This window comes from Pseudomonas sp. M47T1 (assembly GCF_000263855.1).
Lineage (GTDB): Bacteria > Pseudomonadota > Gammaproteobacteria > Pseudomonadales > Pseudomonadaceae > Aquipseudomonas.
Genome location: NZ_AJWX01000018.1, coordinates 57,672 through 141,651 on the forward strand (window position 1 = coordinate 57,672; position 83,980 = coordinate 141,651).

The window sequence follows — 83,980 nt, forward strand, 5'->3', positions numbered from 1 at the left end:
AGATGCCGAACTTCACCGGGGTCAGCGCCAGGCCCTTTTTCAGTATCGGGCTGTGGGCGTTGAAGCGGCGGATCGATTCGCGGCGCTCCTGGTATTCGCTGCTGGCTTCAAGGTCGGCGGTCATCTCTTCCAGCAGGTTGTGTTCCACGGTCTGGTAGTAGTGGGTGACGTTGCGCTCGGTCTTGCCATAGTAGTTGGCCTTGCGCACGGCCAGCGGGTCCAGGCCCAGGTGGCGGGCGATGTGGTCCATCACTTCTTCGATGGCAACCATGCCCTGCGGGCCGCCAAAGCCGCGGTAGGCGGTGTTGGACGCCGTGTTGGTCTTGCACCGGTGGCCGTTGATGGTGGCGTCGCCCAGGTAGTACGAATTGTCGGCATGGAACATGGCGCGGTCGACGATGGACGCCGACAGGTCCGGCGAGTAACCGCAGTTGCCGGCCAGGTCCATGTTGATGCCGTGCAGGCGGCCGCTGTCCTCGAAGCCCACGTCGTATTCAACGTAGAAGGGGTGGCGCTTGCCGGTCATGGACATGTCCTCGACCCGCGGCAGGCGCATCTTGGTGGGCTGGCCGGTGAGGTGGGCGATGACTGCGCACAGGCATGCCGGGCTGGCCGCCTGGGTTTCCTTGCCGCCGAAGCCGCCACCCATGCGGCGCATGTCCACCACGATTTTGTTCATGGATACGTCCAGCACCTCGGCCACCAGCTTCTGCACCTCAGTGGGGTTCTGGGTGGAGCAGTAGACGATCATGCCGCCGTCTTCGGTGGGCATTACCGAGGAGATCTGGGTTTCCAGGTAGAAGTGTTCCTGGCCGCCGATGTGCAGGGTGCCTTGCAGGCGATGCGGGGCGCTGGCCAGGGCGGTGTCCGAGTCGCCGCGCTTATGGGTGTGGCTGTCGAGCACGTAATGTTGTTTGCGCAAGGCCTCCACCACGTCGAGCACCGGTTCCAGGTCTTCGTATTCGATAATTGCGGCCATGGCCGCCTTGCGTGCGGTTTCCAGGTCGCGGGCGGCCACGGCCACCACGGGCTGGCCAACGAATTCCACCAGGTCGATGGCCAGCAGCGGGTCACCGGGCAGCAACGGACCGATGTCCTTCAGGCCCGGGATGTCTTCGTGGGTGATGGCGATGCGCACGCCGGGGAAGGCGTAGCACGGCGCGGTGTCGATTTTTATGACCCGGGCGTGGGCGCGGTCAGACAGCCGTGCGTACACGTGCAACTGGTTGGGGAATTCCAGGCGGTCATCAATGTATTGGGCTTCGCCTGACACGTGCTTGCCGGCGCTGTCGTGCTTGACGCTGCGGCCCACGCCGGTGGTCAGGCCCTGGGCGAAGCGTTCGGCCAGTTCGGCCTGGCTCAGTGGTGCACCGTGATGGTTAGACATAAGCGGTCACCCGGGTTTCGATGTAGGGGGAGTGCTGTTCGATGAAGTATTTGCGCAGCAGGTTCTGGGCGGTCAGCAGGCGGTATTCCTTGCTGGCGCGGAAGTCCGACAGGGGCGTGAAATCCTCGGCCAGGGCGGCGACGGCGGCTTCCAGGTTGGCGTGGTTGAACGCCTTGCCCAGCAGCGCCGCTTCACAGGCGCGGGCACGCTTGGGGATGGCGGCCATGCCGCCGAAGGCTGCGCGCACGTCAGTGACCACGCCGTCTTCCAAGTGCAGGTTGAAGGCTGCGCACACGGCGGAAATGTCGTCGTCCAGGCGCTTGGACACCTTGTAGGCGCGGAAGCTGTGACCTTTCCGGGCGCGGGGCACGATGATCTTCTCGATGAACTCGCTTTCCTGGCGGGCGGTGATGCGGTAGTCGATGAAATAGTCATCCAGCGCCAGGGTGCGGGTGTCGTTGCCCTTGCGCAGCACTACCTGGGCGCCCAGGGCAATCAGCAGGGGCGGGCTGTCGCCAATGGGCGAGGCGTTGCCGATGTTGCCGCCCAGGGTGCCCTGGTTGCGGATTTGCAGGGAGGCGAAACGGTGCAGCAGCTCGCCAAAGTCCGGGTACTCGGCGCTCAGGGCCTCGTAGCAGTCGGTGAGGGGCGTGGCCGCGCCGATTTCCAGGCGGTCGTCGAAGTGCTCGATGCGCTTCATCTCGGCCACGTTGCCTACGTAGATCATCACCGGCAGGGTGCGGTGGAACTGGGTCACTTCCAGGGCCAGGTCGGTGCCACCGGCCAGCAGCCGGGCTTCGGGGTGCGAGCCATAAAGGTCGGCCAGGTCGGCCACGGTCAGCGGCACCAGGCAGCGTTTGTCGCCGCTGTTGAGCTCGCCGGTTTCAGTGGGCGCGATGGCCTTGAGGCGGGCGATGGTGTCGGCCTCGGCGGCATCAAACTGGTCCGGCGCCTGCTGGCAGCAGGCCTGTTCGGCGGCGGCCAGAATAGGTCGGTAGCCGGTGCAGCGGCACAGGTTGCCGGCCAGGGCTTCGTGGGCCTTGTGGGTGTCGGGCTGGTCGCTGTTCTTTTGCAGGGCGAACAGCGACATGACGAAGCCGGGCGTGCAGAAACCGCACTGCGAGCCATGGCAGTCGACCATGGCCTGCTGCACGCTGTGCAATTGGCCTTTGTGCTTGAGGTCTTCGACGCTGATCAGCTGCTTGCCGTGCAGCGACGAGACGAACGTGAGGCACGAGTTAAGGCTGCGATAGCGCAGGACGTCGCCCTCCAGTTCCGCCACCACCACGGTGCAGGCGCCGCAGTCGCCGCTGGCGCAGCCCTCCTTGGTGCCGGGTTTCTTGAGGTGCTCGCGCAGGTACTCGAGCACGGTCAGGTTGGGGTCCAGGGCGTGCTCACTGCGCAATTCCCTGTTGAGTAGAAACTGGATCACGGAAACCTCACTGACGCATTTATTGTTGTTGACCGACGATGCTTTGAATTTAGCAGTTTTGACTTTGCGGTCAACACTTTTCTGACTCAAAAGTCAGGATTTAATCCGATCAGAAGCATGCAGCCCGCAGCCGCTGCCGCCAGGCGGCGATGGCCCTGCACCTCGCTGGAATTCATTAGGGTCCACACCGGCCAGCGCGGCCTGTCGGCAGCGGCTACAGCGGTGGGCATGGCGCCTGGGCAATTAATTTGCTTATTCCATGCCAAAAGGCCATGTCCCCCTCTGCGATTGTGGGGGGCAAGTGCGCTACACTCCGCGGCTTGCCACGTATGAAGAGTTTGAAGGACAACCATGACGTTCAAGGCGCCGGACAGCCTCTCCGAGCAAATCGCCGATTATCTGGCCGAACGCATCATCCAGGGCGAACTGGCCCCCGGTGAGCGCATTCAGGAACAGAAGGTCACGGCGGCCCTCAATGTCAGCCGCGGGTCGGTGCGCGAAGCGCTGCTGATTCTGGAGCGGCGGCACCTCATCGCCATCCTGCCGCGTCGTGGTGCACACGTGACCGAACTCAGCGCCCATAAGGTGCAGAGCCTGTGCGCGCTCATGAGCGAAATGTACATCCTGCTGGGCACGGCCGTGGCCCAGCGCTGGAACGTGCAGGCCGACCTGGCGCCGTTCCTGGTCATCCGCGAGCGCCTGGCCGCCAGCCTGGCCCGCCAGGACGTCAAAGCCTTCGTCGAAGACAGCTTCAACGTGATGCGCGGTACCTACCCGTTCGCCGACAACCCGTACCTGCAGGAAACCGTCGAGAACCTGCAGCCGGCGATGAACCGCACCTATTACCTGGCGCTGGACCAGCGCAAGCTCACCATGAACGAATACCTGGCGTTGTTCGACAACCTGCTCGAAGCCGTGGTGGCCCGCGACCTGCCGCGCATCCGCAGTGTGCTGGGCGACTACACCCAGCGCAGTTGCCAATTGGTGCTGGCCGCCCTGGCGGCTGACTGACCATGCGCTTGAAATGCATCAAGCTGGCGGGGTTCAAGTCCTTCGTCGACCCCACCACGGTGAATTTCCCCAGCAACATGGCGGCCGTGGTCGGCCCCAACGGCTGCGGCAAGTCCAACATTATCGACGCCGTGCGCTGGGTGATGGGCGAGAGTTCGGCGAAGAACCTGCGCGGCGAGTCGATGACCGACGTCATCTTCAACGGCTCCACCAGCCGCAAGCCGGTAAGCCAGGCCAGCATCGAACTGGTGTTCGACAACAGTGACGGCACCCTGGTGGGCGAATACGCCGCCTACGCGGAAATTTCCATTCGCCGCAAGGTGACTCGCGAGAGCCAGAACACCTATTACCTGAACGGCACCAAGTGCCGGCGCAAGGACATCACCGACATTTTCCTGGGCACCGGCCTGGGCCCGCGCAGCTATTCCATCATCGAGCAGGGCATGATCAGCAAGCTGATCGAGGCCAAGCCGGAGGATCTGCGCAACTTCATCGAGGAAGCCGCGGGCATCTCCAAGTACAAGGAGCGCCGCCGCGAGACCGAGAACCGCATCCGCCGTACCCACGAGAACCTGGAGCGCCTGACCGACCTGCGCGAAGAACTGGAGCGCCAGCTTGAGCGCCTGCACCGCCAGGCCCAGGCCGCCGAGAAATATCAGGAGTACAAGGCCGAGGAGCGCCAGCTCAAGGCGCAGCTGTCGGCCCTGCGCTGGCAGGCTCTGAACGAACAGGTGGCCCAGCGTGAGGCGGTGATAGGCACCCAGGAAGTCAGCTTCGAGGCCCTGGTGGCCGAGCAGCGCAATGCCGACGCGGCCATCGAGCGCCTGCGCGATGGTCATCACGACCTGTCAGAGCGCTTCAACCTGGTGCAGGGGCGCTTTTATTCGGTGGGCGGCGACATTGCCCGGGTCGAGCAGAACATCCAGCACGGCCAGCAACGCCTGCGCCAGTTGCAGGACGACCTGAGGGAAGCCGAGCGTTCGCGCCAGGAAACCGAATCGCATCTGGGCCACGACCGCACCTTGCTGGCCACCCTGGGCGAAGAGCTGGAGATGCTCGCCCCCGAGCAAGAAATGACCAGCGCCGCCGCCGAAGAGGCCGCCGCCGCCCTGGAAGAATCTGAAAGCACCATGCATGGCTGGCAGGAACAGTGGGATGCGTTCAACACCCGCTCCGCCGAGCCGCGCCGCCTGGCCGAGGTGCAGCAGTCGCGCATCCAGCAACTGGACCAGTCCATGGAACGCCTGGGCGAGCGCCAGCGCCGCCTGAGCGAAGAGCGCGCGCAACTGGCCGCCGACCCGGAAGATGCGGCCATCCTCGAGCTGGGCGAGCAGTTGGCCGCCAGCGACCTGCTGATCGAGGAACTGCAGGACAGTGAAATGCAGCAGGTCGAGCGCCTGGATCAGGTGCGCGAACAGTTGCTGCAGGCCACCCGCGAACAACAGCAGGCCCAGGGCGAGCTGCAGCGCCTAAATGGCCGCCTGGCGTCCCTGGAAGCCTTGCAACAGGCGGCGCTGGACCCCGGCACCGGCACCGCCCAATGGCTGCGCGACCAGCACCTGGACCAGCGCCCGCGCTTGGCCGAAGGCATGCGCGTGCAACCCGGCTGGGAACTGGCCGTGGAAACGGTGCTGGGCGCCGACCTGCAAGCGGTGCTGGTCGACGATTTCGATGGCCTGGCCCTGGACGATTTCGAACAGGGTGACCTGCGCCTGCTTAGCGCCGCTGGCGCCAGCCCGAGCCTGGCCGGCAGCCTGCTGGACAAGGTCGACAGCCGTGTCGACCTGAGTCCCTGGTTGGGCCAGGTGCGGCCGGTGGAAACCCTTGAGGCCGCGTTGGCTGGCCGTGCGCAGTTGCAGCCGGGCCAAAGCCTGATCAGCCGCGACGGCTACTGGGTAGGCCGGCATTTCCTGCGCGTCAGCCGTGCCAGCGACGCCCAGGGCAGTGTTCTGGCCCGTGGTCAGGAGCTGGAAAACCTGGGCCTTGAACGCGACGAGCGCGAAGCCGCCCTGGCCATGCTGGAAGAGCGCCTGCAACACTTGCGCGAACAACAGGTCATGCAGGAAGAGTCCCGCGAACAGGTACGCCGGCAGCTGGCCGACGAAGCCCGCCAGCAGGGCGAACTCAAGGCGCAACTGTCCGCCGGCCGGGCCAAGGCCGAGCAACTGGCGTTGCGCCGTCGCCGTCTGGACGAGGAGCTTGCCGAGCTGGCCGAGCAACGCACCCAGGAAAGCGAAGAGCTGGGTGTGTCGCGCCTGCAATTGCAGGACGCCCTGGACGCCATGGCCCAGGACACCGAACAGCGCGAACGGTTGATGGCCCAGCGCGACAGCCTGCGCGAGCGCCTCGACCAGGTGCGCCAGGACGCCCGCCAGCACAAAGACCATGCCCATCAATTAGCGGTGCGCCTGGGCTCGCTGCGCGCCCAGCACGATTCCACCCGCCAGGCGCTGGAGCGCCTGGAAATGCAGGCCGAGCGCCTGAGCGAAAAACGCGAGCAGCTGTCGCTGAACCTGGAGGAGGGCGAGGCACCGCTGGAAGAACTGCGCCTCAAACTCGAAGAGCTGCTGGAACGGCGCATGGCGGTGGACGAAGAGATGCGCCAGGCCAAGGCCGCCCTGGAAGACGCCGACGCCGAACTGCGCGACGCCGAAAAGCGCCGCAGCCAGGCTGAACAGCAATCGCAGCTGATTCGCGGCCAGTTGGAGCAGCACCGTATGGAATGGCAGGGCCTGAGCGTTAAGCGCACGGCCCTGCAGGAACAACTGCACGAGGATGGCTACGACCTGCAAGGCGTTATCGCCACCCTCGACGCCCTGGCTAACGAGAAGGAGGCCGAGGAAGAGTTGGAGCGCATCAACGGCCGCATCCAACGCCTGGGCGCCATCAACCTGGCGGCCATCGACGAGTATCAGCAGCAGTCCGAGCGCAAACGCTACCTGGATGCGCAAAACGACGACCTGGTCGAAGCCCTGGACACCCTGGAGAACGTGATTCGCAAGATCGACAAGGAAACCCGCAACCGCTTCAAAGATACCTTTGATCAGATAAACGGTGGTTTGCAGGCCCTGTTCCCAAAAGTTTTCGGTGGCGGCAGCGCCTATTTGGAACTGACGGGCGAAGATCTACTCGATACAGGGGTGACAATCATGGCGCGCCCCCCGGGCAAGAAGAACAGCACCATTCATTTGCTCTCCGGTGGAGAGAAAGCCCTGACGGCCCTGGCCCTGGTTTTTTCCATCTTTCAACTGAACCCGGCGCCGTTCTGCATGCTCGACGAAGTTGACGCGCCGCTGGATGACGCTAACGTAGGACGCTATGCCCGGTTGGTGAAGGAAATGTCCCAGACGGTGCAATTTATCTACATCACCCACAACAAGATTGCCATGGAAATGGCCGATCAATTGATAGGCGTGACCATGCATGAGCCCGGTTGCTCGCGCCTGGTGGCGGTGGACGTGGAGGAGGCAATGGCGATGGTTGACGCCTGAAGCACAAGCGAATTTGGACCGCTTGCACTTAATTGGCGTATCTGCTGCGACAGACGGTGTAAAGTTATCTTTGGTCGTGCTAGTTTATTGGACATATTTTCGTACGCGTGGGGAAAACGCCTGTCAGAACATAGAGTTGGCGCCACGTTTTAAAGAGGGTTCAAGCCCTTTATTTTTCAGCATTTTTCATAGAGGCACAGGATTAAATGGAAATCGGTCTGCGCGAGTGGCTGATCGTCATCGGCGTTATTGTGATCGCCGGTATTCTCTTCGATGGCTGGCGCCGCATGCGCGGCGGCAAGGGCAAATTGAAATTCAGGCTCGACCGCAGTTTCTCCAACCTGCCGGACGAAGAGCACAGCGCTGAAGTGCTGGGCCCGTCGCGGGTGCTGGAAGACCAGAAGGAGCCGTCGCTGGACGAGCATGACCTGCCGTCCATGAGCGCCCCTGCGCGCGAGCCGGTGGCCAAGCGCAACAAGAAACAGGAACGCGAACGTGAGCGCGAGCGTGCCGTGGCCGAATCCACCCAGGGCGACCTGGCGCTGGAGCCTGAGCAGCCAAGCCTGTTCAGCGCTCGCGACCGCGATGAGGATTTCCCGGACGACAAGGCCCCTGCCTTCACTGCGGCCGGTACCGCGCCGGCCGAGGTGCGTGACGTGCCGCAAGCCGAAGAGGTGCTGGTGATCAGCGTGATTTCCCGTTCCGAAGGCGGCTTCAAGGGCCCGGCCCTGTTGCAGAACATCCTGGAAAGCGGCCTGCGCTTCGGTGAGATGGACATTTTCCATCGCCACGAAAGCATGGCCGGCAACGGCGAAGTGCTGTTCTCCATGGCCAACGCCGTGAAGCCGGGCATCTTCGACCTGGACGACATCGACCACTTCAGCACCCGCGCCGTGAGCTTCTTCCTCGGCCTGCCAGGCCCGCGCCACCCCAAGCAGGCTTTCGACGTCATGGTCGCCGCCGCCCGCAAGCTGGCCCACGAACTGGATGGCGAATTGAAGGATGACCAGCGCAGCGTGCTGACCGCCCAGACCATCGAACACTACCGCCAGCGTATTGTCGAATTTGAACGTCGGGCGTTGACGCAGAAGCGTTGAAATCGGTGGTGCGCCGTTCGCGGGCAGAGCCCGCTCCCACAAAGGCACCAGTATGCATGCTGTTGATTTTGTGGGAGCGGGCTCTGCCCGCGAAGCAGCCACCCCAAAACCATCGCCGAACACCTGAAGAGCAGCCCCGGCTGCTCTTTTGCTTTATACGAGAACACAGCACATGACCGCCGCCAACACCCGGATCCTCGAACTGCGCGCCGAACTGGACCTGCACAACTACCGCTACCACGTGCTCGACGAGCCGAGCATTCCGGATGCCGAATATGACCGCCTGTTCCGTGAGCTCAAGGCCCTGGAAGCCGAGCACCCTGAGCTGGTGACAGCCGACTCGCCCACCCAGCGTGTGGGCAATGCCGCGCTGACCGCGTTCAGCCAGGTGCGCCACGAGGTGCCCATGCTCAGCCTGGGCAACGCCTTTGAAGAAACCGACATGCGCGAGTTCGACCGCCGTGTCACCGAGGGTCTGGACCTGCCGGTGGGTGACTTGTTTGGCGGCGGCGCGGCCGTGGAGTACAGCTGCGAACCCAAGCTCGACGGCCTGGCCGTGAGCCTGCTGTATCAGGATGGCCTGCTGGTGCGCGGTGCTACCCGTGGCGACGGCACCACCGGTGAAGACATCAGCGTCAATGTGCGCACCATCCGCAACGTGCCGCTCAAGCTGCAGGGCGAAGGCTGGCCGGCCACCCTTGAGGTGCGCGGCGAAGTGTTCATGTCCAAGGCCGGTTTCGAGCGCCTCAACGAGGCGCAGATGCAGGTGGGCGGCAAGACCTTTGCCAACCCGCGCAACGCCGCGGCCGGCAGCCTGCGCCAGCTGGACTCGAAAATTACCGCCAGCCGCCCGCTGGAATTCTGCTGCTACGGCCTGGGCCAGGTTTCGGAAAACATCGCCGACACCCACATCGGCAACCTGGAAAGGCTCAAGACCTGGGGCATGCCCATCAGCCGTGAGCTGAAGCTGGCCAAAGGCATCGACGAATGCCTGGACTACTACCGCGACATCGGCGAGCGCCGCAATGCGCTCACCTACGAAATCGACGGCGTGGTGTTCAAGGTCAACAGCCTGGCCAGCCAACGCGAGCTGGGCTTCCGCGCCCGCGAACCGCGTTGGGCCATCGCGCACAAATTCCCGGCCATGGAAGAGCTGACCGAGCTGTTGGATGTTGAATTCCAGGTGGGCCGTACCGGCGCCGTCACCCCGGTGGCGCGCCTGAAGCCGGTGAAGGTGGCCGGCGTCATGGTGGCGAATGCTACGCTGCACAATATGGGCGAGATTGCGCGCCTTGGCGTAAAAATCGGCGACACGGTAGTGATTCGTCGTGCAGGCGATGTTATTCCCCAAGTGATGCAGGTAGTGGAAGAGAGGCGGCCGGACGGGGCTAAATCCATCGAGATTCCCACTGCTTGTCCTGTATGTGGCTCTCCCGTTGAGCCGACGAAACTGGTAAAGCGTACGAAGCAGCAGGTCATCATCACGGATGGCTCTGTTTACCGCTGTACCGGTCGCCTTGCCTGCGGCGCTCAACTGAAACAAGCCATTACTCATTTCGTCTCGCGTCGGGCAATGGATATCGACGGTTTAGGTGAGAAAATCGTCGAGCAGTTGGTTGATCAGGGGTTGGTATCTTCCCCCGCAGACCTTTATCGCCTGAAAGAAGAACAACTGTCCGAGCTTGAGGGGTTCGCGGAACTGTCGAGCAAAAACCTCATTGCTTCCATTGCAGCCAGTAAGCGGCCTCCCATGGCGCGTTTTATCTTCGCGCTGGGCATTCCGGACGTAGGAGAGGAAACCGCCAAGGTGTTGGCGAGGTCGCTGGGAAACCTTGAAAGGATTGCCAGGGCTTTACCTGATGTGCTGGTCTACCTGCCTGACATCGGCCTTGAAGTCGCCTATGAAATTCACGATTTCTTTGAAGATGAGCACAACCAGTCTGTGATCAAGCGTTTGGCCAGTCCAGAGGGTGTGGATTTGGACCAGTCTGCAGAGGTGCATGCAGAGTTTTCTGGCGCGGTCTCCTTTAGTGATTTCATCTTCAGACTGAATATCTTCGCGCTAGGCAAGGTTGGGGCTGACAAGCTGGCTGCTCGTTTTGGCACGCTCGAAGGGTTGATCAATGCCGACTGGCTGGACATGAAGCAGACCCTTCCTGACAAGGCGGCGAATAACGTGAGGGAGTTCTTCAGTCAGTCTGAAAACGTCGAGCGATCACGCGCCGTTGAAAAGCAGCTCACAGAATTCGGCATGCACTGGGCCAGCGAAAAGAAAGTCATCGAAGGCCTGCCCCTGACCGGCCAGACCTGGGTGCTCACCGGCAGCCTGGAACGCATGAGCCGCGACGTGGGCAAGGAAAAGCTGGAAAACCTGGGCGCCAAGGTGGCCGGCTCGGTGTCGGCCAAGACCCACTGCGTGGTCGCCGGCCCCGGTGCTGGCTCCAAGCTGGCCAAGGCCAACGAGCTGAACATCAAGGTGCTGGACGAAGACGCCTTCGTCTCATTCCTTGAAGGTCACGGCATCAGCGTCTAGCTGGGCGGCAGGCCCGCGCGATTCTGTAGCAGCGGCGCAAGCCGCGTTACAGGCGACGCCGATTCCATAGGCCTGAACGATGGCCGCCCGGCGCACTCATAAGGAAATGCCAAAACGCCAGGGGGCCGCATGTCAAAGCCGGACAAGGACACCATTCAATGGCTCGTGGACCAGTCCATGCTCCACGCCGCCAAGCAACGCGCCATCACCTATGCCGGCCAGGCCAGGCTGTGGCAACGGCCGTTCGCCGAAGCCCGCCCGCGGGACGCCTCGGCCATCGCCTCGGTGTGGTTCACTGCCTACCCGGCTGCCATCATCACCCGTGACGGCGGCTCAGTGCTGCAAGCCCTGGGCGATGAAACCCTGTGGCACGCGCTGTCGGAAATCGGTATCCAGGGCATCCACAACGGCCCGTTGAAACTCTCCGGTGGCCTGCGCGGCCGCGAACGCACCCCCAGCGTCGACGGCAACTTCGACCGCATGAGCTTCGACATCGACCCGGCCCTGGGCACCGAAACCGAAATGCTCGGCCTGAGCCGCATCGCCGCCGCCCACAACGCCATCGTCATCGACGACGCCATCCCCTCGCACACCGGCAAGGGCGCCGACTTCCGCCTGGCCGAGCGCGCCCATGCCGACTACCCCGGCCTGTACCACATGGTCGAAATCAAGGAGGAAGACTGGCCGCTGCTGCCCGAGGTAGAGGAGGGGCGCGACGCGCGCAACCTGCCGCCGGAAACCGTCGACCTGCTCAAGGCCAAGCACTACATCGTCGGCCAGTTGCAGCGGGTGATCTTCTTCGAACCGGGCGTGAAGGAAACCGACTGGAGCGTCACCCCGGTGATCGTCGGTGTGGACGGCAAGGCGCGGCGCTGGGTGTACCTGCACTACTTCAAGGAAGGCCAGCCGTCGCTGAACTGGCTGGACCCCACCTTCGCCGCCCAGCAGATGATCATCGGCGACGCCCTGCACTCCATCGACGTGATGGGCGCGCGCATCCTGCGCCTGGACGCCAACGGCTTCCTTGGCGTGGAGCGTCGCGCCGAAGGCAACGCCTGGTCGGAGAGCCACCCGTTGTCGGTCAACGGCAACCAACTGCTGGCGGGCACCATCCGCAAGGCCGGCGGCTTCAGTTTCCAGGAACTGAACCTGACCATCGACGACATTGCCGCCATGTCCAAGGGTGGCGCCGACCTGTCCTACGACTTCATCACCCGCCCGGCCTACCAGCACGCGCTGCTGACCGGTAACACCGAATTCCTGCGCCTGATGCTGCGCCAGGTCCACCACTTCGGCATCGATCCGGCGTCGCTGATTCACGCCCTGCAGAATCATGACGAGCTGACCCTGGAACTGGTGCATTTCTGGACCCTGCACGCCCACGACACCTACCTGTACCAGGGCCAGACCTTCCCGGGCAACATTCTGCGCGAGCACATCCGCGAGGAGATGTACGAGCGCCTGGCCGGCGAGCATGCGCCCTATAACCTGAAGTTCGTGACCAACGGCGTGTCGTGCACCACCGCCAGTATCATCACCGCCGCCTTGGGCATTCGCGACCTGGGCACCATTACTGAAGAGGATGTGCGCACCATCCAGCACATCCACCTGTTGCTGGTCATGTATAACGCCATGCAACCCGGCGTGTTCGCGCTGTCGGGCTGGGACCTGGTGGGTGCCTTGCCGTTGCCCGCCGAGCAGGTGGCGCATCTGATGCAGGATGGCGACACCCGCTGGATACACCGTGGCGCCTACGACCTGGTGGACCTGGACCCGCAGGCCGAATTTTCCGCCGGCGGCATGCCGCGCCCTAAAACCCTATACGGCAGCCTGAGCAGCCAGTTGTTGCAGCCAGACTCGTTCGCCACGCAGCTGAAAAAGATTCTGGCCGTGCGCCGCGCCTACGATATTGCTGCCAGCCGCCAGATTCTCATCCCGGACGTGCAACACCCAGGGCTGCTGGTGCTGGTGCATGAACTGCCAGCGGGGAAGGGCACGCAGATCACCGCGCTCAACTTCAGCGCCGACAGCCTGGTGGAAACCCTGCACCTGCCGGGCATAGCGCCGGGGCCGGTGGTGGACATCATCAATGAACGGGTGGAAGGCGACCTCACTGAAACGGGCGACTTCACCATCACCCTCGACCCGTACGAAGGCCTGGCGTTGCGAGTGGTCAGCAGTACACCGCTTTAACGTCTACGCTGCCCCCGTCATCCCTGGAGTACGTGCATGTATCGCCTTTTCGAGCAGTTGAGCACCCGCATTGCCGCACCTTTCAAGGGGCAGGAGAGCCGTCACAGCAAGGTATGGCAATGTCAGTGCGGGCAGTCCGTGTTCTTTCGCAACAGCCAGTGCCTGGCCTGCTCGGCGGCGCTGGGCTTCTGGCCGCCGCTGAACCTGTTGTCGTCGCTGCAGGCCGGGCCCCAGGAGGGCACCTGGCAACTGGACGCCGACGTTGACGCCGGCCAGTTCCGCCGCTGCGCCAACCTCGACACCCCGGCCGCCTGCAACTGGCTGGTGCCGGCTGGCAGCCCAGACACCTTCTGCGTTTCCTGTGCGCTGAACCGCACCATCCCCGACCTCTCCGTGCCGGAAAACCCCGAGCGCTGGCGCAAGGTAGAGACCGCCAAGCGGCGCATGGTCTCGCAACTGATCAATCTGGGCTTGCCGGTGGTACCCAAGGTAGTGGGCGACGACACGGGCCTGGCCTTCGACTTCATCGGCATCGACCTTGAAGGCAACGCCCCCATGACCGGCCACGCCAATGGCCTGATCACCCTGGACATCAAGGAAGCCGACGACGCCCATCGGGAAAAAGTACGGGTAATGATGCGCGAACCCTACCGCACCTTGCTCGGCCACTTCCGCCACGAAGTGGGGCATTACTACTGGGATCGCCTGGTGGCCGACAGCCACTGGCTGGGTGAATTCCGCCACCTGTTTGGCGACGAAACCCAAAGCTACGCCGACGCCCTCCAGCGCCACTACGACCAAGGCGCACCGCTGGACTGGCAGCAGCGCTACGTCAGCGCCTACGCCACCATGCACCCGTGGGAAGACTGGGCCGAAACCTGGGCCCACTACCTGCACATGATGGACGCCGTGGACACCGCCCTGGGCTTCGGCATGAGTGCCCGCGATATGGACCTGGATTATCAGCCCTTCCCCTTGGACACCCTCTACGACCCGCAGCACAGCAGCGGTCCGGCGTTCCTGGCGTTCGTCAACAACTGGATCGAACTGGCGGGCATGCTCAATGAACTGTCCCACAGCATGGGGCAGCCTGATTTCTATCCGTTCGTGCTGCCGCAGGCCGTGATCGCCAAACTGCACTTCATCCACCTGGTCATCCAGGGGGCCGGGGGCAGGGCGGATGAAGTGCTGCAGGTGTAGCCGTAACGGTCTTTGTGGGCGCTGCAAGAAGAGCCTGTAGCCGCTGTCTTCATGTGGGAGCTGGCAGGAAGAGCCTGTAGCCGCTGTCTTCATGTGGGAGCTGGCAAGAAGAGCCTGTAGCCGCTGTCTTCATGTGGGAGCTGGCAGGAAGAGCCTGTGGCCGCTGTCTTCATGTGGGAGCTGGCAGGAAGAGCCTGTGGCCGCTGTCTTCATGTGGGAGCGGGCTCTGCCCGCGAAGAGGACGCCGTGGTGGTTCAGATACTTCGCGGTGGGTGGTGTCAGGATAAATAGCGGTGCCTGTCGCAGCTGCCGAAGGCTGCGTCAGACGCGCAACAAAAAGGGCGCCACCAGGGCGCCCCTTCTCACGGCATCGTGCTTATTGCAGCGAGCCCTGCGCCAGCCCATTGATCGGGATACGCTTGGCCTTGGCCTCTTCCGGCACCACGCGCAGCAGGTCAATATTGAGCAGCCCGTTGGCCAGCCCGGCCGCCTTCACCTCAATATGGTCTGCCAGCCGGAACGACAGCTTGAACGCCCGTTGAGCGATGCCCTGGTGCAGATAGGTCACGGCTTCACCATGGCCCTCGCGCTTGCCGCCACTGACGGTGAGCACGCCTTTCTCCACCTGCAGCTCAAGGTCCGACTCCTGGAAACCGGCCGCGGCAACCACGATGCGGTATTGATCATCGCCATGTTTTTCGACGTTGTAGGGCGGGTAGCTGCTACCCGGTTCATTGCGCAACGCCGACTCGAACAGATCGTTGAAACGATCGAAACCCACGGAATGGCGGAACAGTGGGGCGAGGGAAAATGCAGCGGTCATGGTCAATCTCCTGAACAATCAGCAAGGTTTGATACGCGACCCGACTTCGGCATCGCGTACTAAACAGATAAGGATGGCTGACCGGATTTCAAGAAAACCCTCAAAAAAATTTTCAGTAGAGACAGCAGGCACGAGTGGAGCGGGCGCCAGCTCGGGAAGCCAACACCGCGCAACCCGCTGCCGCTAGGATGCGCTGGCCCCGGCCTACGCTGAAGATCCCCAGCCAGGCACAGGTCCGGTGCAGCCTGCGGCAGCGGTTACCCGATCACACCACCGTCAAATCAGGGCGCCCCGGCAACCGCCGCTGTGGCCCATCCCCATCCACCACGCGTCGCTCGATCGCCCCCATTACCCCGCAGCCATCTTCCAGCAACACCTGGGCGGCGCGGGCGAGATAGCGGTAATCACATTCATCGGCGCCTTCGAGGCTGGCCAAAACGTGACGGGCAAGGTTGAGACGTTGGTCGGCGAAATTGAAGATGTCGGAAAGCGGGGCGTTGGTGTCGAGATGGACGATGGGGGAAGGGCAAAGCGAAGTCGGTATCGGATCGAAGCGTTCGATGGTCATGATGATGTCCCTATTAGGTTTCAAGGCCACCACCTTCCACTTCCACATGTAGGGTGGCAGCTGCGTGAGGGGTGGAAGACCGGCATAGGAACGACCCGGCACGCCCGAGGGCGTCCCGCACGCAGCCACCATAACGCACGCGTGCGCACGCAAATGCGTGGCAGCAGGCAATCACAGCACTGTTCGTTCCAAAGCGGGCTTCCACACCCGTTCGCTGATTTTGCAGCGAAGCTCGGACTATAAGCGCTCCCTGCCATCCCCGCAATCCACCCCACCGACAAGTGCTTGAACCGCCTAAGAATTTTTTCCTGCAATCAAAGGTTGTATCTTCGCCCAAGACCGGTACAATGGCCCCGCTCGCTGCCAGGCGAGTGTTGTTATGGTGACCCCATCGGTCCCCCCGCAACGATTACCCGTTAACCTGGTCAGGCCCGGAAGGGAGCAGCCACAGCGGGAACATTGTGTGCCGGGGTGTGGCTGGTGGGGTTGCCTCCATTCTTCAAGTCCTTGGTTTTGCAGGGATTTGTCAGCAAGAAAATCGTGAAGTGGACCAGCTGCGTAGTACACCTGAGTGGTGCACTGGGCGATGATCCTACCCTGTTCATTCTGCCACGCCAATCGCGATTATCCCTTGAGCGGCCTAGCTGGCGCGCTGTGCGTTCTCTCAATGGCTTACAGGCCTATTGCCTACGTTCCCCCATGGTTTATCTGCCACCACATCCAGGATGCCATGAGCGTGCTTACCCATCCGAGCACCAGTGGAGCCAGATAGTCCGTGAACCATGGTGTGACGAACGCGCCTACTGCTATCGCATAACCCTTGGTCAGCCATGCACCAATAAAAGCTGGCGTGTAGTCATGGACTACCGCACTCTGCGGGTTGGGTAGATCAGAATGCTTCAGCGTAAACGTGTACCTAATGATGATCCGCGTCTAAGTTCGGTATTTTCTGCCTATCTGGTGCAATTCAGGCACCTCATCACCGTTGTGTTTACGCTGTTGCTCAAGCTCGTCATGACAGACCAAATACGTCCCATCCCCGCTGAGAACGTGGCTGCCTTCGCCAGCCTCGGCAACCTCGCTAACAATCTGCCTACGTAACCGTCGAGCGTTGGGTAACAGTGCGATGTGGATGAGCGCTTTGTCATACGGTTGCTGCGCATACATCACGTCTGCACACAGTTGAACCAGTACGGTGCCGGCCACGATCTGATCAACTTCACAGACCAGCAGTGTGGCGCGATGCATCGCCAACGCTGCTATCCCGCTCGCGGTTACCTGAATTGCATCGTCTTTGACCAGTTGTGCGTAGAGCTGGCTGATTGCGCAAGCGTCGGAGGGTAGGGCGATTCGAATCAGCATGCCAGGCTCGAGGTTGTCGATGAGAGCGCTGCAAGCTTATGTGGGGCGTATTACGAAATCATGAGCAGCGAAATCAAATTACGAAATCATGAGCAGCGAAATCAAACCGCATAGACACCGGCGCCGTACAAGTGCAGTTTGCTGTCGGCCGTAACCAGCTGGAACCCCTCAGTCAGGGCTTGAGCCAGCATCATTCGGTCGAAAGGGTCATGGTGGTGGGGTGGCAGTGTTGCCACTCTTATGGCGTGTTCGGCGCTGATGTCCAGAAGGGTATACCCGGCAGCCTCTGCCGACTTGCACAAATGCTCGGCGCTGATGCCCAGCCTGGTAGCGCCCTTGATCGAAGCTTCCCAGATTGCGGCGGTGCTGATGTACAGTTCGACGGCAGGATCCTGCAGCAGCTGTGCTGCTTTTTTCGGCAATGCGCTGCTGTCGAGCGCTGCCCATACCGCGATATGGGTGTCCAGGAGATAGTTCATGCATGCTCCTCGAAGAGCGCGGCTATATCGTCATCATCCGCGTTGAACTCCTCCAGTGTCGTTGCGCCCGTGCCGGTAGCGTACGCGCGGCCGAAGCCAATACGTGGCAAGGCCGGGCGCGCTTCCTCAAGACTTACCAGTTTGGCGATGGGTTTGCCGTTCTTGGCGATGATGATGACATCGCCCTGAGCGGCCTGTTCGGCGAGGCGCGAAAGGTGAGTCTTGGCCGCGTGAATATTGATCGTGGTGGTGAGGCTCATAGGCGAATTCTCCGCGAGTGCTTGGTGATTCAAAAGCGGTGATGGCTCCAACAGGGTTGGTTTAGCTGTTAGCTTAGTCCGCATTTGAACTAATCAACAGTGTTCGTCGTCGGGGAAGGCTGCCGATAAATGGCGAAAGCAGGACCATTCTCTAGGATCGGGGGTGTCAGAAATTTTGTGTTCGGGCATAACATGAGCAAGAGGTGCATGTATGCCAACTAAAAAGAAACCCGAATTACGAAAGCTACCGAAAATCCCGGCAGAGCTGCTTGAGCAGTTCGGCGAAGGGCTGATGACCGCCGACTGTTGGCGCTGATTGAAAACTGACCCACCCTGCCGATTGAAAATTGACCCAGGACGGATTGCTGATTTTTGCCCCAGCAATTGTGGATAAGCTTAGCAGCAGTGTTCCGATTGAAGACGCATCCAGCCCCACCGCATGCAGCAGGGCATTTATGGTGCGGATTAAAATGGCTCATCGTCCTCGACATCATCTCCGTCCCTGCGCTTTCGTTCCCGTGACTTGATCTTTGTCTGGGCGGCCAAGGTGCTGTGTTGTAGGCGGTAGGACTCGTTGCCCGTTTCGACGATGTGGCAGTGGTGTGTCAGCCGATCCAGCAACGCGGTGGTCATCTTGGCGTCGCCAAACACACTCGACCATTCCGAGAAGCTCAGGTTGGTGGTGATGACCACGCTGGTGTGTTCGTACAGTTTGGACAGCAGGTGAAATAACAGGGCGCCACCGCTTTGGCTGAAGGGCAAATATCCGAGTTCATCCAGTATCACCAGATCTGTGCGCAGCAGTGCCTGGGCGATTCGCCCTGCCTTGCCATCGTACTTCTCACGCTCCAGCAGATTCACCAGATCCACCGTGGAGAAGAAGCGCACGCGTTTGTTGTGGGCCGTAATTCCGGATACAGCCAAGGCACTGGCCAGGTGTGTTTTCCCGGTTCCAGGGCCGCCGATGAACACGACATTCTGCGCGGTTTCAGTGAACGCTAAGCTGGATAGATCGCTGACCAGCCGGGCATCAGCGCTGGAAGCGCTGAAGTCAAAGCCAGCTAAGTCACGGTGCATGGGGAGTTTTGCCATGTTCATCTGGTGATTCACCGAGCGCACCGCGCGATCCGCATGTTCCTGCTGAAGCAGATGTTCCAGCAGCCATTTCGATGAAGCCGTCGACGCTGTTCCTTGAGAGACCAATTCTTCCCAAGCACTGGCCATGCCGTGCAGGCGAAGTTCTTTGAGTTCAGTCATTAGGTCACGCATTGCGATTCTCCTCATCGGTCGCACGGAGCCGGTCGTAGCGTGCCGTATTGGCAACAGGCGCGACCTTGAGTTGCAGGCTGGTTTCTACACAGGGAGGTGGTGCGGTGGAGGTCAGGCGGGCAACGACATTGAGGATGTGATCGGCGCTCAGACTTCCCGATTCAAGTACCAGCTCCACCGCCACCAGCACTGGTTCGAGACCCGCAATTGGCACAGCAGCCAGTACCTGCATCATGATTCGATCACCGTTGGTGTGACGCCTCAGTCCTCGTTTGAGAAGCCGTAACGGTTTTGGCAGATCAGCAAATGGCGCGCCGTTGCGCAATGCACCAGGCTTGCGTTCGATGAGTGGGATGTAGTGCTGCCAGTCAAAACTGACCTGATCTCGATCAAAGAGGCGCTCGTGACTGGCGATCACCGTTTCGTCGGCAATGACCACGATCCGTGAAGGGTACAAACGGCTGCTGACCCACTGGCCGACTCGCTCACATGGCACTGAATAGCGATTTCGCGCCACGCTGATCAGACAGGTGCTGGAGACCCGCACGGTACGCTCGACGTAGCCATCAAATGCCGCCGGCATTGGCATCATTTCGACCTGCTCCAGCTCCAAGACCTCGGCCACCGTCAGCCCGTTGTACTGCGGATGCACCAGTTCGCTCCAGAGCGACCGGCAACGTTGGCCGAGCCAGACATTCAGTTCCTCGAAGGTATGGAACATGCAATTTTGAGCATCGAGCCAGATTCGCCTCCGGCTGTCCTGCACGTTCTTTTCGACGATGCCTTTCTCCCAGCCAGAGGCCACGTTGCAGAAGTCCGGATCGAACAGATAGTGCGCGCACATCACGGAAAACCGGGCGTTGACCGTGCGGCCTTTGCCTTTGTTAACCTTGTCGACAGCCGCTTTCATGTTGTCGTAGATGCCGCGACGCGGCACACCACCCAACGCTCCAAACGAACGGGTATGGGCATCAAACAGCATCTCGTGGCCTTGGCTGGGGTACGCAACCAACCAGAATGTGCGGCTGGCGCACAGCTTCATGTGGGAGACCTGGATACGTCGAAAAAGACCACCGATCAGCAGACCTTCTTCGCTCCAGTCAAATTGAAAGGCCTCACCGAGCGCAAACGTCAGCGGTACAAAAGCGCGTAAAGACTTGCCTTGCTCGCCTCGCCAAGAGCGCACAAACGCCGTGAGCTGGCTGTAACCGCCGTCATAACCCTTGGCCTTGATCTGCTCAAAAAGTGCTTTGGCGCTCCTGCGGTTGTGTTTTGGCCGGAACGAATCGGCCTTGAGCGCCTGCTCCAGGGTCTCGTGAAAAGGGCTGAGCTTATTGAAGGTTGCGCACCGTTGGTACGCTGGCTGAGTGGCTTCGGGCGCTCTGACCCATTTTCGGATGGTGTTTCTCGACAGCCCGGTACGCTTGGCTATCTGATGCAGCGAGAGCTTGTCGCGGAAGTACATCCGCCGGATTTTTCCCAACATTTCCATGCTGATCACCCTGTGTTCTCCTGCTCGAAAAGTGAGCAGAAGCAGTTGAACACCTGGGTCAGTTTTCAGTCGGCAGAAGAGCCTCTACTGGGTCAGTTTTCGGTCAGCGGCAACAATGGTGGTTTCGTCGGGAATGCGCTGCAGACTCAAACCCGAAAAATGGCGAAGAATCGTGGTCTCGTACAAAGCCTCTTCCATCGCCGGGTCGCTGTAGCCAAACCCGTTTTGCATCAAGTGAACCCGCAGCATCGACATCAACGGGCAGGACGGGCGACCGCCTTCGCCCTTTGGATAATGGGGCTCGATCAATGCATTCAGGCCAGCCCACGGAACCACCTGATCCATCTCGATCAGGAACAACTCCTTGCGGGTCTGCCTGCGTTTACCGGCGTACTCGGCGTCGGCGAAGCTCATTTGCTTCATCGGAAAAGCTCAGCGGTTGGCATCACGGTATTTTGCCAAATCAGCGAGGCTTTTTCAGGGTTTCCTTAGCTTAATCGTTGGCCAGCGTCCGCAATTGGCCGTTCTCTGTCGGTCGTAAGCCACCCTTTGAAATCCTTGATTCCCACACTTTTCAAAATCGGAACCTGCCCTAGCCTGGCGGCAGCGGCATACCTCATCAATACCCATGCATCTCCCTGAAATCCCGCGCCTTGTGATACTCAATCCACTCAACCAAATCATAAGGCAGATAAAGCTGCTGCCTGGCGCGGGATATCGCAATGTAGACCGCGCAGATCCGCCGGTCGAACTCATAGGCATCCTTGAACTTCTCGGTGGTGAGCAGTTCGGGCGTCAGTAGCACGCAATCGAATTCCATGCCGCCGGCGTCTTCGGCCATCATCAGCGTGCAGCTTTTGCCGGGTTGGCCCAGCAGGCGGCTCAAACGAGTCATGTCGGCGACCTTGAAACCTTTGTCCAGCGCTGCTTCCACCCACAGGAATGACTGGTCGAACCGATTGGCATCGCGTACCTGCTGCCAGTCGGACAGTTCGCTGAAGTGAGGGTGAATGCCTTCTGCGCTCTGCCCGGCATTGTAGTAGTTGGGTTTGAACAGGGCGATGGCGGTGGTCATGAAGTGCGTGAGCTGTTCAAAGCCTTTTTTGGCGATGAAGCTGAACCCGCAGTTGGCGTCGTGGAGTTGCATCACCCACTTCATGGTGTCCCACGGGGAGGCGGTCAGCACCACGCAGCCTTCAGGGGGCACGAAGCCTTGGGGGTAATGCTCGATGCCCACATCGGCATCGCGGGCGCCTTCGAAGTAGGCTTTGCTCTTCTCCGAGTGCAGGGAGATCAAGGGGTTGACCAGGCGCTCGACGTTGGGGCCTGAGCGCACTGAATAGTTGATGTCGTTCTGCCGGACCTCGCGCTTGCGCTTGACCACCAGGCCCTTGGCCTGTTGATACTCGTCCCCCAAGGTAACCAGCACCTGACGGCCGCGCTCGATGATCTGCAGCAGCGGGGCAGGGATGTCCTGGCTTTCGTCGATGAGGATGTGGGTGTAGCGGGCCGGCACCACGTGGCCGTCCAGGGCGGCGCGCTTGATCATCCACAGCACGTTGAATTCGAGCTGACTGCCCCAGGCCGGGTTTGTTTCCAGGTAGGTCCACACGCGGCTGGCGTATTCCAGCAGCACCCTGGCATCCACCGGGGCCAGGGCCTGCTTGAAATGCGGCAGGTGCTTGGCCGACAGGGTGTGGTCACGGGAATGGCAGTAACGCTCAAGCACGTTGAGGCACACGTCCAGCGCCGCCTGGGCGTCATGGTTGCGAAAGCCGAGGATGTTCAGTTCCTGGGCGATGGCCTGTTTGCTGGCCACCCTGGCCGTGCCGCGTGCAGGTTGATGTCCGGGGCCGTGCAGCAACAGCTGGGCAAAGGCCTCGAAGGTCGAGCCGGATTTTTTGTCCCGTTCGCTGCCCATGCGTGCGCGAAGGGTGGCCAGCTTTGCCGGGGTGCGAGCCAGCATCAATGTCTGCCCAGGCCGCAGGCATTCAATCAGTGCCCCCACCAGGTGGCTCTTGCCGATGCCGGCGTAGCCTTGCACGTGCAGGTGCTCATCCAGGTTGGCGCGGAAGGTTCGCAGCAGCTTGTCCTGGGCGGCACTTAGCCAATGCTCGCGGTGCCGGGGGGTAACGGTGTGCTGGCTGAACGGGTTGTTGCCCTTGTGGTGACGGATCCTGAAGCCGGTGTCCCATTTGCCGTTGGGCAGCAGGTAGTCGCCTGCGGCCACCTCATCGGCCAGCAGGAAACGAAGTTTCAGGCTTTTGATGGCGTTGAGCCCGAAATACACTTTCCGGGGGTCGAACAGCCGCTGAGCTTCTGACAGCAGCCCCGCAGGTGTGGCCTGCCGGGTATCGACGGCCCAGCCGATGAGCTTGGCCAATACCCGCTCGGCCGCGTCGGGGGTAAGGTCCTTTTCCGCTGCCTGCGCCAGGTTCTGGATAACCAGAATGGCCGCAAGCTCCGGGTCGGAGAGGGTGGCGAGCGCGGTTTTGCTGTCAGCGTTCAACAGGCTTTCACAGGTTTGAGCCGTGACCGGCAAGAACAGCGGGCTGGATAAATCAAAGTGTTCCGGGTGCATACAACCTCGCAGCCAGGGACCGACACGTTGCGGTGTCAGTCCCGGTCATGCTCTTCATTCATGTCGGGGGCATCGTCTTCAGGTAAATCTTGCGCCCAGGCCTGCGGTATATCCAGGATGCGCTCGTTGGTCACCCCTGCGGGGCGCAGGCTGCGAACATCGTTCACCCAGCCCAACTCCAGCAGCCTGGACTGAAGCTTCAGGGTAGGCACGCCGAGGCTGGCACTCAAGCCTGCCAGGATGCGGTTGAAGGTATCGATGTTGTAAGGCTCGTGGTCGACGTAGATCACGCCGTGCCCCCGCCATTTCACATCGAACTCCTCAAGCAGCGGGGCCAGATGTTCCGCCAGCGTATGCGCCGCCATCCACTGCCCGCCGGCTTCGGTGGCGTCATTCATGATCGGTCTCGTTGATGCCCAGCTCAAAGTGATAGGCGCCCAAGGTGCCTGACATGCCGCCAGGGATTGTCCGGGGCTGGCCGGTGATCATTGTACCCCGCGCGTTGATCTGGCCGCGCAATTCATGGGCAGCCAGGTCGAGCAGCTTGAGAAAATCGCCGGGGGTGGCGGCGCATAGATGCAACTGCAGGTTGAATCCGTCACCTGCCGATGGGTGCGGTTGCGCACGGAGCGGTGGGGCGCTTTCATCAGGTGCGACTTCGACGGCCTCAAGCATCGAACCACTGAGGATGGCGGCATGCTCGTCATCCATGAGGTCCAGCACCCGGGCTAGCTCCAGGGTCTTTTCCGGATGCGTCTGCATCTGGTCCTTGATCTCCAGCCGGCGGAACTGCCAGTTACGCAGTTGCTCCTGGATCCGCTCGTCGATTTCAGCCACTTGCGCTACCTCTTAATACCAAGGGCGAAGTATGCCACTGTCGGCCTCAACGGCCACCTCCCGCGTGCGCCGTGCCCACCATCAGCCCGGTATTGAGTAGTCGAGGCGGCTTGCCGAGTGGTACGCGCCGTGATCGTTCAGGATAGCTCCATGAGCATCTTGTCATCGCTCGACCCGTAACACTGGTGATACATTCTTCAGCCTGCGCGTTTGCGTTCTGGGAGAAGAGACCGATGGACTGCATGATCTGTGATCGCCCCAGCGGCTATTACTTCAGCAAACGCTATACGGAAGCGCCGTTCGACGACTTCATGCGCGACATCGGCGATGTGGATTACTGCCGTTGCGAGCACTGTGGTTTTGTGTTTTCACAAACACATTCAAACCTTGCGCCACTGCAGTGGGAGCGCCTGAACGAGCAGTTTCACCATTACAACGAAGACCCTGCCAGCCCCATTAACCAGCCGCCCTACGCCGAGCAGGCAATGATGCTGGCGCTGCTGCGCGGGCACGGGCTGATCGCCGCCGAGGGCATGCTCGACTATGCCGCCGGCTACGGCAGCCTGAGCCGGTTGATGGCCCGTTACTTCCAGGTGCCGTTGCCCATCTATGACCCCTACGTGCAGGCGCCCGACCTGGATTGCTACGTTACCCAGCCGCTGCCGGGCAGCTACAGGACCGTGATCAACTCGGCCATGTTCGAGCACGTGCTGACCCGCGCCGACCTTGATCGCGTGCATGAACTGGTGGCCCCCGATGGCTGCCTGATTTTGCACACCGTGGTGTGTGAGAACGTGCCCAAGGACAGCGAATGGTTCTACCTGCGCCCACCGGTCCATGTGGCGTTCCACACCAACAAGAGCATGAACATCCTGATGCAGCAGTGGGGGTATCGCTCGTCGATCTACTGCCCGCCAAGCAAGTGTTGGGTATTGCTGCGCCAGCCCTGGGCCGAGGTGGAGGCGAAAGTGGCGGCGGTCAATCGTGAACTGCAAAGCACCTGGTTGGTGGGCAAGGATGGGTTCATGGATTATTGGAAGGGGTTCTGAGTTGCACTTGACATAGCCGCAGCCTTCGGCAGCGGCTACATGGGCGCTTATTTACCGCGCAAACCGCCGTGCCCCCGCCACGCAGCCAATCACCCCCATCGTCACGCCCAGCATCCCCCAACTCACCTGCTCACCCAGCAGCGTGGCCGCCAGGGCCAGGCCGAAGAACGGTTGCAACAACTGCAACTGACCTACCGCGGCTATGCCGCCCTGGGCCAGCCCGCGGTACCAGAACACGAAGCCGATGAACATGCTGAACAGCGCCACGTAGCCCAGGCTCAGCCAGCCCGCCGGGTGCACGTTGGCGAAGCTCGGCGGCATCAACACGGCCGTGGCCACGGCCATGAAGGGCAGGGCCAGCACCAGTGCCCAGGAAATCACCTGCCAGCCGCCCAAGCTGCGGGACAGCCGGGCGCCTTCGGCATAACCCAGGCCGCAGACGATGATCGCGCACAACATCAGCAGGTCGCCCAGCGGCGACGTCGACAGGCCCTGGGCCACCGCATAGCCCACCACCATCAGGCTGCCCAGCAGGGAGAACAGCCAGAACGTCGGCCGCGGCCGCTCGCCGCCGCGCAGCACGCCGAATAGCGCGGTGGCCAGGGGCAGCAGGCCGAGAAAGACAATGGAGTGGGCCGAGGTGATGCGCTGCAAGGCCAGGGCAGTGAGCAGGGGGAAGCCCACCACCACGCCCAGGCTGACGATGACCAAGGGCAACAGCTGCGTGCGGGCCGGGCGCTTTTGCCTTAACAGCAGCACGCAGCACAGCGCCAGCAGGGCGGCCAGGCTGGCGCGCGCCACGGTGAGGAACAGCGGGCTGAAGTCCATCACGGCCAGGCGCGTGGCCGGCAGCGAGCCGCTGAAAATGAGCACGCCGATAAAGCCGTTGAGCCAGCCGCTGCTGGTCTTTGCCACTGACGGTGTGGGTAGTGCGATACGTTCCATGTACGGTCCTTGAGCGTTGGGTTGCATGATCGGGATCCTAGGGATGACAATCAGCACAATCAAATGATTGTCATGGATACACTGGCCATGCCTCGCTCTCGCTACAAGCAATTGGTAGACGCCTTTGCCGCCGACATTCGCAGCCAGCGCCTGCTGCCCGGCACCCGCCTGCCTACCCATCGCGAGTTGGCCCGGCGCGAAGGCCTGGCGCTGGTCACGGCAAGCCGGGTGTATGCGGCGCTGGCGAACATGGGCCTGGTCAGTGGCGAGACCGGGCGGGGCACCTTCGTGCGTGAAACCCAGTTGCCGCCGGGCCACGGCGTGGACCAGCCGGAGGTGGCCAGCGGCATGCTGGACCTGAACTTCAACTACCCGTCGCTGCCCGGCCAGGCCGAATTGCTGCGCGTGGCGCTGCGCAACCTGGCCGCCACGGGCGACCTGGAAGCCTTGTTGCGCTACCAGCCCCATGCCGGGCGCCCGGTGGAGCGCGCAGCGGTGGCCAGCCATGTGCAGGCCCTGGGCCTGGACGTCAGTGGCGATCAGGTGCTGATGGTCACGGGCGCCCAGCACGGGTTGGCGGTGGCGGTGATGGGGCTGTTGCAGCCGGGCGATGTGGTGGCGGTCGATGCGTTGACCTACCCGGGGTTCAAGGTGGTTGCCGATAGCCATCGTATCGAGCTGGCGCCGATTGCCGCGCAAGGGCAGGGGCCCAACCTCGATGCGTTGGAGGCACTGTGCCGACAGCGTCGGGTCAAGGCGGTCTACAGCATGCCGACCCTGCATAACCCACTGGGCTGGGTGATGGAGGCGGGCCCGCGTCAGCGCCTGGCTGACATTGCCCGTCGGCATGATCTGATCCTGATCGAGGATGCGGCCTACGCGTTTCTGGTCGACGACGCACCGCCGCCCCTGGCGACCTTTGCACCGGAGCGCACCGTTTACGTCTCCGGGTTTTCAAAAAGTGTTGCCACGGGGTTGCGGGTCGGCTTTGTACTGGCGCCACTGCCTTGGGTAGGGGCTATGGAACGCATGATCCGCGCCACGAATTGGAACACCCCGGGGGTGATGACCGCCATCACCTGCCAATGGCTCAAGGACGGTACGGTGGCGCGCTGCGAGGCCGACAAGCGCCTTGACGCCCAGGCACGCCAGGCATTGGCCAGTGAGGTGCTCAAGGGCATGCCGATGGTGCGCCATGCGTCCTCCTATTTTGTCTGGCTGCCGTTGCCCGAGGACATGCGCGCCGACCAGGTGGCCATGGCCCTGATGCGTGAGCAGGTCAGTGTGTCGACCGCCGAGCCGTTCGCCACCTCGGCCGCCGTGCCCCACGCCATCCGCCTGGCGTTGGGCTCGGTGGACAGGGTGCGGTTGCGCGAGGCTCTGGAACGGGTGCGGCGGGTCATTGGGGCTTACGTGTAGGACGCGTACTTCAGGTCTTTAGGAATTTTCACCCCAATCCTTGGGATCGGTCTCGCTTCTTTGCCTGGGCGCGCTGTTTAGAGTGGTGGCTTTGGAATGCCACGCGAGCCCCACCCATGACCTCATACCCAGGCCTGCACATCGAATACCTGGAGGCCGACCCCAGGCTACAAGCTCTCTGCCTGCGCTATTGGCGGGTGGACGGCGCCACCGGCCGGTTTGCCGAAACCGTGGCCAGAATCTACCGTGAAGAAAACCTCAGCCAGAGCGAATTCACCGCGCTGGTGCGGCGGCACTCGCGGGCCTGGTCGACCGTGATGAAGTGTTCGCGCTGCGCCGAACCGTTGCTGTTCGGCACGCGTACCGATTTCATCTCCCGACGCGAGGACCGGCCGTTCCGCTGCCAGGCGTGCGCGGCCACTGAACAGCAGCAGGTCGACATCGCCAAGCGCCTGCGCATCGTTCAGTCCTTCGAGCAGGCCATGGCCGAGGGCAGGCCCCTGTCGGCGCTGCGGCCGCGGCACTGCCTTTACTTGCTGGCGCTGCTCAAGTACGCCGGCAGCGAAGACCTGAGCCACATCCGGCCGTATTGCCAGGTGCGCCATGAGCGTCTCACGCCACTGCGCGAGGTGGACCGCGACCTGATCAACGAACTGTGGCGTGCCGGGGTGATTGCCGTTGACCCGGCGTCAGACGCAGCCGCCATCGAACTGGACCGCGAGCAGAACGCCCGGGTGCATTTCAACGAGGTGCGCTGGCATCCGGTAGTGCAGGGCCTGGGCGGCGTGGCCCTGCATGAGCGCCTGGAGGCGCATGTGGCGCAGCCGGCGTTCCTGCGCCGGTGCCTGGATGAGGTGCGCGAGTGTTGCGAGCAGTTGGCCCTGCAGGAATGCCTGGCCTTCCTGGAGATGGCGCTGGCCGAGTACCGCCTGGGTTACCGGGCAGGTGACAAGACATGCGCGATGATCAAGGCTGCGTTGCAGGTGTTTTCGGTGGCCCAGGTGTGCAATGTGCTGTACCGGGCTGCGCGGGATGCGGCGGCGTTCTATCAGCGCGGTGGCGTCAGTCGCGATCATGCGGCAAAGACGGTGGTAGGCAGTTTCGAGCGGCTGATGGAAAAGACCCTGGCCAACGAATGGGTGGTGGCGCCATTTCGACGCAACTTCAACCTCCAGCAGTCGGTGCTCAGCCGGTTGATCTACAACCGCGTGCTGGGCACCGACGACGGTGGTTTCACCGAGCGCAATGACGTGCTGCTGGGGCGCTTGGTGGCTGCGCCGTCACAATGATCAGCGCGTGCGGCTGAACAGCTTGCGCAGGAAGGCGCCAATGGCGAGCACGCCAATTACCACGAACTTCTTCAACGCCAGCAGCATCACGCCCAGCTTGGCGAACAGGCCGGCCTTGCTGGCTACGCCGCCTGCCACCAAAGCCGCCAGGCCGTAGGAGGCCAGCTTGTCGGTGGCCGGGCTGTAGTCGGCGTAGCGGTTGCCATCGGTGAAGTCGGCAAAGCCCATCACTTGCGGCAGTTCGCGTTTGATGGTTGGCAGGTCGCTCATGGCGGCCACGGCATTCAGCTCCAGCACGCCTTTGCGGCCCAGCACGCGGATGCTGTAGTTGAGGCTGTTGACGTCGGCGTGGTCGGCCTTGAGTTCCTTGGCCCAATAAATCTTGTGGCTCTGGCCGTCATAGTGTGGCGGCTCGGCCCACCCCACCAGGCTGATGCCGTCATAACCTTGTTCGCGGCGGGCCTTGTTGTCCTCTTCGTCGTCGGCCTGCATGTCCTTGAGGACTTGGCCGTAGTCGATCTTGGCCGCGTCGTCATCGCTAATGTGCCCGTCTTCCTTGTAGCTGACGATCACGCCCCAGCCTTTTTCCGACAGCGGGTTGGTGGCCGTGGGCACGATCATGCCCAGGGTCTTGATGCCGGGCGGGTTGCCCCAGCCGATATTCAACACGCGCTCGGTGTCATCGGGCGACAGGTAGTAGAAGTCGTTGTTGAGCTTCAGGGTGGCGATGTCGCCGGGCAATTGAACAGTGCCGTGCTGCGGCTTGAGGGACGCCAGCAGTTGTTCGGCGGTCATCTTTGGCTGGGTGTGCGCGGGGGGCGGTGGGGTGTCGGCGCAAGCAGGCAAATGAACGGCGCACAGCAGTGCTGCGGCCAGGAGGGGGCGCAGGTATTTCATCGTATTCCCTTACATTTTGAATCAATTTGGTCGGGCAGGATACAGAGGCTGCCGATATGCCACCAGTGCCGACACCCACATTCACGGCGGGCTGGCAGAGGCCACGCCGGTGTAGTGGTCGATCAGGCGGTCTATCTCCCCCGACATCTTCATTCGCAACAAGGTGCGCAGGATGCGTTGCACCGGTACCGCCGGGTCGTTGCGCACGTAGCAGCCCAGGGCCAGTTCCTCGACGAACGCCACCGGCTTGAGTTGCTGGTCGGGTGCCAGCGAGTGGTTGAACCAGTCCAGCGACAGTTTGTTGGTCAGGGCATAGCGGTAGCGGTGGGCTTGCAGCTTTTGCAGCACCTGGTCCTGGCTGCGGGCATCGTCACGGCTCAGCAGGCTGCTGGCGAAGCGTTGTTGCAAGGCATCATAGGTATAGCCCAGCACGGTGCCGATGGCTTGTGGGGGTAGGGTGGCCAGGTCGACCGATTGCGCGTCGTCCGGCCGCGCCACCAGGTAATCACGCTGGGTGATCAACGGCAGGCTCCAGATGTAGTCGCCCGACAGTCCCGGCAGCCAGGACTGGGCCGTGTAGCAGCGCACGTCGACGTCGCCGCGCTCCATGGCCGCTTGCAGGCGCAGGCGGGCAATGACATGGAATTCGGCGGGCGAGCCAACCTGGCGGGCCAGGCTTTGCATCATGTCGTAGAGGATGCCCTGGGTCGGCTGGCCGTCGTGCACGTCAGCCAGGGGCATGGTCCAGCTGTCGGCGATGGAAAACCGCAGGGGTGCATCGGCTCCCAGGCATTGGCCGGCAATCAGCACCAGCGCGGTCAAGGTCAGGCGCATCGGCTTCTCCGTGCCGTAAAAACACGTACAAGCCATCAGCTTAGTCAGTATCTGCACGCCGTCATGCCCGGTCACGCAAGATAGGCAAGCCATTGGATGCTTTTTTGCCCCTGCTCCGCTACGATTAGCGGTCTTTGGCATTCTAGTTGCGACGGTTTTCGATGAGTTATCAGGTTCTTGCCCGTAAATGGCGTCCGCGCTCCTTCCGCGAAATGGTTGGCCAGACCCATGTGCTCAAGGCTCTGATCAACGCGCTGGACAACCAGCGGCTGCACCATGCCTACCTGTTTACCGGTACGCGCGGCGTGGGCAAGACCACCATCGCGCGCATCATCGCCAAGTGCGTGAACTGCGAAACCGGCATCACGTCCACGCCCTGTGGCGAGTGTTCGGTGTGCCGCGAGATCGATGAGGGCCGCTTCGTCGACCTGATCGAGATCGACGCCGCCAGCCGCACCAAGGTCGAGGACACCCGCGAGCTGCTCGACAACGTGCAGTACGCCCCTAGCCGCGGGCGCTTCAAGGTCTACCTGATCGACGAAGTGCACATGCTGTCCAGCCACTCGTTCAACGCCTTGCTGAAAACCCTGGAAGAGCCGCCGCCCTACGTCAAGTTTATCCTGGCCACCACCGACCCGCAGAAACTGCCGGCTACCATCCTGTCGCGCTGCCTGCAGTTCTCGCTGAAGAACATGACCCCGGAACGAGTGGTCGAGCACCTGAGCCATGTGCTGGGTGCCGAGAACGTGCCGTTCGAGGACGACGCCCTGTGGCTGTTGGGCCGGGCCGCCGATGGTTCCATGCGCGACGCCATGAGCCTCACCGACCAGGCCATTGCCTTCGGCGAGGGCAAGGTGCTGGCGGCCGACGTGCGCGCCATGCTCGGCACGCTGGACCACGGCCAAGTGTACGGTGTGTTGCAGGCATTGCTGGAAGGCGATGCCCGGGCACTGCTGGAGGCCGTGCGTCATCTGGCCGAGCAGGGTCCGGACTGGAACGGCGTGCTGTCGGAAATGCTTAACGTGCTGCACCGCGTGGCGGTGGCTCAGGCCCTGCCCGAGGCGGTGGACAACGGCCATGGTGACCGTGACCGCGTATTGGCGGTGGCCCAGGCGTTGCCAGCCGAAGACGTGCAGTTCTATTACCAGATGGGCCTGATCGGCCGTCGCGACCTGCCGTTGGCACCAGACCCGCGCAGCGGTTTCGAAATGGTGCTGTTGCGCATGCTGGCCTTCCGCCCTGCGGACACCGGCGACGGCCCCAGGCCGGTGCTAAAGCCGGTGGGGACCAGCCAGGCCACAGCTGAGTCCCCACAAACACTGGCTGCCGCGCCTGCCGTGGCGGCTATTGCCGCTCCAGTTCCAGTTCCAGTTCCAGCGGCGCCCCCGGCCCCAGTAGTGGCGCCGCCAGCAGAGCCTGAACCCCTGGCTGCGGTAGTCCCGCGTGCGCCAGAGCCCCAGCCTGAACCGCAGCCCCAGGCGCAAGCAGAACCTGCGCCCGCGCCGGCCGTGGCCGAGGTGGACCTGCCGTGGAATGAACCGGCACCCATCGAGCCGCCCCCGGCACCGCAGGTCGAGCCCGACCCGCAGCCAGTAGCCATGGACGAACCTGTGCTGGACGTGGTGGCCGAGCAGCCCGACCTCACCCCCATGCCCACGCCGGTACCGGCCAGCGCCGTGCCGCCCGCGCCGCAGGTGCAAACCCCGCCCATCGAATACGTGCCCGCCGGCATGGACCGCGATGACGAGCCACCGCTGGACGAAGATTATTACGAGGCGGACATCGACACCGCTTCCTACAGCTACCTGGACGAACTGGCCAGCGAAAGCGTGCCTGAACCGGTAGCCGAACCCGAACCGCTGCCGGCCTCCCAGCCGGCCACCGGCCTGGCCCTGCAATGGCTGGAGCTGTTCCCGAAACTGCCGATTTCCGGCATGACCGGCAGCATCGCCGCCAACTGCAGCCTGATTGCCGTGGACGGCGATCACTGGCTGCTGCACCTGGACCCGGGCCACAGCGCGCTGTTCAACGCCACCCAGCAGCGCCGCCTCAACGATGCCCTGAACCAGTACCATGGCCGGACGTTGACGATTACCATCGAGCTGATCCGACCCGAGCAGGAGACCCCGGCCCAGGCAGCCTCTCGTCGGCGGTCCGAGCGCCAGGGCGAGGCTGAGGCTTCAATCCACAGTGACCCGTTCATCCAGCAGATGGTCCGGCAGTTCGGCGCGGTGGTGCGTGAGGATACTATTGAACCTGTCGATGCCCTGGTCAGCCAGGGCCAGTAACCCGTTAACCACGCGCAGCGCGCTTTGTATGGGCGCTGCGCGGCAAACCAAACAACCGATGAGGTGATCCCCATGATGAAAGGTGGCATGGCCGGCCTGATGAAGCAGGCACAGCAGATGCAAGACAAAATGGCCAAGATGCAGGAAGAACTGGCCAACGCCGAAGTGACCGGTCAATCCGGCGCGGGTCTGGTCAGCGTGATCATGACCGGCCGTCACGACGTCAAGCGCATCAGCCTGGACGACAGCCTGATGCAGGAAGACAAGGAAGTGCTGGAAGACCTGATCGCCGCCGCCGTCAACGACGCGGTGCGCAAGATCGAAGCCAACAGCCAGGAAAAAATGGGCGGCATGACCGCTGGCATGCAACTGCCACCGGGCTTCAAGATGCCGTTCTAAGGCAGCTTGTGTTGCACCCAATGCCAGGCTAATGCCTGGCATTGCTGTTTCTGGCCCTTGTGGGAGCTGGCTTGCCAGCGAGCTGTTGGGGTTCCCAAAAATTCGCTGGCAAGCCAGCTCCCACAGGAACATCGTTGGGCGTGATAGGGTCTGCATCTGTACTGCCCTCTATCAAGGAGTCCATCCCGATGTCCCAGGACCTCACCCTTAACCAGCGCATTGTGCTGGTTTCGCGCCCCAAGGGCGCGCCTACCCCCGAGAACTTCCGCCTGGAGCGCGTGGCGTTGCCGGACCTGAACGACGGCGAAGTGCTGTTGCGCACGCTGTACCTGTCGCTGGACCCGTACATGCGCGGCCGCATGAGCGATGCGCCGTCCTACGCCGCGCCGGTGCAGATCGACGAAGTGATGACCGGCGGCGCGGTCAGCGTGGTCGAACAGTCGCGCCATCCCAAGTACCAGGTGGGCGACCAAGTGGTGGGCATGACCGGCTGGCAGAGCCACAGCATTTCCAACGGCGACGACCTGATCGTGCTGCCCGCCGGCATCCCCAACCCGTCCCTGGCGCTGGGCGTGCTGGGCATGCCCGGCATGACCGCCTACATGGGCCTTACGCACATCGGCCAACCCAAGGCCGGTGAGACCTTGGTGGTCGCCGCAGCGTCCGGTGCCGTCGGCTCGGTGGTGGGCCAGGTGGCCAAGCTCAAGGGCCTGAAGGTGGTGGGCGTGGCCGGTGGCGCTGACAAGTGCCGCTACGTGGTCGACGAACTGGGCTTCGATGCCTGCCTGGACCACAAGTCGCCCACCTTCGCCCAGGACCTGGCCAAGGCCTGTGACAAAGGCATCGACATTTATTTCGAGAACGTTGGCGGCGCCGTGTTCGAGGCAGTGATGCCGTTGCTCAACCCCTGCGCACGCATCCCGGTGTGCGGGCTGATTGCCCAGTACAACGCCACCGAACTGCCGCCAGGCCCCGACCGTTTGTCATTGCTGCCGCGCTTGCTGCTGACCAAGCGCATTCGCATGCAAGGCTTCATCGTGTTCGACGACTTCGGCGACCGCCAGGCCGAATTCATCGCGGCCATGCTGCCGTGGGTGCGCGACGGCAAGGTGCGCTTCCGTGAAGACGTGGTAGAGGGGCTGGAGAACGCCCCCCAAGCCTTCATCGGCCTGCTGCAGGGGCGCAATTTCGGCAAGCTGGTGGTCAAAGTGTCAGAGGCGTGAGCATTTGACGCCACCCGGAGGCGCGGGTATAAACCGCGTCTCGTTGTTTTTGTCAGGCATTTACCCATGAGCTTCAGCCCACTGATCCGCCAACTGATCGATGCCCTGCGCACCCTGCCGGGCGTGGGCCAGAAAACCGCCCAGCGCATGGCGCTGCAACTGCTGGAGCGCGACCGCAGCGGCGGTACCCGGCTGGCCCAGGCGTTGAGCCAGGCCATGGAGGGTGTGGGCCACTGTCGCCAGTGCCGCACCCTGACAGAAGAAGAATTGTGCCCGCAATGTGCCGACCATCGCCGTGACGACAGCCTGCTGTGCGTGGTGGAAGGCCCGACGGACGTGTACGCGGTAGAGCAGACGGGTTATCGCGGTCGTTACTTCGTGCTCAAGGGGCACTTGTCGCCGCTCGACGGCCTGGGGCCAGAGGCCATCGGCATCCCGCAACTGATGGCGCGGATCGAAGCGCAGGGCAGCTTCACCGAAGTGATCCTGGCCACCAACCCTACGGTTGAAGGCGAAGCCACGGCGCATTACATCGCCCAGTTGCTCAACAGCAAAGGCCTGACCGCCTCGCGCATCGCCCATGGCGTGCCGTTGGGTGGCGAGCTGGACATGGTCGACGGCGGCACGCTGGCGCACTCGTTTGCCGGGCGCAAGCCAATTTCCTTGTAGCCTTGCAGGCCTGAGGGGGCGGGCTACTGTAGCGGCGCGTGCCGCAACTGTTTTTGTGGGAGCGGGCTCTGCCCGCGAAGGCAGCACCGCGAAACGCCAGAGAGTCGCAGGTGTTCTTTTCGCGGGCAGAGCCGCTCCCACAAAAAAACAGCGTTTACATGTCGGTCAACGCAAAGCTGGTCAGGCAGAACGTCGCGATACCCATGTCTTCCAGGCGCTGAGAGCCCATGAGCTGCGGCAGGTCGATGATGGCGGCGGCTTCATGCACCCGCGCGCCCATGCGGCGCACCAGGTTGGCGGCGGCGATCAGGGTGCCACCGGTGGCGATCAGGTCGTCGAACAGAATCACCGAGTCACCTTCGCACAGGCTGTCGGCGTGCACTTCCAGAAAGGCCTCGCCGTATTCGGTCTTGTAGCCTTCGGCCAGCACGTCGGCCGGCAGCTTGCCCTGCTTGCGGAACAGAATCAGCGGCTTGTTCAGCTCATGGGCAACGATGGAACCAATCAGGAAACCACGGGCGTCCATGGCGCCGATGTGGCTGAAGTCGGCATCGATGTAGCGGTGCACGAAACTGTCGATCACCATGCGCAGCGCCTTGGGCGACTGGAACAGCGGGGTGATGTCGCGGAAGATCACACCGGGTTTCGGGAAGTCCACGACGGGGCGGATCAGGGATTTGAAGCTGAAGGTGTCGATAACCATCGTGGGTGTGTCCTGGCAGGCAAAATATGCCCGCCAGTATACCTGTTCGATCGGTCAGGTCGAACTCAGGCTTCCAGGCTGCCGCCGGCCAGGGCGCACAGCTGGATAGGGTCCAGGATATGGATTTCCTTGCCTTCGGCGGCGATCAGCTGGTTCTGCTGGAAGCGCGTGAACACGCGGGACACTGTCTCCACGGCCAGGCCCAGGTAGTTACCGATTTCGTTGCGGGACATGCTCAGGCGGAACTGATTGGCCGAGAAGCCGCGCGCACGGAAACGCGCCGACAGGTTGACCAGGAAGGTGGCGATCCGTTCGTCGGCGGTTTTCTTCGACAACAGCAACATCATCTGCTGGTCATCGCGAATTTCCCGGCTCATCACCCGCATGAGTTGGCGGCGCAACTGTGGCAGTTGCACGCTCAATTCGTCCAGGCGTTCAAATGGAATCTCGCACACCGAAGTGGTTTCCTGCGCCTGGGCGGTCACTGGGTAGGCCTCGGTGTCCATGCCCGACAGCCCCACCAATTCGCTGGGCAGGTGGAAACCGGTGATTTGCTCTTCGCCGGCATCGCTGAGGCTGAAGGTTTTCAGCGCGCCGGAACGTACGGCGTACACCGAATTGAAGCGGTCGCCCTGGCGGAACAGGTATTCGCCTTTCTTCAACGGACGCCCGCGCTTGACGATTTCGTCCAGGGCGTCCATGTCTTCCAGGTTCAGCGACAAGGGCAGGCACAGCGGTGCCAGGCTGCAATCCTTGCAGTGCGCCTGAGTGACAGTGCGTACTTTGACTGGCTCGGACATCAATTCAAATCCTTTGGTAAAACACACAATTACTGTAAGGGTACGCCTTTGAAACGGATGAGACCAGCCGCGCTTTAGTCGCAGAGTGGCGCTCAAGAAATTTATTTCAGAGTCGATACAAATGTCACCACGCCTTGCGCACGGAGCACCGCGATGCTGACTTTCGACCCCCGTACCACGCCGACGACCGGTCAATGGCAGATTCATGACAATAATCCGCAACCCGCAGCCAGCCATGATGGCACGGAGCCGGCAGCGGATTCGGCCGTCAGCGTTACCCTCTCGGCGGCGGGCATGAGCCAGGCCACGCAGCAAAGTAACAATAAGGACATAGAAGATAGCGGCCTGCCGCCGACCCTTCAGCAAACGCTGAAAATCATCCGCCAGTTGAAGAAGCAATTGGCCGATAAAATGGCCGAACTGCAGGCCCTGGCCAGTGACAAGAACCTGACCGCCCAACAGCGCCAGGCGCGCATGGCGGCGCTGCAAACCGCGATCAACGCCATCAACGCCGCGATGATCATTGCCACGGCCAGCCTGGCCAAGAGCATGAAGGAGCTGAATTTATCACCGGAGCAGGTGATCAAGGTCGGCGCGCTCGCCGCCCAGTAGCACGTTGTGGGAGCGGGCTCTGCCCGCGAACAGGCAACCGCGCGGCAACAGCATGCTCGCGGCGTGTTCTTTGCGGGTAGTACCCGCTCCCACGGTTGGTGTGTCAGATCACCCGGGAAAAGCGTTGCAGGTTCTGCAGTTCCAGGTGGGCATCGAACAGCATGCACACCGAGCGCACCAACAGCCTCCCTACCGGTTTTACGCGAATGCCCACCTCGTCCAGCTCGATCAGCCCGTCAGCCCGCAGCGCCTGCAATTGCGGCCAGACCGCAGCAAAGTAACCCCGAAACTCAATGCCGAAACGCTGCTCGACCGTGGCGAAATCCAGCTCGAAATGGCAGATCAACTGGTGGATCACCGCCCGGCGCAGGCGGTCGTCGGCGTCGCAGTTCAGCCCCCGGGCGGTGGCCAGTTGTGCGCCGGCCAGGGCGGCCTGGTATTCGTTGAGGTCGCTACTGTTCTGGCTGTAAAGGTCGCCCACCTGGCTGATGGCCGATACGCCCAGGCCAATCAGGTCGCAGTGGCCATGGGTGGTATAGCCCTGGAAGTTGCGTTGCAACTGGCCTTCTTCCTGGGCGATGGCGAGGTCGTCGTCGGGCAGGGCGAAATGGTCCATGCCGATGTAGCGATAGCCGGCCGCGGTCAGTTGCTCGATGGTGCGCTTGAGCATCTGCAGTTTCACCCCCGGCGGCGGCAATTCCACGTGGTCGATGCGGCGCTGGGGCATGAACCGTTCCGGCAGGTGGGCATAGTTGAACACCGACAACCGGTCGGGCTGCAACTGGATGACTTCTTCCACGGTGCGGGCGAAGCCCTCCACCGTCTGCCGTGGCAGGCCGTAGATCAGGTCCAGGTTCACCGAGCGGTATTGCAGGGTGCGCGCGGCCTCAATGATGGCGCGGGTTTCCTCAAGGCTTTGCAGGCGGTTGACGGCGCGTTGCACCTGCGGATCTAGATCCTGCACGCCGATGCTGACCCGGTTGAAGCCCAGCTCGCGCAGCAGGCCCATGGTTGACCAGTCCGCTTCGCGCGGGTCGATCTCGATGCCGTAGTCGCCGCCATCATCAATGCGCAGGTTGAAGTGGCTGCGCAGGCTGGCCATCAGTTGGCGCAGTTCGTCATGGCTGAGGAACGTCGGTGTGCCGCCGCCCAGGTGCAGTTGCTGCACGGTCTGGCGGGGGTCCAGGTGGCAGGCGATCAGTTGGATCTCCTGTTCCAGGCGTTGCAGGTAGGGCTGGGCGCGGCCGCGATCCTTGGTGATGACCTTGTTGCAGGCGCAGTAGTAGCAAATGTGCGCGCAGAACGGCAGGTGCACATACAGCGACAGCGGGCGCAAGGCCTTGCGGCTGTCTCGCAGCGCATGCAGCAGGTCGAACGAGCCGACCTGGTTGTTGAATTGAACCGCAGTGGGGTAGGACGTGTAACGCGGGCCGGGCTGATCATGGCGGCGGATCAGCTCATCGTCCCAGGCAAGGGTATCGAGCATGCGGGTTTCCCCCGGTTGGCGTGCATGCTGGCCAGTCTAAGGGAGGCGGCGATATTCGTTATTGACGTGCATCAAGGGCTGGCTAGTGGCCCATCAGCCAGTGTTGGTGGGGGCCGGGCAGGGTCCACAGGCCGAACAGAATGACCATCACGCCGCCCACCACGCGAACACCGCGCTGGCGCAGCAGTTGCCGAGTGCGCTGGGCGGCAAGCCCGGTGGCCAGCAGCACGGGCCAGGTGCCCAGGCCGAACGCCAGCATCAGCAGGCCACTGTGCACGGCGTTGCCCTGGCTGGCGGCCCACAGCAAGGTGCTGTAGACCAGCCCGCAGGGCAGCCAACCCCACAAGGCGCCCAGCAGCAACGCGCGCGGCACGCTGCTGACCGGCAGCAGACGATTGGCCAGCGGCTGGATCAAACGCCACAGGCCGCGACCGGCGCGTTCGACATGGGTCAGGCCGCTCCACCAGCCCCCCAGGTACAGGCCCATGGCAATCAGCAGCAGCGCGGCCACCACCCGCAAGGCCATGACTGCCGGGCTGCCCGCCACCACCCAGCCCAGCAGGCCCAGCAGCAGGCCTGCGCAGGCGTAACTGAAAATGCGCCCCAGGTTGTAGGCCAGTAGCAGGCGCACGCGGGGGCCGCGCTGCTCGGCGGGAATGGCCAGGGTCAGGGCGCCCATCAGGCCGCCGCACATGCCCAGGCAGTGGCCGCCGCCCAGCAGGCCCAGAATCAATGCCGAAGCCAGCTGCGGCGCCAGTTCAAGCATGGGGCGGGGCCTTGTCCTGGGCGGGCTTGCTGGCGTTGGCTTCATCGACCGCCGCCTGGTGGCGCGGGTCCTGATCGTCAAACAGGATGCTGTGGGCCGGGCTGTCCAGGTCATCGTACTGACCGGTGTCCACGGCCCAGAAAAACACGTAGACGGCGATGGCCACGATCACCAGCGCCGCCGGGATCATGATATAGAGCGCGGGCATATGAGCTCCGGTGGTTCGAATGAGGTAGGTGCCGGAGCAGGGCTTGGGTGGGGCTTTACCCGGGTCAGGCGCAGGGCGTTGAGCACCACGGTCAGGGAGCTGGCCGACATGCCCAGCGCCGCCCAGATAGGGGTGATCCAGCCAGCGGCGGCGAACGGCAGCATCAGGCCATTGTACAGCGCCGCCCACACCAGGTTCTGGATAATCACCCGGCGCGTGCGGCGGGCCATGGCCATGGCCTGCACCAGGGTGTCCAGGCGGTTGCCCAGCAGCACCGCGTCGGCGTTGGTCTTGGCAAGGTCGGTGGCACTGCCCATGGCCACGCTGATGTCGGCGGCGGCCAGCAATGGCACGTCATTGACGCCGTCACCCACCACCAGCACGGTGCGCCCCTGTGCGCGCAGGCGTTGCAGCATGGCCAGCTTGGCGTCCGGCGGCAGGCTGCCGTAGGCCAGATCGATGCCCAGTTCGCTGGCCACGGCGTTGACCATCGGCGAGCTGTCGCCCGACAGCAGCCAGGTTTGCCAGCCCCGCGCCCGGCAAGCGTCGAGCAGAGGCCTGGCATCGTCGCGCAGGCGGTCATCCAAGCCAAACCAGGCCAGTGCCTGGCGGTCGTCGGCCAGCAGCAACCATTGGCCTTGGGTATCGGGGGCGTCGGGCACCGGGCAGCCCGCCAGGGCGCAGGCGTAGGTGGGATTGCCGATGCGCAGGCGTTGGCCGCCCGCCACGCCTTCCAGGCCTTGGCCGGGCTGGCTGAACACCTGCTCGGCCGCCAACCGGGCCTGGCCGAAGGCTCGGGCAATGGGGTGCTCGGAGCGACTTTCCAGCGCCGCCGCCAGCGCCAGGCAGTGGTCACTGCCCAGTTGCGCCAGCGGGCGAATGCTGTGCAGTTGCAGACGGCCTTCGGTGAGGGTGCCGGTCTTGTCGAAGATCACTGTGTCAACCTGGTTCAGGCCTTCCAGCACATGCCCGCGGGTCAGTAGCAAACCCAGGCGGTGCAGGCTACCCGTGGCTGCCACCAGCGCGGTGGGGGTGGCCAGCGACAGGGCGCAAGGGCAGTTGGCCACCAGCATGGCCAGCACCACCCAAAAGGCTCGGCTGGGGTCCAGGTGCCACCACCACAGGCCGACCGCCAGCGCGCAGCCAAGCGACAACAGCAGAAACCATTGCGCGGCCCGGTCGGCCAACTGCGCCAGGCGTGGCTTTTGCGCCTGGGCACGCTCCAGCAGGCGGACGATGGCCGACAGCCGGGTGTCCTGGCCCAGGGCCGTGACCTGTACGGTCAGCGTGCCCTCGACGTTCAGGGTGCCGGCGGTAACTGCATCGCCCTGGCGGCGGGGCTGGGGCAGGTATTCGCCGGTCAGCAGCGATTCGTCGACGCTGGATTGGCCGTCGATGATCTGCCCATCAGCGGGAATGACCGCGCCGGGTAGCACCTGCACCCGGTCCTGCAGGTGCAATTCGCTCAGCAGAATGCGTTCACTCAGGCCCTGGGCGTTCAAACGCAGGCACGAGGGCGGCAGCAGGTTGACCAGGTGCGCGGTGGCGGCGGCCGTGCGTTCCCGCGCACGGCGCTCCAGGTAACGGCCGGCCAGCAGGAACAGGGCGAACATGCCCACAGCATCGAAATACAGATCGCCGCTGCCGCTGATGGCGGTCCAGATGCCGGCCATGTAGGCGCCGCCGATGGCCAGCGACACCGACACGTCCATGGTCAGGTGGCGGGTACGCAGGTCGCGCAGCGCGCCACGGAAGAACGGCGCGCAGCTGTAGAACACAATGGGCGTAGTGAGGAACATCGCCACCCAGCGCAGGATGACATGCAGTTCCGGGCTGAGGTCGATATTGAATTGCGGCCAGGTGGCCATGGTCGCCATCATCGCCTGGAACCACAGCAGCCCCGCCACGCCCAGCTGGCGCAAGGCTTTGCGATTGTCGGCCGCCAGTTGTTCGGCGGCGCGGTCGGGCTGCCAGGGGTGGGCTGCGTAGCCGATGTGGCGCAGTTCGCCGAGCAGGTTGCTGAGGGCGCGCTGGCCGGGGTTCCATTGCACGAACAGGCGGTGGTTGGACAGGTTCAGGCGCGCCTCGGCCACGCCTTCCAGGCCGCGCAAGTGTTTCTCGATCAGCCAGCCGCAGGCGGCGCAGGTGATGCCTTCAATCATCAGCGTGGCGTCGCGCAGTTCGCCTTGTTGATGCACGAACGGGCGTTGCACGTCGTCGCGGTCGTACAGGGCCAATTCATCGAGCAGTTGCCGTGGCAGCGCGTCGGGGTTGCCCGATGCCTGGTCGCGGTGCTGGTAGTAGCTGTCCAGGCCGCCGGCGACGATGGCCTCGGCCACCGCCTGGCAGCCGGGGCAACAAAAGGCGCGCTCCTGGCCCAGCACCGGCGCCGTGAAGGGCTGGCCGGGTGGCACGGGGAGGGCGCAGTGGTAGCAGGGGGTAGGTGTACTCATGTCATTTTCAGGGTGGCTGCAGGGCCTCTTCGCGGGCAGAGCCCGCCCCCACAGTAGCCTTGGCTGGCGCTGTCATTGTGGGAGCGGGCTGTGCCTGCGAAAGGGTCCCCATCAGCGACGCAGCTCCTCGGCGCCTTGCAAGGGCTCGTCACCCAGCACCAGGGGCTTGTCCGGTGCCACCTGCTCTTCCTCGAACAGGCGCCAGGTCTTGCCGCCTTGCTGGCCCAGCATTTCGACGAAACGGCGGCCCTGGACATTGTCCACCACATGGCCCACGTAGCGGCCGCTGCCGGCGGCATTGAGGTCGATACGGCGGTCTTTCTCCGGTTGCGTCGGCGAGATCAGGTTGAGGGTCAATTGCGCCGGCTGGCTGCTGCCGCTCAGTTTCACGTCGACTTCGCCGGTCAGGCTGTCCAGGGTAATGTCGGCGCGCTGCTGGAGGTCCTGGGCCAGGCGTTCGCGCTCCAGGGAGCGGGCGATGCCCTTGCCCGCCTCGTAGTAGTTATCGGTCACCAGGTTGTCCGGGTGCTCCACGGCGATGGTCACCATCGACAGCGTCAGGGTTACCGAACAGGTGAGAATGGCGATGATAATCCAGGGCCAGAGGTGTTTGTACCAGGGGGTGGAAGCGTCAGCCGTGGTGTTGAACATGGAAGGGGTCCTTAGCGTACTTGGGGGCCGATGAATCGGCTTTTGGCCTGCACATGCACCGCGCCGTTGTCGGCGTCCTCGAGGGTGAACATCACCTCGTTGGTGCTGGAAGGCAGTTGTTCGGGGGCGACTGACAGCTCGGCCGGCAGGCTGACGATATCGCCCGCCGCCACGCGTATTTCGTTGCGGCTCTGCAGGCGCAGGTCGGGCAGGCCCGAGGCCTGGATCAGGTAGGTGTGCTCGCGCTGATCCTTATTCATGATTTTCAGGCTGTAGACGTTCTCGATTCGCCCTGCGGCGTTCTCGCGGTAAAGCACGCGGTCCTTGCTCACGTCGAACCCCACCAGCGAGCGGGTCACAAAGGCGGTGGCCAGCACCCCGATCATCACCACCAGCACCAGCGCGTAGCCGATCAGGCGCGGACGCCACTTGTGGGTCTGCTGGCCGGACAGGTTGTGTTCGGTGGTATAGCTGATCAGCCCGCGGGGGTAATCCATCTTGTCCATGATGCTGTCGCAGGCGTCGATGCAGGCGGCACAGCCTATGCACTCCACCTGCAGGCCGTCACGGATGTCGATGCCGGTGGGGCACACCTGCACGCACATCGTGCAGTCGATGCAGTCGCCCAGCCCCATGGCCTGGTAGTCGGCGCCTTTCTTGCGCGGGCCACGCTTTTCGCCGCGCCGTGGGTCGTAGGACACGATCAGCGTGTCCTTGTCGAACATCACGCTCTGGAAGCGCGCGTAGGGGCACATGTAGATGCACACCTGCTCGCGCAGCCAGCCAGCGTTGCCGTAGGTGGCCAGGGTGAAGAAGCCTACCCAGAAATAGGACCAGCCATCGGCGTGGCCGGTGAAAAAGTCCAGGCTCAACTCGCGGATGGGCGAGAAGTAGCCGACGAAGGTCATGCCGGTGACGAAACCGATCAACAGCCACAGCCCGTGCTTGGCCGCCTTGCGCAGCACCTTGTTGGCGCTGGAGGGGGCCTTGTCGAGCTTGATGCGCTGGTTGCGATCACCTTCGGTGACCTTTTCGCACCACATGAATATCCACGTCCACACGCTTTGCGGGCAGGTATAGCCGCACCACACGCGGCCGGCGAACACGGTGATGAAAAACAGGCCAAACGCACTGACGATGAGGATGCCCGACAGCAGGATGAAATCCTGCGGCCAGAAGGTGGCGCCAAAGATGTAGAACTTGCGCTCAGGCAGGTTCCACCACACTGCCTGATGCCCGCCCCAGTTCAACCACACCGTGCCGAAATACAGCAGGAACAGAAACGCCCCGCCCACCCTGCGCAGGTTGCGGAACACCCCGGTGAAGGCCCGCGTGTAGATCTTCTCCCGCGACGCATACAGGTCGACGCTTTCGCCCTTGCGGGCGGGCGGGGTGACATCGTGTACCGGAATCTGCTTGCTCATTAGTGAGCCTCACGGTGGTGCTGGATGCCTGTTGTGGGAGCGGGTTATCGGACCGAGTGGTAGGTTGCTACTCTGACTTCTGCTCCCCATGCGAGAGGCTATACACATACGCCGCCAGCAAATGCACCTTGTCCTTGCCTTGCAGCAGTTCCTGGGCCGGCATCTGGCCCTGTCGGCCGTAGCGGATGGTCTGTTGCAACTGGGCGAAGCTTGAGCCGTAGATGAACGCCTGCGGGTGGGTGAGGTTCGGTGCGCCCATGACCGGCGTGCCCTTGCCCTCGGGGCCGTGGCAGGCCACGCAGTTGGCGGCGAAGATTTTCTGGCCGTTGGCCGGGTCGGCCTTGGCGTCGGCAGGCAGTTTGCGTGCGTCGAGCTGGGTGATGACGAAGGCTGCCACATCCGCCACGCCCTGTTCGCCGATCACCTCGGCCCAGGCCGGCATCACCGCATGGCGGCCGCCCAGGATGGTGGTCTCGATGGTTTGCGGGTCGCCGCCCCAGCGCCAGTCTTCGTCGGTCAGGTTGGGAAAACCGTACGCACCCTTGGCGTCGGACCCGTGGCACACCGAGCAATTGCTGGCGAACAGGCGGCCGCCCATTTTCAGCGCCTGCGGGTCCTTGGCCACGTCTTCGATGGGCATGGCGGCGAACTTGGCGTAGATGGGGCCGAAGCGGGCGTCGGCGCGGGCCATTTCCTTTTCCCATTCATGCACGCCGGTCCAGCCGGTCTTGCCGTCGGAAAACTGCTTCTTGGTGTCGTTGTCCAGGTACTGGTACCCCGGCAGCAGCCCGGTCCAGCTGCCCAGGCCCGGGTACAGGCTCAGGTAGCCCAGGGCAAAGATGATGGTGCCGACGAACAGCAGGAACCACCACTTGGGCAGCGGGTTGTCGTACTCCTCGATGCCGTCGAACGAATGGCCCACGGTTTCTTCGGTGGCTTCGCTGCGTTGCCCCCGGCGGGTGGAAAACAGCAGCCAGGTCAGGGCCACGATGGTGCCCAGGGTGAGTACGGTTACGTACAGACTCCAAAACGTTGTCATTGCTTGTCACTCCTGGACGCGCGCTGTTGCGCCTGGGCTTGTTCTACCTTGGCGATGGCGTCGGGGTCATCGGCAAACGGCAGCAGGGTGGCTTCGTCGAAGTCCTGCTTGCGCCGGCCGCTGAACACCCATAACGCCAAGCCGATAAAGGCCACCAACACCACGACGGTGCCCAGTCCTCGGATGGTTCCGATATCCATGTGCGTCACCGTTTGCTTTTGATGATGGTGCCAAGGCCCTGCAGGTAGGCCACCAGTGCGTCCATTTCGGTCTTGCCCTTGACGGCTGCTTCGGCGCCGGCGATGTCTTCGTCGGTGTACGGCACGCCCAGTTCACGCAGTACTTGCATCTTCCTGGCGGTCAGGCTGGCATCCACCTTGTGCTCCACCAGGAAGGGGTAGGCCGGCATCACCGACTCGGGCACCACGTTGCGCGGGTTGTACAGGTGCGCACGGTGCCAGTCGTCAGAGTAGCGGCCTCCTACGCGCGCCAGGTCCGGCCCGGTGCGCTTGGAGCCCCACAGGAAGGGGTGGTCCCACACGCTTTCGCCGGCTACCGAGTAGTGGCCGTAGCGTTCGGTTTCGGCGCGGAACGGCCGGATCATCTGCGAGTGGCAGCCCACACAGCCGTTGGCGATGAACACGTCGCGGCCTTCCAGTTCCAGGGCAGGGCGCGGTTTCATGCCCTCGATGGGCTTGTTGGTGACGTCCTGGAAAAACAGCGGGACGATTTGCGTGAGGCCGCCGATGGCCACGGCAATGACCATGAAGAAGGCCAGCAGGCCGATGTTCTTTTCGAGCACTTCATGTTTCATCAGTGGGCCCCCACGGCAGCGATGCGGGTCGCCGCTTCAGCTTCTTCGGCGGTGGAAGCGCGCACGGTGCGCCATACGTTGTAGGCCATCAGCAACATGCCGCTGGCGAAGAACGAGCCACCGATGGCCCGCACAATGTAGCCCGGATGGCTAGCCTGCAGGGCTTCGACGAAGGAGTAGGTGAGGGTGCCGTCATCGTTGATGGCGCGCCACATCAGGCCCTGGGTGATGCCGTTGACCCACATCGAGGCGATGTACAGCACGGTGCCGATGGTGGCCAGCCAGAAGTGAGCGTTGATCAGGCCGATGCTGTGCATCTGTGGCCTGCCGAACAGTTTCGGGATCATGTGGTAGATGGCGCCGATGGAGATCATGGCCACCCAGCCCAGCGCACCGGCGTGCACGTGGCCGATGGTCCAGTCGGTGTAGTGGGACAGCGAGTTCACCGTCTTGATGGCCATCATCGGGCCTTCGAAGGTGGACATGCCGTAGAACGCCAGGGACACCACCAGAAAGCGCAGGATGGGGTCGGTCCGCAGCTTATGCCAGGCCCCGGACAGGGTCATCATGCCGTTGATCATGCCGCCCCAGCTGGGTGCCAGCAGGATGATCGACATCACCATGCCCAGCGATTGGGCCCAGTCGGGCAGGGCGGTGTAATGCAGGTGGTGCGGCCCGGCCCAGATGTACAGGGTGATCAGCGCCCAGAAGTGCACGATGGACAGACGGTAGGAGTAGATGGGCCGCTCGGCCTGCTTGGGCACGAAGTAATACATCATGCCGAGGAAGCCGGTGGTGAGGAAAAAGCCCACGGCGTTGTGGCCGTACCACCACTGGATCATCGCGTCCGTGGCACCGGCGTAGGCGGAATAGGACTTGAACAGGCTCACCGGCAGCGAGATGTGGTTGACGATGTGCAGCATCGCCGTCACCAGGATGAACGCGCCGTAGAACCAGTTGCCCACGTAGATATGCTTGGTGTTGCGCTTGACGATGGTGCCGAAGAAGGTGATGGCGTAACACACCCAGACAATCGCCAGCAGGATGGCAATCGGCCATTCCAGCTCGGCGTACTCCTTGGTGGTGGTATAGCCCAGCGGCAGGGTGATGATGGCGCCGACGATCACAGCCTGCCAGCCCCAGAACGTGAACGCCGCGAGGCCGTCCGAGATCAGCCGCGTCTGGCAGGTTCGCTGCACCACGTAGTAGGACGTGGAAAACAGCGCGCATCCGCCGAAGGCAAAGATCACAAGGTTAGTGTGCAGCGGGCGCAGGCGGCCGAAGGTGGTCCATGGCAGGTCGAGGTTCAACTGTGGCCAGACCAACTGCGAGGCGATGAACACCCCCAGGCCCATGCCGACGATTCCCCAGACCACCGTCATGATGGCGAACTGCCGAACCACTTTGTAGTTGTACGCAGTCGGAGCGATTACTGTGCTCATTGCTGGTTATCCACGGTTCAGGTGTTGTTATTAGGGTTATAAACCGGCCGCAGTATGGAGAATGCACAGGGGTGATGCAAGAGTTGCTAGCAATCTTGGCTAGCAATCCTTGTCTGTCGCTCCGACGTCCACGTGGCGGGCCTTGCAGCCTTATGCAGGGCATGGCCGGGGTCGATGGCGTATGGGTTTTCGAACATCCGGAAACATATCCGCCGGGCCCGTTTTGGTCGCTATGAGCTTAGTCGTTGTGTGGACATAGCGCACGCGGGTGCCAGCGCTTGGTTGGACGTCGCTTCTGGATGGCCTATTCCATTTCAAGGCGCGATAGCGTTTGATCAGTGGTGTTGGCCGGTGGCAAGGATCAGGACGCCTACGTGTTGATGGCAGAGGAGGTGGCCATAAGCAGCATAGGTAGACGGCGTGCCATGGCCGCCGCCTCCTCCCGTTGTCGCAATAGCGGGCTTGGATGCCGCTAGCCGCAGGCGGTCACGAAAGTTTGGTCAGGGGGCCGCTTGCCCCGAAGATATTAAAATCTCCGTGCAACTTGTTAGAAAAAACGTCGAAGGTCAGGGTGCCAATGCACTGTTTCCTTTCATCGTCGAGTTGCGTAAGGGTGAGGCTCCCTACCCCGGTTACAGTATCCCCATCCCTGCGGTATCGCAGTAGGCTGCTGCCATCGCCCGGAATTTTGTAAGTACCCAGTGGATCCTCGTTCAAATGGATCCAAATGTCCAAATCCTCGAATTTTGCCCCCAGCGGTGTCGAATCTCCCTGAAAGGCTGTAGTCATACGCTTGCCCCCAAACCCTTTTCGCGAAACCTGTTAGAAGTGACAGGTGGCAAAGGGCTATTCGGCGCTCTGAACAGCCGACACCGCTTGGCCTCGGCTACGTGGCATCATGGCCACCGGTTTTATTTCGCAGTGGTGCAAGCATGAAAAACGCGCAGGGTAGCGGCATTGACCAGGAACAATTGGCCGCGCTGGCCCAGGCACAAGGCTGGTTGTTGACGGCGCCCCAAGGCGCGCCGGTGGCCTGCCTGATTCTGGCCCACGGCGCCGGTGCGCCAATGGACAGCGACTTCATGAACCGCATTGCCGAGCAGTTGGCCGCCCGCGGCGTGGCGGTGGTGCGTTTTGAATTCCCCTACATGGCTCAGCGCCGCGTGGACGGCGGCAAGCGCCCACCCAATCCCAAGCCGAAACTGCTGGAGTGCTGGCGCGAGGTGTATGCCCAGGTCCGCCCCCTGGTGACAGGGACGCTGGCCATCGGCGGCAAATCCATGGGCGGGCGCATGGCCAGCGTGCTGGCGGACGAGCTCGATGCTGATGCGCTGGTGTGCCTGGGCTATCCGTTCTATGCGGCGGGCAAGCCCGAGAAACCGCGCGTGGAGCACCTGGCCGAGCTGAAAACACCGACGCTGATCGCGCAGGGCGAGCGTGATGCGCTGGGTAACCGGGCGTCGGTTGCGGGGTATGCGTTGTCGACGCAGATCCAGCTGTGCTGGCTGGTGGCGGGGGACCATGACCTCAAGCCGCTGAAGGCGTCGGGGTTCAGTCATGAACAGCATATGACGGCGGCCGCCGAGGCCGTGACGCGGTTTTTGCGTTGAGCGTCATTGCGATCCCGGCAGGAGCGGACCGCGCGGTGTGTCGGGTGACACAAGGTGCGGCCCTCGCGGACACGGCCCGCTCCTACAGGAGGGTATTGTCCATTTTATGGACACGATCCATGAAACACCCATTTTAGCCTGTGCCGTCAGCGGTTGAAGCGCTCCACGAGCGAATACTGGCTGTGCGCGGTGCGGGTCAGTTCTTCGCTGAGCAGCGCCGAGTTCTGCGCCTGCTCGCTGGTCTCGTCGGCCAGGCTGGCGATGGTGCTGATATTGCGGCTGATCTCTTCGGCCACCGAGCTTTGCTCTTCGGTTGCCGCGGCGATCTGGGTGGTCATGTCGGTGATGTGCGCCACAGCCTCGCTGATGCCTACCAGTGCCTGATCAGCTTCCAGTACCCGCGCCACGCCTTCCTCGGCCTGGCGATGGCCAGCGTCCATGGTCTGCACGGCATTGCTGGCGGTTTGCTGTAGCTTGGCGATCAGGGCATGGATCTGCCCAGTGGATTCGCTGGTGCGCTGGGCCAACTGGCGAACTTCATCGGCCACCACGGCAAAGCCGCGGCCCATTTCACCGGCGCGAGCCGCTTCGATGGCGGCGTTCAGCGCCAGCAGGTTGGTCTGGTCGGCAATGCCTTTGATCACGTCCACCACGCCGCCGATTTCATCGCTGTCCTTGGCCAGCTGGGTCACGGTCTGCCCGGTCTCGCCCACCACTACCGACAGGCGCTGGATGGCGTCACGGGTTTCACCGGCAATGCTGCGGCCACGGCTGGTCAACGCGTTGGCCTGCTGGGTGGCATCGGCGGTGCGTTGCACGTGGCTGGCGACTTCCTGGGTGGTGGCGGCCATCTGGTTGACGGCGGTGGCCACCTGCTCGGTTTCCACGCGCTGGCGTTCCAGGCCCACGGAGCTCTGGTGCGCCAGGCCATCGGATTGCCGGGCCTGGTCGTTGAGGTGTTCGGCGGTGTCCTGCAAGCGGGTGAGGCAGGTTTTCAACCGCGCGTCCTGGCTCAGAATCGACATTTCCAGACGCGCCTGGGCGCCGCGGCTGTCAGTGTACATTTGTGCGATCAGCGGGTCGGACGTGGTTTGTTCGGCCAGGCGCAGCAGGCGCTTGATGCCCCGTTGCTGCCAGCCCAGGCCCACGAGCCCCAGCGGTACCGACAACACGGCGGCCACGGCAAAGCCCCACGAACTGCCCAGCCAACTGCCAATGCCGAAACCCACCTGGCTGACCAGAATGAACGGCAGCCAGTCCTGCACCACAGGCAACCAGCGGTCACGGCTCGGTATGGCGGACTTACCCTGATTGAGGCGCTCGTACAGCGCCTGGGCGCGGCGGATCATCTCGGCGGTTGGTTTGACCCGTACCGACTCGTAGCCCACCACCTGGTTGTTTTCGAAAATCGGCGTGACGTAGGCATTCACCCAGTAAAAATCGCCATTCTTGCAGCGGTTCTTGACGATGCCCATCCAGGGCTGCCCCTGTCGCAGCGTGGCCCACATGTGCTCGAACACCGCCTGGGGCACATCGGGGTGCCGCACGGTGTTGTGCGGGGCACGGATCAACTCGTCACGGGCGAAACCACTGATTTCAACGAATGCATCGTTGCAGTAAGTGATCATTCCTTTGGCATCGGTAGTTGAAATCAGGCGCTGTTGGGCAGGAAACGTCCGTTCGCGCTGGGTGACAGGCTGGTTGTTACGCATGGCTGTTGGGTTCCGCAAGACTTTCACAGGTTGTCGGCAGGGCGGACCCGAAATTGAAATTAAATTTTTGTCGCCCTTGTGGGCACTGGCTTGCGAGCGAGCCGTCCAGGCCTCAAAAACTCGCTGGCAAGCCAGCTCCCATACAAGCGCTATTCAGGAGGCAATCAACTGGCGCAGCACGTAGTGCAGGATGCCGCCGGACTTGAAGTACTCCACCTCGTTGAGGGTGTCGATGCGGCACAGCACCGTTACCGTTTCCTGCTGGCCATCTTCACGGGTGATGCGCAGCGTCAGGTCCATGTGGGGGCGCAGCCGGGCGTCCGAAAGGCCGGTAATGTCCAGGGTTTCACGGCCGGTGAGTGCCAGTGACTTGCGGCTCTGGCCGTCCTTGAATTGCAGCGGCAGCACGCCCATGCCCACCAGATTGGAGCGGTGGATGCGCTCGAAGCTTTCGGCGATGACCGCCTTGACCCCCAGCAGGTTGGTGCCCTTGGCCGCCCAGTCGCGACTGGAGCCGGTACCGTATTCCTGGCCGGCGATGACCACCAGCGGCGTGCCGTCGGCCTGGTAGCGCATGGCCGCGTCGTAGATCGCCAGGCGCTCGCCGGTAGGGATGTAGTAGGTGTTGCCGCCTTCCTCTGCGTTGAGCATTTCATTGCGGATGCGGATGTTGGCGAAGGTGCCGCGCATCATCACTTCGTGGTTGCCGCGGCGCGAGCCGTAGGAGTTGAAGTCCCGCGGCTCCACGCCCTTGTCGCGCAGGTAGCGGCCGGCGGGGCTGTCGGCCTTGATGTTGCCGGCCGGGGAGATGTGGTCGGTGGTCACCGAGTCACCCAGCAGCGCGAGCACACGGGCGCCATGCACGTCGGTGATGTCCTTCAGCGGCCCGGTGATGTCGTCGAAGAACGGCGGGTGCTGGATGTAGGTGGAATCGTCCTGCCACACGTAGGTGGCCGCCTGGGGCACTTCGATGGCCTGCCACTGGGCGTCGCCGGCAAACACTTCGGCGTATTCCTTGTGGAACATGGCGGTGTTGACGCTTCGTACCGCGTCGGCGATTTCCTGCTGGCTGGGCCAGATGTCGCGCAGGTACACCGGTTGGCCGTCGCTGCCGGTACCCAGCGGCTCGCTGCTGATGTCGATGCGCACGCTGCCGGCCAGTGCATAGGCCACCACCAGGGGTGGCGATGCCAGCCAGTTGGTCTTGACCAGCGGGTGCACCCGGCCTTCGAAGTTGCGGTTGCCCGACAGCACCGAGGCCACGGTGAGGTCGGCCTGCTGGATGGCTTTTTCAATCGGCTCGTCCAGCGGCCCGGAGTTGCCGATGCAAGTGGTGCAGCCATAACCCACCAGGTCGAAGCCCAGGGCGTCCAGGTACTGGGTGAGGCCGGCCGCCTTGTAGTAGTCGGTGACCACCTTGGAGCCCGGCGCCAGCGAGCTTTTTACCCACGGCTTGCGTTGCAGGCCCTTTTGCACGGCCTTTTTCGCCACCAGCCCTGCGGCCATCATTACGCTGGGGTTGGAGGTGTTGGTGCATGAGGTAATGGCGGCGATGACCACCGCGCCATCCTTGAGCTGATGGCTTTGGCCCTGCCAGGTGTAGTGCGCTTCGCCCGCCTGGGCGGCATTGCCCACGGCCACGCCGCCGCCGCCTTCGCTTTCCAGGCGGCCTTCCTCCTTGTTGGTGGGCTTGAGCTGCAGACCGATGAAGTCCGAGAACGCCTGGGCCACCTTGGGCAGCGCCACGCGGTCCTGGGGCCGTTTGGGGCCGGCCAGGCTGGCTTCGACTTCATCCATGTCCAGTGCCAGGCTGTCGCTGAACTGCGGTTCCTGGCCGGGCAGGCGCCACAGGCCCTGGGCCTTGGTGTAGGCCTCCACCAGTTTCACCGTGGCATCGGGGCGGCCGGACAGGCGCAGGTAGTCCAGGGTGACGTCGTCCACCGGGAAAAAGCCGCAGGTGGCGCCGTATTCCGGGGCCATGTTGGCGATGGTGGCGCGGTCGGCCAGGGGCAGGTCGGCGAGGCCGTCACCGTAGAATTCGACGAACTTGCCCACCACGCCTTTCTTGCGCAGCATCTGCGTGACGGTGAGCACCAGGTCGGTGGCGGTGATGCCTTCGCGCAGCTTGCCGGTGAGCCGGAAACCGATTACTTCGGGAATCAGCATCGACACAGGCTGGCCGAGCATGGCCGCTTCTGCCTCGATGCCGCCCACGCCCCAGCCCAGTACGCCAAGGCCGTTGATCATGGTGGTGTGCGAATCGGTGCCCACCAGGGTATCGGGGAACGCGTAGGTGCGGCCGTCCTCATCCTTGGTCCAGACGGTGCGGCCCAGGTATTCCAGGTTGACCTGGTGGCAGATGCCAGTGCCGGGCGGCACCACGCTGAAATTGTCGAAGGCACTCTGGCCCCAGCGCAGAAAGGCGTAGCGCTCGCCGTTGCGCTGCATTTCAATGTCGACGTTTTCACCGAATGCCTGGGTGTCGCCGTATTTGTCGACCATCACCGAGTGGTCGATCACCAGGTCCACCGGTGACAGCGGGTTGATACGCTGCGGGTCGCCGCCGGCCTTGGCCACGGCGGCGCGCATGGCCGCCAGGTCCACCACGGCGGGCACGCCGGTGAAGTCCTGCATCAGCACGCGGGCAGGGCGGTATTGGATCTCGCGGTCACTGCGGCGGTCCTTGAGCCAGGCGGCCAGGGCCTTGAGGTCGTCGGCGGTGACGGTGGTGCCGTCTTCCCAGCGCAGCAGGTTTTCCAGCAGCACTTTCAGGGACATGGGCAGTTGTTGCAGGGCACCCAGGCTCTTGGCGGCTTCGGGCAGGCTGAAATAATGGTACTGACGGTCGTCAACCTGTAGGGTCTTGAGGGTCTTCAGGCTATCAAGCGAGGGCATGAAATCACTCCTTGGCAATTGCCACCATGGCCCGCACGGCACGGGCCTGGACAAAAAGCGTAGCTAGCTATCATTACACTGGACTGTTCAAGCGTGTCGCCGGTTCCGAACTTCCTTTATCATGCGCCGATTTCGGCGGCGTGCCAGTGGCGCGACCGCCATGGCGGCGGCCCACTGTCGGGGTGCCGGTCCAGGAGTGGTCAATGAATACCCTGTTTATGCACTGTCGGTCGGGCTTCGAAGGCGAAGTCTGTTCCGAAATTTCCGAGCTGGCGGCGTTTTTCGACGTGGCTGGCTATGCCAAGGCCAAGCCCAGCAGCGCCTGTGCCGAATTTATCTGCCATGAGCCAGCCGACCTGGAACGGCTGATGGACGAGGTGAACTTCAGTGACCTGATATTCCCGCGCCAATGGGCGCGCGGGGCGTTCGTGGAGCTGCCGGAAACCGACCGCATCAGCGTGCTGCTCGACGCCCTGGGCGCGTACCCGACGTGCGGCAGCCTGTGGTTGGAAGTGCTGGACACCAACGACGGCAAGGAACTGTCGACCTTTTGTCGCAAATTCGAGGGGCCGTTGCGCAAAGCCCTGCTCAAGGCCGGCAAGCTGGTGGAGGACGACAACCTGCCGCGCCTGCTGTTGACCTTCAAGAGCGGCCGCGAGGTGTTCCTGGGCGTGGCCCCGGCGGGCAACTCGGCCATGTGGCCCATGGGCATCCCGCGCCTAAAATTCCCCCGCGAGGCGCCCAGCCGCTCGACGCTGAAGCTGGAAGAGGCCTGGCACCACTTCATTGCGCGCGAGGAGTGGGATGAGCGGCTGTCGTCGGACATGACCGGCGTCGACCTGGGCGCCGCGCCCGGCGGCTGGACCTACCAGCTGGTACGCCGCGGCATGTTGGTGACCGCCATCGACAACGGCCCCATGGCGCAGAGCCTGATGGACACCGGCCTGGTCACCCACCTGATGGCCGATGGTTTTACCTACAAGCCCCGCCCGCCGGTGGACTGGATGGTGTGCGACATCGTGGAAAAACCGGCGCGCAATGCCTTCCTGCTGGAAACCTGGCTGGGCGAAGGCCTGTGCCGCGAGGCGGTGGTCAACCTCAAGTTGCCAATGAAACAACGCTACGCCGAAGTGCGCCGCCTGCTGGAGCGCATTGCCGATGGTTTCAAGGCGCGCGGCATTCAGGTCGAGATCGGCTGCAAGCAGCTGTACCACGACCGCGAGGAAGTGACTTGCCACTTGCGACGCCTCGATACGCCGGCCAAAAAAGCGCCGCGCAAGGGCTGACCTGTGCCGGGCATTGCGCGACAATGCCCGTCAGTTTCTGGAGATATGCATGTCTGAATTCGCTGAAATGGCCGTGGATGGCGTTCTCGACGCCACCGGCCTCAACTGCCCGGAGCCGGTGATGATGCTGCACCAGCACGTGCGCGACCTGGCGGCCGGTGGTGTGTTGAAAGTGATCGCCACTGACCCGTCGACCCAGCGTGATATTCCCAAGTTTTGCGTGTTTCTGGGCCATGAGTTAGTGGAGCAGCGCGAAGGCGAAGGGACGTATTTGTACTGGATTCGCAAGAAGGTTGACTGACCTGCTGCGGGCGATTGGCTTACTGAAGGGGCGGGCCCTGCCCGCGAAGCAAACGCCGCAGTGAATCAGGTGTCCTGCGGTGTGCCTTCGCGTACACGGTCTGCGCCTACCGGTCAGGGGTGCGCCGACGTCACGTTATCTACACCCGATAAAAATCCCGCGCATTGGCCCACAGCACCATCTGCGCTCCATCTTCCCCCAGCACATCCTCGATCAGTGTCAGGTCATCGGCCTGAAACGGTCGCGGCGCGCGGGTGGACGGCAAATCGGTACCAAACATCAGCGCATGGGGGTTGGCCGCGTACAGCGCCTGCAAGGCCGGCCCCACGGGGAAGTCCACGCGGCCAAAGCCGCAGGCTTTCACCCGTACCCCGCGTTCAGCCAGGCGCAACACCGTGGGCAGGCCCTCGCGGCTCAGCCCCAGGTGGTCGATGCTGACTTCCGGCAGGCGCAGCAGCTTTGCCTCCAGCGCCTGCAAGTCGCGCGAATCCACGTACAGCTCGGCATGCCAGCCCAGCAGTTCATGCACGCGCTTGGCAAAGGGTTCCAGTTTGTCCAGTTGTTCCGAACCGCCACGCTTGAGGTTGAAGCGCAGGGCGCGCACGCCATGGCGGTCGAGTTTCTGCAGTTCGTCGTCGCTGACCGAGGCTGGCAGTTGGGTCACCCCGACAAACCCTGGCCCCAGGCGCGCCAGGGCGTCCAGCAGGTACGTCTGGTCAAAGGCCTGGAACGAGCCGGACACCACCGCGCCGCCACACACGCCCAGCGGCGCGGCTTGCGCCAGGTAATGGTCCACCGTGTAGGTGGGGGGCAAGTAGCCTTCATTGGCGACCAGCGGGAAGCGCGGGTCGATGATGTGGCAGTGTGCGTCGAAGACCTGGCGGCTCATGGAGCGCTCCTGAAGTATCAGCGGGCGATGTGGCTGACGTAGGTGCCGGTGCCGTCGAGGATGTTGCGCAGGGTTTCTTCCACTTCCGGCAGGTCTACCTGGCTGCTGTCATAGTTGATCACCAGTTCCACGTCACCGTTCAATACGTCGGCGTCATCGGCGGCCAGTTCGAACGTCAGGGTTTTGTCGTCCAGGGTTACCTTGAAATCTCGCACGTAGCAGGGGTCTTCCTCGCCCAGGGTGAACTCCACGTCCTTGTCCTCGGCCAGACGGGTGATCAGGATCATGCCGCCTTTCTCATCATGGCAGCAGACCAGCGCCATGTTGTCTTCTTCGTCATCGCACGGGTTGACCATCAACTGGCTGGCTTGAAATTGCATGATTATTACCAAGGTTAGTGGGCAGGTAGCGATTCTGACACTGTTTGCGCCGAATCAGAAACCCGCGCGTGCGAAGCCGCGCCGATCTCGTACGACAACTCGTGATTGACCGAATATGTCGCAGCCTCGCAAGTATCCAAAGCGTTGCTCTGGGTAAGCTGGGGAGTTAGGGAATGGTCCATTTTGGTGCAACGTCCAAAGTGCCAGGACGGGCTTTCCTGTTCGGCCGGAATGTGAAAACCGGTTTTTGCTCCCCTGTTGCAGCGGGTTGGCTATGGTTGATCCCAACAGGGGAATACACGCGACGCTTCATTCAAAAACAAGCCCAAGCGGAGTACCACAGATGGCGTTCTTCACCGCAGCCAGCAAAGCCGACTTCCAGCAACAACTGAAAGCGGCCCTGGCGCAGCACATCAGTGAACAGGCACTGCCACAAGTAGCGCTGTTCGCCGATCAGTTCTTCGGCATCATCTCATTGGACGAACTCACCCAGCGCCGCCTCAGCGACCTGGCCGGCTGTACCCTCTCGGCCTGGCGCCTGCTGGAGCGGTTTGACCACGCCCAGCCCCAGGTGCGGGTGTACAACCCCGATTACGAGCGCCACGGCTGGCAATCCACCCACACCGCCGTGGAAGTGTTGCACCATGACCTGCCGTTCCTGGTGGACTCGGTGCGTACCGAGCTTAACCGCCGCGGCTACAGCATCCATACCCTGCAGACCACCGTACTGAGCGTGCGTCGCGGCGCCGATGGCAGCCTGCTGGAACTGCTGCCCAAGGGCGAGCAGGGCGAAGGGGTGCTGCAAGAGTCGCTGATGTACCTGGAGATCGACCGCTGTGCCAATGCCGCCGAGCTGAACCTGCTGGCGCGCGAGCTGGAACAGGTGCTGGTGGAAGTGCGCGTGGCCGTAGCCGACTTTGAGCCCATGAAGGCCAAAGTGCGCGAAGTGCTGCAATGGGTGGATCAGAGCGCCTATGCCGTCGACGAAGGCGAAAAGGCCGAGATCAAGACCTTCCTGGAATGGCTGGTGGGCAACCACTTCACGTTCCTGGGCTATGAAGAGTTCACCGTTGCCAATGAGGCCGACGGTGGTCACCTGGTGTACGACGACAGTTCGTTCCTGGGCCTGACCCGCCTGCTGCGCGCCGGCCTCACCGCCGATGACTTGCGCATCGAGGACTACGCTGTCAACTATCTCAACGAACCGCTGTTGCTGTCCTTTGCCAAGGCTGCGCACCCCAGCCGCGTGCATCGCCCGGCTTACCCGGACTACGTGTCGATACGCCAGATCGACGCCAGCGGCAAGGTCATCAAGGAATGCCGTTTCATGGGCCTGTACACCTCTTCGGTGTACGGCGAAAGCGTGCGCGAGATCCCTTACATCCGCCGCAAGGTGGCGGAAGTGGAGCACCGTTCCGGCTTCGATCCCAAGGCGCACCTGGGCAAGGAGCTGGCCCAGGTGGTAGAGGTGCTGCCGCGCGACGACCTGTTCCAGACCCCGGTTGACGAACTGTTCGCCACGGTGATGTCCATCGTGCAGATCCAGGAGCGCAACAAGATCCGCGTGTTCCTGCGCAAGGACCCCTACGGGCGTTTCTGCTACTGCCTGGCCTACGTGCCGCGTGATGTGTACTCCACCGAGGTGCGGCAAAAGATCCAGCAGGTACTGATGGAGCGCCTGAAGGCCAGCGACTGCGAGTTCTGGACCTTCTTCTCTGAGTCGGTGCTGGCGCGGGTGCAGCTGATTCTGCGCGTGGACCCGAAAAACCGCATCGACATCGACCCGCAGCAACTGGAAAACGAAGTGGTGCAGGCCTGCCGCTCCTGGCAGGACGATTACGCCAGCCTGACCGTGGAAGCCTTTGGCGAAGCCCAGGGCACCAACGTGTTGGCCGATTTCCCCAAGGGTTTCCCCGCCGGCTACCGCGAACGCTTCGCCGCGCATTCGGCCGTGGTGGACATGCAACACCTGCAAGCGCTGTCGGAAAAACGCCCGCTGGTGATGAGTTTCTATCAGCCGCTGGCCCAGACCGGCAAACAGCAACTGCATTGCAAGCTTTACCACGCCGATACGCCGCTGGCGTTGTCGGACGTACTGCCTATCCTGGAAAACCTGGGCCTGCGCGTGCTGGGCGAATTTCCGTATCGCCTGCGCCACACCAATGGCCGTGAGTTCTGGATTCACGACTTCGCCTTCACCGCGGCCGAAGGCTTGAACCTGGACATCCAGCAGCTCAACGACACCCTGCAGGACGCCTTCGTGCATATCGTGCAGGGCGACGCCGAAAACGACGCCTTCAACCGCCTGGTGCTGACCGCCGGCCTGCCGTGGCGTGACGTGGCGCTGCTGCGCGCCTATGCCCGCTACCTGAAGCAGATCCGCCTGGGCTTCGACCTGGGCTACATCGCCAGCACGCTGAACAACCACACCGACATTGCCCGCGAACTGACCCGCCTGTTCAAGACCCGTTTCTACCTGGCGCGCAAGCTCACCAGCGAAGACCTGGACGACAAGCAGCAGCGCCTGGAACAGGCCATCCTGAGCGCCCTGGATGACGTGCAGGTGCTCAACGAAGACCGCATCCTGCGGCGCTACCTGGACCTGATCAAGGCCACCTTGCGCACCAACTTCTACCAACCGGACGCCAAGGGCCACGCCAAGTCGTATTTCAGCTTCAAATTCAACCCCAAGCTGATTCCCGAGCTGCCCAAGCCGGTGCCCAAGTTCGAGATCTTCGTCTACTGCCCGCGGGTAGAGGGTGTGCACCTGCGCTTCGGCAACGTGGCCCGTGGCGGCCTGCGCTGGTCGGACCGCGAGGAAGACTTCCGTACCGAAGTACTGGGCCTGGTCAAAGCCCAGCAGGTGAAGAACTCGGTGATCGTGCCGGTGGGCGCCAAGGGTGGCTTCCTGCCACGGCGCCTGCCCCTGGGTGGCAGCCGTGATGATATCCAGGCCGAAGGCATCGCCTGCTACCGCCTGTTCATCTCCGGCCTGCTGGACATTACCGACAACCTCAAGGACGGCGGCGTGGTGCCACCGGCCAACGTGGTGCGCCACGACGAGGATGACCCCTACCTGGTGGTGGCGGCCGACAAGGGCACCGCGACCTTCTCCGACATCGCCAACGGCATCGCCATCGACTACGGCTTCTGGCTGGGCGATGCGTTTGCCTCCGGCGGTTCGGCCGGCTACGACCACAAGAAGATGGGTATCACCGCCAAGGGCGCCTGGGTGGGCGTGCAGCGTCACTTCCGCGAGCGCGGCATCAACGTGCAGCAGGACGTGACCACGGTGATCGGCATTGGTGACATGGCCGGTGACGTATTCGGCAACGGCTTGCTGATGTCGGAAAAACTGCAACTGGTGGCGGCGTTCAACCACCTGCACATCTTCATCGACCCCAACCCGGACCCGGCCACCAGCTTCGCCGAACGCCAGCGCCTGTTCGACCTGCCACGCTCGGCCTGGAGCGACTACAACACGTCGATCATGTCCGAAGGCGGCGGCATCTTCCCGCGCAGCGCCAAGAGCATCAGCATCAGCCCGCAGATGAAGGCGCGGTTCGATATCCAGGCTGACAAGCTGACGCCTACCGAGCTGCTCAATGCCCTGCTCAAGGCGCCGGTGGACCTGCTGTGGAACGGCGGCATCGGCACCTACGTCAAGTCCAGCGGCGAAAGCCACGCCGACGTGGGCGACAAGGCCAACGACGCCTTGCGCGTGAACGGCAACGAACTGCGCTGCAAAGTGGTGGGCGAGGGCGGCAACCTTGGCATGACCCAGTTGGGCCGTGTGGAGTTCGGCCTGCTGGGCGGCGCCACCAACACCGACTTCATCGACAACGCCGGCGGTGTGGACTGCTCCGACCACGAGGTCAACATCAAGATCCTGCTCAACGAAGTGGTGCAGGCCGGCGACATGACCGAGAAGCAGCGTAACCAGCTGCTGGGCAGCATGACCGACGAAGTTGGCCACCTGGTGCTGGGCAACAACTACAAACAGACCCAGGCCTTGTCGCTGGCGGAGCGCCGTGCCTACGAGCGCATTGCCGAATACAAGCGCCTGATGGCCGACCTGGAAAGCCGCGGCAAACTGGACCGTGCCATCGAGTTCCTGCCCACCGAGGAGCAACTGGTGGAACGCCTGGCGGCTCATCAGGGTTTGACCCGCGCCGAGCTGTCGGTACTCATCTCCTACAGCAAGATCGACCTCAAGGAGGCGCTGCTCAAATCCCAGGTGCCGGATGACGACTACCTGACCCGCGACATGGAAACCGCGTTCCCGCCAAGCCTGGTGGGCCAGTATGCCGAGTCGATGCGCCGTCATCGCCTGAAGCGCGAGATTGTCAGCACCCAGATCGCCAACGACCTGGTCAATAACATGGGCATCACCTTCGTGCAGCGCCTGAAGGAGTCCACCGGCATGAGCCCGGCCAACGTGGCCGGTGCCTATGTGATTGTGCGCGACATCTTCCACCTGCCGCATTGGTTCCGCCAGATCGAGGCCCTGGACTATCAGGTGGCGGCCGATGTGCAACTGACGCTGATGGACGAACTGATGCGCCTGGGCCGTCGTGCCACGCGCTGGTTCCTGCGCAGCCGTCGCAACGAGCAGGATGCCGGCCGCGACGTGGCCCACTTCGGGCCGCACATCGCCGCCCTGGGCCTTAAACTCGACGAGTTGCTGGAAGGCCCTACCCGTGAAGTCTGGCAAACCCGTTACCAGGGGTACGTAGAAGCGGGCGTGCCGGAGTTGCTGGCGCGCATGGTGGCCGGTACCAGCCACTTGTATACGCTGCTGCCGATCATCGAAGCCTCTGACGTCACCGGCCATAACGCGGCCGAAGTGGCCAAGGCGTTCTTCGCCGTGGGCAGCTCGCTGGACTTGAACTGGTACCTGCAGCAAATCAGCAGCCTGCCGGTGGAAAACAACTGGCAGGCCCTGGCCCGCGAGGCGTTCCGCGACGACATCGACTTCCAGCAGCGGGCGATCACCATCTCCGTGCTGCAAATGGCCGATGCCCCGGCGGACATGGACGCGCGGGTGGAATTGTGGGCTGAACAGCACAAGATCATGGTAGTGCGCTGGCGCGCCATGCTCGAAGAGCTGAAGGCCGCCACGGGGACTGATTACGCCATGTATGCGGTGGCTAACCGGGAGCTGATGGACCTGGCGTTGAGTGGTACGTCCAACCCGTAGCGACAACTGTCTTCTGAGGGGGGGCTACCTGTGTGGGAACTGGCTGGCAAGCCAGCTCCCACGGCTCTCAAGGCAATAAAAAACCCCGTCACTTGGACGGGGTTTTTTTATTTCTGGTCGGGCTTAGGCCTGAACCACCGGAATGTTCGCGCTGGCAGCAGCCTCGCGGAATTCGGCGATCTGGTCGAAGCTCAGGTAGCGGTAAACGTCGGCAGCCATGCTGTCGATGTTCTTCGCGTACTCCATGTACTCTTCCACGGTTGGCAGCTTGCCCAGGATCGAGGCAACGGCAGCCAGTTCGGCGGAGGCCAGGTACACGTTGGCGCCATCGCCCAGACGGTTCGGGAAGTTACGGGTGGAGGTCGAGACCACCGTGCTGTTCGGCTCAACGCGTGCCTGGTTACCCATGCACAGCGAGCAGCCCGGCATTTCCATGCGCGCGCCAGCCTTGCCGTAGATGCCGTAGTAGCCTTCCTCGCTCAACTGGTGAGCGTCCATCTTGGTCGGCGGCGACAGCCACAGGCGAGTGGGCAACTGACCCTTGACCTGGTCCAGCAGTTTACCGGCAGCGCGGAAGTGACCGATGTTGGTCATGCACGAACCGATGAACACTTCGTCGATCTTCTGACCTTGAACGGTGGACAGCAGGCGAGCGTCGTCCGGGTCGTTAGGGGCGCAGAGGACTGGCTCCTTGACGTCGGCCAGGTCGATCTCGATGATTTCGGCGTACTCGGCATCGGCGTCGGCCGACAGCAGTTCCGGGTTGGCCAGCCAGGCTTCCATGGCTTGTGCGCGACGTTCCATGGTACGAGCATCGCCGTAGCCTTCGCTGATCATCCAGCGCAGCAGGGTGATGTTCGACTTCAGGTACTCGGCAATGGCCTTTTCCGGCAGCTTGATGGTGCAACCGGCGGCAGAACGCTCGGCCGAGGCGTCGGACAGTTCGAATGCCTGTTCAACGGTCAGCTCGTCCAGGCCTTCGATCTCCAGGATGCGACCCGAGAAGGCGTTGACCTTGCCTTTCTTCTCGACGGTCAGCAGGCCCTTCTGGATGCCGTAGTAAGGGATGGCATGTACCAGGTCACGCAGGGTGATGCCCGGTTGCAGCTTGCCCTTGAAGCGAACCAGTACCGACTCCGGCATGTCCAGCGGCATCACGCCGGTGGCTGCGGCGAAGGCGACCAGGCCGGAACCGGCGGGGAACGAGATGCCGATCGGGAAGCGGGTGTGCGAGTCACCACCGGTGCCGACGGTGTCCGGCAGCAGCATGCGGTTCAGCCAGCTGTGGATGATGCCATCGCCTGGGCGCAGGGAAACGCCGCCACGGGTACGGATGAAGTCCGGCAGGGTGTGGTGGGTCACCACGTCGATCGGCTTCGGATAGGCAGCGGTGTGGCAGAACGATTGCATGACCAGGTCGGCCGAGAAGCCCAGGCAGGCCAGGTCTTTCAGCTCGTCACGGGTCATTGGGCCGGTGGTGTCTTGCGAGCCCACGGTGGTCATTCTTGGTTCGCAGTAGGTGCCTGGGCGCACGCCCTTGCCAACCGGCAGGCCGCAGGCCTTGCCAACCATCTTCTGCGCCAGGGTGAAGCCCTTGCCGGTGTCGACCGGTGCTTCCGGCAGCTTGAACAGGTCGGTTGGGCCCAGGCCCAGCTCGGCACGCGCTTTTTCGGTCAGGCCACGGCCGACGATCAACGGAATACGGCCACCGGCGCGCACTTCGTCCAACAGTACCGGGGTTTTCATCTCAAAGGTGGTGATGACGTCGTCGGTACCGTGCTTGCAGACCTTGCCAGCGTGCGGGTACAGGTCGATCACGTCGCCCATGTTGATGTTCGAGACATCGAATTCGATCGGCAGGGCGCCGGCGTCTTCCATGGTGTTGTAGAAGATGGGGGCGATTTTCGAGCCGAAGCAGAAACCACCGGCGCGCTTGTTGGGCACGAACGGGATGTCGTCGCCGAAGAACCACAGCACCGAGTTGGTGGCTGATTTACGCGACGAACCGGTACCTACCACGTCGCCGACGTAGGCGATCGGGAAGCCGTCGGCGCGCATCTGCTCGATTTGCTTCATCGGGCCGATGGAACCTTGCACGTCCGGGACGATACCGTCACGGGCCATTTTCAGCATGGCCAGGGCGTGCAGCGGGATGTCAGGGCGCGACCAGGCGTCGGGGGCAGGGGACAGGTCGTCGGTGTTGGTTTCGCCGGTGACCTTGAACACGCGCAGGCTGATCTTGTCGGCCAGTACCGGGCGCTTCTTGAACCACTCGCCGTCGGCCCAGGATTGCAGCACGCCCTGGGCGTGAGTGTTGCCGTTCTTGGCTTTTTCAGCCACGTCGTGGAAGGCGTCGAACATCAGCAGGGTGTGCTTGAGTTGTTCGGCGGCCACGGCGGCCAGTTCGGCGCTGTCCAGCAGCTCTACCATGGTGGCGATGTTGTAGCCGCCCTGCATGGTGCCCAGCAGTTCGACGGCACGTTTCTTGTCGATCAGCGGGGAGGTGGCTTCGCCCTTGGCGAGGGCGGAGAGGAAACCAGCCTTCACGTAGGCCGCTTCGTCCACACCTGGTGGAACGCGGTTGGTGATCAGGTCGACCAGGACGGCTTCTTCGCCAGCGGGAGGATTTTTCAACAGCTCGACCAGGCCGGCTGTTTGTTCGGCGTTAAGCGGCTGGGGCACGATACCCTGGGCGGCACGCTCTTCGATGTGTTTGCGGTAGGCTTCAAGCACAGTTATTACCCTCATCAGTGGTCCCTGTCCGGGACGCTCATCCAGTCATTCCTGCGCCCATGCGCTGCACGGCTTTTTGAGCCGCTGAGCCAGGGCTGCAGAAATTCCTTGTAGAAGCTGCTTTCAAAGTTTTACGCCTCCAGAACGGGGAGCTGATGAGGGCTGGCGCCAGGTATTCCTGCCTGAAAATACCTGTGCCAACCCCGTTCTGTCGGATAACTGTGCTCGTGACGCTTTGAAAACAGCTTCTAGCGGACATTGGTGCCTAAAAAGGCAGCGTGATTCTACGGTAAAAAAACAAGAAAGGTAAGTTAAGCCCTACGCATTCGGGGGTGATCATCCTTAGACAAAGGGCTAACATGGCTGCCTGTCTTACTTTTCAAAGTGTTGCAACGCCATGTCGAATCAGTCCATCAAGACCCCCTGTGTAGGCCTGTGCTCCACGGTTTACGGGGATCTTGTGTGCCGTGGCTGCAAGCGCTTCCACCACGAAGTGATCCACTGGAACGGTTACAACGACGACGAAAAACGTGCGGTGTGGCTGCGCCTGGAGCAGTTGCTGGTGCAGGTGATGGTGGCCAAGCTGGAAATCTTCGACAAGCACAAGCTGCGCCTGCAACTGGAACAACGCAAGATCCGATTTGTACCGCAGCAGTCCGAATACTGTTGGGCCTACCAGCTGATTGCCCGTGGCGCGCGCGTGATCAACCAGCTGGAGGCCTACGGCATGGCCCTGCTGCCGGAATTTCGCGATTGGGAGCTGCCGCAATTGCGCGATGCCATTGATCGGGAATTTTTCCTGCTGTCCGAGGCGCACTACGAGCGCTACATCGCGCCGGGTTTTTTGCGCGATGCCTTTCCCGCGGGTTGATCTGTGGCCCTGACGCGGCAGTGGTGGGAGCGGGTTCTACCCGCGAAGCAGACACCCTGGTATTGCAGTGGTTTCGCGGTGCGTCTTTCGCGGGCAGAGCCCGCTCCCGCGAGGGCTGGGTGCCAAACGGTCGAAAGGCCGCGTCAGGGTTTAACCGCGCGCCAGTTCTTCGAGGTGGGCGATGATTTCATCGGTCTTGAGCACCAGCACATCACTCTCCAGCGTGTCCAGCACCACCTCTGCGGTATTGCCGATCAACGCCCCCGACACCCCGGTGCGCGCCACCGTGCCGATGACCGTCACCGCCGCACTGAGCGAGTGCGCGGTAAAGGGAATCAACACGTCTGCCGGCCCCTCGGCGATGTGCAGGTGCGCATCGTCAATGTCGAATTCGGCCTGGAAGGCCACGCACTGTTCGCGGTAACGCGCCTCGATGGTTTCCTTGAGCTGGAAGGCCGGGTCCCTGGCCGACAGCATGGGTGAGGGATGGGCGGCAATCACGTGCAGTTCGCCCTTGGCCAGGCGGGCAATATCGAAGCCGTGCTCGATGATGTTGGCGTGAAGGTGACGGTGCTCGCCATCGGCATTGCCCACGTCCACGGCCGCCAGGATCACGCCGTGGGCCCAAGGCCGCTCGCTCTTGACCATCAGTACGGCGCAGGGGCAGTGGCGCAGCAGCTTCCAGTCGGCGGGGGTGAGCAGAAAACGCTTGAGCGCGCTTTCGTGGCGGTGCTGTTTGACCACCAGGCCACAGCCTTCGGCCTGCTGCACCTTGATGATGGTTTTTTCCACGCTGCCTTCCCACGCCTGTTCGGCGTCGGCGCTGAAGCCGTCGTCGTGCAGCTGGCTTTTCAACAGGGTGAGCAGGGCGCTGTGGTCCTGGTGCTGGTCGCACATCAACAGATGCAGGTGCGCCTGGGTCACGCCGGCAATCAGCTTGGCGCGGCTGAGCGCCTGGCTGTGGGCGTGCTCAGGGTCCAATACCACCAGTAGGCTGCGGATGGCTTGCATGACGTTCTCCAGGACGAATGGGCGCATCCATCAAGCATAGCGGCTGGTGATCTGCCGTGGCGTCCGTATAATCGCCGGCTTTTGCGCCCCTTGAGGAGTCAAGCATGTTGTCTGAAATCCATGAGTTCCTCGGTTGCAGGACGCCGCTGGCCTGGGTGGAAGCGGCCCTGGCCGATCAGGAAACCATGCTCATGGACCACAAGAACTGCGAGTTCAAGGCTGCCGGCACCGCGCTGAGCCTGATCGCCAAGTACTGCACCCACGTCGACCTGATCAACATGATGTCGCGCCTGGCCCGCGAGGAATTGGTGCACCACGAGCAGGTCATGCGCCTGATGAAGCGCCGCAAGATCGAACTGCGCCCGTTGTCCGCCGGGCGTTACGCTTCAGGCCTGCGCAAGGTGGTGCGTAATCACGAGCCGGTCAAGCTGGTGGATACGCTGGTGGTGGGGGCATTCATCGAAGCCCGCAGCTGCGAGCGTTTCGAAGCCCTGGTACCGCACCTGGATGAAGAGCTGGGCACCTTCTACCATGGCCTGCTGCGCAGCGAGGCCCGCCACTACCAAGGCTACCTGAAGCTGGCCCATCAGTACGGTGATGCCGATGACATTGCCCGCACCATCGAGAAGGTGCGCGCGGTGGAAGCCGACCTGATCCTCAGCCCCGACCCTGAATTCCGCTTCCACAGCGGCGTGCCTGCCATCTGATGTTGGGGGAGCTGGCTTGCCAGCGAGCTTGTGCATCCCACCAGCTTGCTGGCAAGCCAGCTCCCACGTCGCTCCCATGGGGCTTCTAAACTTTCCTGCCCGTCCATCGTCTAAATACCAAGCAAGCTAACAATTTTGTTTGACATTAGCTGCCTAGGCAGTAACATCTTGTAAACATTACTGCCTAGGCAGGCTTTTACACGATGAAGCATTTCACCCCGGAAAACTTCCGCAACTGCACCATCGGCCTGCTGCTGGGTCGTGCGTCGTCGGTCAAGGATCGCATCCTCGATACTCACCTGGTGCCTCAGGGTGTCACCGCAGCGCAGTTCAAGGTGCTGCTGATCATGGAGCAGTTCGACGTGGATCGGCCGGCTGAGCTGTGCCGCTACCTGTCCCTGGACAGCGGATCGATGACGCGCATGCTCGACCGCCTGGAGCAGAAAGGCCTGATTGTGCGCCGCCCCTGTTCCGACGATCGCCGCCAGATAGAAGTAGGGCTGAGCGACGCCGGCCTCGAGTTGGCGGGCCAGTTGCCGGTGGTGGGCTCCGACGCCATGAACGAGCTGGTTGGCGTGCTGGAACCCGGTGAACTGGAAAGCCTGGAACGAATCTTAACCAAAGTATTGCTGGCGGCCGGGGATACCCTGACTGCCTTGCGGGTAGGTGCAAAATGAGCGGCAAGTCTTTACGCAACCGGTTCAGCCTGGTGTTCCTGGCCATGAGCCTGGCCGGCTGCGCCAATTTTCACGGCCTGAACACCTCGGGTGTTGCCACCGACACGAAAACCCTGCAGGCCGATGGCACGCTCAAGGGCGTGACCCTGTCTGCGGCCGCGTGGCCGAAAGCCGACTGGTGGACAAGCCTGGGCGACCCCCAGCTTGACGGCCTGATCCGCGAAGCGCTGCGCGACAGCCCGGACATGCAAGTGGCCGCGGCCCGTGCCCACCAGGCCAACGCTGCCGCCTATGCGGCGGACGCCGACCGTATGCCGACCCTGGATGCCCAGGCAGGCGTGACCCGCGAGCGGCTGCCCAAGGTCGAGGACCCACAGGGTATCGGCGGCCTATACGCCACCGTGCGCCAGGCCGACCTGGCTTTCAACTACAGCTTCGACCTGTGGGGCGGCCAGCGTGACGCCTGGGAAGCCGCGCTGGGCCAGGCCCGCGCCGCCGAAGTGGACCGCCAGGCCGCCGCTCTGACCCTGGCCGCCGATGTCGCCCGTGGCTACAGCGACTTGGGCCAGGCCTACATCATGAACGACCTGGCCCAGGACGACCTCAAGCGTACCCAGCAGATGCTCGACCTGGGGCAGCGCCGCCTCAAGGCTGGCATCGACAGCGACTACCAGTTCCAGCAGACCGAAAGCCTGGCGGCCAGCTCCCAGGCCTCGGCCGAAGACGCCAAGAAACGCCTGCAAAGCGCGCGCATCTCCTTGGCGGTGTTGTTGGGCAAGGGCCCGGACCGTGCCAATGAAATCGCCCGGCCCAAGGTGCTGCAACCCAGCGTGGTAGCCCTGCCATCGGTATTGCCGGCCGAGTTGCTGGGCCGTCGCCCCGACCTGGTCGCCGCACGCTGGCGTGTGGAGGCTGCGAGCAAGGACGTGGCCGCCAGCAAGACGCGCTTCTACCCCAACCTCAACCTGAGTGCCCAGGCCGGCACCCAGTCGTTGCTGGGTGATGCGCTGTTTGGCAGTGCCAGCAAGTTTTTCACCGTGGCGCCGACCGTGTCGTTGCCCATTTTCGACGGCGGCCGCCTGCGCGCCGCCCTGGATGCCAAGGACGCCGATTACGATCTGGCCGTGGCTCAGTACAACAAGAGCCTGGTGAAAGCCCTTGGCGATGTCAGCGACACGATCAATCAGTTGCACGCCATCGACCTGCAGATCAAGGCCCAGCAACGCGCGGCAACCATTGCCAAACAGTCCTACGACACCGGCACCCTGCGCTATGGCTCGGGTATCGGCAACTACGTGGACGTGCTGACTATTGAACAGCAACTGCTGCAAGCCCAACGACAACTGGCCAGCCTCAACGCCGAACAGATCGATCTGTCGATCCAGTTGATGCAAGCCCTGGGTGGCGGGTATCAGGGCGAGACCGTCGCCCAGGCCGCCACCACTCCCGCACACGCAACACAGACTGAATAAGCAAGGTATCTGTCATGGCTACTGCCTCCGCTACACACTCGCCGGACAAGGCTCCGGAACAGGAACAACCCAACGCTGGCAACCCCCGCAAGCGCAAGGTCATGCTGTTCATTCTGCTGTTGCTGGTGATTCTCGGCGGCCTGGGTACCTGGGGCTGGTACGAGATGTACGGCCGCTGGAATGAAAGCACCGACGACGCCTACGTCAATGGCAACGTGGTGGAAATCACCCCGCTGGTGACCGGCACCGTGACCAGCATCGGCGCCGATGACGGTGACCTGGTGCACGCCGGCCAGGTGCTGCTGGAATTCGACCCGGCCGACGCCAAGGTCAACCTGCAAAGCGCCCAGGCCAACCTGGCCAAGGCCGTGCGCCAGGTGCGCGGCCTGTACAGCAACGTGGACGGCGCGAAGGCGCAGTTGCTGTCGCGTCAGACTGACCTGAAAAAGGCCCAGGACAACTACGACCGTCGTCGTACCCTGGCGGCCGGCGGTGCCATTTCCCAGGAAGAGCTGTCCCATGCCCGCGACGACCTGAACGCTGCCCAGGCAGCTGTGGCCAACGCCCAGCAGGGCCTCAAAAGCAACACCGCGCTGGTGGATGACACCACCGTGGCCACCCACCCCGACGTGATGGCCGCCGCCGCACAGCTGCGCCAGGCCTACCTGGCCAACGCTCGCAGCACCCTGATCGCACCGGTGACCGGCTATGTGGCCAAGCGTACCGTGCAACTGGGCCAGCGCATTCAGCCCGGCACCGCGACCATGGCGGTGATCCCGCTGGACCAGGTGTGGATTGACGCCAACTTCAAGGAAACCCAACTGAGCAAGATGCGCATCGGTCAGCCGGTGGACATCACTGCCGACCTGTACGGCAGCGACGTCAAGTTCAGCGGCACCGTGGACAGCCTGGGTGCCGGTACCGGCAGCGCCTTTGCCCTGCTGCCAGCGCAGAACGCCACCGGTAACTGGATCAAGATTGTTCAGCGGGTACCGGTGCGTATTCACCTCAACCCTGAAGAGCTGACAAAGCACCCGCTGCGCATTGGCCTGTCCACCGTGGTTGACGTCAACCTGCACGACCAGAGCGGCCCGGTGCTCGCCCAGCAACCGCCACAGAAGGCCTCGTTCACCACTCAGGTGTATGACCGCCAACTGGGTGAGGCCGACGACATGATCGCTCGCCTGATCCACGACAACAGCGTCGGCGCCACTGGCAACACCGCCCAACGCTGATTCGCGATCCCCAGGCCCCACGCGGGGCCTGGTCCACGTCTTTATCAGGGATTTGCGATGAGTAACGCCTCTTTCAAACCGCCCAGCCTGCTGCTCAGCACCATCGGCCTGTCGCTGGCGACCTTCATGCAGGTGCTCGACACCACCATCGCCAACGTGGCGCTGCCGACCATTTCCGGCAACCTTGGGGTCAGCTCCGAGCAAGGCACCTGGGTCATCACCTCGTTCGCCGTGAGCAATGCCATTGCCTTGCCGCTGACGGGCTGGCTGAGCCGCCGTTTCGGTGAAGTGAAACTGTTCCTGTGGGCCACCATCCTGTTCGTGCTGGCCTCGTTCATGTGTGGCATTTCCACCTCGATGCCTGAGCTTGTGGGCTTCCGGGTGCTGCAGGGGGTGGTGGCAGGGCCATTGTACCCCATGACCCAGACGCTGCTGATTGCCGTGTACCCCCCAGCGAAAAGGGGGATGGCACTGGCATTACTGGCCATGGTGACGGTAGTGGCGCCCATTGCCGGGCCGATCCTGGGTGGCTGGATCACCGACAGTTACAGTTGGCCGTGGATTTTCTTCATCAACGTGCCGATCGGTATTTTCGCCTGTGCGGTGGTGCGCCAGCAGATGGCAGCGCGGCCGGTGGTCACCAGCCGTCAGCCCATGGACTACGTGGGCCTGATTGCCTTGATCATTGGTGTAGGCGCCTTGCAGATCGTCCTCGACAAGGGTAACGACGCCGACTGGTTCGAAAACAACTACATCATCCTGGGTGCGGTGATATCGGCCATTGCCCTGGCGTTCTTCGTCATCTGGGAGCTGACTGATGACCACCCGGTGGTGAACCTGAAGTTGTTCAAGTACCGCAACTTCCGTTTCGGCACCATTGTGCTGGTGCTGGGGTACGCGGGCTTCTTTGGTATCAACCTGATCCTGCCCCAGTGGCTGCAGACACAGCTGGGCTACACCGCCACCTGGGCGGGGTTGGCGGTGGCACCGCTGGGCATATTGCCCGTACTGATGTCACCGTTCGTGGGCAAGTACGCCACTCGGTTCGACCTGCGCATCCTGGCCGGCCTGGCGTTCCTGGCCATCGGCACCAGTTGCTTCATGCGCGCCGGGTTTACCAACGAGGTGGACTTCACTCACATCGCCCTGGTGCAGTTGTTCATGGGTATCGGCGTGGCGCTGTTCTTCATGCCTACCCTGACCATTCTGCTGTCGGACTTGCCACCCGCGCAGATTGCCGACGGCTCGGGCCTGGCGACCTTCCTGCGGACCCTGGGCGGCAGTTTCGCGGCTTCGCTCACCACCTGGATCTGGATTCGCCGGGCGGATCAGCACCATGCGTACCTGAGCGAGAGCATCACGGCGTATGACCCGGCCACCCAGCACGCCATTCAGCAGATGGGCGGGGCAGGGCTCAAGACCTACCAGCAACTGGACGGTATCGTCGAGGCGCAGGCGTACATGCTGTCCACCGTGGACTACTTCACGCTGCTGGGCTGGATGTTCATGGGCCTGATCCTGATCGTCTGGCTGGCCAAGCCGCCGTTCGCCGCCAAGGCGGGGCCGGAGGCGGCAGGGCACTGATCGGTGGTGGTCGCTTCGCGGACGCAGTCCACGCGTTGTGTCAGGCACTGTGCGGTGCGGCCTTCGCGGGCACGGTCCGCTCCTACAGGTTTACACCGTCCTGTAGGAGCGGACTGTGGCCGCGAACCAGACGACGCGGTCTAGAAGGGGAAGGCCGCCAGCGACATCCCCTGCTCATCCACCTGCAACGCCCAGCCTTCCTTGTCCCAATCCCCCAGCACAATCCTGCGCGCCGGCACATCGCCCACGTTGAGTTTGTGAATGGCCGGGCGGTGGGTGTGGCCGTGGATCAGGGTGACCACCTTGTGGTCAGCCATGACCTGCGGCACTTCCTCAGGCGTCACGTCAACGATGTCGTTGGCCTTCATCCGCGTTTGCGCACGGCTTTCGCTGCGCAGTTTGCGCGCCAGCTTGTGGCGGGTGCGCAAGGGCAGGCGGCGCAGGATAAACAACGTCAGTGGGTTGCGCAGGATGCGGCGCATGCGCATGTAGGCTTCATCGCGGGTGCACAGGCTGTCGCCGTGCATCAGCAACACCGGCTCACCATAGAAGTCGACTACGCTGGGGTCGGCCAGCAGGGTGGCGCCGGCGGCCTTGCAGAAGCGCTTGCCGATCAGGAAATCGCGGTTGCCGTGCATCAGGAAGATCGTCGTGCCGCTGTCGCCAAGGGCGCGCAGGGCCTCGCAGATCGAAAGCTGGTAGGGGCTCATGGCATCGTCGCCGATCCAGGCTTCGAAAAAGTCCCCCAAGATATAAAGAGCGCTCGCCGAGCGCGCGCGCCCGGCGAGAAACTCCAGAAACGCCCGGGTAATGTCCGGGCGTTCTTCCTGCAAGTGCAGATCAGAGATCAGCAGAATCACTCAATGATCTCGGCTTTCTCGATAACCACGTCTTCAACCGGAACGTCCTGGTGGCCGGACTTGGAACCGGTGGCCACACCTTTGATCTTGTCGACCACGTCGTTGCCTTCGATCACTTCACCGAACACGGCGTAGCCCCAGCCTTGAACGGTCGGTGCGCTGTGGTTCAGGAAGCTGTTGTCGGCGACGTTGATGAAGAACTGCGCGGAAGCCGAATGCGGCTCCATGGTGCGCGCCATGGCCACGGTGTACTTGGCGTTGGAAAGGCCGTTGTCGGCTTCGTTCTGGATGCTTGGGCGCTTGTCTTTCTTTTCCTTCATGCCGGGCTCGAAACCGCCGCCCTGGACCATGAAATTGCTGATCACGCGGTGGAATACGGTGTTGGCGTAGTGGCCGGCGTTGACGTATTCGATGAAGTTGGCCACGGTTTTCGGGGCTTTTTCAGCATTCAGCTGCAACACGATGTCGCCGAAGTTGGTAGTCAATTTTACTTTGGACATTTCAGGATTCGCTCTTCTTTAGAGAATTTGGCGGGTCATTTATAACCCTGACGCGCAGTTTACAGGTCGCGATACGCATTTCGAGGCTGTTTTTTCGCAGACGGCCCACGAAACCCGGCAGACTGGCCTGTCAGCGGCTTGACAGCTTCGGCTATGATAAGCGCTTTGATTTAGTCGGCCTACCCATGGCCACAGGTACGTTTTCAAGGATCCTATGAGCAAGCCCACCGCCGATAACGCCCCCAATGCCGCAAACGCCAAAGGCGCGCCGGTAGTCCCGACCAACTTCCTGCGCCCCATCCTGCAGGCCGACCTGGACTCGGGCAAGCACGCCAGTATCGTCACCCGCTTCCCGCCGGAGCCCAACGGCTACCTGCATATCGGTCACGCCAAGTCAATCTGCGTGAACTTTGGCCTGGCCAAGGAGCTGGGCGGCGTGTGCCACCTGCGCTTCGATGACACCAACCCGGCCAAGGAAGACCAGGAATACATCGACGCCATCGAGCGCGACGTGAAATGGCTGGGCTTCGAGTGGGCGGGCGAAGTGCGCTACGCCTCGCACTATTTCGACCAACTGCACGACTGGGCCGTGGACCTGATCAAGGCCGGCAACGCGTACGTCTGCGACCTCACCCCGGAACAGGCCCGCGAGTACCGTGGCAGCCTCACCGAGGCGGGCAAGAACAGCCCGTTCCGCGAGCGTTCGGTGGACGAGAACCTGGACCTGTTCGCCCGCATGAAAGCCGGCGAGTTCAAGGACGGCGAGCGCGTGCTGCGTGCGAAGATCGACATGGCCTCGCCGAACATGAACCTGCGCGACCCCATCCTGTACCGTATTCGCCATGCCCACCACCACCAGACCGGCGACACCTGGTGCATCTACCCCAACTATGACTTCACCCATGGCCAGTCCGACGCCATCGAAGGCATCACGCACTCCATCTGCACCCTGGAGTTCGAAGGCCATCGCCCGCTGTACGACTGGTTCCTGGACAACCTGCCGGTACCCAGCCACCCGCGCCAGTACGAGTTCAGCCGCCTGAACCTGAGCTACACCGTGACCAGCAAGCGCAAGCTCAAGCAACTGGTGGACGAGCAGCACGTTCACGGCTGGGACGACCCGCGCATGTCCACCCTGTCGGGGTTCCGCCGTCGTGGCTACACCGCGGCGTCGATTCGCAACTTCTGCGAAATGATCGGCACCAACCGTTCCGACGGCGTGGTAGACATGAACATGCTGGAATTCAGCATCCGTGACGACCTGGACCGCACCGCCCCGCGCGCCATGTGCGTGCTGCGCCCGCTGAAGGTCACTATCACCAATTACCCGGAAGGCCAGGAAGAAACCCTGGAACTGCCGCGCCACCCCAAGGAAGACATGGGCGTGCGGGTGCTGCCGTTCGCGCGCGAGATCTACATCGATCGCGACGACTTCATGGAAGAACCGCCAAAGGGCTACAAGCGCCTGGAGCCGGCCGGTGAAGTGCGCCTGCGTGGCAGCTACGTGATCCGCGCCGACGAAGCCATCAAGGACGCCGACGGCAACATTGTCGAACTGTTGTGCAGCTACGACCCCGACACCCTGGGCAAAAACCCTGAAGGCCGCAAGGTCAAGGGCGTGATCCACTGGGTGCCGGCCGCTGCCAGCGTGGAATGCGAAGTGCGCCTGTACGACCGCCTGTTCCGCTCCCCTAGCCCGGAAAAGGCCGAGGAAGGCGCCAGCTTCCTGGACAACATCAACCCTGATTCGCTGCAAGTGCTGACCGGTTGTCGTGCCGAGCCTTCGTTGGGCAATGCACAACCCGAAGACCGCTTCCAGTTCGAACGCGAAGGCTACTTCTGCGCCGACCTGAAAGACACCCAGCCTGGTCGTCCGGTATTCAACCGTACTGTCACCCTGCGCGACTCGTGGGGCAGCTAAGGAATCATCGTGCTAAGCATTTACAACACGCTCACCAAGAGCAAGGAAGTCTTCAAGCCGTTGGATGGCAACAAGGTTCGCATGTACGTGTGCGGCATGACCGTCTACGACTTCTGCCACATTGGCCATGGCCGCAGCATGATCGCCTTCGACCTGGTGACGCGCTGGCTGCGCCATAGCGGCTACGACCTGACGTACGTGCGCAACATCACCGACATCGATGACAAGATCATCAATCGTGCGCGGGACAACGGCGAAAGCTTCGACGCCCTGACTGCTCGCATGATCGATGCGATGCACGAGGACGAGGCGCGGCTGAACATCCTCAAGCCAGACCTGGAGCCGCGTGCCACCGACCATATCGCTGGCATGCACGCGATGATCCAGACCCTGATCGACAAGGGTTATGCCTATGCCCCGGGCAACGGCGACGTGTACTACCGCGTCGGCAAGTTCGTGGGTTACGGCAAGCTGTCGCGCAAGAAGATCGAAGACCTGCGCATCGGTGCCCGCATCGAAGTGGAAGAGGCCAAGCAGGACCCGCTCGACTTCGTGCTGTGGAAGGGCGTCAAGCCCGGCGAACCAAGCTGGGAGTCGCCGTGGGGCCCGGGCCGTCCAGGCTGGCACATCGAGTGCTCGGTGATGTCGACCTGCTGCCTGGGCGACACCTTCGACATCCATGGCGGTGGCAGCGACCTGGAGTTCCCGCACCACGAGAACGAGATCGCCCAGAGCGAGGCGGCCACCGGCCAGCCATACGCCAATGCCTGGATGCACTGCGGCATGATCCGCATCAATGGCGAGAAGATGTCCAAGTCTCTGGGCAACTACTTCACCATTCGCGACGTGCTGGCCAAGTACCACCCGGAGGTGGTGCGCTACCTGCTGGTGGCCAGCCATTACCGCAGCTCCATCAATTACTCCGAGGACAGCCTGCGCGAGTCCAAGGGCGCACTGGAGCGTTTCTACCACGCGCTCAAGGGCTTGCCGAACGTGGCCGCCGCGGGCGGTGAAGAGTACGTGGCGCGGTTTACCGATGCCATGAACGATGACTTCGCCACGCCTGAGGCCTGTGCGGTGCTGTTCGACCTGGTGCGCGAGATCAACCGCCTGCGTGACAGCGATGTCGACGCGGCGGCAGGCCTGGCCGGGCGTTTGCGTGAGCTGGGTGGCTTGCTAGGCGTGCTGCAACTGGAAGCTGACGAGTTCCTGCGTGCCGGTGCCGAAGGCAAGGTCGATGCGGCCCAAGTCGATGCCTTGATTGCCGCGCGCCTGGCCGCGCGGGCAGGCAAGGATTGGGCCGAGTCGGACCGTATCCGCGATCAACTGACGGCGATGGGTGTGGTGCTGGAAGACAGCAAGGGCGCCACCACCTGGCGCCTGGCTGACTGACAGGTAGCCCTGCTGCTGAAGATCTTCAGTCAGGCAGAAGGCACACAGTGTCTGCCGTGCGCGCCGAGTTCGTAGCGGCGACGCAAGCCGCGTCACAGGCACTGCAGACTGCCTGGCACACCGCGTCGCAAGACGCAGCCTTCAGCAGCCGTTACAAGGATTTCTGTAGCGGCTGCCGAAGGCCCTGCGGTCAGGCTGTACCGCCGCTGTGCTGCTCCATTCGCGTCAGTTCCATGAGCAAGTCCAGCTCGCTCTCCTGCCATTGCTGTTCCAGCGCCATAATCCGCACCCCCAACTGTTCCTGGGTTTCCCCCGGATAACGGTCCTCTAGCGCCAGCACGCTGGCCTCATAGTCGTCCTTCAGTGCCTTGAACCGCTCGGCATGGCTTTCGCGCAGGTAGCTTGCCCAGAAATCCTGCTGTGCCGCGTAGCGCAAAAACGCCTGGCCATGTTCGCCTTCCTGTACCTGGGCCAAGGCTGTGTCGAGCTCTTTGCGGCTAACGTTGGCCACGGTTTCGTATAGCATTCTCGAAGGCTGCAGCGGTAAATCCAGGGTCTCAGCCAGGCGCAGGCGGTACACCAGGCGCACCTCGGCTTCATCTCGGGAACCACTGGCCTGGATGGCCAGACGGTCCAGCTCTTCCAGCCGAAACAGGCGTTGAACCAAGCGTTGCAGTTGTTGGCCGCGATCAAGCCCCGGAGATTCGCGGATAGCGCGCTGGGTGAACACCTGAATCTCCATCTGGTTGAAGGCCAGGCGCATGCCGTCGGGACAGGTTTCCTGGTTGTGCAGTTGCTGCAAAGGGGCTTGAGCCGTGGCATTGAGCAGTTCGCTCAGGGCTGGGTCCTGGTCGGCAGCCTCCAGAACCGCCCATACCCGTTCAGTCAACAGGGCGCGGCTGGTGGCGGTCCGGTAATCCGCAGCGCCTTGCAGGTGATCGATCAGGTTCAGCAAGTCGCTGTGAGTGCCTTGGGCCTCCAGGCGCTCCCATACGTGACGGCGCGCGGCCAACTGCTCGACATCGCCGCTCGACAACCAGGGTTCCACAGTGCCGGACACTTGCGGTGATCGGCCGCCATGGGGTGAATGGCTGCGCACGCTGGTGTCCGAATCACCCAGGCTCGACAGGGCATCCTCATGTTCGGCCAGGTCGGTGTCGAAGGTGTAACTGCTGGAGTATGACTCTGAAATTTGCAGGCTTCGCATCAACTCCTCGGGCAGCGGGTTACCGCGCAGGTTGATGTGGGTCACGTGGTCGTTGCTGCGGGCGTTGGCGGGCAGGTAGTCGGGCACGGCTACCAACTGGTTGTCCTCCAGGTTCAGGGACTGCAGGGGGCGGGGCAGCAGGTCGTCCAGCCAGCTTGGCCAGCTGGAAAGGCCGGTATTTTCCAGGCTCAGGGAGTTGAGGTCGGTGCTGCGCAGTACCGAGGCATTGGTGACGGTACCGACTCGGTTGTTTTCCAGCGCCAGGCCACGCAAGGTCGGAATACGCGCCAGGTCGTCGAGCAGTGCCTGGTCAATGATCAACCCCTGGTCGGTCAGGTCCAGATACCTCAGGTAGGGCATATCGCCGATCGCCGCGGGCAGGTGGCTCAAGGGCGTGGCGTGGCCATACAAAATAAGGCTTTCCAGGCGCTGGAAGCGTCGCAGCAGCCGGTCCAGCTGTGCCGGGCTGCCCACGGGCCGGCTCAGTGCCAGGCGATCCACGCGGTCGTAGAAAAAGTTCGGGAGCGTCAGCGGGAAGTCACTGATATCGCCCTCCAGGTCCAGGGTAGGTGCGCTGGCGCTGATGCAGGTGCTTCTCCAGTAATTGAGCAGCGATTGCTCGGTCTGTCGCCGCACGGCCTCGCGCTCGCCGTTGGCTGCGGTGGAGGAGCCCGAGGCCTGGTGCCAGTCATTGAGTGCGCGTAGCAGTTCATCGCGCTGACGGATGAGCGTCTGTAGCTCGCTGGGTTCCATCTCCACTGTGAAGCGGTAGCGGCTGTCGAGGCGTTCGCTCCACACGGCTTCCACGGTAGTGGCTCGTGGCAGAGGGTTGTTGCTCAGGTCGATATGAGTGGTGTGCCCGGTGGCCGGTCCATTCGCCAGCACGTGATGAGGCAGTTGGGTGAGGCGGTTGTCGCGCAGGGAAATGTGGCTCACATGATCCAGCAGGGAGTCGTCGAACAGCGGCGTGGTGGTGGGGTGGAAGCCGTGGAGGGTGCGGTCCAGTCCCAGATAGTCCAGCTCCAGGCCAGTGAAATCCGGGCTGCCCGACAAGAAGTTGCCGCTCAGGTCCAGGCGGCGCAGTTGGCTCAGGGTGCGCAGGTCGGCCATCTCTGGGGCATGGATCAGCATCGACATGTCCACCACGCTTAGCGAGGTCAGGTTGGGGAAATGCTGGCGTATCAGCTGTGCCCAGGGTTGGCGGGCGTTGAAGGGCAGGGCGCGGTTGCCGGTCAGGCGTAGTTCAGTCACTTGCGCGAAACGGTGGAAGAACTGCTGCAACGTCTCCACCTGGGCGGTGCTCTCGGCCACCAGGTCCATCAAGGGCCGGTTGGTCAGCAGATGGGGGGAACGTGGGCTGAAATCGATCAGTTCCAGGCTTTGCACGCGCGAGTAAATAAAGTCGGGTAGCTGTTCGGGAAAGTCTTGCAGGGCCACGCCATTCAGGTGCAACGGTACGTTGCGGTGGCCCAGTTCCGGCAGGCTGTTGGCGCGCCAATGCTGCCACAGGGCCTCGCCGATGCGCTGGCGGCTGGCTTGCGTGGCTGCATCCGGCTCCGGCAGTGCGCTGGCACTCAGGGCCCACTGGTCCAGGCTTGCTTGCAGGGCCTGCTGCTCTCCCAGCAACTGGTTCAGGCGCGCATCGATGGTTTCGCGGCTCAGGCCGCTTTCCGTCAGCCAATCCAGCAACAGACGGGCATCGGCCTGGAACGCGGCTTCCAGCTCCAGGAGGCGCAGTTTGTCCAGCAGCGAGTCGTCCAGAATGACGCGTCCGGTGGTGGTCAGTGGTTGTCCAGGCCTGCCTTCGGCCAAGCCCATGGGTGAACGCTCGCCCGGCTCAAGGGGGCGGGTTTGCAACAAGGCTTCCACCTTGTGTCGCGGCAACAGTGGCAAGTCGCGCACGGTTACCAGCAGTTCATTCTTCTGGCTTGTGTGCGCGAAGCCAAGTTGGGCACGTTGCGGGTCGGGCAGGGCGTGCAGGATGGACCCGTAGAGGTCGTCCTTGCCGTGCAGGTGGCGGTTGTCTTTATCTCGGGTTTCATAGCCAGGCCCGTCCTTGATCAGGACTTTGCGAATGGGTGCCTGCTCAGGGCCGCTGCTGTCGAGCTCGGCGCCGCTGAAGTGGCCGTCGCGCACACTGATGTTGACGTCGGGGGACCAGCCGGGCAGGGTTTCGACACTGTGCAGCTTGACCTTTTCGCTGTCGGGGTTGTGCACGCTGTCCAGGAACACGCCTTCATAGGCGCGCACCACACGAATCTTGCGCAGGTAAGCCTGGGCCTCTTCGGTGATGCGTGGGGGCAGTTGGCCCTTATCTTCCATCAGGGCGCGCTCCGCTGCAGTGGCATTGGCCACCAGTTCCTCGGCCACCAGGGTAGGCAACTGCTCGAAGCTGCGCCGGATCAATTGTGGCAGTGGGGCCTGGCTATTCTGCAAGGCTTGGTAGCGGCTGGCGAACAGGCTGGCGCGGGTTTCGGGCGCGCTGCTTTCCAGTGCCTGGTCGAGCTTGAAGCGTTGCAGTGTGTCTTCCAGCAGGGCCGGTGGTGCCTCGCTCCGGGCAAGGCTGCGGCGCAGGGTGGCCTCATGGGTGCCGCTGACACGCATGATGCGCTGAGCCGTCTGCTCGGGCACCCCTTGGGCATGGTGGCCCAGGCGTTGGAACAAGGAATGGCCTTCCCATTCGGCCGGGGTGTCCAGTTCGTGTAGCCACGCACCCTTGCCGTTGTGCCGCAGGGGCGGTTCGTAGCCAGTGGGCTGGCTGGGGTGGGCAAGGCGGTAGGGGGCGCCGTCGGCGGGCGGTTTCACCGCATACACGCGCCCGTCCAAGGGAAGCCACTGCTTGCCTTGGAAGGTATAAAGGCCCAGCTCGTCGGGTTTGAGGCTGGCGGGCAGAATAACGTCATGATGAAAGGGAGTAAGGTCGGGTTTCCACAGGCGCGGGCTGCCATCAGCCAGGGCGATGGGTTTCATGCTGCGCACCAGTGCCGGTGCCTCCACCGCAGGCAGGCCACTCGCCGCCCCACCGACGAGTCCCATCAGGGCCAGCATGGCGGCGTTGTCCAGCACGTCCATCAGGTAGCCGAATGCCGCTTCACGATCGCCTTCGGCCAGGCTGGCGAACCCTTCATACACCGAGTGGCACAGTTCCACGGCCATCACTGTCAGCATCACTTCGCCGAGCCCTGGCACCACGAAAGCGGCCACATTCAGGGTTTCCATAGCGGCGCCAAGGAAATATTGCACCTTTTGGTCATGGGTCTTCTGGTTTTCCACGGCGGTGGGCACGGCGTGGAACAGTGCGTCATCCTTGAGGGTGGCCAGCTTGCGTGAGTGCAGGGCCGTGAACAGGAATTGGTGGAAGGGTGGCAGGTCCAGGTCCAGGTTGCCGTCCTTGTCGAACGTTCGTTGCCGCAGGCCGTTGCTGAGGGTGACGTAGGGAAACAGGCTGCGTTGCAATTGGTTGTAGAACCCGTTGCGTTCGCGGGCACGGAGGTAGCGGGCGAAAAAGCTGCGGTAGCGCCTGCTTGTGAAGCGCTGGCGCAGGGCGCCGGCAAAGGCATGCATCGTTGGGTAGGCCTTGAGCGGCGTGACTGGATCGTCTGGCAAGTAGACAATCATCGCGCCGTGGCCGCGAGGGTCGGTGATCACTACCGCGCCGCAGATTTCAATGCCGAACAGGGTGAGGAATCGGCAGTGCTGAAATGCCTGGGTGCGGGCCATGTCGAGCAGTTGGGTGTGTGCGACCTGATCGATATCTCCCTTCAGGTATGCCAGATGGGTGTGCAGCTCCCAGGCAGAGCGTTCTAGCAGTTTCAGGCGTGCGGCGGCATTGCGCACGTCCACGCCGGGCGCATCGCCGGGCCGGCCGGGCACGCGCAGGGCTGTATCGATTTGCGCCTGGTAACGCCGGCCCAGGTCCAGTTCGCGGCACAGCCCGGCGAATGCATGGGGGGCAAGGGTCAGGCGCGTGCCGTCGAGGCCGATGCCCAGCACCGGGTGAGCGGTGTAGATGCCAGCGTCGTAGCTGTCGGTGTCCATGCCGCCCATCTGCGCTTCCCAGGCTTCGAAGTTCTGCAGGGCGGCGGTGAGCAGCGTGCTGGTGGCACCGCGCAACGCGGTGTTGATCTTGACGGCCGGGTCGGTCGAGTTCGCGAATGAGGTGTCGATGAATACGCGGGCGCCGTTGAACAGGTAATGATTGCGTACATCCAGCTCCAGGTCGAAGCGATCGGCGATGGCGGCCTTGAGCAGCGGTTCGGCGAAGTCTTCGGCAGACGGCAGGCGGGCGAGCAATTCGTTGACCTGGGCCTCTTCGAACCGGTGGGAGGCATAGGCCTTGTGAAGTGCCTTGACCGACTCGGGCTGGCTATAGCGCGCGGTTTCGTACCAGGGCACCGGCGCGGCGCGGGTCTTGCGCAGGGCTTGGTGGGTGCCAGGGCTGGCGCTGATCAGCCATTGAGGCAATTGGTTTGTGGCAAGTTCGAACGGGGTGGGCATGACAAAGTCCTTTTGTCGCTGGGCGGGCGGGGGGCTTTATCGTAGGCAGCGTGGGGGTGAGCGGGCGGGGGAATAAATACCACAGCCAAAAAAAACGCCGCCTCCCGTGGCCGGGAAGGCGGCGTTCTTCATTGCCGGGGTGTTACTCAGGCATGTAGCGTTTCGCAGGCATACAGGGTGTTTTCCAGCAGGCAGGCGCGGGTCATCGGGCCCACGCCGCCAGGTACGGGAGTGATCCACCCTGCGCGGGGCAGGGCGGTCTCGTACACCACGTCACCCACCAGCTTGCCATCGGCCTGACGGTTGATGCCCACGTCGATCACGATCGCGCCTTCCTTCACCCACTCACCCTTGACCAGCCCGGGCTTGCCGGCGGCCACCACCACCAGGTCGGCACGGCCGACGTGGCCTGCCAGGTCCTTGGTGAAGCGGTGGGTGACGGTGACGGTGCAGCCGGCCAGCAGCAGTTCCATGGCCATGGGGCGGCCGACGATGTTGGAGGCGCCCACCACCACGGCGTTCATGCCGTACAGGTCCTGGCCGGTGCTTTCCAGCAGGGTCATGATGCCCTTGGGGGTGCACGGGCGCAGCAAGGGGATACGCTGGGCCAGACGGCCAACGTTGTAGGGGTGGAAGCCGTCCACGTCCTTGTCCGGGCGAATGCGCTCCAGCAGTTTGGAGGCGTCCAGATGTTCGGGCAATGGCAGTTGCAGCAGGATGCCGTCAATCTTCGCGTCATCGTTCAGACGGTCGATCAGGCTTTCCAGCTCAAGCTGAGTGGTGGTGGCGGGCAGGTCGAAGGCCTGGGACAGGAAGCCCACTTCTTCACAGTCCTTGCGCTTATGCGAGACATAGACCTGGGAGGCAGGATCGCTGCCGACCAGGATCACGGCGAGGCCAGGGGTACGCAGGCCTTGCTGGCGACGCTCGGCGACCCGTTGGGCGATCTGCTTGCGCAGGCTGGCGGCGATCGCCTTGCCGTCGATTAGTTGTGCAGTCATGACGCGTGATTAACCATCGAGAGGGAAGAAAATGTGCGCGCATTCTCTCATGCTATAGATGCAGGGCAAAGGCGCTTGGTCCGACGATTCCGCTAAGCCCTTAAATAAAATGAATTTTTTTCAGAAAGCTGTTGACGACCTGACCGGTCGTCTATAACATTCGTCGCACTTGTCGGGCAGAGCCTAGCACTGGTGAAGAAGGTCAGGCAGAGTTAATGATTTAACTCGGCATGACTGAAGCTTAGAATTTGCAGTCGTTACCGATTGTGGGTTAAATAAGCGCCCGTAGCTCAGCTGGATAGAGCATCCGCCTTCTAAGCGGATGGTCGCAGGTTCGAGTCCTGCCGGGTGCGCCATATCAGGCAGCTTTGGCACAAGTGATGCAACAAGCGCAATATGGTGGGCGTAGCTCAGTTGGTAGAGCACAGGATTGTGACTCCTGTTGTCGTGGGTTCGATCCCCATCGTCCACCCCATATTCCGAAAGGCGCCTGATGAAAATCTGGCGCCTTTGCTTTAAAGGCTTCACATGCGGACGTGGTGAAATTGGTAGACACACTGGATTTAGGTTCCAGCGGCGCAAGCTGTAAGAGTTCGAGTCTCTTCGTCCGCACC

Annotated in this window: 62 protein-coding genes, 3 tRNA genes, 1 other RNA gene and 3 pseudogenes (1 of these 69 running past the window's edge); 31 read left to right on the forward strand and 38 right to left on the reverse strand. The window is 62.8% G+C overall.

The window, feature by feature from the left end; genetic code table 11:
* Positions 1 to 1,387 carry the 5' portion of a xanthine dehydrogenase molybdopterin binding subunit gene (gene xdhB, locus PMM47T1_RS18660; RefSeq protein ID WP_008371721.1) on the reverse strand. Its footprint begins 1,019 nt before the window's first position, so 1,387 of the gene's 2,406 nt are visible here — the first part of the coding sequence; the start codon lies at positions 1,385 to 1,387; its stop codon lies beyond the left edge, outside the window.
* On the reverse strand, positions 1,380 to 2,819 hold the full coding sequence (gene xdhA / locus PMM47T1_RS18665) for a xanthine dehydrogenase small subunit (RefSeq protein WP_008371722.1): 1,440 nt from the start codon (positions 2,817 to 2,819) through the stop codon (positions 1,380 to 1,382). The genes xdhB and xdhA overlap by 8 nt, the downstream gene beginning before the upstream one ends.
* 351 nt (positions 2,820 to 3,170) lie before the next feature.
* Between xdhA and PMM47T1_RS18670 the strand changes: the two genes are divergently transcribed.
* The 7 genes and pseudogenes from PMM47T1_RS18670 to PMM47T1_RS18695 all read left to right on the forward strand — a co-directional run bounded on the left by PMM47T1_RS18670 (position 3,171) and on the right by PMM47T1_RS18695 (position 14,344).
* Positions 3,171 to 3,830 (forward strand): GntR family transcriptional regulator, encoded by a 660-nt coding sequence (locus tag PMM47T1_RS18670; RefSeq protein ID WP_008371723.1) that lies wholly within the window; start codon positions 3,171 to 3,173, stop codon positions 3,828 to 3,830.
* Between the two features lie 2 nt (positions 3,831 to 3,832).
* Entirely contained in the window at positions 3,833 to 7,321 is a 3,489-nt protein-coding gene (gene smc, locus PMM47T1_RS18675) for a chromosome segregation protein SMC (protein WP_008371724.1), read from the forward strand.
* Positions 7,322 to 7,527: 206 nt separating this feature from the next.
* A complete protein-coding gene (gene zipA, locus PMM47T1_RS18680; protein ID WP_008371725.1) occupies positions 7,528 to 8,418 on the forward strand; it encodes a cell division protein ZipA in 891 nt (296 codons plus the stop codon).
* 172 nt (positions 8,419 to 8,590) lie between these two features.
* Positions 8,591 to 10,376 (forward strand): annotated as a pseudogene (gene ligA, locus PMM47T1_RS18685) (NAD-dependent DNA ligase LigA); the annotation flags it as partial.
* Between the two features lie 11 nt (positions 10,377 to 10,387).
* Positions 10,388 to 10,951, forward strand: a pseudogene (locus tag PMM47T1_RS30945) (BRCT domain-containing protein); the annotation flags it as partial.
* A 129-nt stretch (positions 10,952 to 11,080) separates the two neighbouring features.
* Positions 11,081 to 13,144, forward strand: a complete 2,064-nt coding sequence (gene treS / locus PMM47T1_RS18690) for a maltose alpha-D-glucosyltransferase (RefSeq protein WP_008371729.1) — start codon at positions 11,081 to 11,083, stop codon at positions 13,142 to 13,144.
* A gap of 36 nt (positions 13,145 to 13,180) precedes the next feature.
* A complete protein-coding gene (locus tag PMM47T1_RS18695) occupies positions 13,181 to 14,344 on the forward strand; it encodes a zinc-binding metallopeptidase family protein (RefSeq protein ID WP_008371731.1) in 1,164 nt (387 codons plus the stop codon).
* Between the two features lie 376 nt (positions 14,345 to 14,720).
* On the opposite strand, the gene PMM47T1_RS18700 is transcribed toward PMM47T1_RS18695, so the two are convergent.
* Positions 14,721 to 15,167: an Hsp20 family protein gene (locus PMM47T1_RS18700; protein ID WP_008371733.1), complete on the reverse strand. Its 447-nt coding sequence runs from the start codon at positions 15,165 to 15,167 to the stop codon at positions 14,721 to 14,723.
* A gap of 265 nt (positions 15,168 to 15,432) precedes the next feature.
* Positions 15,433 to 15,735, reverse strand: coding sequence for a hypothetical protein (locus PMM47T1_RS18705; protein WP_157213047.1), 303 nt, complete (start codon positions 15,733 to 15,735; stop codon positions 15,433 to 15,435).
* A gap of 389 nt (positions 15,736 to 16,124) precedes the next feature.
* Here PMM47T1_RS18705 and ffs point away from each other — a divergent pair.
* Positions 16,125 to 16,221: signal recognition particle sRNA small type (ffs, locus tag PMM47T1_RS29175), an RNA gene on the forward strand.
* A 447-nt stretch (positions 16,222 to 16,668) separates the two neighbouring features.
* On the opposite strand, the gene PMM47T1_RS28725 is transcribed toward ffs, so the two are convergent.
* The 9 genes and pseudogenes from PMM47T1_RS28725 to PMM47T1_RS18750 form a co-directional block, all read right to left on the reverse strand.
* Positions 16,669 to 17,097 carry a hypothetical protein gene (locus PMM47T1_RS28725; RefSeq protein WP_008371737.1) on the reverse strand — a complete coding sequence of 143 codons (429 nt, stop codon included), beginning with the start codon at positions 17,095 to 17,097 and terminating at the stop codon, positions 16,669 to 16,671.
* 101 nt (positions 17,098 to 17,198) lie between these two features.
* The gene (locus PMM47T1_RS18715) at positions 17,199 to 17,576 is read right to left on the reverse strand and encodes a type II toxin-antitoxin system VapC family toxin (protein WP_008371739.1); all 378 of its coding nucleotides are present in this window, start codon (positions 17,574 to 17,576) and stop codon (positions 17,199 to 17,201) included.
* The gene (locus PMM47T1_RS18720; RefSeq protein ID WP_008371742.1) at positions 17,573 to 17,836 is read right to left on the reverse strand and encodes a type II toxin-antitoxin system Phd/YefM family antitoxin; all 264 of its coding nucleotides are present in this window, start codon (positions 17,834 to 17,836) and stop codon (positions 17,573 to 17,575) included. The genes PMM47T1_RS18715 and PMM47T1_RS18720 overlap by 4 nt, the downstream gene beginning before the upstream one ends.
* A 465-nt stretch (positions 17,837 to 18,301) precedes the next feature.
* Positions 18,302 to 19,105: an IS21-like element ISPsy20 family helper ATPase IstB gene (gene istB, locus PMM47T1_RS18725; RefSeq protein ID WP_008371743.1), complete on the reverse strand. Its 804-nt coding sequence runs from the start codon at positions 19,103 to 19,105 to the stop codon at positions 18,302 to 18,304.
* Complete coding sequence (gene istA, locus PMM47T1_RS18730; RefSeq protein ID WP_157213049.1) at positions 19,098 to 20,597, reverse strand: IS21 family transposase; 1,500 nt, start codon at positions 20,595 to 20,597, stop codon at positions 19,098 to 19,100. The genes istB and istA overlap by 8 nt, the downstream gene beginning before the upstream one ends.
* 93 nt (positions 20,598 to 20,690) lie before the next feature.
* Positions 20,691 to 21,020 (reverse strand): annotated as a pseudogene (locus PMM47T1_RS18735) (transposase); the annotation flags it as partial.
* Between the two features lie 196 nt (positions 21,021 to 21,216).
* Positions 21,217 to 23,178, reverse strand: coding sequence for a hypothetical protein (locus tag PMM47T1_RS18740; protein ID WP_008371750.1), 1,962 nt, complete (start codon positions 23,176 to 23,178; stop codon positions 21,217 to 21,219).
* A 35-nt stretch (positions 23,179 to 23,213) separates the two neighbouring features.
* Positions 23,214 to 23,576 carry a hypothetical protein gene (locus PMM47T1_RS18745; protein WP_008371752.1) on the reverse strand — a complete coding sequence of 121 codons (363 nt, stop codon included), beginning with the start codon at positions 23,574 to 23,576 and terminating at the stop codon, positions 23,214 to 23,216.
* A complete protein-coding gene (locus PMM47T1_RS18750; protein ID WP_008371754.1) occupies positions 23,569 to 24,015 on the reverse strand; it encodes a hypothetical protein in 447 nt (148 codons plus the stop codon). Before PMM47T1_RS18750 ends, PMM47T1_RS18745 begins: the two co-directional genes overlap by 8 nt.
* Before the next feature lie 233 nt (positions 24,016 to 24,248).
* On the opposite strand from PMM47T1_RS18750, the gene PMM47T1_RS18755 reads away from it, so the two are divergent.
* Positions 24,249 to 25,064: a class I SAM-dependent methyltransferase gene (locus tag PMM47T1_RS18755; RefSeq protein ID WP_008371756.1), complete on the forward strand. Its 816-nt coding sequence runs from the start codon at positions 24,249 to 24,251 to the stop codon at positions 25,062 to 25,064.
* A gap of 51 nt (positions 25,065 to 25,115) precedes the next feature.
* Here PMM47T1_RS18755 and PMM47T1_RS18760 read toward each other — a convergent pair whose 3' ends face one another.
* Positions 25,116 to 26,009, reverse strand: a complete 894-nt coding sequence (locus tag PMM47T1_RS18760; protein WP_008371758.1) for a DMT family transporter — start codon at positions 26,007 to 26,009, stop codon at positions 25,116 to 25,118.
* An 87-nt stretch (positions 26,010 to 26,096) separates the two neighbouring features.
* On the opposite strand from PMM47T1_RS18760, the gene PMM47T1_RS18765 reads away from it, so the two are divergent.
* Positions 26,097 to 27,428 carry an aminotransferase-like domain-containing protein gene (locus PMM47T1_RS18765; RefSeq protein ID WP_008371760.1) on the forward strand — a complete coding sequence of 444 codons (1,332 nt, stop codon included), beginning with the start codon at positions 26,097 to 26,099 and terminating at the stop codon, positions 27,426 to 27,428.
* 116 nt (positions 27,429 to 27,544) lie between these two features.
* Complete coding sequence (locus PMM47T1_RS18770; RefSeq protein WP_008371762.1) at positions 27,545 to 28,717, forward strand: hypothetical protein; 1,173 nt, start codon at positions 27,545 to 27,547, stop codon at positions 28,715 to 28,717.
* On the opposite strand, the gene PMM47T1_RS18775 is transcribed toward PMM47T1_RS18770, so the two are convergent.
* Positions 28,718 to 29,614 carry a DUF2167 domain-containing protein gene (locus PMM47T1_RS18775; RefSeq protein ID WP_008371764.1) on the reverse strand — a complete coding sequence of 299 codons (897 nt, stop codon included), beginning with the start codon at positions 29,612 to 29,614 and terminating at the stop codon, positions 28,718 to 28,720.
* A gap of 81 nt (positions 29,615 to 29,695) precedes the next feature.
* The gene (locus tag PMM47T1_RS18780; protein WP_008371765.1) at positions 29,696 to 30,448 is read right to left on the reverse strand and encodes a substrate-binding periplasmic protein; all 753 of its coding nucleotides are present in this window, start codon (positions 30,446 to 30,448) and stop codon (positions 29,696 to 29,698) included.
* Between the two features lie 161 nt (positions 30,449 to 30,609).
* On the opposite strand from PMM47T1_RS18780, the gene dnaX reads away from it, so the two are divergent.
* The 4 genes from dnaX to recR all read left to right on the forward strand — a co-directional run bounded on the left by dnaX (position 30,610) and on the right by recR (position 35,027).
* A complete protein-coding gene (gene dnaX, locus PMM47T1_RS18785; RefSeq protein WP_008371767.1) occupies positions 30,610 to 32,736 on the forward strand; it encodes a DNA polymerase III subunit gamma/tau in 2,127 nt (708 codons plus the stop codon).
* Between the two features lie 72 nt (positions 32,737 to 32,808).
* A complete protein-coding gene (locus PMM47T1_RS18790) occupies positions 32,809 to 33,135 on the forward strand; it encodes a YbaB/EbfC family nucleoid-associated protein (protein WP_008371770.1) in 327 nt (108 codons plus the stop codon).
* Positions 33,136 to 33,323: 188 nt separating this feature from the next.
* Positions 33,324 to 34,358 (forward strand): NADP-dependent oxidoreductase, encoded by a 1,035-nt coding sequence (locus tag PMM47T1_RS18795; RefSeq protein ID WP_008371772.1) that lies wholly within the window; start codon positions 33,324 to 33,326, stop codon positions 34,356 to 34,358.
* Between the two features lie 66 nt (positions 34,359 to 34,424).
* Positions 34,425 to 35,027 (forward strand): recombination mediator RecR, encoded by a 603-nt coding sequence (gene recR, locus PMM47T1_RS18800; RefSeq protein ID WP_008371774.1) that lies wholly within the window; start codon positions 34,425 to 34,427, stop codon positions 35,025 to 35,027.
* Positions 35,028 to 35,181: 154 nt separating this feature from the next.
* Here recR and PMM47T1_RS18805 read toward each other — a convergent pair whose 3' ends face one another.
* Positions 35,182 to 35,730: an adenine phosphoribosyltransferase gene (locus tag PMM47T1_RS18805; protein ID WP_008371776.1), complete on the reverse strand. Its 549-nt coding sequence runs from the start codon at positions 35,728 to 35,730 to the stop codon at positions 35,182 to 35,184.
* Positions 35,731 to 35,795: 65 nt separating this feature from the next.
* On the reverse strand, positions 35,796 to 36,530 hold the full coding sequence (fnr, locus tag PMM47T1_RS18810) for a fumarate/nitrate reduction transcriptional regulator Fnr (protein WP_008371779.1): 735 nt from the start codon (positions 36,528 to 36,530) through the stop codon (positions 35,796 to 35,798).
* Positions 36,531 to 36,683: 153 nt separating this feature from the next.
* Between fnr and PMM47T1_RS18815 the strand changes: the two genes are divergently transcribed.
* Complete coding sequence (locus PMM47T1_RS18815; protein WP_008371781.1) at positions 36,684 to 37,142, forward strand: hypothetical protein; 459 nt, start codon at positions 36,684 to 36,686, stop codon at positions 37,140 to 37,142.
* Between the two features lie 103 nt (positions 37,143 to 37,245).
* Here PMM47T1_RS18815 and hemN read toward each other — a convergent pair whose 3' ends face one another.
* The 10 genes from hemN to ccoN all read right to left on the reverse strand — a co-directional run bounded on the left by hemN (position 37,246) and on the right by ccoN (position 47,425).
* Entirely contained in the window at positions 37,246 to 38,628 is a 1,383-nt protein-coding gene (hemN, locus tag PMM47T1_RS18820) for an oxygen-independent coproporphyrinogen III oxidase (RefSeq protein WP_008371783.1), read from the reverse strand.
* A gap of 82 nt (positions 38,629 to 38,710) precedes the next feature.
* On the reverse strand, positions 38,711 to 39,394 hold the full coding sequence (locus PMM47T1_RS18825; RefSeq protein WP_008371785.1) for a sulfite exporter TauE/SafE family protein: 684 nt from the start codon (positions 39,392 to 39,394) through the stop codon (positions 38,711 to 38,713).
* The gene (ccoS, locus tag PMM47T1_RS18830) at positions 39,387 to 39,602 is read right to left on the reverse strand and encodes a cbb3-type cytochrome oxidase assembly protein CcoS (protein WP_008371788.1); all 216 of its coding nucleotides are present in this window, start codon (positions 39,600 to 39,602) and stop codon (positions 39,387 to 39,389) included. The genes PMM47T1_RS18825 and ccoS overlap by 8 nt, the downstream gene beginning before the upstream one ends.
* Entirely contained in the window at positions 39,581 to 42,055 is a 2,475-nt protein-coding gene (locus PMM47T1_RS18835; RefSeq protein ID WP_008371789.1) for a heavy metal translocating P-type ATPase, read from the reverse strand. The genes ccoS and PMM47T1_RS18835 overlap by 22 nt, the downstream gene beginning before the upstream one ends.
* Positions 42,056 to 42,166: 111 nt before the next feature.
* Entirely contained in the window at positions 42,167 to 42,706 is a 540-nt protein-coding gene (locus PMM47T1_RS18840; RefSeq protein ID WP_008371792.1) for a FixH family protein, read from the reverse strand.
* Positions 42,707 to 42,717: 11 nt separating this feature from the next.
* The gene (gene ccoG, locus PMM47T1_RS18845; protein ID WP_008371795.1) at positions 42,718 to 44,130 is read right to left on the reverse strand and encodes a cytochrome c oxidase accessory protein CcoG; all 1,413 of its coding nucleotides are present in this window, start codon (positions 44,128 to 44,130) and stop codon (positions 42,718 to 42,720) included.
* Positions 44,131 to 44,197: 67 nt separating this feature from the next.
* Positions 44,198 to 45,169 carry a cytochrome-c oxidase, cbb3-type subunit III gene (gene ccoP / locus PMM47T1_RS18850; RefSeq protein ID WP_008371799.1) on the reverse strand — a complete coding sequence of 324 codons (972 nt, stop codon included), beginning with the start codon at positions 45,167 to 45,169 and terminating at the stop codon, positions 44,198 to 44,200.
* The gene (locus PMM47T1_RS18855) at positions 45,166 to 45,369 is read right to left on the reverse strand and encodes a CcoQ/FixQ family Cbb3-type cytochrome c oxidase assembly chaperone (protein WP_008371803.1); all 204 of its coding nucleotides are present in this window, start codon (positions 45,367 to 45,369) and stop codon (positions 45,166 to 45,168) included. Before PMM47T1_RS18855 ends, ccoP begins: the two co-directional genes overlap by 4 nt.
* 5 nt (positions 45,370 to 45,374) lie before the next feature.
* Positions 45,375 to 45,983, reverse strand: coding sequence for a cytochrome-c oxidase, cbb3-type subunit II (gene ccoO, locus PMM47T1_RS18860; protein WP_008371806.1), 609 nt, complete (start codon positions 45,981 to 45,983; stop codon positions 45,375 to 45,377).
* The gene (gene ccoN / locus PMM47T1_RS18865; protein WP_008371809.1) at positions 45,983 to 47,425 is read right to left on the reverse strand and encodes a cytochrome-c oxidase, cbb3-type subunit I; all 1,443 of its coding nucleotides are present in this window, start codon (positions 47,423 to 47,425) and stop codon (positions 45,983 to 45,985) included. The genes ccoO and ccoN overlap by 1 nt, the downstream gene beginning before the upstream one ends.
* 932 nt (positions 47,426 to 48,357) lie before the next feature.
* Here ccoN and PMM47T1_RS18875 point away from each other — a divergent pair.
* A complete protein-coding gene (locus tag PMM47T1_RS18875) occupies positions 48,358 to 49,035 on the forward strand; it encodes an alpha/beta family hydrolase (protein WP_008371814.1) in 678 nt (225 codons plus the stop codon).
* Positions 49,036 to 49,181: 146 nt separating this feature from the next.
* Here PMM47T1_RS18875 and PMM47T1_RS18880 read toward each other — a convergent pair whose 3' ends face one another.
* Complete coding sequence (locus PMM47T1_RS18880) at positions 49,182 to 50,747, reverse strand: methyl-accepting chemotaxis protein (protein WP_008371817.1); 1,566 nt, start codon at positions 50,745 to 50,747, stop codon at positions 49,182 to 49,184.
* 153 nt (positions 50,748 to 50,900) lie between these two features.
* A complete protein-coding gene (gene acnA / locus PMM47T1_RS18885; RefSeq protein ID WP_008371820.1) occupies positions 50,901 to 53,642 on the reverse strand; it encodes an aconitate hydratase AcnA in 2,742 nt (913 codons plus the stop codon).
* A 203-nt stretch (positions 53,643 to 53,845) separates the two neighbouring features.
* On the opposite strand from acnA, the gene rlmM reads away from it, so the two are divergent.
* Complete coding sequence (gene rlmM, locus PMM47T1_RS18890; protein ID WP_008371824.1) at positions 53,846 to 54,928, forward strand: 23S rRNA (cytidine(2498)-2'-O)-methyltransferase RlmM; 1,083 nt, start codon at positions 53,846 to 53,848, stop codon at positions 54,926 to 54,928.
* Positions 54,929 to 54,995: 67 nt separating this feature from the next.
* Entirely contained in the window at positions 54,996 to 55,229 is a 234-nt protein-coding gene (gene tusA / locus PMM47T1_RS18895; protein ID WP_425225626.1) for a sulfurtransferase TusA, read from the forward strand.
* Positions 55,230 to 55,368: 139 nt separating this feature from the next.
* On the opposite strand, the gene PMM47T1_RS18900 is transcribed toward tusA, so the two are convergent.
* Entirely contained in the window at positions 55,369 to 56,118 is a 750-nt protein-coding gene (locus PMM47T1_RS18900) for an amidohydrolase family protein (RefSeq protein ID WP_008371829.1), read from the reverse strand.
* A 17-nt stretch (positions 56,119 to 56,135) separates the two neighbouring features.
* Positions 56,136 to 56,498 carry a hypothetical protein gene (locus tag PMM47T1_RS18905; protein ID WP_008371832.1) on the reverse strand — a complete coding sequence of 121 codons (363 nt, stop codon included), beginning with the start codon at positions 56,496 to 56,498 and terminating at the stop codon, positions 56,136 to 56,138.
* A gap of 343 nt (positions 56,499 to 56,841) precedes the next feature.
* Between PMM47T1_RS18905 and PMM47T1_RS18910 the strand changes: the two genes are divergently transcribed.
* Positions 56,842 to 61,698, forward strand: a complete 4,857-nt coding sequence (locus PMM47T1_RS18910; RefSeq protein WP_008371836.1) for an NAD-glutamate dehydrogenase — start codon at positions 56,842 to 56,844, stop codon at positions 61,696 to 61,698.
* A 123-nt stretch (positions 61,699 to 61,821) separates the two neighbouring features.
* Here the strand turns inward: PMM47T1_RS18910 and acnB are convergent, their stop codons facing one another.
* A complete protein-coding gene (acnB, locus tag PMM47T1_RS18915; protein ID WP_008371839.1) occupies positions 61,822 to 64,431 on the reverse strand; it encodes a bifunctional aconitate hydratase 2/2-methylisocitrate dehydratase in 2,610 nt (869 codons plus the stop codon).
* Between the two features lie 397 nt (positions 64,432 to 64,828).
* Here acnB and PMM47T1_RS18920 point away from each other — a divergent pair, with 397 nt between their 5' ends.
* Positions 64,829 to 65,302 carry a DUF1289 domain-containing protein gene (locus tag PMM47T1_RS18920; RefSeq protein ID WP_008371841.1) on the forward strand — a complete coding sequence of 158 codons (474 nt, stop codon included), beginning with the start codon at positions 64,829 to 64,831 and terminating at the stop codon, positions 65,300 to 65,302.
* Positions 65,303 to 65,452: 150 nt separating this feature from the next.
* On the opposite strand, the gene PMM47T1_RS18925 is transcribed toward PMM47T1_RS18920, so the two are convergent.
* Positions 65,453 to 66,313: a universal stress protein gene (locus PMM47T1_RS18925; RefSeq protein ID WP_008371843.1), complete on the reverse strand. Its 861-nt coding sequence runs from the start codon at positions 66,311 to 66,313 to the stop codon at positions 65,453 to 65,455.
* Between the two features lie 104 nt (positions 66,314 to 66,417).
* On the opposite strand from PMM47T1_RS18925, the gene PMM47T1_RS18930 reads away from it, so the two are divergent.
* The 5 genes from PMM47T1_RS18930 (at position 66,418) to PMM47T1_RS18950 (ending at position 71,988) form a co-directional block, all read left to right on the forward strand.
* The gene (locus tag PMM47T1_RS18930) at positions 66,418 to 67,020 is read left to right on the forward strand and encodes a tRNA-(ms[2]io[6]A)-hydroxylase (protein WP_008371845.1); all 603 of its coding nucleotides are present in this window, start codon (positions 66,418 to 66,420) and stop codon (positions 67,018 to 67,020) included.
* A gap of 203 nt (positions 67,021 to 67,223) precedes the next feature.
* The gene (locus tag PMM47T1_RS18935) at positions 67,224 to 67,697 is read left to right on the forward strand and encodes a MarR family winged helix-turn-helix transcriptional regulator (protein ID WP_008371847.1); all 474 of its coding nucleotides are present in this window, start codon (positions 67,224 to 67,226) and stop codon (positions 67,695 to 67,697) included.
* Positions 67,694 to 69,169 carry an efflux transporter outer membrane subunit gene (locus PMM47T1_RS18940; RefSeq protein WP_008371848.1) on the forward strand — a complete coding sequence of 492 codons (1,476 nt, stop codon included), beginning with the start codon at positions 67,694 to 67,696 and terminating at the stop codon, positions 69,167 to 69,169. The genes PMM47T1_RS18935 and PMM47T1_RS18940 overlap by 4 nt, the downstream gene beginning before the upstream one ends.
* A 14-nt stretch (positions 69,170 to 69,183) precedes the next feature.
* Positions 69,184 to 70,404: an efflux RND transporter periplasmic adaptor subunit gene (locus tag PMM47T1_RS18945; protein WP_008371851.1), complete on the forward strand. Its 1,221-nt coding sequence runs from the start codon at positions 69,184 to 69,186 to the stop codon at positions 70,402 to 70,404.
* 57 nt (positions 70,405 to 70,461) lie between these two features.
* Positions 70,462 to 71,988, forward strand: a complete 1,527-nt coding sequence (locus PMM47T1_RS18950) for a DHA2 family efflux MFS transporter permease subunit (RefSeq protein WP_008371853.1) — start codon at positions 70,462 to 70,464, stop codon at positions 71,986 to 71,988.
* Between the two features lie 140 nt (positions 71,989 to 72,128).
* On the opposite strand, the gene lpxH is transcribed toward PMM47T1_RS18950, so the two are convergent.
* Both lpxH and PMM47T1_RS18960 read right to left on the reverse strand, forming a co-directional pair.
* Complete coding sequence (gene lpxH, locus PMM47T1_RS18955) at positions 72,129 to 72,848, reverse strand: UDP-2,3-diacylglucosamine diphosphatase (RefSeq protein ID WP_008371854.1); 720 nt, start codon at positions 72,846 to 72,848, stop codon at positions 72,129 to 72,131.
* A complete protein-coding gene (locus PMM47T1_RS18960) occupies positions 72,845 to 73,348 on the reverse strand; it encodes a peptidylprolyl isomerase (protein WP_008371857.1) in 504 nt (167 codons plus the stop codon). Before PMM47T1_RS18960 ends, lpxH begins: the two co-directional genes overlap by 4 nt.
* A gap of 214 nt (positions 73,349 to 73,562) precedes the next feature.
* Between PMM47T1_RS18960 and PMM47T1_RS18965 the strand changes: the two genes are divergently transcribed.
* On the forward strand, positions 73,563 to 75,269 hold the full coding sequence (locus PMM47T1_RS18965; protein WP_008371859.1) for a glutamine--tRNA ligase/YqeY domain fusion protein: 1,707 nt from the start codon (positions 73,563 to 73,565) through the stop codon (positions 75,267 to 75,269).
* A gap of 9 nt (positions 75,270 to 75,278) precedes the next feature.
* Entirely contained in the window at positions 75,279 to 76,661 is a 1,383-nt protein-coding gene (cysS, locus tag PMM47T1_RS18970; RefSeq protein ID WP_008371862.1) for a cysteine--tRNA ligase, read from the forward strand.
* A gap of 190 nt (positions 76,662 to 76,851) precedes the next feature.
* On the opposite strand, the gene PMM47T1_RS18975 is transcribed toward cysS, so the two are convergent.
* Positions 76,852 to 82,365, reverse strand: coding sequence for a dermonecrotic toxin domain-containing protein (locus tag PMM47T1_RS18975; protein WP_008371863.1), 5,514 nt, complete (start codon positions 82,363 to 82,365; stop codon positions 76,852 to 76,854).
* 146 nt (positions 82,366 to 82,511) lie between these two features.
* Positions 82,512 to 83,366 (reverse strand): bifunctional methylenetetrahydrofolate dehydrogenase/methenyltetrahydrofolate cyclohydrolase FolD, encoded by an 855-nt coding sequence (folD, locus tag PMM47T1_RS18980; protein WP_008371865.1) that lies wholly within the window; start codon positions 83,364 to 83,366, stop codon positions 82,512 to 82,514.
* Positions 83,367 to 83,645: 279 nt separating this feature from the next.
* Between folD and PMM47T1_RS18985 the strand changes: the two genes are divergently transcribed.
* From PMM47T1_RS18985 to PMM47T1_RS18995, 3 genes are all read left to right on the forward strand, one after another.
* Positions 83,646 to 83,722: transfer RNA gene (locus PMM47T1_RS18985), tRNA-Arg, on the forward strand.
* Positions 83,723 to 83,765: 43 nt separating this feature from the next.
* Positions 83,766 to 83,841 (forward strand) — tRNA-His (locus PMM47T1_RS18990).
* A gap of 55 nt (positions 83,842 to 83,896) precedes the next feature.
* A tRNA-Leu gene (locus PMM47T1_RS18995) sits at positions 83,897 to 83,978 on the forward strand.
* Positions 83,979 to 83,980: the final 2 nt, after the last annotated feature.

What these genes read in the sequence shown, in the direction of transcription:
- PMM47T1_RS18670 (WP_008371723.1), top strand. Translation starts at nt 3,171, where the DNA reads ATGACGTTCAAGGCGCCGGACAGCCTCTCCGAGCAAATCGCCGATTAT.
- smc (WP_008371724.1), top strand. Translation starts at nt 3,833, where the DNA reads ATGCGCTTGAAATGCATCAAGCTGGCGGGGTTCAAGTCCTTCGTCGAC.
- zipA (WP_008371725.1), top strand. Translation starts at nt 7,528, where the DNA reads ATGGAAATCGGTCTGCGCGAGTGGCTGATCGTCATCGGCGTTATTGTG.
- treS (WP_008371729.1), top strand. Translation starts at nt 11,081, where the DNA reads ATGTCAAAGCCGGACAAGGACACCATTCAATGGCTCGTGGACCAGTCC.
- PMM47T1_RS18695 (WP_008371731.1), top strand. Translation starts at nt 13,181, where the DNA reads ATGTATCGCCTTTTCGAGCAGTTGAGCACCCGCATTGCCGCACCTTTC.
- PMM47T1_RS18700 (WP_008371733.1), bottom strand. Translation starts at nt 15,167, where the DNA reads ATGACCGCTGCATTTTCCCTCGCCCCACTGTTCCGCCATTCCGTGGGT.
- PMM47T1_RS18705 (WP_157213047.1), bottom strand. Translation starts at nt 15,735, where the DNA reads ATGACCATCGAACGCTTCGATCCGATACCGACTTCGCTTTGCCCTTCC.
- PMM47T1_RS28725 (WP_008371737.1), bottom strand. Translation starts at nt 17,097, where the DNA reads ATGCTGATTCGAATCGCCCTACCCTCCGACGCTTGCGCAATCAGCCAG.
- PMM47T1_RS18715 (WP_008371739.1), bottom strand. Translation starts at nt 17,576, where the DNA reads ATGAACTATCTCCTGGACACCCATATCGCGGTATGGGCAGCGCTCGAC.
- PMM47T1_RS18720 (WP_008371742.1), bottom strand. Translation starts at nt 17,836, where the DNA reads ATGAGCCTCACCACCACGATCAATATTCACGCGGCCAAGACTCACCTT.
- istB (WP_008371743.1), bottom strand. Translation starts at nt 19,105, where the DNA reads ATGCGTGACCTAATGACTGAACTCAAAGAACTTCGCCTGCACGGCATG.
- istA (WP_157213049.1), bottom strand. Translation starts at nt 20,597, where the DNA reads ATGGAAATGTTGGGAAAAATCCGGCGGATGTACTTCCGCGACAAGCTC.
- PMM47T1_RS18740 (WP_008371750.1), bottom strand. Translation starts at nt 23,178, where the DNA reads ATGCACCCGGAACACTTTGATTTATCCAGCCCGCTGTTCTTGCCGGTC.
- PMM47T1_RS18745 (WP_008371752.1), bottom strand. Translation starts at nt 23,576, where the DNA reads ATGAATGACGCCACCGAAGCCGGCGGGCAGTGGATGGCGGCGCATACG.
- PMM47T1_RS18755 (WP_008371756.1), top strand. Translation starts at nt 24,249, where the DNA reads ATGGACTGCATGATCTGTGATCGCCCCAGCGGCTATTACTTCAGCAAA.
- PMM47T1_RS18760 (WP_008371758.1), bottom strand. Translation starts at nt 26,009, where the DNA reads ATGGAACGTATCGCACTACCCACACCGTCAGTGGCAAAGACCAGCAGC.
- PMM47T1_RS18765 (WP_008371760.1), top strand. Translation starts at nt 26,097, where the DNA reads ATGCCTCGCTCTCGCTACAAGCAATTGGTAGACGCCTTTGCCGCCGAC.
- PMM47T1_RS18770 (WP_008371762.1), top strand. Translation starts at nt 27,545, where the DNA reads ATGACCTCATACCCAGGCCTGCACATCGAATACCTGGAGGCCGACCCC.
- PMM47T1_RS18775 (WP_008371764.1), bottom strand. Translation starts at nt 29,614, where the DNA reads ATGAAATACCTGCGCCCCCTCCTGGCCGCAGCACTGCTGTGCGCCGTT.
- PMM47T1_RS18780 (WP_008371765.1), bottom strand. Translation starts at nt 30,448, where the DNA reads ATGCGCCTGACCTTGACCGCGCTGGTGCTGATTGCCGGCCAATGCCTG.
- dnaX (WP_008371767.1), top strand. Translation starts at nt 30,610, where the DNA reads ATGAGTTATCAGGTTCTTGCCCGTAAATGGCGTCCGCGCTCCTTCCGC.
- PMM47T1_RS18790 (WP_008371770.1), top strand. Translation starts at nt 32,809, where the DNA reads ATGATGAAAGGTGGCATGGCCGGCCTGATGAAGCAGGCACAGCAGATG.
- PMM47T1_RS18795 (WP_008371772.1), top strand. Translation starts at nt 33,324, where the DNA reads ATGTCCCAGGACCTCACCCTTAACCAGCGCATTGTGCTGGTTTCGCGC.
- recR (WP_008371774.1), top strand. Translation starts at nt 34,425, where the DNA reads ATGAGCTTCAGCCCACTGATCCGCCAACTGATCGATGCCCTGCGCACC.
- PMM47T1_RS18805 (WP_008371776.1), bottom strand. Translation starts at nt 35,730, where the DNA reads ATGGTTATCGACACCTTCAGCTTCAAATCCCTGATCCGCCCCGTCGTG.
- fnr (WP_008371779.1), bottom strand. Translation starts at nt 36,530, where the DNA reads ATGTCCGAGCCAGTCAAAGTACGCACTGTCACTCAGGCGCACTGCAAG.
- PMM47T1_RS18815 (WP_008371781.1), top strand. Translation starts at nt 36,684, where the DNA reads ATGCTGACTTTCGACCCCCGTACCACGCCGACGACCGGTCAATGGCAG.
- hemN (WP_008371783.1), bottom strand. Translation starts at nt 38,628, where the DNA reads ATGCTCGATACCCTTGCCTGGGACGATGAGCTGATCCGCCGCCATGAT.
- PMM47T1_RS18825 (WP_008371785.1), bottom strand. Translation starts at nt 39,394, where the DNA reads ATGCTTGAACTGGCGCCGCAGCTGGCTTCGGCATTGATTCTGGGCCTG.
- ccoS (WP_008371788.1), bottom strand. Translation starts at nt 39,602, where the DNA reads ATGCCCGCGCTCTATATCATGATCCCGGCGGCGCTGGTGATCGTGGCC.
- PMM47T1_RS18835 (WP_008371789.1), bottom strand. Translation starts at nt 42,055, where the DNA reads ATGAGTACACCTACCCCCTGCTACCACTGCGCCCTCCCCGTGCCACCC.
- PMM47T1_RS18840 (WP_008371792.1), bottom strand. Translation starts at nt 42,706, where the DNA reads ATGTTCAACACCACGGCTGACGCTTCCACCCCCTGGTACAAACACCTC.
- ccoG (WP_008371795.1), bottom strand. Translation starts at nt 44,130, where the DNA reads ATGAGCAAGCAGATTCCGGTACACGATGTCACCCCGCCCGCCCGCAAG.
- ccoP (WP_008371799.1), bottom strand. Translation starts at nt 45,169, where the DNA reads ATGACAACGTTTTGGAGTCTGTACGTAACCGTACTCACCCTGGGCACC.
- PMM47T1_RS18855 (WP_008371803.1), bottom strand. Translation starts at nt 45,369, where the DNA reads ATGGATATCGGAACCATCCGAGGACTGGGCACCGTCGTGGTGTTGGTG.
- ccoO (WP_008371806.1), bottom strand. Translation starts at nt 45,983, where the DNA reads ATGAAACATGAAGTGCTCGAAAAGAACATCGGCCTGCTGGCCTTCTTC.
- ccoN (WP_008371809.1), bottom strand. Translation starts at nt 47,425, where the DNA reads ATGAGCACAGTAATCGCTCCGACTGCGTACAACTACAAAGTGGTTCGG.
- PMM47T1_RS18875 (WP_008371814.1), top strand. Translation starts at nt 48,358, where the DNA reads ATGAAAAACGCGCAGGGTAGCGGCATTGACCAGGAACAATTGGCCGCG.
- PMM47T1_RS18880 (WP_008371817.1), bottom strand. Translation starts at nt 50,747, where the DNA reads ATGCGTAACAACCAGCCTGTCACCCAGCGCGAACGGACGTTTCCTGCC.
- acnA (WP_008371820.1), bottom strand. Translation starts at nt 53,642, where the DNA reads ATGCCCTCGCTTGATAGCCTGAAGACCCTCAAGACCCTACAGGTTGAC.
- rlmM (WP_008371824.1), top strand. Translation starts at nt 53,846, where the DNA reads ATGAATACCCTGTTTATGCACTGTCGGTCGGGCTTCGAAGGCGAAGTC.
- tusA (WP_425225626.1), top strand. Translation starts at nt 54,996, where the DNA reads ATGGCCGTGGATGGCGTTCTCGACGCCACCGGCCTCAACTGCCCGGAG.
- PMM47T1_RS18900 (WP_008371829.1), bottom strand. Translation starts at nt 56,118, where the DNA reads ATGAGCCGCCAGGTCTTCGACGCACACTGCCACATCATCGACCCGCGC.
- PMM47T1_RS18905 (WP_008371832.1), bottom strand. Translation starts at nt 56,498, where the DNA reads ATGCAATTTCAAGCCAGCCAGTTGATGGTCAACCCGTGCGATGACGAA.
- PMM47T1_RS18910 (WP_008371836.1), top strand. Translation starts at nt 56,842, where the DNA reads ATGGCGTTCTTCACCGCAGCCAGCAAAGCCGACTTCCAGCAACAACTG.
- PMM47T1_RS18920 (WP_008371841.1), top strand. Translation starts at nt 64,829, where the DNA reads ATGTCGAATCAGTCCATCAAGACCCCCTGTGTAGGCCTGTGCTCCACG.
- PMM47T1_RS18925 (WP_008371843.1), bottom strand. Translation starts at nt 66,313, where the DNA reads ATGCAAGCCATCCGCAGCCTACTGGTGGTATTGGACCCTGAGCACGCC.
- PMM47T1_RS18930 (WP_008371845.1), top strand. Translation starts at nt 66,418, where the DNA reads ATGTTGTCTGAAATCCATGAGTTCCTCGGTTGCAGGACGCCGCTGGCC.
- PMM47T1_RS18935 (WP_008371847.1), top strand. Translation starts at nt 67,224, where the DNA reads ATGAAGCATTTCACCCCGGAAAACTTCCGCAACTGCACCATCGGCCTG.
- PMM47T1_RS18940 (WP_008371848.1), top strand. Translation starts at nt 67,694, where the DNA reads ATGAGCGGCAAGTCTTTACGCAACCGGTTCAGCCTGGTGTTCCTGGCC.
- PMM47T1_RS18945 (WP_008371851.1), top strand. Translation starts at nt 69,184, where the DNA reads ATGGCTACTGCCTCCGCTACACACTCGCCGGACAAGGCTCCGGAACAG.
- PMM47T1_RS18950 (WP_008371853.1), top strand. Translation starts at nt 70,462, where the DNA reads ATGAGTAACGCCTCTTTCAAACCGCCCAGCCTGCTGCTCAGCACCATC.
- PMM47T1_RS18960 (WP_008371857.1), bottom strand. Translation starts at nt 73,348, where the DNA reads ATGTCCAAAGTAAAATTGACTACCAACTTCGGCGACATCGTGTTGCAG.
- PMM47T1_RS18965 (WP_008371859.1), top strand. Translation starts at nt 73,563, where the DNA reads ATGAGCAAGCCCACCGCCGATAACGCCCCCAATGCCGCAAACGCCAAA.
- PMM47T1_RS18975 (WP_008371863.1), bottom strand. Translation starts at nt 82,365, where the DNA reads ATGCCCACCCCGTTCGAACTTGCCACAAACCAATTGCCTCAATGGCTG.
- folD (WP_008371865.1), bottom strand. Translation starts at nt 83,366, where the DNA reads ATGACTGCACAACTAATCGACGGCAAGGCGATCGCCGCCAGCCTGCGC.